The organism is Methylocystis sp., from assembly GCF_051062815.1.
Classification (GTDB): domain Bacteria; phylum Pseudomonadota; class Alphaproteobacteria; order Rhizobiales; family Beijerinckiaceae; genus Methylocystis.
This window is the reverse complement of sequence record NZ_JBPFDU010000075.1, coordinates 55,816-141,217: the sequence shown is the minus strand read 5'-3', so window position 1 is coordinate 141,217 and position 85,402 is coordinate 55,816. Positions and strand designations below refer to the sequence as shown.

Below are 85,402 nucleotides of genomic sequence, written 5' to 3'. Positions count from 1 at the left end.
GAGCGTCAGACCGACAAGGAGCTGGAGCTTGCGGAAGCTCTGGCGAAGAAGCTCGGCACGACGCTGATCTACTTCGTGCCGCGCGACAATATCGTGCAGCACGCGGAGCTGCGCCGCATGACGGTGCTGGAATATGCGCCGCAGTCCGAGCAGGCGAATCATTACCGCAATCTCGCGGTGAAGATCCACGCCAACCAGGGCAAGGGCATCATCCCGACGCCGATCACGATGGACGAGCTCGAAGACATGCTGATGGAGCACGGCATCATGAAGGCTGTGGATGAGAGCCAGATCGGCAAGACCGCGGCCGAACTCCAGGCGATCGCCTAACCCGTCAACGCATGAGCGTCGACCTCCCGCATGCGGGAGGTCGACGTTATGTTGTCAGCGGAGCGTGACGTGATGGTGCACGCCTTCCCCAATATTGAAAGCAGCGGCGCTCTCGCATCCGCGGCGACGGAAAACGGGCCAAGCGTTACTGACGCTGCGAGCGTCTATTGCGACCTGACCGGAGTTTTGCCCGAAGCGGCGAATATCGATGACGATGCGAATTTCGACCGCCACGTTCTGGCGTCGATCCTCGCCTTGGCGTCGAGCGAGGGCGGAAGTCTCGCGGCGCAAGCCGGTCTGACGGACGCTGAACTCGGCGATCTTTTTTCTCACTGCTTTTCCGCGCGAGGCATCGAATCCTGCGGTGACCACCAGGCGAGTGTCGTGGACGCCGACGAAATCGAAATGGTGCGGGAGATTCTTCTTGAGAATCGTTCCAGCGAGGGCGAATTCGGCCGCTGGCTCGCCGCCATGATCGCGCGCCGCGCCATGGAGCCCAACCATCTTTGGGAGGATCTCGGGCTTCGGGACAGATCCGAATTGACGCGGCTGATCGTGCGCCATTACGCGCCGCTCGCCCGACGCAACGATAAGAACATGCGCTGGAAGCGATTCATCTACCGCATGATGTGCGAGAACGACGGTTTCGTCATGTGCAGCACGCCCGTGTGTTCGAACTGCGCCGATTACGCGCTCTGCTATGGCGCGGAAACCGGAACCAGCCGCATCGCGTCGGCAACGCAATCGACCGCAACGCCCGCCGGACAGACAGTGTAAGTTCATTCGAACAACTTTTGTCGAGTTTTCAACAATCTCATAATTTGCTGGCCGGACTGGCGGTTTTTGTCCGCGTTGGGGGTGGCATGTCGATTGCTTGATACAAGCACAGGCAAGTTCATCTCGGAGACTCCAATATGATCACGGTCTCGCAGGCAGCCATCGCGGCGGTAAAGGATGCGATGGCGCGGGCCTCTCAACGAGAGGGTGGTCTGCGCATCCTGGTCAAGGAAGGCGGCTGCGCCGGCTACGAGTATGTCGTCGATCTTGATCCGCAGCAGAGAAACGACGACATCGTCGTCGAGGCGGATGGCATACGCGTGCTGATTGATCCGGCCTCGCGTCCGCGCCTTGAAGGCATGACGCTCGGCTTTCGTCAGGATCTCGCCGGGTCAGGCTTCACCTTTGAGAATCCCAACGCCAGCTCGACCTGCGGCTGTCAAAAATCCTTCAACTGAAGGACGGCGCGGATGCCTGGAGCGGTTGTGCGGTTATTCCTTGGTTGCATGGAAGCGGGCGCCTGGAGCGCTCGTATGAGTCGATGACGACATATATGTTCCGAACGAGTTCGCTCTCTCCCGTCGCTTCGCCGACGCGGAAAGCGCTGGATGTGGTGTTGAACGACACCACGCTTCGGGACGGCGAGCAGGCTCCCGGCGTCGCTTTCACCTGCGAAGAAAAGCTCGAAATCGCACGCGCCTTGGCGCGCGCCGGCGTTACCGAACTCGAAGTCGGAACGCCGGCGATGGGCGACGTGGAGATCGCGATGATCCGAGCGATCGTCGACGCTCAATTGCCGCTGCGAGCGATCGCCTGGTGCCGGATGCGCGTCGAGGACGTCGATGCGGCGCTGGCGTCGGGCGTTTCGATGATCAATCTTTCCGTTCCCGTCTCCGAGACGCAGATACGTGCGAAATTACGCGGCGGGCGCGCCCAGGCGCTGGAGATCACGCGGCGCGTCGTCGCTTACGCGCGGGACAAGGGCCTCGACGTCGCAGTCGGCGGCGAAGATTCGTCGCGCGCCGAACCTGAATTCCTGATGGAGACGATGGCCGTCGCGCAAGCCGCCGGCGCCCGCCGGTTCCGGGTCGCCGACACGTTGAGCGTGCTCGATCCTTTCGCCGCTTACGATCTGATCGCCAAACTGCGCGCGCAGAGCGATCTCGAAATCGAAATCCACTGTCATGACGATCTGGGCCTCGCCACCGCCAATACCCTGGCGGGCATCAAGGCAGGCGCGACGCATGCGTCGGTCACCGTGATCGGGCTCGGCGAGCGCGCCGGCAATGCGCCGCTCGAGGAAGTCGCCGTGGCGGCGCGTCAGTTGCACAAATATGAAACCGGCATTGTGCTCACCGAATTGCGCAATGTCGCGGCGCTCGTCTCCGCCGCGGCGCGACGGCCGATCCCGCTGAACAAATCCATCGTCGGCGAGCACGTCTTCACACATGAGTCCGGCATTCACGTCGATGGGCTGCTCAAGGACCCGCGCACCTATGAAGCCTTCGATCCGAGCATGCTCGGCCGCGCGCATGAGATCGTGATCGGCAAACATTCCGGCTCAGCGGCCGTCACTGCGATACTGCGGCAATTGGATTTAGCCGTCAGCGTTGAGGAACTCGGCGAGATCGTCTCCTGCGTGCGCGCCCATGCGCTTGATCACAAGGGGCCGGTCAGCGGCGAGGCCTTGACCTCGATCTGGCGTAGCGTCTGCGCGAGCACTCACGCGAGAGGCATGTGAGCGTCATGCTCGAACGAGCCGCCGCAATGACGAACCAGGCAACGCAGGCCAAGGCGGCGGCCGCGGCGCCCGAGCCGACGCGTTTGCAGCTGATCCGTGAGGACCTGGCGTGCGTGGCGACGCGCGATCCAGCGGCCCGCGGACGCTTCGAGACGCTGCTCACCTATCCCGGACTGCACGCCGTCATTTGGCATCGCCTCGCCAACTGGCTGTGGATCAACGATCAGCGCTTCTGGGCGCGTCTCCTCTCCTGGTTCGCGCGCTTTCTGACCAATGTGGACATTCATCCCGGCGCGACGATTGGCCGACGCTTTTTTATCGACCATGGCGCCGGCGTCGTCATCGGCGAGACGGCGGTCGTCGGCGACGACGTGACGCTCTATCACGGCGTGACGCTCGGCGGCGTCTCCTGGTCGCCGGGCAAGCGCCATCCGACGCTGGAAGACGAAGTGATCATCGGCGCCGGCGCGAAGATTCTCGGTCCCATCACGATCGGCCGCAATGCGCGCGTCGGCGCCAATTCCGTCGTGATCGAAAGTGTGATGCGCGACGCGACGGTGGTCGGAATTCCGGCGAAGATCGTGCATCGCGACATCGGCCGCTGCACCTTCGATGGCCGCATCAACCTCAATCACCATCTGATGCCGGATCCGGTCGGCGAGGCATTCTCTGTCCTGCTCGATCGCGTCGAGTTCTTGGAGACGCGCGTGTCGCATCTACAAAGGCGTCTGCGGGAACGCGAACGGACCGTCAAGGCGCCCGATGGCGTCGCGCCAAAGGCGGAGCCGGCGGAAATCATATGAAGGAGACCAAAATGTCGGAGCCCTCCATTCTGGAGCAACTGAAAAAGGCGTCCTGCGCCGAAGAGTTCTTTGCGCTGCTCGGCGTCGATTACGATCCGAAAGTGGTCAATGTCGCGCGCCTCCATATTCTGCGGCGCATGGGGCAATATCTTTTCAGCGAGGATCTATGCGAGCTGGACGACGCCACGGTGACCCAGCGCTGCAAGGACTTTTTGGAGCGCGCCTACCAGGACTTCCTAAAGTCGACGCCGATCGACGAACGATTGTTCAAAGTTCACAAAGACGCCGTCAAGCCGGCGGCGCCGCCGTCATTGGTGCAGCTCAACGTTCTGAAGTGAACGCTTAAGGATCAACGGGGACAACTCTAATGCATATCGTCGTCTGCATGAAGCAAGTGCCCGACTCGGCGCAGATCCGCGTTCACCCGGTGACCAACACGATCATGCGCCAGGGCGTTCCGACGATCATCAACCCATATGATCTGTTTGCGATCGAAGAAGCGTTGCGGCTGCGTCAAAAATTCGGCGGCGCGGTCACCATCCTCACCATGGGTCCGCCCTCCGCCGAGGACAGCCTGCGCAAGGCGCTGACCTTTGGCGCTGATCGCGCTGTACTCTTGACCGACCGCTTTTTCGCGGGCGCCGACACGCTGGCGACCACATATGCGCTGGCGACGGCGATTCGCAAGATCGGCGTGGAGTTTGGCCCGCCTCACGTCGTCTTCACCGGCAAGCAGACGATCGACGGCGACACGGCGCAGGTCGGCCCCGGCGTCGCCAAGCGGCTCGGCCTGATGCAGCTCACTTATGTCTCGCATATCGACAACGTCGATCTTGAGGCGGGCACGATTGACGTCGAGCGGCGCAGCGAAGGCGGCGTGCAGAAGTTGCGCAGTAAAATGCCCTGCTTGATCTCCGTCCTCGAAGGCGTCAACGAGATGCGCATTGGTTCGCTGAGCGATGCGTTGGCGGCGGCGCGCGCGACGATCATCAAATGGAGCGCGCAAGACGCCGGCGTCGAGGACATCACCAAATGCGGGCTGCGCGGCTCGCCGACGATCGTCAAGCGCGTCTTCGCGCCGAAGCCGCGTGCGGAAAAAGCCGAATTCATCGAACTCGGCGACAAGCCGGGGGACGCTTTCGTCGATGAATTGTTCAAGCGCCGGCCGAAACTCGAAGCCGAGCTCGGGCAATTGACGCGCGGCTATTGATCTCGAAACAGGAGCGCGACACATGAACGATAAGGCAAAGGCTCCTGCTCCGGCGGGGCGCGCGGCGGCGAAAAAAGAGCTGCCCGAACATCTCAAAGCCTACAAGCACGTCTGGGTCTTCATCGAGCAGGAGCGTGGACAAGCGCATCCCGTGTCTTGGGAGTTGATGGGCGCGGGACGGATTCTCGCCGATAAGCTCGGCGTCAATCTCGCCGCGGTCGTCGTCGGCGCGCGCAACGAGGCGACGCAGGCGGTCGTGCGGGAAAGCTTCAACTACGGCGCAGATCTCGCCTATCTGGTCGCGGACGACATCCTCACGGATTACCGCAATGAGAGCTACACCAAGGCGATGACCGATCTCGTCAACGCCTATCAGCCGGAAATCCTGCTGCTGGGCGCGACGATTTTGGGACGCGATCTTGCCGGCTCGGTTGCGACGACGCTGCTGACCGGTCTCACCGCAGATTGTACGGAACTCGACGTCGATGCGGAAGGTTCGCTCGCCGCGACGCGTCCGACGTTCGGCGGCTCGCTGCTCTGCACGATCTTCACGCTCAACTATCGCCCGCAGATGGCGACCGTGCGCCCGCGTGTGATGCCGATGCCGGAGCGCGTCGAAAAGCCGATCGGCCGCGTGATCGAACATCCGCTTGGTCTGGTGGAAGATGACATTGTCACCAAAGTGTTGTCTTTTCTGCCCGACCGCGACTCGACAAAATCGAACCTGGCTTTCGCCGACGTGGTCGTCGCGGGCGGTCTCGGCCTCGGCTCTCCGGAAAACTTCCAACTCATCCGCCAGCTGGCGAGCGCGATCGGCGCGGAATTCGGCTGTTCGCGCCCGCTGGTGCAAAAGGGATGGGTCAGCTCTGACCGGCAGATCGGCCAGACCGGTAAGACGATCCGACCCAAGCTTTATATCGCCGCGGGCATTTCCGGCGCGATTCAGCATCGCGTCGGCGTCGAGGGCGCGGATTACATTGTCGCGATCAACACCGACAAGAATGCGCCAATCTTCGATTTCGCCCATGTTGGAATCGTCACCGACGCGGTACGGCTTTTGCCTGCCCTCACGGAAGCGTTCTCGAAACGATTGTCTCCGCATCAGCGCGACCGTCTAGCGAGCTAGGGGAGATAGGCATGATCGAAGAAAGATTCGACGCGATCGTTGTTGGCGCCGGCATGGCCGGCAACGCCGCCGCCCTGACCCTGGCGCGCAAGGGCCTCAAAGTCCTGCAGTTGGAGCGGGGCGAATATTCCGGCTCCAAGAACGTGCAGGGCGCGATCCTCTATTCCGACATGCTCGAGAAGCTTGTGCCGGATTTCCGCGAGGACGCGCCGCTGGAGCGCCATCTCGTCGAGCAGCGCTTCTGGATGATGGACGACAACTCCCATACGGGGCTCCATTACCGCTCGGACGAATTCAACGAGGAGCGTCCCAACCGCTACACGATCATCCGCGCGCAATTCGACAAATGGTTCTCCAAGAAGGTTCAGGAAGCCGGCGCGGTCGTGCTGTGCGAAACAACCGTCTTGGAGCTGTTGCAGGACGCCTATGGAAAAGTCATCGGCGTGCGCACGGACCGCAAGAACGGGCAGGTCGGCGCCGACGTCGTCGTGCTGGCGGAAGGCGTGAGCGGGCTGCTCGGCACAAGAGCCGGCCTGCGCAAGACGCCCGACAAGAGCAATGTCGCTCTGGCGGTGAAGGAAATGCACTTCCTCCCGCAGGAAACTCTGGAAGCCCGCTTCAATCTGCGCGGCGACGAAGGCGCGGTCATCGAGGCGGTCGGCACCATCTCGCAAGGCATGACCGGGATGGGCTTCATTTACACCAACAAGGAGTCGATCTCGCTAGGCATCGGCTGTCTCGTCGCGGACTTCGAGAAGACGGGACAGACGCCGTACGGACTGCTGGAAAAGTTCAAGCAGCATCCGTCGGTGGCGGTGCTCATCGCAGGCTCGGAAGTCAAGGAATACGCCGCGCATCTGATCCCCGAAGGCGGCTTCAAGGCGATCCCACAGCTCTATGGCGATGGCTGGGTCGTGGTTGGCGACGCCGCGCAGTTGAACAACGCCGTGCATCGCGAAGGCTCAAATCTGGCGATGACCTCCGGACGGATCGCCGCGGAAGCGATCTTCCAGATCAAATCGCGCCGCGATCCGATGACGAAGGAGAATTTGGCGCTCTACAAGAAGATGCTCGACGAATCCTTCGTCATGAAGGATTTGAAAAAATATCGCGACATGCCGGATCTGCTTCACATTCAGGCGCAGAACTTCTTCCTGACCTATCCGCAACTCGTCTCCAAGGCGATGACGAATTTCCTGCGCGTCGACGGCACGACGAAGCGGGAAAAAGAGAAGACCACGTTCCGCTCCTTCCTCGCGGCGCGTTCGCTGACCGGACTGGTCGGCGACGCGTTTCGGCTGGCGCGCGCGTGGAGGTAGTCGGGCGATCGCTCGAGCAACGGAGAAGGACAATGAGCGCAGAAGCAGCAGTCCGGGTAGAGGACAAGCTTTACCTCAATCGCTATCTCGTCGACGCCGGCCGCGCCCACATCAAGGTGCGTCCGCACACCACGCCCTCGCCGCAACTGCTCAGCCTGCTGAACGTCTGTCCGGCGCATTGCTATGAAATGAACTCGGCTGGGCAAGTCGAGATCACGACGGACGGTTGCGTCGAATGCGGCACGTGCAGGATCATCGCCGAGCCGAGCGGCGACATCGAATGGAACTATCCGCGCGGCGGCTACGGCGTGCTGTTCAAATTCGGCTAATTCAATCGACGCCGATCAGCTGCGCAAGGCCAGCCGGGAATGAAATTCTACATGACGCCCGGATCCTGCTCCACGGGCATACACATCCTGCTCGAAGAGATCGGGCTGGTCTTCGAGGCCTATATCGTCAATCTGGTCAAGGGCGATCACCTTAAGCCGGACTATCTGGCGATCAACCCGCATGGGACGATCCCGACTCTGTTGCGCGACGATGGCGTCGCGCTGACGGATTTTTACTCCATCGCCCTGTGGCTCGCGGAGACCTATCCGCGCCGCAAGCTCCTGCCGGAGAGCACGGAGGCGCGTGAGGCGGCGTTGGCCGCCATGCATTTTTGCGTTCAGCATATTCACGGCGAAGGCTTTCGACGCGTGTTCACGCCGGAGCGCTACGGCGGGCGACAGGCCGACGTCGAGGCGATCAAAGCCGAAGGACGCGAAATCGTCGTCTCGGCGCTGATCGCGATCGATACGGAACTTGCCGGCAAGGACTATGTCGCCGGCGGCTTTTCGGTCGCCGACGCGGCGCTGTTCTATGTGGAGTTTTGGGCCGACAAGACGGGCATGACGCTGCCGCGCAATTGTCAGGCGCATTACGCGCTTATGAAAACGCGCCCGGCGGTCCGTCAGGTGCTCGCTGAAGAGGGTTATCGCAGCTGATCCGAGGCGCGCGCTTCAGCCGATAGGCCGTGTGAGAGGCGCGCAGTTTTCCACGCCATGCGACAGTGCGGCCCGCGCCGCCGACAGAGAGCGCGCCTCAACGTTGACGAATGAGCCGCTCTGCGCTCAATGGCGCTTGTCATGCGCATTATCCGGGTCATTGCGCATCCAATCGGCCAGCTTTGCAAAAATTTCGCGCAGGCCTTCGCGTATGCTGGCGTCTTCGATCGTCGTATCCAGCGCGCCGTTCATGCACAGCATCCAGGCGTCGCGCTCGGCCGGACCGATGCGCAAATGGCTATGCCGCATGCGCAGGCGCGGATGCCCTTTCTTGGCGGAATAATCCTTGGGGCCGCCGAGCCATTCGGCCAGATAGACCTTCAAAATGGCGCGCGTCGGTCCAAGATCGTCGGCGTGAACGGCGCGTATGCCGCGCGCTTCCGGTAATTCGTCCATGTTGCGGTAGAAGGTTTCGACAAGCCGGTCGACCGTGTCGAAGCCGCCGATGCGATCGTATATGGATACGGTATTGTCGATAGTGGTCGTCGTCACGGCCTCAAGCCTCAGTGATAACTTACGGTAACGGGTCGCGCCCAATGTCGTGCGTGGGCCGCCCTGGCGATCACGCGATAGGCGGCGTCCGCTATGGCGCGCCCATGTTCGTCGGTGCCCGTCCAAGTCGAGGCGCGCCCGCGCGGATCGACTTCGACGAGTTTCACATTTTGCGGCACGACAACCCCGTCGCGGGCGATGCCGCGCAGGAAGCCGTCCATCGGCGAAAGGACGCGGTGACCGTCGAGGAGTCCGAGGAGGTAATCCTTGAAGATTCGCGCGCCAACGTCGAGCGGCGTGCGCCAAACGCCATCTCGGGCGGAATAAACGAAGCGGCCGCGGCCGACGCCGCCAAGGTAGCGTGGAACATGGTCGTTGGGCCGAGTTTCGCCGGTTTCGACGAGCTCGCCGGCGTGGTCGGGATGCGTCTCGATGGCGACGTCGCAGTTCAATCCGGCAGCGAAATGCGGGCCAAGGCCGATGGCGAGATTGGCGATCTTGCGCAGATTGGTCGCCATGCGGTTCTTTTGCATTCGCGCGTCGATCAACACGTCAGGCGTGCGGAGCGCGAGGAGATCGGTCAGTTGCAGCGAGGTCACGGCGACGACGCCGGTCACCGTCAAAACCCGTACGATTTCCAGCGCAGTCTCGCCGCGGTAGCCCTGAATGCCGTCGACCTCGGCGCGATCTTGGAAAAGAGCGTCGTGGAACGACATGCCACGCCGAATGACCGGCGGGTAAGGGTCGTGACTGAGCACGACGCGGTAGCCCTCCCGCGTCAGACGCGCCGCAACCGCGGAAGCAATCTCATTCGCGCCCAAAATGATCACGAAGGGCGCGCTTCGATTGGACAGAAATTCGCGCAATCGCACCTGTGTCATCGTCCCCCCGCGACTCGGCGAAAGCAAGACGCACGCCAACGACTGGAGCGGCGCGCGTCTTCGCCACGTCGCCGAAGGCGCTACAAAGCCACGTAAACGAATTTCCCCGCCTTCAGTCCGGGATAATTTTCGCGCAAGGCGTTTGCGATCTTTCCGACGAGCGTCTTGTCGGCGGCGGCCGAGACGCCGACGAAATCAGTTCCCTGCATCCAGGTTTCGAAGAAGCAGTGCAGCGTCTCGTCGTAGTCGGCGCCGGTGGGATTGGCGGTCTTGTCGCTAAGATCGGCGACTCCCGCGGCGCTGACCTCGAGACGCCAGTCGCGGTCGTCTTCGACGGACGCCATCAGTCTGGCGAGGTCGTCATTCGTCCAATCGGTCTTCAGATCCACCGCCATGCTCGCCCACCTTCCTTGCGTGATCGCCGTCTCGCAATATGCGGACCAGCGTTGTTCAGGGTTCCGCGAAGATCGGCGCGACGCCTTCCGCGTCGATATAGACGACGCCGTCTTCGATCCGCACCGGATATTCGGCGAGCGGCGTCGCATGCTCATGGGTCGGCTGGCCGCTGTTCATGTCCCATGACCAGAAATGCAGCGGACAGGTCAGCGTCGTTCCATCGAAATCGGCGTCGGCCAAGGGAATATTGGTGTGCGGACAGACTCCCTGAAACGCCCTTACGATGCCGTCTTCCGGCCAAGCGAGAACGATGAGTTGCGCGTCGGCGATGACAACGCGCATTCCGCCCTCCATGAGGGTGTCTTCCTTGCAGACGCGAACAAACATGAGGGCGCTCCGTAAGGCTGGCTGCGAATTTGCATCGACGGAGAGCAAGATTCGAGCCGTGCGTGAAGGAGACGTCGCCGTGCATAACAAGCGTCTGGAGGCGTTTCGCAATGATCCGGGCGGCGCCTGGACGCCCGCCGATTTTGAAATCACCGCCTCGCAATATGCAATCAAGTTCCGCAAGGTGACGGGAACGCATGTCGTGTTCACGCATCCTTCGGTGCCGAATTGCGTCGCCATCCCCATGAAGGCGAAGGTGAGAAGCGTTCACGTGAACGCCTTCGTCGCGATGGTGGACCTCATGGATGAGTTGGACAAATGACCGAGGCGCCCGTCTATCGAACCGAGGTGGGCCGCGGACCGCCAGAGGAGGGCGGCTATTTCGTCGTGTCTTACCCGGAGATTCCCGGCTGCTTTGGCGTCGGCGGCACGCAGGTGGAGGCCATGGAAGACGGCCGCCGCGCGCTGATCGCCGTGCTCGACGCGCTGAAGGCCGTCGACCGGCCGCCGCCCGAGGCGCGGGGAGAGAGTGCGTGAGGACGGAAAATCAGGACTCGGCCACGGCGGCGTTGCAGGAGTCTGCGGGCTGCGTCAACGCTGTGCCGGCGCTTTCCGTTCCGATGGGATTCCGGCTGTTGGCGTTGCGTTGCTTTCACAATGATCCTGATCCGCCCGCCTTCGCCTGGCTCAACCAGCGAATCTTTCGCACTCCCGACCGCATGGGTCGGCACGGGCTGTTTTTTGGCGCCGCCTTTCGGCCGGAAATCATGGATTGGCTGATTGCGCGCGTCGGCCGGCCCTCGTCGCGCGAGAGCGGCAAGTCGCGGCGCAATCCCGACTGGCCAAACATCTTCTGGCGTCGCTCGGAACGGGCGTGGCCCGACGATACGCGCACCACCGAATGGTCGATCGAGGTCGCCTTTGCGAGCGAGGATGTGGCGAACGCCTTTCGCGAACGCTGGCGCGAGCGACTGTCCGGCGGATTCGATGGCTGAAATCGCCTATGCGCGGCGGAAGATCACGCTGAGATTGTTGGCCGGCATTTCAATGACGGCAGGGTCCAAGAATCCGTTGCGCGAGGCGCAGTCGGCGACGGCCTCCAAGTCGCGCAGTCCGAAGGCCGGATCTTTCGTCTTCAGCCAAGCCTCGAATTCAATATTGCTCGGCGCCGTCTTGACGCCCTGGCGCCTATAGGGGCCGTAAAGATAGAGCGGCGCATTGCTCGGGAGGATTCTCGCTGCGCCTTTGAACAAGCCTTCCGTCGCCGACCAGGGCGAGATGTGGATCATGTTGATGCAGAGGATCGCGTCGGCTGCGTGGAGGGGCCAATCGTCCTCGCGCGTATCGAGCGCCAATGGCGCGCGAAGATTGGCGAGACCGAGCGAGAGGCGCCAGGCCGCGATGCTGCGACGCGCCGCGGCGTCGCGATCGGAAGGCCAAAAGATGAGATGCGGCAAATTTTCCGCCAAGCAAGCCGCGTGTTCGCCGGAGCCGCTGGCGATTTCGAGCACGACGCCTTGCTGCGGCAGAAGCGGACGCAACACGTCAAGAATCGCATCGCGATTGCGCGCGACCGAGGGCGACTGCAGCCGCGCCTCTTCCATGCTCACGTCCTAACCGCTATGCCGCATGCGCCGTGTCGAGGCCGCGGAAGATGGCGCAGCGGCGGAAGACGGCGAGGCTCGGCGGCACATTCTTCTGGTGGCAGAATTTCGCCGTGAGCTTCGCCAACCCCTTTATATCGCGGCCCGTGGCGGCGGGGAAAATCTCGACGAGGTCGTCGATGAGCGCGTCATCGACTTTGAGCGCGAATTGCTCGGTCATCACACGCCAGATGCGGCGCTTCGCGTCAGCGTCTGGCGGGTTGTATTTGATCAGCGCGATACAGCGCGAGACGATCGCCTCGTCGATGTCGTCGACGCGGTTCGTCGTCAGGAAGAGCAGACCATTGAAATATTCAAGCACGCGCAGGAAAACGCCGACGACGGCGTTCATGGCGATGTTGTCGTCGCGGCGCTTGATGTAAACGTCCGCTTCGTCGATCAGCATCACCGCTCCCCAGCGCTGGGCCCGGGTTAAAATCTCCTTCAGCGCCGTCTCCATCGTGGAGACATTGAGGCCCAATTGCCCGGAATGCACGCGGTACAAGGGACGCTGGATGATTTCCGAATAGACTTCCGCCGTCAGCGTTTTGCCAACGCCGGGCGGGCCGGCGCAAAGCACCGTGGTGCCGCCGGATTTGCCTTGGACGATGTCATCCATCAGCACGTCCATTTCAGCGGTGAGAATGTCGATGAGATCCGTCTGCTCCTCCGGCAGCACCAGCTTGTTCTTCAACTCGGGCTGATAGCGATAGAGCCGCATCTCGTCGACATGCACCCAGACGTGATGATGCAGATCGAGATGGAACATCAAAATGTAGGGATGCACGGGAACTTGCGTGAAGAGTCCCGGCGGAATCTGTTCGCGCAGCTCGGCGATTTCGTCCTCGCCGGAGAAATTGTTGCTCTTGCCCGCCTTGCGCAGAAAATGCCCGAGCACGTCGCCCGGCGCCTCCAGCGTCAGGTTGCGCGCCGAGAGCACCGCCTCGTCATTGACGAGGCGCGCCTCGCCGCCGCTCGTCGAAAGCACGATGACGTCCTTGCGCGTCCAATCCGTATCGCGATGCGTCGCGTTGGGGTCTTCGGCGTGAAAGCCTGAGCCCTTGCCGGAAAATTGCGCGCCATAACGGCCGCGCCAGTCGAAATACGTCTCGCTCGCCGCGTCGAAGGCCTCGATCAAAGCCGGCGTCTCGCGCAAGAAGCCCTTGGCGGCGAGGATTTCGCTGATCGTTCGGCCGACGACATCGGGCGCCATGATGCGCATGAGATTGGTTTGCAGCGTGCCCTTGGCGTTGGCCTTCAGTTCCACCAGGATCTTGCCGGCCTCGTCGTTGGAAGTCGGCACATAGTCGAAACGCGTCACGACATAGGGCAGCGCCTTGGCGGCGACGCTGGCTGTGAACAGCCAGCCGCGCAGCGCGTCGGTCGTCATATATTTTACCAGCGCCGGCAACACGTCTTCGAGATCGCCGGCTTCGAAACGCTTGCCCTGCGACTCCAGCGCCGAGCGCAGCGTCGCAAGCTGCGCGGCTCTGGCGCGCAATTCGGGACCCGACTGCTGATAGAGTTCCTCGAGGAAATCGAACTCCGCGCCGGAGAGATGCGCGAGATCGAGTTCGACTCTGTCGCCGAAGCGCAATTGCGACGAGAGTCCCGAATGGGCGGGAAAGCGCGCAATCAGCGCTTCGACATGCGGCCTTTCGATTTGGATGTTCATGTTCGCTCGCGCATCTCTTCGGGGTAGGCGGGGAGCGTCAGCATGCGCGGGTCTTCCAGCGCGGCGCCGACGGTGAAGTGGTAGATGTCCTGAAAGGCGTATTGTTCTGGCGACAGGCCCAGCATCGCGTGGATCTCGTCGTCGAAGAAGCAACCGATCCCCGTGCCGGAGAGACCAATGGCGCTGGCCCAGAGATAGAGCGCCTGGCCGATCGCGCCGGCCTCCCAGTGCAACCGGCGATAGCCGAAGCCGCCGTCCTCTTGAAGCGTGCGATCGAAGTCGGCGATCATCGCGACGGCGAAACAGCCCTTGCCGGCGATCGCCTGGCGGCAGGCGTTCATGCTCGCCTCGCGTTCGACGGCGCCTTGCCGCAGACGAAAGAGTTTGAGCGGCCCGATCTCGATCGGCGTCCAAAGCAACGCCAGCGCCGACATCTCGCGCAGCCGCGCCGTGGTTTCGGCGTCGCGCTGCAGCAGATAGAGACCCGGCTCCACGCCCTCGACGCGATGCACGAAGAGCAGCAGATTTAGCCGTGGCGGCCAGGGGAAGGGCGCCAGGCATGGCTCGGCGCCGGGAAGCGTCGACGTCAGCATGGCGCAAAACGCCTCCTGCGAGAGGCGGGCGATTCCGTCCATGCGCTGCGCGCTGCGCCGACGCCGCACCACGCGCCCGATGTCGGGCAGCGGGAAGGGGAAGGCGGGCTTGGGCGCAATGCGCGACAATGGCTCCAATGTCGGCGTGCGGGGCTTGACGCAGAACCGCGTCGCGCGGTCGACGAGCGGCCAGCCGTCGTGGTCGTCGCTCAAGCGATTTGCCGCGCCCGTCCACGTCCGCGACGCGCGCGCAAGGCTGGAGACGTCAATGGCGGGGGTCGCGTTCCCATCCACAGCGATCCACAAGAGCGCATCGGGATGTTCCTCCTCGCGCCGATGCGCGGCGTCCGGCCGATCGAGTCCGAGCAGCGCCGCGATGTCGGCGTCGCCCGGTTCGCACAAAAGATGCGCGCGCCAGCCCAGCGCGGCGGCGGCCTGCGCGGCGGCGCCGATCGCATGGCCGACGTCGAGCTGGCAATAGCGAAACGCCCGTTCGCCATATTTCCAGCTCTCGCGCCACGGGACGGAACTCAGTCCGAGCAGAAAGCCGCCCTCGGGCAGAACGAGCAGCGTTTCAAAATTAGCGCGCCGCTCCAGCGCATGATCTTCCTGCGCATAGTGATAAAGGGCGGCGGTCTCGCCGAGCCCCTCGGCGGCGTTGGCGAGGAGATAGGTTTCGGTCGGATGCAGATTGCCGGAAGAGGGATTGTTGCGCAGCGCCCACGTCGAGCCTTCGTAACTTTTCCAGGCGCTGATCCCGAAGCCGAGTTCGAGGAACAGGCCGAGCGCCATGCGGTCGAGCGGCGCGGAGCGCAGCGCCGGGCCGGGGAAAGGCGCGGTCTCTTCGCGATCGCGCAGCGGCAGTTCGATTCTCGGCGCGCCGTCGAAGCGCCGGAAGGGCGAAGGCTGCGAGGTCCAATCGAGAAAGGCCGGCCCAAGCGCATAGCGCGTCGGGGCATGTTTCGTGCGCCTGTGATAGCCGCGGATATCGCTCGGCAGCGCGTCGGCGTCTCGCATTCGGTCGTTCAAAGTCTGGAGTTCGATCTCGGCTTCAGCCATGCGGCCTCCTCGTCGCTCTCCTAATTCAAGAAGCGCGCCCAGTTTGACTGGCTGACGATCACAAACAAGATCAACGACTTTCGCCGATCTGGGGAGGAGCGCGCCGAGATGGCGACGAAGAATGTCGCACAAGACCGCCACAGCGGAGACGCAACCCTGGGCTTTTGGCCGATAGGTGACATTGTCGGTTCACTGCGGCTCGGGTCTGCGGTGACCCCAAGGGTATGCTTCTTGCTACTTTCTGCGCTCTGTTCCGCATCTTGATCGGACGACGCGATGGACGAAACTCTGCGTGAAGTGATTGTGGCCAAGAAGAGCGAGGAGGCCCACAATATGGCCTCGTTCGAACTGGTCGATCCCGCCGGCGCTGAACTGCCGACCTTCTCGCCTGGCGCGCATGTCGACGTCACGCTTCCCGGCGGCTTGGTGCGGCAGTATTCCTTATGCAACAGCGCCACGGAACGCCATCGCTACGTCATTGGCGTGTGGAACGACGCCAACAGTCGCGGCGGCTCCAAGGCGCTGCATACGCAGGTGAATGTCGGCGACAAATTGCAGGTGGGCTTGCCGAGAAACCGGTTTCGCGTGCCGCGACAAACGAAGCGCGCGATCCTGATGGCGCGGGGCATCGGCGTGACGCCGATCCTGAGCATCGCGGACCACCTCAAGCGCCAGGACATTCCGTTCGACTTGCACTACGTTTACGCAATGATGTCGCCGGGCTCATTCGGCGAGATGATCGCGACATCGAATTTCGCGGAGAATACGAAATATTATTATGAGGCGAGCGAACTCAATCAGCTGCTCAATCCAGTGACCCTTCTGCAGGACCAGCCGGAAGAGACGCAGCTCTTCATCTGTGGCGTGGATTGGTGGCAGGACCCGATCATCCACCTCGCCGAGCAGAAAGGTTGGGCGAAGGAGCGAATCCACGTCGAAAGATTCACCGCGAAAGTTCCGCCGGCCGTGCTCGACAAGGTCTTCGAAGTCAAGATCGCCAGCACGGGCGCCGTTTATAAAGTCCCCGGCGACAAGACCGTCACGGCTTTCCTCGAGGAGCAGGGCGTAAAGATTCCGACGTCCTGCGAACAGGGCATGTGCGGCACGTGCAAGATCCAGGTCATCGAAGGCGAGGCGGACCATCGCGACAAGCGTCTCTCCGATCAGGAAAAGGCCGAAGGCTTTTTCCTGGCTTGTGTCTCGCGCGCCAAGAGCGACCTGCTGGTGCTGAATCTTTAAACGCTGCGCGCGGCCGTCGTCGCGGCGTAAAAACGGCCAAGCGTACGCCAGATCGTTCCGCCTGACCGAGCTAGCGTCTGCTTTTGTTGACACTAGCTGAGCGACCCCGCTTGGCGGCCATTGGGAAGAAGCCCCACGCGGTCATGATCGGCAGCGGTTTGCCGAGCCGTACGCGCGCCTGCCTAGGGGCTTTACGCCTTCTGCCGACTTTGAGACGACGCGGTCGATATCGAGGGTGGGTCCTTTGCCGCCTTGGAACGGCTACGGGAGCGATTGGCGGGCGCCTATGAGGGCCGTCCCTATCGCGGTCAATTGCACCTTCTGTCACGCACTCGAACATCTTGTCTCAGAGTGCGCCGCAGCGCACGACCGCCTGGAATGGTTTGCAGATGATGCGCGAGGTGAACGCCGTCTATCTCGAAACGCTGAAATCGCTCTATCCCGCCAATCGGTTAGGGCCGCTAGGCGACAGCCGAAGGACAATTGCGGGACCTGTCATCAGGGCGTGAGCAAACCGCTTTACGGTCAGAGTAAGTAGAAGGACTTCCCCGAACTCGGCGGCAAGGCTGCGCGCTGACCGTCGGCTTTCGCCCGGCCGACGGCCACGTCGGCCGGGCGCTTTTTAGCCATTTTTGACATTGATGGTCGCGCACGTCTCAATACCGGCAGTTTGGAGCTTTGCTTTCGTTTCGCTGGGCGCAAAGCAGGGAGGATGACGCCGTGTGCACAGTGGAAAGCGCGCTGCAAGATGATTGCGTCAGCGTCGTTGAAAGGCAAGACGACGAAGGCGCCTATATGATCCGGATCGGGACGCTCGAGACCGTCGTCACCATTCGATTACGCCGGACCTGGGGTTCGCGCACCGCCTATCGCCTGAGCCACGCGATCAAGACGCCGCGCCAGCCGACCCCCTTTTGGAGCTGCGCGTCGGAGGCGGATACGCCAGGCGACGCACTGCGGAAGGCGATCAGCGGCTTCACGATGCATTATCGCAAAGCGGTCGGCGAAGGCTATGCGCCAGCCGAAGACTGGCTCGTTCCGGCCGGAAGCTAGGCGAGGTCGGGCTTCCAGTCCTGGACCATTTGATAGGCTTATTCGAGCGTCTCTGCCGTGGCCCCTATGGGACGGCGATGACTGTCGGATAGAGCGTGCGCGTCATCGGATCGAGGGCGCCGAAGCCCAGAAGAATGATGAGCCACAGAAGCGCCGCGGCGGCGAACAGCCAGACGACAACGCCTTCTTGACGCAGGTCCATGAATCCGAACGCCGCCACGCCTACCATCGTCGCCGCAATGATGGCGACGCCGCCGCGTCCCCAACCAGGGAAGGCAAAGGTCGCTGCAAGCTCTGCGGCGAGAAGCGCAAACATCAGCGACGCGACCGAGATGAGACGAAGCACGACCGCTGTCATGAGGCCCGTCCTATGAGATAGATGAGCGGAAACAGAATAAGCCAAATGATGTCGATAAAGGTCCAATAGAGTCCGACGACGCGAACGGCATTATGGCGCTCCGCGGTGAACTGTGGCGCCTTCGAGATAATCCAGGCGAGAAGCGCAAGTCCGACGAGAAGGTGAAGGCCGTGAAGCGCCGTGCTGAAGAAGTAGAAGGCGAAGAAGAGCTGAGCGCCGCTTCGCGACGGTCCGTGGACTGAGAAATTTGCGCCTGGGAACAGACCTTTCTCGAGGTCCGTTCGCCATTCCACGCCGAATTTGAGGCCGAGGAAAGCGGCGCCGAGCGCCCAAGCGATCAGCAGCCACAGAACCATCCCGCGACGGCTTCCGAATTCGATACAGGCGAGGCCGATGCTGTAGGCGAAACTGCTCGCAATCAGCAGCGCCGTATTCGTCACGCCGATCGTCAGCTCGGTCTGTCGGCCGCCGGCGTCAAAGGCGCTTGGATCGGCGAGACGGGCATAGATCCACGCAAGGAAGATAGGGCCGAAGAACAGCGCCTCGGTCGCGAGAAAAAGCCAAACCCCCGAGATCGCCGTTTCGCGCTGATGCTCGGCGCTCGAGAACTGAAACTCGTGAGCGGCGGCGTCACTCATGGATCACAGCCTCCGGTTGTTCATATTGATAGGGCGCTTGCGTGACGATCGGCGTCACGGTGAAATTTTCCGTCGGGGGAGGAGATGGCGTCGTCCATTCGAGCCCCGTCGCGCCCCACGGATTCGCCGACGCGCGTTCGCCATAAAGCAGCGACCAGGTGAGATAGCCCAGCGGCAGAAGATAGCCTATGGCGAGCACCACCGCGCCGGCGGAAGACAGCAGGTTTAGCGGTTCGAAGTGTGCCGGGTAGGCGAAATAACGTCTCGGCATACCGAGATAGCCCAGCACGAACTGGGGAAAAAAGGTCAGGTTAAAACCCACGAATATGGTGATTGCGCCGGCGCGGCCCCACATCTCCGGATAGAGACGCCCCGTGATTTTCGGCCACCAGAAATGAAGGCCGGCGAAATAGGCCGAAACCATGCCGCCGACCATCACATAATGGAAATGCGCGACGACAAAATAGGTCTGCGTGAGATGCACGTCGGCGGCGAGCGCCGCGACGAAGAGGCCGGTCAGTCCGCCAGTCGTGAACAGGCCGATAAAGCCGATTGCGTAAAGCATCGGCGAGTCGAAATGGATATAGCCTTTGTGCATTGTGCCGATCCAGTTGAAGACTTTAATGGCTGACGGCACCGCAACCATATAGCTGAGCAGCGAAAAGACGATCGCCGAAAAGAGCGAGGTTCCCGCGACGAACATGTGATGGCCCCAGACGAGAAAGCCGATAACGGCAATCGCGATGCTCGCCCAGACGATGAATTTATAGCCGAACAGCTCCTTGCGGGAGAACGCCGGCACGATCTCGCTGATGACGCCGAAGCCGGGCAGGATCATCACGTAAACGGCGGGGTGCGAATAGAACCAGAAGAGATGCTGAAAGAGCAGCGGATCGCCGCCGATTGCGGGATCGAAGACGCCGATCCCAAAAATGCGTTCAAACGCCAACAACAGCAGAGTCATCGCGAGCACTGGGGTCGCGAGGACGAGGATGACGCTGGTCGCGTAGAGCGACCACAAGAAGACCGGCATTCTATACCAGCCCATGCCGGGAGCGCGGAGTTTGTGTATTGTAACGATGAAATTGAGCCCCGTCGCGATCGACGAAAAACCGGCGATAAAGATGGCGATGATCGCGGCGACGACGTGTCCCTTCGAGTAGAGAGACGTCAAGGGCGTATAAAACGTCCAGCCGGTGTCGACGCCGCCGGCCACGACCGCATAGAGCGCGACGAAGCCCGCGGCCATGAACAGATACCAGCTCAGCAGATTGAGCCGCGGAAAGGCGAGGTCCCGGGCGCCCAGCATCAGCGGCGTCAGAAAATTGCCTAGCGTCACCGGCACGGCCGGGACGAGGAAGAACCAGACCATCAATATGCCATGCATCGAGAAAAGCCGATTATAAGTCTCGGCCGACCCGAGCAGCCCATGCGAAGAAATCAAATTATAGCGCATGAGAAAGGCGGCGAAGCCGCCGGCGAAGAAGAAGAAGGTGATGGCGACGAGATAGAGAATCGCGATGCGCTTATGATCGGTCGTGAGCAGCCAGCTGCGCAGCGTATGGCCATCTTCAAGATAGGAAACGTGCGCCGCCGAATGCGTCATGTCCGGCCCCCCGATTTGAGCGATTTGATATAGGCGATGAGTCGCAGCACTTTTTCTTCGCTGATCTGTCCTGAGAAGGACGGCATGATCTGCGGATAGCCGGCGACCGGAGTCTTGTCGGGCGTAAGGATGCAGTCTCGGATGAATTTATCGTCCGCCGTTACAGTTGCGCCGGTCTGCAATTTGACGGAGCGGCCATACAGCCCGCTTAACGCCGGCGCGGGTACGCCGGTCGTCTCCGGCGATCCGCCCACCCCGCCTTCGCCGTGACAGCCGCTGCATCCATGCGTCGTGAAGAGTTCTTTGCCGGCGGCCGCCATGTCTTCGTGGCTTTCAGGCCCCGCGCCGCTTGCCAGCCACTTTTCAAAATCCGGCTGCGACATGGCGACGACCTCTCCAGTCATCGAGTAATGGCCGACGCCGCAAAGCTGAGTGCAGAAGAGCTGGAAGGCGCCGGCCGTGTCGACCTGAAACCAGAGGGTTTGGTAGCGGCCTGGCAGAACATCGTGCTTGATGCGAAACGCCGGCACGGCAAAATCATGAATGACGTCTTCCGACGTCATGACGAGCTGGATCGGCCGGTTGATGGGTATGTGTAGGGCGTTGATCTCGCGCTGGCCGCCCTGATGCTCGACCTTCCACATCCATTGTTTGCCGACGACGTAGATCTGCAAGGCGTCAGCCGGCGGCTGGAAAAGGCGCACGTAAAGATCGCCGCCCCAGATAAATAAGCCGAAAAAAACCGCCAGCGTCGCCGCTGTCCAGCTGATCTCGAAACGCCAGGTCTTGCGCGTTCGCGCGCCGCGAGAGACCCCGCTGCCGGCGCGATATCGAACCATGTAGAGAAGGATGAGCCCGAAGACGAGGGCGAGAACCGCGTATGACACGAGCAATAGCGCCAGGAGCAGAAAGTCGACTTCACGTCCTTCGACCGTGGCGCTTGGCCAGTAGCCATTCATACGCGCGCTCCCTTGCGGAACTCGCGATAGATCATCGCCGCCAGCGCTAGGATCATCCCGACCGCGCCGATCCGGAGGAATTTCATGATGGCGAATGTGTATCGGCCGGTGGTCGAATCAAAATCGAAGCAAAGCAAGAGCGCCGGGGATGCGCGGGGCGCAATATTCTGCGTCGCGGCGGCTTCGACCGCGCCGCGTATCTCTTCGTGAGAGGAGCCGATGCCGGAGAGATAAGTTGAGACGTCGCCGTGCGCCGTAATGACAACGGCGCCGATCGGATGAATGAAGGTCTGCGGACGCCCGCCGTTACGATAGCGATATCCGACAGCCTCGGCTATGGCGCGAATGTTCTCCGGCGTTCCGATAAGATAGCGGAATCCCTCAGGCGCGCCGATTGGCGACGCCGCGGCGAAATCGATCTCGCGCGCCCGTTGTGCGGCGTCGGTCGTTTCTGTCGGATCGATGCTGATCGCGACGAAGACATAGTCAGAGCCCGCCGACAATCCCGCTTTCTGCGCCGCGCGCAACAGTGCAAGGCGCGTCACGCCGCAGAGCTTGTCGCAATGGAAGTAGCCGAGCACGAGAATGACCGGCGCGCGATCGAACACATCACCAATGCGAACGTCTTGTCCGTCCGCGTCGGTGAACCCGCTTTCTAACGGCAGGCGGGCGCCGAGTTTCTGCTCGTATGCAACGCCCGTTATGTCGGGCGTCCGTTGCGCATAGGCCGGGAGGCTGTTGAGAAGCAGCAACGCCAGTAGCGTAAGAAGCGGCTTCATTCGCATTCTCCTTTGGTGACGGAGAAGTGAGGGGCGCGGGCGCGGCAGCCGGCCAATCCGCGATGCCTTCTTGTGCGATCTTTCGCATCGCGGCAGCGATTGGAATATGCGCTACGCCTTTGGCCTGATCGATCCAGCCTGCGCTGTTCAAGCGCGTCAATTCGCGCCGGTGAAAGTCCGTCCAGTCCTCCGCCGGATCGATCTGCAGTCGCGGCTCGGGGAATAATGGCAGCGGCAAATGCATTGTCCTGTCGACCATGGCGTCGGGATAGAGCGCCCATGCGAGAAGGGCCAACAACACGATTCCCAGGACCGTCGAAGCGAAGCCAATGGCGACAAAACCGCCGCTGATATCGCTTGCTTGGTGCGAAGCTGGCGCAAGGTCTTTCTCGTCCATTGCGCTCACGCCTCGACCCAAATCCAAATTCGCCTTGTCAACCGAGAGGCCAGCACCGACGTGCAGGCCATGGCCAGTAAGGCTGAAAGCGTAAGCAGTGCGATCACTCCTGAACGAGCGCCGGCCGCCGGAGCGACCAGCCAGAACTGATGAAGAATGCCGCCGACGATGGTCGACGCCGCGGCAAATCCCACGGCCTTTGGCGAATGTTGCGCTCTGGCCGAAAGCAGTGTGAAGAACGGCGCAACGAAATGCGTAAGGACGATAAGCCCGGCGATGACGCCCCAGCCCTGACGCCAGCGCGGGAGATACCAAGCGACCTCATGCGGCAGATCGGACTGCCAGACGATGATGAGCTGCATGAGCGCCAGATAGCTCCACAGAATGACGAGGGCGAGAAGCAGGCGCGCAAGCTGGCGCAAGGCCTCGGGGTCTGGCGAGGACGAACATATAAGGGCGAGCGTCGCGACGGAGAGAGCGAGCGCGCCAATCTCGCTGATGAAGCCGAGACCGAATAGGCTCGAGGCGAAAGTCGGATCAAGCGACATCACGGCGTCAATGACGGCGAAGGTCGTCGTCAGCGCGAGAAGAATAAGCCCTGCTGGCGCAAGCCGCGCAAGCTCATTGGCGTCATCGTTCGCGCGCGTGACGAGCATGGCGAGAATGAGCCAGATCAGCAGATAGATCACGCCGCGAAGCACAAAGGCGGTACCGTTCAGATAGAGCGCGTTGTCGAACTGCGCCGCGCCGCTTTGAAGCCACGGATAGACGCGGTTGGCTGTCAGCGCGTAAGGAACGACGAACAGCGGAGCGAGAAACACGCTGCGCACGCCGGCGGCGAGGACGCCGAGAACGGCCTTTCCCCAGCGGCCTCCTGTCAGCGCATGAATCAGCATCAGCGCCATGGCGCCGAGCGGCCAGGCGATCCATACGCTGAGCGCCGTCAGCCAAGCGAATGCAAAACTCTCGGGCGCCAACGCCCAGCCGAGAAAGGCTCCGGCATAGCCCACGGCGCACGCCAGGATGAGGAGGATGCGGCTCACGGCGCTGTCTCCGCTTTTGCGGCTGCAAGATCCGTCGCCGACGCATTCTGGCTTTTTTGCAAGGCGCGAATATAGGCGGCGATCGCCCACCGATCGGCGGCCGGCACGCGCGCGGCATAGGAATACATGGCGTCGTGGCCTTGAGCGATCACATCGACGAAATGGCGCGTCGGCGCTTGGAGCAGTCGTTCGCTGTCATAGGAGGGCGGCGCTGGAAAGCCGCGCTGGACGATCATGCCTTGGCCGTTGCCTAGCTCCGAGTGACAGGGCGTACAAAAAATTCGATAGCGCTGCTGCCCCCGCTCAATGAGCGCGAGCGTCAGTGGCGGCGCGCTCGGTTCGCGGTAGAGAAAGGCGACGGCGCCCGGCGGCGTCTGTGCTGGACCGACGAGCGGCGAATAGCTTCGCTGCTTGGGCTGATTGCTCATGTCGCTGCAGGCGCCCAGCGCGCAAAGAGCAATGACGGCGATGGCGTGGTTCACAGCTCGGCCTCTTCGATCACGCGCGCGTCGCAGTCTTGCATGATGTCACGCGACCGCGCCAAAGCGTCAGAATTGACCGCGCGCACGACGATCACCCAACGATCGATCATCGCGTCGCGGATCGCCCTGGTTCTGTCGACGGGGTCGTAATAGCGGGTGAAGCCGCAAAGCGCGCCGGTTCCAATGATCGTGGCGAGCACGGCGGACAAGATGCCCACTTCGAAAGCGATGGGGATGAACGAAGGCCAGGAAAACGGCGGGCGCCCGCCGATATCCAGCGGATAAGCGACGACATTTGCATAAGTTTGCAGGCCGAAGACAGCGCCGGCGCCGAGCAGACCTAGAGCGAGCGCGACGGCGGGGAGTCGCGTCGGCCTGGGCGTCCGCTCCGGCGCGAGGGGGCTGAAGAGCTCCGTCTCGCCAACATTCGCCTCGTCTAGGCGTGCGAGCGCCGCGAGCGACGCTTCTTCCGACAGGAAGGTCGCCGCTACACCATTCGGCGCCGTTGGCGTTTTGTCCTCGGGACTCATCGGTCTCGCCTCGCGTTGCGAAGGATCACTTCACGCAGTTCGAACATCGAAACCGCCGGCAAAAGGCGAATGGCGATCAGAAGGCCGGCGATGAAAAGACCGACGGTGCCGAAAAGCGTGAGCCAATCCCAGATCGTTGGCGTATAGCCGCCCCAAGCGGAAGGCAGATGCGTGCGCCGCAAACTCATCACGACGATGACGTAGCGCTCGCACCACATCCCGACGATCACGGCGAGGCTGACGAGAACGACGAGAAATTCGTTAAGTCGGACGCGCCGCCACCACATCAATTGCGGCGTCAAGACGTTGAAGAGGATCGTCGCCCAGTAGATCGGCGCCAACTCGCCCGCGACCTTATCGACGAAAAGCCGCTTCTCCGCCGCGTCCGGCCCGTAGAAGGTCGTGAACGCTTCCATCAGATAGGCGTAGCCCACGCAAAGGCTGCTCGTCAGCAGAAGCTTGCCGAGAATGTCGAAGTGTCGGCCGGTGATGAAATCCTCGAGGCCAAGCAGTCGACGCAACGGGATAGCGAGCAGCATCACCGCGGCAAAACCTGACAGCAACGCTCCGAAAACGAAGAAGGGCGGGAACAGCGTCGAATGCCAGCCAAGCGTCGCAGCGCCGGCGAAGTCGAGGCCGACAATGCTGTGCACCGAAATGACGAGCGGCGCCATCAGCGCGGCCAGCAAACCATAACCGACATGATAGTAGCGCCACGCGCTTTCCGAGCCTCGGAACCCCAAGGCGAGGAGCCCATAGAAGCGGCGCTTATGCGGCGCGTCGGCCTTGTCGCGCATCGTCGCAAGGTCGGGAACGAGGCCGAAATACCAGAAGAGAATCGAGGCGACGACGTAGGTGAGGATCGCCACAAAGTCCCAAAGCAGAGGGCTTCGGAACTGCGGCCAGACGGTCATCACGTTCGGATAGGGAAACAGCCAGTAGAACAGCCAAGGCCGGCCGAGGTGCAAAATCGGATAGATGGCTGCGCAAGCGGCGGCGAAGATGGTGATCGTCTCGGCGATCCTGTTGAGCGCGTTGCGCCACTCGACCTCGGCCAGATAGAAGAGCGCCGAGATAAAGGTTCCGCCCGAAGCAATGGCGATCCACCAAACGTAATTGATGATCGCGAAGCCCCAGACCACCGGCCAGTTGATGCCCCAGACGCCAACGCCGGCATAAAACAGCCAGCCGATGGCGATGACGAGGATAACGACCAAGAGCAGCGCCGCGGCCAGACTGAGCTTCCACCATAGCGGCCATTTCTCCTGCAGCGGCGGCGCGCATATTGTCGCCGTCATCGTCGATATGGTCTGCTCCGGCGCGACGATCGGATCGTTCGCTCGCGGACGTCCGTCGTCCGCGAAGACTCCAAGCGTCGACCGGGCCTGGAACGACGTCATTTCTGCGTCTCTTTAGGTTCATCGACATTGAAAATATGCGCTTCGTAGGTGACGCGCGGCTTCGTATTCTGTTCCGCCAGCAGCGCGTAAGACAATGGTCCGGCGCGACGCGCGGCGACCTCGCTCCCCTTGGCCGCAAGATCGCCGAAGGTGAAAGCCCGCGTCGGGCAGGCGGCTTCGCATGCGGTCACGACTGCAGACGCCTTCTCGCCCTCGCGATCGGCGACGATGCGGGCGGCGGCGATGCGCTGCAGGCAGAACGTGCACTTCTCCATGACGCCGCGGGCGCGCACGGTGACTTCGGGATTTCGTGATTGGATTGCGCGGCGCTCTTCACCCGCGAAATCGAAATAATTGAAGCGACGAACCTTGTAGGGGCAATTGTTCGAGCAGAAGCGCGTGCCGATGCAGCGATTGTAGACCATCACATTGAGCCCTTCGGCGTCATGCATCGTCGCGCCGACGGGGCAGACCGGCTCGCAAGGCGCTTCCTCGCAATGCATGCAGAGAACGGGCTGGAAGTTGAATCCCGGGGACTCCGGCGGGCCGTCGTAATAGCGGTCGATGCGCAGCCAGTACATCTCGCGCTCGCGCAGCATCTCGGTCTTGCCGACGACGGGAATATTGTTTTCCGCCTGGCAGGCGACCACACAGGCGTTGCAGCCGATACAGGCGTTGAGGTCGATGCTCATGCCCCAGGCGGCTGGGCCTTGCGGCTTCCATTCATAAAAGGACGGCTTAGACTCATCGCTTCGTCGAACGAATTCAGGATCGGCGAGGAACTGCGACAGCGCGCCGTTTCGCGCAAAGACGCCCCCTTCGTCGAACATCGTGGCGTGGTGCTGCGTGCTCGCCAGCTCTTCTGTGGCGCCGGTTTTTTGAATGTCCGGCGCGCCACACGCGCGCCCCGTAAGCTTGAAGAAATCGACGCCGACATTTTGCCCCGCGGGGCCCGCGTGGCGTCTGCCGAATCCGAGAAGCGCGACCACGCATTCATCCGACTGGCCCGGGGCAATGGCGATGGGCGTTGTCATGTGCACGCCGTCGACCGTGATCCTAACGACGTCGCCATTCGCCAGCGACAGTTCACGGGCGCGCCGGGGCGATATCAAGAGCGGATTGCCCCAGCTTATTTTGCTTAGCGGCCGCGGCAATTCCTGGAGCCATGGATTGTCGGCATAGCGGCCGTCGAGGAGATAGGGATCCGGGCGAAACAATAGGACTGTCGTGGCTGAGGACGGCTCGGGAAGTCGAGCGCGCGCGGCCGCGTCGCGCAGCGGCCGATCGCTCACCGGACTGGCGCTGTTGGGGATGACGCCTTGAGCCAGCGCGTCGGCCCATGCGTCGTTGACGTTCGTCCCCAGCCGATTCTTCCACGTTTGCCGCACGAGATCGAGCGCCTTCGGCGGATCAGGCCGGAGCAGCAATCCCAGCACGTGATGCGGTTCGACGCCCTGAAATAGGGGCAGGGCTTGTGGCTGCATCACGCTCGCCGTTCCGTCGAAAGCGCGCGCGTCGGTCCAGCCTTCCCAGGGATGAATCATCGGCGCGGCCCAGAGCGACGCGGCGCCTGTCTCGTTTGGCGTTGTGCTGAGGCACAGGCTGAATTCGACGCGACCAAGAGCCTCCACGAAGTTGAGGGCGCCTGGAGCGGCATAGACAGGATTGCTGTCTATGATGAGCAGCGAGCTTATGCGACCCGCGCGCATATCGGCGACGAGCGTCGCGAGGGAGAGCGAGTCGTCGGACGAAGCGTGCGTGACGGCGTCGAGCAGCGCATAGACCGCGCCGCGGCCGCCGAGCGCCTCGTTCATTGCAGATGCGAGCGCATGCGCTTCCGGCGCGTGATCCGGTCCAAGATGGATGAAGGCGCGCCCGCGATTGGCCTTGAGATCCGATATGATCCTGTCGAGCCACGGCGGACCTTCCACGGGCGCTCCGCCGAGCAGCGCCCCGGCGAGCGCAAGCAGGACTCGATGCGTCTCTCGCGGTCCGGCGATAAAGCGCTCGTCGGCGACGGCGCCGGTGAGCGACGGCGTGGCCTCGATCGCATAGAGCCGATTCATTTTGGCCCGCGTCGGGTTTCGTCGCGCCGCGAATTCGCGTGCGATGCGCAGATGCCCCGGCGCGGCGCTCAAGAGATCGCTGTCGATGGCGAGAATGACGTCGGCGTTTTGGAGTTGGGGCTGGAGTTCGAGGCGCGCGCCATAGGCGAGCGCGACGCCGCTGTCGATGTTTTCGCGCCCGATCGCCTCCCAGTGCAGCCAGCAAATCTGCGGATAGGTTCTTCGTAGCGCGTCGAGTTGGGCGGCGAGCGTTGGCGACGTCGACGCGCCTGTCAGAATGACGAAACCCGCGCCGCCGGTCGCCGCCAACTTGTCGCGCTGCTCGCCAAGCGCTTGCTCGAGCGCCGATCGGCTTCGCGGAAGATTCGCTTGCGTCACGCCCCAGGAGCGGCGCGGATCGTAGAAGTCGAGGAGTTCGGCTTGCGCTATCGGGCTCGTCGCGCCGAGGCTCGCCGGATGAAAGGGATTGCCTTCGACTTTGATCGGCCGTCCCATGAAATGTTTGACGACGGTTCCAGCGGCGTAGCCGCCTTCTATGTGCGCGCTGCTGTAATAATCCGGCATGCCCGGAACGACGCCGGCCGGCATGCGAACCGCTGGAATCAACTGTCCTTCCGGCGCGCCGTCGCATCCGCTAAGTCCCGCGCCCGCAAGCGCCAACGAGGCGGCCATGAGCGCCAGCGCGTGGCGACGGTCGCGCGGCGCTGCAAGCGCTGCGCCGAGCATTGGAAACTCCTGCTCGATCCGCGACAGGACGTCCGCGTCTTGCGTAAGCTCCTCGAGGCTACGCCATTGCGCATTCACCTGTGACATATCGAACAGTCCGTCAGGTTTCTCTGCGGCGCGCCGTATTGGGCGAGCAGGACCTCAGGCGCGGGCGTCGTCGCGTCGCGCGTCCAGTTGGTGTCGTAGATCTTGTCTTTTGGCCTGAGGCGCGGACCAGGATCGCGATGACAGTCAAGGCAAAACTGCATCGTCAAGGATTTGGCCTTGTAGGTTAGCGCCATATGGGCCACGTCGCCGTGACAGCTCGAACAGCCGACGCCTTTGGCGATATGAATGCTGTGATCGAAGTAGACGAAATCCGGAACATCGGTCACACGGCGCCAGACCAGCGGCCGGTCGTCCCTCAGACTGTTGCGCACCGGCTCAAGCAACGCGGCGTTTGTCCAGATCTGCGAATGGCAGGTCATGCAGGTATAAGTGGGCGGCATGCCTGCATTGGCGGAAACTTCGACGGCGTTATGACAATACCGGCAGTCGATCCCCAATCCGCGGACGTGATGTTGATGGCTGAAGGGAACCGGCTGCGCGGGAGCCCAATTCACGCGTCGCGCAGAATCGCTGCGCGGCCAAAGCCAAACCACAAGCGAAAACGCCACAAGAGCGAGCGCCAACAGCAGGAGCGCCAGCGAAGCCCAGAAATTCACGGCGGGTCGAAAGACTGAGCCCATGAATCGCCCCGTGAACCGCTCCGCTTCCGCCAAACGCGCTCTGGCGGCGCGGCTAGATCCAAGCCTACAGGTGGTTCAGCACGCGCCTGCGGCAAGCGCCCGGGCTCAAAGGGCGTCGATGGAGCAGCGGGAGCGGGTCGGACCGGGCGCTTCGGGCGGTTTAGCGGCTCACAGGCCGGTCTGAAGTTGGGCGCGTCGCTGGAAAATGTAGCTGGCGATCAGTCCGAGCATCGCGAATAGGGTGACGACTGAGAACACGTAATTGTGCCCGGCGGTCCCGGGCCACCGGTCGAGCAGATAGCCCATGAGCGGTCCCATAAAAATATCCGGCGCGTAGCCGATCACCGATACCAAGCCGACTGCGCTCCCTGTGTGCTCCATAGGAATTTTGCCGTCTTGCATGATTGCGAAATAGAGGCCACGCAGCGCGAAGACGCCGATGCTGGTGAAGATTATCGTCAAAACAAACGTCCATACCATGCCCGCGCCAATAGCGCCGGAGGCCAGCACGGAGCTCCCGGCTGCGAGAAGCACGAAACAGCCGACGATCATGAGGGGCGCGCCAAGCCGCTCAGCCAGGTAGCCGGCGCCAATGGCCGCAAATGGTCGTATCCAGAGCGATGCGACGCCCGCCCGTGCCGCCTCTACCTGATTCAGGCCAATGACCTGATTCGCGTACAGCGAAAAGTCGTCGATCGCCTTGAAGCCCACATACGCGCACAGGATCACCGCAGCCTGCAGCCAGACTGACGGCATGGCGAACACGCGGGCGACGTCGCTTATCGACGCCGCTCGCTGCGCCGGCGTTTTGCGCTCCGGCACCGCCAGCCAGATGAGCAAGGCGGCTCCGCAGGTCATCGCGGACAACAGCAGTATGATCCATCGCAATGATTCCGTGCGCTGCGCGAGACTGGCCGTCTCGCTGTCTTCTGGCAACAGCGCGGCGAATAGAACCACCATGATCGACGCCATGACGGCCGACAGCGCGCCTCTGCCGCCCTCGAGCAATCCGAACGCGCGGCCTTGGGAAAAGTTGAGTCCCCACTCACGCGTGGCGCGAATCAACGGCGCCCAGAACAGCGCGATCGTGGTGACTCCCCAGTACCCATATAAGATCGCCAGCGTCGACGGGGACGGAATCGCCATCATCACAAGGCCGCCGACGGCGGTGGACGTCAACGCGACAGTCAACATTGTGCGTGCGGGGTATCTGTCGGCGAGCGGCCCGCCGAACAAATACGCGGCCATTGCAACCACCCCATAAACCGCATAGGCGGCGCCGAGTTCGAGATTGGTGACGCCGAACACATCGAGGAGCGTCGGCCGGAATACGCGAGCCAAGACGAAAGGCAGCAAAAAGACGGATTCCCCGGCGACGATCAGCGCCGCGATCGCCAGTCCTCGCGGTGGCCCCTGATGGGTGGGTTTTTGCGTCATCTTTCCTTGGTTGCGTGTGTGGGGCTCCGGCCGTTTCGCGGCGGCGCGCGGGTGTATCAAGGGCAGGCTCTGCGTATGAGTTGAACCGTCACTCCTCGATAATTCGGCTTTTTGTCCGACCATAGGGTTTTCATCTCCGCGCTGGGATGTACATTAAGTCGTTGTCTTGGGCTGGAGCCGGCGCACATCGAGTTTCTTTATAGCAGGCGCTCTGCTGCGAGCGTCCGGTGTGTGAGGGCGGTCGGTCGATCCATCCATCCAGCGAAGAGATACGTTCTCTTCCAATGGCGCTTGCGACTGCCGGGCTCTTTGGTTTGTTGCTAAGCGCCTCGCCTGCGAACGGTCCAGCCATTCGGGATGCGGCGGCGGCAGCCACGTCTTTTGTCCAGGAGGCGAGGCGCCGCGTGTGACGACGATGCTGGCGCGGCCCTTACGGCGGCCGTCGATGCGGTGTGTGGCGACGGCGCTGGTGAGGATGATTCGTCGACGCGCGCTTTAGCGGGCTCATTGCCGCTTCGCTTCGAGGCTGGGCGCTCGCGCCTTTTGGATGGATGAGGCGGCCTTAAGGGACTCGGCCCGTCGGTGTTGCTTGCAAGGCGCTTATCGTAAACTGCCGTGCGATGGTTGCACGACGCGCATCTGTGCGCCGCATAACGCTGGCTTCGCTCGGAGTCGATGTTCACGGTCGTAGCTTGATGCCCGCGACCGTATTCTCCAGAAGTTGATGGAAGGGGACGCCGAAATATGTGTTGAGGCGCGCTGCAGTGCGTCACTGCAGCAAGCTCATGGCAAATTGCGGGACGCGCGTCTGACTCTGAAAATCCCTTGCGGTCCGAGCCAGGCGCGCGTCGCGCGCGAGGTGGCGTCGGCGCTACGATTCGTCATGCGCCTTCGGATATGACGTCATCCTCGGTGCGCGTGTTGCGCGCCGCATGCCCGCCTTTTTTGCCAGCTTGTGACGCGAGCTGTCGATCGACGGAAAAACTGCGTTTTGACGCGCTGACTGCAAGTCCGCCTTTGCGCCCCGCCGTCGACGCAAGGTCGGGGTTTTTGGCGAAACTGCGTTGTTCGCCCGGCACGCTCTTGCCGCCCTTGCGCGCAATTTCACGTTGCCGCTCCGGCGTCATCGACGCGAAACCCCTCCGGGACTTGGTGGTCGCCGAAACCGTATCCATCCGTCGCGCTCCAGTTCTGCGTCGAAGACTCCTCCGCAACAACCGAAGCGGCAGAGGCCGCTCAGCAAACCAGGCAAACGACGCCGGCGCTGTTTACCTTTCGAAAAGGCGGCTGAGCGATGACCATTTTCGCTAAGACTAAGCGGCTGCCAAGCTGGTAATCTTACGTAGAAATGGCATTTTTCGAGCCATCAGAGTCTGTCAGTGTTCTTGGGCCTTTCGCGAGGTCTGGGGAGGCGGGCTCATGAGTTGAGAACGGCTTTGACGGTAAGACTTCGTTAAAGGCTCACTCTGGTCGGTCTGATACTGCGTAACGGAATCTTTCCCGTCCCAGAGCGGTCTGTTCTCTTGCTTTCGGTCGACGTGCGCCGTGTCTGTTCGTGAATACGGCAAAATGGCTGATCCAATATTCCACTTACGTAAGTCTACCAATTTTGCCTCGCGCGCGAGCGTGCTCTTATGCAGTAGGCGTCGATCTCTCCAAGTAAATGCCGCCGCAAGAGCGGCAACAGCGCCTTGAGTAGAGCACGAGAACACGACGGGAGCGTCCAATGTTGTCGGCGTCGCGGTGTAGGGAGCAGTCGGGTCTCGCGCCACGCGAAGTGGTTGCGATGCTTTCACTCAAGCAAAAACAGTTGTTTGCGAGCTACCAGCTCAACATGCAAAAGGGCGAGTGGTTCGTATTTGAATTGATGATGTCGGATATTCAGGGACTTGTGGATCTCGGCGCACAGGCGCTTGCGACAGACGTGCTCGTTGTCCTCCGTATTTTCACGCGGGACCGTCCGCAATTCAACGCCTATGTGCGGCGTACCCCCGCGTTTAAAGGCTTGTACCGGAATCGATCGACGCGGCGGACGCTCGACTCGCTTGTTGCTGCGAGCGGGGCGAGGCAAACTCAGTCTGCAATCCGCGCTGAGTGGGACAAACAATCACTGGCGTGAGCTCTGCCGCCGCCACCTTGGCGGGTCTTGCTGCTCAATCCGGAACAGCGCGATCTCACTGGAGGGGCGGACGCGCCGCAAAAGCAATGACGACGGGGTCTGTGCGCTGTCACACTTACGGCGTCATAGATCGTAGGCTTTAGGAGTTCGCGCTTGCCGAACATGCGGCGTATGGCGGCGAGTGCGACGGAATATATGATTGAATCAGGTAAATAGGATCGCTTCGGTGGATGATGCTGGTCCCAATGCATTTGGCGTTAGTCGTAGAGAGCTCGAACGCCTGAGAGCCATTAGCAGATTGGCTGCGACTTTCGCCCACAATATCAATCAACCGCTGACTGCGGCGAGCGCCTATCTCAGGGCGGCGCAGCGCCTCGCAGGAGGGCTTCCCAAGGAGTCGGTCACACCGATCGTTGGAGCGCTCGATAAGGCTGTCATGCAGATCATGCGCGCCGGGCAGGTCGTCCGCAGTCTGAGCGAGCTTGTTGCGCAGGGCGAGCCAGACAAGACGCTCTTTAGCGTTAATTTGTTGATCGACGAGACGCTTTCACTCGTCGCTGCGGAGGCCGCCGAGGCTGGCGTCTCGATCAGCAAGCGGCTGACCAAAGACGACGATTTCATCGTCGCCGACCGTGTCCAGATCAGACATGTTCTGGCGAACCTTATGCGAAACGCCATTGAAGCGATGCAGGATTTGCCGCGACGCGAGCTGTTGGTTTCCACAGCGACGCAAGCTGCAAAGGCCATACGCGTTGACGTTCAAGACACCGGCTGCGGACCAGCCGGAAAGGAAAACGCCGATCTGCTTGATCTTTTTGCGATGCGGAAAGATGGAATGGGCATTGGGCTGTCGATTTCCCGCGCAATCGTCGAAGCGCACGATGGCCGACTATGGGCTAAGGCCAATCCCGAAGGCGGCGCTATATTCTCCTGTGATCTTCCATTGCGAGGACGAGATTCCAGCGGATGAACTCGGGAACGGTTTTTGTCGTGGACGACGATGCGGCGGTGCGCGACGCGCTTCAGCTTCTACTCGAATCCGAAGGGTTCGCCGTATCGAGTTTTCCGTCGGCGCCAGCTTTGCTTTCGTCCATCGGACCGGAAAGCGCCGGGTGCGTCATCGCTGATGTTCGCATGCCGGAGGTGAGCGGACTCGACCTGATCCTCGAGATGAAGAACCGAAATCTTCATCTGCCGATCATTATCATCACGGGCCATGGCGACGTGCCTCTCGCCGTCGAGGCCATGAAGCGCGGCGCTGTCGATTTTCTCGAGAAGCCGTTCGATGACGATGCGCTCTTTGCAGCCGTCAAGCGTGCGCTATCGAAGCACGAAGCTGTTCAGTCGCGCTATGCGGAAGAGCGGCAGATCTCTGAAAGATTTATGTCGTTGACCAAGCGGGAGCGCGAAATTCTCGAAAGGCTCGCGCAAGGCCGCTCTAATAAGGTCATTGCTCATGATCTCGGCATCAGCGTGCGCACGGTGGAGGCGCATCGCGCCAACGTCATGGCGAAAATGCGCGTCAAGAACCTCGCGGAGCTGGTCCGAATGTTTCTTAACGGTCGGAATATCAGCTTTGGCGCGTGACGTCGCCAAGCGTCATTCGCGAACATCCGCATCATCAATCACGCGCCGCAGGCGATTTGGGTGCGCGGAGGCTGCCTTGCCAAAATGCGCGCGCTAAGTATTCAAGGGAAACCGCCGAGCGCAAGAGGAGCGAATTGGTCATGCGAGCGCCAATCTCCCCGGCAGACGCTGTCCAACTGAACGAGTTCTCCGTTTCGACGCCCTCAGCGCGGCGTGTTCTCGTCATCGACGACGATAGGGACGTCGCCGACAGTCTGGCGATGCTGCTGGACGTCCTGGGCTGCGACGTGAGAACCGCCTATTGCGGAGCAGTAGGCGTGTCGCTCGTATCCGATTTCCACCCGAGAATCGTGTTTCTAGACCTCGGCATGCCCGAGATGAACGGCTACGAAACCGCGCGGCGCATTCGCAGCGCGCCGGCCGGCCAGCAGGCGCAGCTTATTGCGCTCTCCGGCTGGGCGCAGGATGTTGACAAGATGCGCACCCGCGAGGCGGGCTTCGACCGCCATCTGGTCAAGCCGGCCGATATCGACGTTTTGGAAGAAATCCTCGCCGCGTGTGGGGACGAATCACAGCAGAAGTAGGCGACATATCGGCGCACGCATTTTGGAACGACGCCTGTTGGCCAAGCCTTTTCTTCAGGATCTCCCCTTATCAAACCGCTTTGGCCCCCTTGTTTGGCGCGCTCTCACCCGGTGCGCGGCGGCCGGCCCATAACGTCGTGAGCCGCATCTTGAATGGGCCGCTAATGCCGCGTCTTAGCTAGATTTTTCCTAGACGCCAGCGTTAGTAGGAATGTCGCGGCGAGGGGCCGTCCTGACATCGGGAACATCATGAGACTGAGCGCCGCGCGCGGCTGCTCAAGCCGTCGGCGGACGTCCTTTGAGCAAGTCGCGATTACGCTTGTGCTTGGAGCGCCGAGGCGCCGACGCCTTCCGACCGAAGCGTTCGGATCGCGCTGGCGTGGAGCCCTCGCCCCGAATTGTTCTGCTCGGCGACTTACCCGGTCCATCGGAAAGCCAATGACCTCAAATATGGACACGTTCTGGGTTGTAAACTGGTCGACGGATGTCGACGGACAATGCAATTTTATCGGCGCACAATGGCCGACAATCACCGGTCAATCAGCCGCAGCTGCGATGGGCGGAGGCTGGCTGAAAACCATCCACCAGGACGATCTGGAGCAGGTGAAGGTCGAGCTCGCTCTGGCGAGAGAATCAGAGCGCCCGTTTCAGATCGTCGCCAGGCTTAAGCGCCACGATGGCCAGTTTCGCTGGGCGTTAGCGGTCGGCGCGCCGCGCTATGATGCGCAAGACGTATTCATTGGCTACGGCGGCTCCATCATCGATTTCCATGATCGGATAGATATAACCGAGCGCAAAGAGCGCTTGGACGCGTTGCGGGCAAGCGAAGAGCGCTATCGTCCGCTTTTCGAGACGAGTCGCGACGGCATCGTCACCGTCGATATGAGCGGCCATATTCTCGAAGCCAACCCTGCTTACCAGAAGATGCTCGGCTACACGCACGAAGAGCTGAAGCGACTGACTTATCAAGAACTGACCCCAGAAGTCTGGCATGACATGGAAGCGGCGGTCGTGCGGGAGCACATTCTTCCGCGCGGCGAATCTGCCGAATATGAGAAGGAATATATCCGCAAGGATGGAACCGTATTTCCGATAAGTCTGCGAACATGGACCGTTGTCGACGAAAGAGGCCATATTGTCGGCATGCGCGCCTTCGTGCGCGACATCACCGAGCGCAAGCAGGCCGAGGCGGCGCTGCGCGACAGTGAGGAACGGTTCCGCGTCTCCTTCGCAAACGCCTCAATCGGCTTCGCGATGAACGGGCCGGACGATACGCACCTGGACGCCAACCGCGCTTATTGCGTGATCACCGGCTACACGCGCGAGGAACTTCTTGCCCTCAAGGGCTCGGAGCTGATCCATCCGGATGATTGGCCAGCCAACAGGGCCTTGGCCGAACGGATGCTTGCGGGCGAGATCCCGGGCTTCGTCATCGAAAACCGCTATGTTCGAAAGAACGGCGAAAACATTTGGGTCCGCAAGAGCGTTTCGCTCATTCGCGCGGCCGACGGGGAACCACGGTGGATCATCACTCTCGTCGAGGATGTCACCGAGCGCAAGCTGGCCGAAGAGGCGCTGCAGCAAAGCCGCAACGATCTCGACCGCGCGCAGGAGGTCGGAAAGATCGGCTGGTGGCGGCTCGACGTGCGTCGGAACGTTTTGACCTGGTCGGACGAGAACCATCGGATCTTCGGCGTGCCGAAGGGGACGCCGCTGACCTACGACAGTTTTCTTTCCATCGTGCACCCCGACGACCAGGCCGATGTTGACGCAAAGTGGCAGGCCGGCCTTCGCGGCGAACCCTACGACATCGAGCATCGCATAGTGTCCGGGGACGAGGTCAAATGGGTGCGTGAGAAGGCCTATCTGGAATTTGACGCGGCCGGCGCGCTTCTAGGCGGCTTCGGCATTACGCAGGACATCACCGATCGAAAGCAGGCTGAGGAGGCGCTGCGCGAGAGCGAGGCTCGGCTGCGGCTCGCGACCGAGGCTGCGAAGATCGGCGCGTTCGACTGGCGCATTCCGACGGACGTGAACATCTGGACGCCCGAATTAGAGGCGATGTATGGGCTGGCGCCGGGCGAATTCGGCCGGAGGCGGTCGGCCTGGGAGCAATTGGTGCACCAAGACGATCGCGCGGGCGCGGTCGCCAAGGTTAACGAAACGCTGGCGACGGGTGAGCCCGTCGAGCATGAGTGGCGGGTCGTATGGCCTGACGGCAGCGTGCACTGGATTGCCGGGCGGTTTCAAGGTTTCAAGGACACGGCCGGCAAGCCGGTGCGCCTCACGGGCGTAAACATCGACGTTTCCGAGCACAAGCGGGTCGAGGAGGCGCTGCGCGAAAGCGAGCTGCGCTATCGCTCTCTCGTGGAAGCGGCGAGCGCGATCACCTGGAGCTGTCCGCCATCGGGACTGCATGAAAAGCCGCAACAGGAATGGATGGCCTTCACCGGCCAGACCGCCGAGGAAATGCTGTGCGACGGCTGGACCAAGGTCGTTCATCCCGACGACCTTGAGGCAGTGGCGGCGCGGTGGCGAGCAGCCATCGGTCGCGGCGAGCCGTTTTGGAGCGAGCACCGCATCCGCCGACATGATGGCGAGTGGCGCTGGATGCGCGTTCAGGCCGCACCCGTTCGCGACGCAGCCGGCGAGATCGTCGAGTGGTTCGGCAGCAATACCGACATCGACGATCTCAAGCAGGCCGAACTGGCGCTACGGGAAAGCCAGCAGCAGCTCGCGCTGGCGCTGGAAGCCGGCCAGCTAGGATTCTGGGACTGGCGCGTGCCCAGCGGCCGAGTCCAGTTCGGCGGCCATTGGGCATCGATGCTCGGCTACGATCTCAGCGAGATTGAACCCGATGTCCGAGCCTGGGAAAGCCTGATTCATCCCGACGAAAGGCAAGAGGTCGCCGCCAGATTGTCTGACCATCTGGAGGGTCGCTCGGATTTCTACGAATGCGAGCACCGCCTGCGTCACAAGGATGGTTCGTGGCGCTGGATCCTGGACCGCGGACGGGTCGTGGAGCGGGACGCTGATGGCCGGCCGCTAAGGGCGATCGGCACCCATGCCGATGTGACCGCGCGACATGAGGCTGAAAGCGCGCTGCAAGAGGCCGACCGCCGCAAGGACGAGTTCCTTGCCACACTGGCGCATGAATTACGTAACCCGCTCACTCCGATCCGGAACGCCGTGCATATCTTGAAGAAGAAATATGGTCCCCAATTTCCTGACACTCCTCTACTCGCTATGGTTCAGCGACAGGTCGATCATCTTGTTCGCCTCGTCGATGACCTTCTTGAAGTCTCACGGATTAGCCGTGGCAAAGTCGACTTGCGCAAGGAAAACGTCGCCGTGTCGGATTTCTTGCGGCACGCCTTGGAATCCTGTCAGCCGCTCATCGAAAGCAAGAGTCACCGCGTTATCATGAAGGTCGCGGATGAGCCGCTGCGGGTTTTCGGCGACTCCGTCCGTCTGGCGCAGATTGCGGCCAATATCATCAACAACGCGGCGAAATACACGCCGCCGGGCGGGCGCATCGAAATCGACGCCGCTCGCGGGGGCGATGAAGTCGTTCTGCGGGTTCGCGACAATGGCGTCGGCATCAGCGCCGACATGATGCCGCGAGTTTTCGATCTCTTCGCGCAAACGGACGGCCAAATTCGGCTTTCCGAGGGAGGGCTCGGCATCGGCCTCGCGCTCGTGCGCAGCCTCGTGGAAATCCACGGCGGCCGGGTGGAAGCGCGCAGCGAGGGCGTCGGCCGGGGCAGTGAATTCATCGTCAGTCTGCCGCTCGCGGACTGCGGCGCCCTCCGCCTCCGCTGAACTGGTCCGCCCCGAGGCATCTGCGGCGTGTCGACAAGATAGACGCCATCCGGTTTCGCAGCGAGGACGGCGAGGATACGATCGCGCCTATTCAGCTGCGTCACCCTCCTCTGGAGGCCGACGCCCCGTGTTTCTTGCCGCATCAATCCTATTCTGCGGCAGTCGGCGCATAGTTTGGATTGGATTCGGTGAGAACCGCGTCGAAGCCTTCGAACTCGGGACCGCCCAGATAAAGATCGCGGTTCTGACCGGCGTTTTTGTGAGCCTCGCGAAAATGTTCGGAATGCGTCCAATCGATGAAGTGCTGCCGAGTTTCCCACAGCGCATGCGACGCATAGAGGATGTGATCCTCCCGCTCGGGCCCCTTGAGCAGATGGAAGACGATGAAGCCGGGCCTTTCCTGAAGCCGCGATTGACGCGACCGCCAGACGTCCTCGAAGGCCTGTTCCTTTCCCTTGACGATTTTGAAGCGGTTCATCGCGACAAACATGACTCGGCTCCTGTCATTGGTTTCGGCGGGTTCCGCCAGCGTTCTTAGCTAATCGTCCACGAGCCGAAAGGCAAAGAGCCTGGTTGCAGCAGCGCAGCCGCCTTGCCGCAGCGCGGCTCGGACTCGAGGGCAGTCGATGCGAGAACAAAGTTAGTGAAACGATGCCGGCGACACGCTCTGTTGCGCGGTAGCGACTCTGCTAAGATCACAACGCATTTTGTGGACCATGGCGCAAAACTGAGTTAGGAGCCAAAGTTATCGGCGGCGTGAGATCCAGGCGGACGCCGCCGCCTCAGCCGCAGCTCCGCGAACGCTTTCCTGGAAGGGAGCCTCCTCGCTGACCATGGCGTGTGTAGAAATTGTCCATGAGTTGGACAAGCGACTGCGGTTGCGGATTTTGTCCGATGCGGACGATTTTGCGCAGACGGAAGTTGCGCTGCGACAGCTTCCCGGCGTCGCGTCTGTGCGCGCCAATCGCGCCTGCGCATCGTTGACGCTGGCGTATGATGGACAGCCTGAGGTCCGCGACGCCATTCTCGCGACCGCACGCCGAACGCCATCAGCGGCCGCGGACACATGGCGGCCTCCGCCAACCGCTAACGCCAAGCGCGTGACTCTCGCAGCCGGCGCGATCGCCGCCGCGCTCCTCCTTCCCGCGCCGCTCGCCGCGGCGATCACTTGGCTCAACATCGCGGGCGTCCTCGCGCGCGGCGTCCTTGCGGCGTCGCGCGGCAAGCTGAAGACCGACGTTCTTGATGCGCTCGCCATCGGCGTGCCGGCGGCGCGCCAGGAATATGTCACCGCCAGCGTGACCCGCTTCCTGCTCGCGCTGGCGGAGCATATCGAGGCCACCACCGTCCAGCAGTCAGACGAATTGCTGCGTTCGCTCCTGCGACAGGCGCCTGGCGATGTCTGGGTGGAACGCCGCGACGGCGAACTCGCGCGCATGCCTTTCATGCAGCTTAAAGGCGGTGAGCGCGTCGTCATCGGCGCCGGCGAGACCATTCCGGTCGACGGCCAGGTGGTGGCCGGCGACGCCTATGTCGATCAGTCCTCAGTGACCGGCGAAAGCCTTCCCCTGCCGCGCGTGGTCGGAGATCATGCGCTCGCGGGCAGCGTTGTCGCCGATGGACGGCTCGTGGTCCAGGCTGAGCGCGTGGGCGAGGACACCACGACGGGACGCATTTCGCGCTACATTCAGGACGCTCTCGACCGTCCGGCCGACATCCAGACTGTGTCCAGCGTCTTTGCGGATCGGCGCGTCGGCATTACGCTGGCCACAGCTGCGGTGGTGTTCGCGCTCACGCGCGACTGGCGCCGGATCGAATCCGTCTTCATGGTCGACTATTCCTGCGCCGTGAAGCTCGGCACGCCGATCGCGATCAAGTCGGCGATGTATCGGGCCGCGCAGGAAGGCTGTCTGGTCAAGAGCGGAACGGCGATCGAAACGCTTGCCGGGGTCGACACGATCGTTTTCGATAAGACCGGCACGCTGACCCACAACACGCTCGAGGTCACGGACATTTGTCCGCTGGACCCCGGGATCGACGAAGAGCGGGCGGCGGCCATGGTCGCTTCGCTCGGCGAGCACACGAGCCATCCCATCGCGCGCGCCGTTGTTGGGCTCGCGCAGCAGCGCCGGCTCGCCCATATCCCGCATGAGGCCGTCAATTTCATTGTCGGCCATGGCGTGGAAGCGAATGTCGATGGACGTCGCATTCGATTTGGCAGCCGGCATTATCTCGAAGACGACGAGCACATTTCATTCGCGGACGCCCGCAAGACCGTGCGAGCGCTTCAAGAGCAAGGCAAGTCGCTTCTCTATGTCGCCGCCGATGAGCGCCCGATCGCGGTCTTCGCATTGCGCGATCGATTGCGACCGGAGAGCGCGAGCACGCTTGCGCAGTTGCGCGCGTTAGGAGTCAACCGCCTCGTGATGATCACGGGTGATCGCCAGGCGCCGGCGCTGGCTTTCGCAGAGACGCTTGGCATAGATTCGGTGCATTATGAACAGCAGCCGGAGGACAAGGCCAACATCATAGAGGCGCTCAAGCAGGAGGGCCGCCGCGTCGCTTACATCGGCGATGGCGTGAATGACGGTCCCGCATTGATGGCGGCGGATGTCGGCATCTCAATGCCGCGCGCCGCCGACATTGCCCGAGCCAGCGCCGACATTGTGTTGCTGGAAGACAGACTGGATTCCGTCGCCACAATGCTCGCGGTCGCTCAAGAAGCGATGCGCTTGATCCACTCGAACTTCCGAGTCGCGGTTGGCGTGAATTCGGCGATTCTCGCCGCCGCGGCGTTCGGCCGTCTTTCTCCGCTCGCCGCCGCCACGCTGCACAATGGGACGACGATCGCCGTCCTGCTGCGCGCCCTGCTGAGCGGACGCGCGCACAGTTCGGTCACGGAGAAAATCCCACGCGATTCAGTCGCACTCGAGCACAGCCGGGCGCAAGAACAATAGCAGAGCTCCTTCAGCTCGGCGGCGTAAGCGCCCGCCGGGTGAATCACGATTAGCTGCAAGCGCTGCGCCCAACCACGAGATCCTGAAGCGTGATGTGTCCGGCGAGATCGGACGCCAGAAAGACTACCGCCCTCGCAATCTCCTCGGACCGGTCCGCCGCGTGATCGGATTCTGTTGGCTTCGGCGCTGTACGGTGACTGCGTGCGAGTCGCTTTGTTTACAACTTAAGCAATAAAGTACTAGCTACTTTGGAATGAGAATAAATACAAGTAATATATGGTACATATGTCACATGGCGCTTAAAATACTTCCGAAATGACGGTTACATAATTGACGAAAAAAAAATATTCGAGCTATGTGCAGCATACAAAGCGAGGCATCGCGCTGCACAATAGTAGAGGCGGAAGAATGACCAAGAAACATTCCAGAAGTTCCTGCCTGGACATCTCGGCGATCGGGAAAAAATCCCTGCTTGTATGTAGTCTCGGCGCGCCGGTCGTGATCGCGCTCGAAGTCGCATCGGCCCTGGCGCAGAACGCCTCGCAAACATTGCCTCCGGTGACCGTGGATGCGCCGCGCGAAAAGCCGCAAGCCAAACCCCGGCAACAAACGCAACGTCCCGTCGCGTCGAGCGCACGGGCGAGCAGCGTTCATCCGAGCGGCCCGAGACCGCACGTGGCTTCGACGCCGCACGGCGCGACTTCCGCCGCCCCGCAGGTCGGTCCTCCACTCCTCTCCGGCGCAAGCGGCGTTGCACCGTCTCCGCCAACGGGCGAAATCGGCAATCTTCCACCGGCCTATGCCGGAGGCGAGGTCGCTCGCGGCGGCCGGCTCGGCATGCTCGGCAATCGCGATTTCATGGATACGCCGTTCAATATGACGAGCTACACGTCGGCGCTGATCGAAAACCAGCAGGCGCGCACCTTGCAGCAGGTCTTGGAGAACGATCCGTCGGTCCGCATGGCCACGTCGGCCGGGCACATTCGCGAGAATTTCAGAATTCGCGGATTTCCGGTGCTCGGCAGCGAGCTCGCGCTCAACGGCATGTATGGTCTCTCGCCTGACGGCCATGTGCCGACCGAATTCCTGGAGCGCGTCGAAGTGCTCAAGGGGCCGGGCGCGCTGCTCAACGGCATGGCGCCGTTCGGCGCGGTCGGCGGCTCGATCAACCTCGTCACCAAACATGCCGGCGACGCGCCGATCACCAGCGTCAGCACGGATTACACATCCAGTTCTCAGTTCGGCACGCATATCGACGTCGGCCGGCGCGGCGGCGACCACAATCAGTTCGGCATTCGCTACAACGGCGTTTATCGCAGCGGCGGGACCGCGCTCGACGAGCAGTGGAAAGTGCGGGGCCTGAACGCGCTGGCGCTCGATTTCCGTGAAGAGCGCGTCAGGCTGTCGATTGACGCCTATCATACCCAGGAAATTTTCAAGAACGGCAGCGCGTTCATGGCGAGCTTCACGGGCGTCGGCGTCGCCGCCGCGCCTCATTCAAGCAAGAATCTCTTCATCGGCTCCAACGCGCGCTTCGAGAATGCAGCCGTCGTCGCGCGCGGCGAGCTTGACGTCGCCAAGAATGTCACCGTGTTCGCCGGCATCGGCTTTTTGGACAGCCGAAACTTCGGCTTCACAAATGGAACCCAGGCGATGGGCGTGAACCTGCTCGGCAACTACTCCAGAGCCCGAATCGTCAATCTGCGCGGCTATACCAATACGCTGTCGACGCAGGGCGGCATTCGCGGGCAGTTGGACACGGGACCGCTGCGCCATCAATTCGTGCTGAGCGCCTCGGCGCTGAAATTCAGCAGCAGTTCCGAATTCGGAGCTATCTCGCCATACAGCTCCAACATTTATGTGCCCGTCGTGCCGCCTCAGGCGCCGCCGCCGCCGGTCGTTCCGAATACTGCGTTCCGTTGGGGGCAGCCGTATTTCGAGACCGATCCAAGGAAGACGGGAGAAACCTACCTCGCGAGCCTCGCTTTCGCCGACACCATCTCGGCCTTCGACGAACGCATCCAGCTCATCGGCGGCCTGCGCAGCCAGCGGGTGATGACCAAGACGTTCCAGGCTAATACCGGCTTTCAGACCAACTCCTATGACAGCCATCGCCTCTCGCCGGCCTTCGCGCTGATCGTCAAGCCATTCGACAACCGCCTGTCGCTTTACGCCAACTATATCGAGGGCCTCAGTCAGGGGTTGCGAGTCACCAATCCGCTCGCAACCAATTACAATGAGACGTACCCGCCCTTCGTCTCCAAGCAGATCGAAACCGGCGCGAAGCTCGATTTGGGCATTCTCGCGAATACCCTGAGCTTCTACGAGATTACGCAGCCGACTCTTTCCACCGTGACTACGGGCGGCCTGCTCAGTTACAAGCCCGTCCAACAACGCAACCAGGGCATCGAGTGGAACGTCTTTGGCGAGCCGATCCCAGGCGTCCGCGTGCTCGGCGGCGTCTCTTATATGATTGGCGTCATCACTCAGAGCGCGGACGGAAAGACCACCGGAAAGAACGCCTTCGGCATTCCGAGATGGCAGGCGAACCTCTATGGCGAATGGGACCTCCCCTATCTGGTCGGGGTGACCGTGGAAGGCCGCGTCATCTATACGAGCGCCCTCTATGTCGACTCGTTGAACTATTACCGAATTCCTGAATGGACGCGTTTCGACGCGGGGCTTCGCTATGCGACGAAGATATACGGCGTGGATATGACGATGCGGGCGAATGTGAACAATCTGTTCGACCATAGCTATTGGTCCGGAGCGTACAACGACGGTTACGCCACGCTGGACGCGCCGCGCACTGTCCTCCTGTCGACGACGTTCAACTTCTAAGGATAGGGAGCGGACGTTGAACCTCTCGCCCGCAGCTATTCAATGCGCCGCCTGCGTGGCCATCGCGACGGGCGCCGCCAGCCTCTATCTCGGCGCGCAGAACCAGCGCTGGCTGTCGCGGCCGCTGCCTGGGTTGTGGAGCGGCGTCGCTGGCGCGGCGTTGCTGCTTCTCGGCGTTTTTCTGTGGAGTCAGACGGTACAGCTTTCAACCGCGATTTTCGGGACGCTCGCCCTGGTCATGCTCCTGTTCATCGCTTTCCCGTGCCTGGGGGCGCTGCGAACCTTCATCAGGAACGCGCCATGAGTCAGATCCGACGCGATTGGGTTAGCAAAACCTCGGCCGGCGCCATTCTGGGCTTCAGCCTCGCGATCGCGCTTGCGGGCCTCTTTGCGTGGCTCAGTCCCGGCGGACCGACGACTCCAAATAAATTTCAGCTCGTGATGTGGCTTATCGCGCCGATCTGGCTGACGACGCTGAGCCTGTGTTTCTTCTTTTCGAGCGGTATACGCGCCTGGCTCTGGCTGGGCGGCGTAAATCTACTAGCGTACGCCGGCCTATTCGCCTGCCGCCTTCTCCTTCGCTAATTAGGACAACGCACGATGCGCAGCGACGTTGTTCGACTCTATAAGGTTGTTCATACGTGGACAGGCATCACAGCCGGGATGTTTCTGTTCATCGCCTTCTACGCCGGCTCCATCACGGTGTTCGCCGAGCCGCTCGCGCGCTGGGTGTCATCCCCCGCTCCCGCCCGCCTCACCGCCCTTGCCCGATCGGATGAATTGATCGCGCACACGCTTGCCGCTCGGCCCGACGCAGCGAAGGAATTCACACTTTATCTGACCGATACCGAAGATCTTTGGGCGCGCCTCACATGGCGGAAAGGCAAGGACGACAGGACGCCGTGGTCGGCGGAGCTCTCTCCCGAAGGCGACTTGCGCCTTGCGCAGTCATATCGCTCGAGTCTTGCCGACTTCGTCGACAACATTCACCGAACCGCTGGCATTCCAGGCGCCAATGACATCGGCGAGATCATCATGGGCGTCGTGAGCGCCGTCTATGCCGTCGCGCTTGTGTCGGGCTTGATCATCGTTCTGCCTTCGCTCGTTAAGGATCTCTTCGCCCTGCGGATAAGCCCCAATCTCAAGCGCATGTGGCTCGACGCGCATAATGTCGTAGGCATCGTCAGCCTGCCGTTCCACATCGTCATCGCGCTGAGCGCGGTCGTATTCTGCCTGCACGAGCCGCTGTACGACACGCTCGACTATGTCGTCTATGACGGCCGTCTGAAGTCGATCATGGCCGCGAGCAACCCCTTCAACTCTATCAAGAAGGACGAGCGACCCGCGCCCATGCTGCCCGTCAACACGCTCCTTGAGCGAGTGAAGGCGGCGTCGCCGGGTTTCGTCCCCGACGAGATGCGTTACCGAAACGCTGGGCTTCGTGGCGCCTCGGTTCAGGTTTGGGGGCATGACGCCCGTTATATGACGAGAGGAAAGGGGTTTGCGGTCATCAGTCCGGTCACGGGCGAGATTGTGAACACGGATTATTTTCCAGGCAGAGAGGGAGCTTGGACGGGCGTCGTGGCGACGTTTTTCGCCCTGCATTTCGCCACCTTCGGCGGCGATGTCGTGCGTGTCTGCTATTTTCTGCTCGGCATCGCGGGCGCTTTCCTCTTCTACTCCGGCAATTTGCTTTGGATTGAGTCTCGCCGGCGAACTGAACGGCGAAACGGCGGGCCCGTAAATCAGAAGACATCGACGCGGCTGATGTCCGCCGCGACGGTCGGCGTTTGTCTCGGCGCGATCTGCGCGATCTCCATCACGATCGTGGCGGCGAAATGGTTGAACGGCCGCGTCGCGAACATCGATGTGTGGCACAATGGCGTTTATTACGCCGTGTTCCTTGCGAGCGTCCTTTGGTCGTTGCTCAGGGGAGCGGCCGCGGCCAGCGTTGAGCTTCTCTGGCTTGCCGCGATAGCCGCCGCAGCAATTCCTTTCACCTCACTGTTCAGTTGGGCATCGCCTGCGCTCGGCATGCAAGGTTCGGCGAGCATGGCCGCGCTCGGCGTCGACATCGTCGCGCTCTCCGCGGCCTTATGTTTCGTCTGGATGGCGCGCTCCGCTGCCCATCGCGTGGAATATGGGCCCGCCGACAGCGTTTGGGCCGCTTCCCACCGGCAAATGCAGGAGGCGGCGCGATGACGACGCGTTGCGAGCAATTGTTGAAAGGCCGCTTCGGCCAAGACGTGGGTTCCGATCGCTGGTGGCGTCGGGTCGCCATCGAAGGGTGTCCAATTGTCCAGGCGATAGGCGGGGACCGGGCGCGCGTCTTGTTCTTGTGGCGTGATCCTAAAGGCGATGCGACGACCTCAAGGATTCGATCCGTCTATATCGATATCTGCTCAGTCACTGATCATCATAGCAATGAACCCGCCTCTTTGGAGCGGATCGCCGGAACGGATGTCTGGCATTGGTCATTCGAGGTAGAGGCTGAATGGCGGGGAAGCTATTGCTTCATCCCTCTCGATGACAGCCATCTCCATCGCGCGCGCGGCGCTGACGGCGAAATTTCGCCGAAGGATTGGTGGCGCGCAGCGCTGAAGTTCGCTCAGACCGATTCGTTGAACCCCAACCTTTGCCATGTCGGCCTGCGCGGACAGCCGTTGTCCGCCGCACATCTTCCACAGGCGCCAATGCAAACGGCATGGCGAGACGTCGACCGCAAGCGCCACCTCGCGGCCGATCAGAGCCGCCTGCATCGAATGGAATGGAACAGCGCTCGGCTGCGCAACAGCCGCCGTGTTTGGATTTATCGCACGGGCGCTACGCCCAAAGAAAGAGAGCTTCCTCTCGTCGTGCTCCTCGACGGCCAATATTGGGCCGAAGCCATGCCGGTCTTCTCAGCCCTGGACCATGCCACGCGCGCCGACTTGCTCCCGCCCAGCATCTATGTGCTCATCGATTCTCTCAATGCAGACATGCGTCGTCGCGAGCTCGCGTGTGACGAGGCTTTTCTGGAGGCCGTTCAGCGGGAGCTATTGCCAATCGTGGCAGGCCTCGCGCCGTACGGCCACGATCCGAGCAAGACAGTCATCGCGGGACAGAGTTTTGGCGGACTCGCGGCGCTTTTCGCCGGACTTCGCTCGCCAGAATGCTTCGGTTGCGTGCTCAGCCAATCTGGCTCGTTCTGGTGGCCGGGAGGCTATGCGCGGGGGGAGCTGCGGCCGCACGTTCCTGACACGCGCGGCCATGCGCGAGACGTCGTCGCCGATTTGATCGAGCGCAGCAAGAGCAGCGCTACCCGTCTTCGCGTCTTTCTTGAGGCTGGAAGATTTGAGAAAATCATTCGCATCGCCAGCGACCGCGTTCATCGGACTCTCATCGATGCAGGGCACGACGCCCACTATCGCGTCTATTCGGGCGGGCACGATCCGCTCTGCTGGCGTGGCGGGTTGCTTGACGGACTGTCCCTTCTGCTCGCCGACAATCGTGCGGCGCCAGCTGGCGCAACGGCGTCTCGCTCGGACGCCTCAAGATTAGCAATTACAAACGCGACGGAGTGAATGTGTGAACGACGCGCAGCCAAACCCATTCGACGACGAAAGCCTTACGTTTCTCGTGCTGGTCAATTCCCAGGGCCAGCACAGTCTCTGGCCGACATTCGCCCCGGAGCCCGCAGGCTGGCGACGGCTCTTCGGTCCGAGCGATCGGAACGACTGCGTAAAATTCGTCGATGAGCATTGGACGGACATGCGCCCGCAGTCGCTTCGTGACGCTTCCCGTTCGCGTTAACCGAATGACTTCGTAGGCAGCCTTTCTTTCGAGGGGAACGACAAGTGCTTCTTGCTCCGCCTTTGCGACCTTCCTCGCCGATCGCGCTTGAGCTCCCGCTCATTGCCGCGCAGCCGGGCATCTGGATGGGGGACCAAGTTTCCCCAGCGCGAAACGCCTTCATCGTCGCGCAATACGTAGAGTTGAAGGGCGCCGTGGATGTCGAATCTTTCCGCCTGGCCATTCGCATCGGACTTTCTGAGGCTGATACAGTTCATGCCCGGTTTATCGAGTCCGAGGGGCGGCTCTCGCAAATCATTCCTCAACGCCGAAACGCTGGGGAGTCGCCCGATCCGGATGTCGTTGACGTTAGCGAAGAACCTGATCCGGAGGCCGCAGCGCTTGCCTTCATGCGCGCCGATCTGGCGGCGGATCTGCCATTGGATGGCGACGCGTTACTCTATCGGCACGCGCTGATTCGTCTCGGCGAAACTTCGAACGGCGAGCGTTGGTTCTGGTATCAGCGATACCACCATATGATGGTCGATGGTTTCAGCTTTGCGGCCATCGCGCGGCGCATCGCTGAGATCTATACGGCGCTAAGGCGCCGAAAGCCTTTAGGGGATTCGCCTTTCACCTCCTTCGCCGAAATTGTCGAAGAATATCGGTCCTACGAGGGCTCTAAGGCGCAGGAAGCAGACCGATTTTTTTGGCTGGACCATGCCCAAAATCTGCCGGCCCCGATCGCATTGTCGCAGCCGAGCGCGAGGACTCCCCAGGCCGGGGCTGTGTCCTTGCCGCTGCGGCGCAGAATATCTCTTCCGCCAGACGTTATGACGGCGTTCGAGACGCAAGGCGCCGCGGTTCGCGTCTCCGGCGTCGAAATGGCGATGGCGGCCGTCTTTGCGTATCTGCATCGGATGAGCGGCGCGACGCGATTGACGGTCGGCATGCCTTTCATGCGACGCATGGGATCCATTGCGCTCTTCGCCGCAGGTCCTGTCGTCAACGTCCTGCCTGTACAATTGAGCATCGTACCCTCGATGTTGTTGTCGGAGGCGGCGACCGCGCTTGCCTTGGAACTGAGGGCGGTGCGGCGGCGCCAACGCTACGAAGCCGAACAGCTGCGGCGAGATCTTGGGTTGGTCGGTTCTGATCAATCTCTCTACGGGCCGATGCTCAATCTCAAGATGTTCGATTATCGGCTCGATTTCGATGGCGTCGCGGGCGTGACGCATCAGCTGGCGTCGGGCCCCGTCGAAGACGTGGAAGTCGATCTTTATGTCGACGACGGCAGACTGACGATCGATCTCGTCGCGAATTGCGATCGTTACGACGAGCAGGATCTGGAACTGCACGCGAAGCGGCTCGCCTGCCTCGTGGAGCGCCTCGCGGAAGATCCGAAGCTCGCGATCGGCGCGGCGCCGCTCTTGACCGAAGGCGAGCGCGCGCTGATGGCGGCGGCGAACGACACAGCGAAAGATGTTCCACGGCTGACATTATGCGACATGTTCGCCGCCCAGGCTGCAAAGACGCCAAACGCTATAGCGCTCGTTGATGCCGACCATACGTTCACCTATCAAGAGGTTCGACGCGAGGTCTCTCGACTTGCGCGAATGCTTGCAGACGCGGGGGTGGTCGCCGAGGACCATGTCGCCGTGGCGCTTCCCCGTTCCGTTCATTTGAGCCTTGCGATCTTGGCGGTAATTGAAAAAGGCGCCGCATACCTGCCTCTCGACATCAATTATCCCGACGAGCGACTGGCCTATATGGTCGAGGACGCAGCGCCGCGCTTGATCATCACCTGTGAGAATCTGCGAAGCCGCTTCGAAAAGATGGGGCCGGTTCTGATCTTCGATGAGCTTGCCCCCGGCGTCGAAGAATATCCCTCAGCGCCAAAGACGACGCTCACGCCCGACCACCCGGCCTATATCATTTACACGTCAGGCAGCACCGGGAAGCCGAAGGGCGTCGTGGTCTCTCACGGCGCGGTCGTCAATCTCCTGTACTGGCTTCAAGACGAATATTCGCTGACCGCCGATGACGTTGTTTTGCAGAAGACCCCGTGCAGCTTCGATGTTTCGGTCGGCGAGTTCTTCTGGCCACTGACATGCGGCGCGCGTCTCGTGATGGCGCCGGAAGAAGTCGACCGCGATCCGGAAGCGCTGCTTCAGGTCATCCGTGACTATCGGGTCACGACGATGAATTTCGTACCGTCGCTGCTTGCCGCCTTTGTCGCCGGCGTTCGGACGACGGCGAACGCCGCGCGTGACGCTGTGAGCCTGCGCGCAGTGTTTTGTATTGGCGAGGCCCTGTCGAAGGAACTCGCTGAAGCTTTCGAGAGCCTGTTTCACGCCCCCCTTCATAATGTTTACGGACCGACCGAAGCGACGGTCGAGGTGACGTATCAACCCGCGTTCGGGCAGGCGCTCGCGTCGGCGCGGGGACCGGGCGTGCCGATCGGGCGGCCTTTGTGGAACACGTGCTTGCGCATATTGGACGCGCGCTTGCGCCCCGTGCCGATCGGCGTCGCTGGCGATCTCTATCTAACGGGGGCGCAACTTGCGCAAGGCTATTGGCGCCGCGCTTCGCTGACCGCCAGCCGGTTCATCGCCGACCCCGAAGCCAATGGCGAACGCATGTATCGCACTGGCGACATCGCGCGCTGGCTGCCTGACGGAACTGTCGATTATCTTGGTCGTAGCGACGATCAGCTTAAAATTCGCGGTCAGAGAATCGAGCTTGGCGAAATCGAAAGCGCTTTGCGGGATCAGCCCGGCGTCGGGCATGCGGCGGTTATCGCGCGAATTCTTGGCGGCGGAGAGGCGTCGGCGCTCGCTTCCGATGCGCGCCAATTGATCGGCTATGTCACGCCCGGAGCGCCCGGCGACGAACTCGACGGCGAAGCGCTCCGCGCGGGGCTGGGGAAGCGCCTTCCGGCCTATATGACGCCGGTTGCGATCATGGTTTTGGAAGAATTTCCACTGAGCGCCAATGGCAAGCTCGATCGGAAGGCTTTGCCCGATCCGTCCGAGGCGGCTCAATCAAAAAGCCGTCAGCCGCTTCCTGGACGCGAAGCGATGCTGGCCGAACTTATCGCGGGCATCTTGCGCGTGGACCACGTCGGCGCCGATGATGATTTTTTTCTTCTCGGCGGCGACAGCATTTTCGCGATAGGCCTTTGCGCGGCGCTGCGTCGGCGCGGCGCTCTGTTGCGGCCGCGAGACATCTTCGAATGCCGAAGCGTCGCCCGCATGGCTCAGGCGCTCGAGTCGCAAGCGCCCACGCCGTCCGTGGCAACTCTTGAGTCCAACGAAATCAGCGAGGCGGAGCTAGATGCGTTGCGCGAGCGTTACGGTCCAATCGCCGCCGTATTGCCTGCATTGCCGTTACAAGAAGGACTACTGTTCCATGCCCGGCTCGGCGAGCAAGCCAGCCGCTACAACGCTATCTCCCGCTTTGATTTCGCAGGTCCGCTTGACGTCGAAAGACTCAAGGATGCGCTGGAGACGCTGCTCCGCCGTCACCCCCAGTTGGCCGCGGTCTTCGATGTTCAACAGGGGGCGGCGTTGCAAATCCTTCCGCTGCTCGATGAGGGTTCCAGTCTACGTCACTGGCCATGGAAGCGTTGTAAACTCGACGCATGCGATGAAGAGCAGCAGTTCGCCGAACTTGATCGTCTCGAGCGGGCGGAACTCGATCGGGATTTTCTTGGCGCCGAGACGCAGGAGCGGATGATGGCGCAGGCGACGCTCGTGCGCCTTGCCGCCGACAGGCATGTTCTGCTCATCTGTTCGCATCATTTGATCGGCGACGGCTGGTCTTCAACGATCATGCTGCGAGAGCTGCTCGGCGCCTATGCAGGTTATGCGTTGCCGGATCTCATGCCGGACTATCCGACAGTCGTGCGTCGCCTCACAAGCCGCGATCCGGTCCCGGCGCGTCACGCTTGGAGAGAGTCGCTGCAGGGCGTCGCGCCGACGTTTTTGTTTGAAGGCACAAAAGACTTCGGAGTCATTCATGAGCTGCCGCTTCGTCTTCGGCCCGGACTCATGGAAGAGCTCGAGGCGCTGCGCCGCAGCCGCGGCCTGACGCTCAACACGCTGATGCAAGGCGTGTGGGGCGCATTCCTTGCAACAATGACGGGTCGCAACGATGTCGTCTTCGGATCGCCAATGTCGGGCCGCTCCGAGGCGATCGAAGGCGTCGAAGCGCATATCGGACTCTTTACCAACACGCTGCCGGTCCGCTTGCGGCTGCGCCCGGATCAGCCGCTGCTCGAGCAGCTAGCCAATGTACAGCAACGACAAATTCGGCTGCTGGAGCATGACGGCGTTGGCCTTGGCGAAATCCAGCGGCTGTGCGGTGTTCCCATCCTCTTCGACACATTGCTCGTGGTGGAAAATTATCCGGAAGACGCGAATCTGTTCGCGGCGGACTTCGGCGGTCTGCGATGCGTTGGCGCCCGCAACCGCGGCTATACGCATTATCCTCTGACGCTGATGGTTCTGCCGGGCCGCGAACTGGAGCTGCGGCTCGAATATCGTGAAGGCGTCAAGGAGCCGGAGCGCATTGCCCGCCGTGTGACGCGACTGCTGGAACAGATCGTCGACCGCCCCGACGCGCCGCTCTCTGCGATGAACGTTTTGCTCCCCGAGGAGCGAGATTTGTTCGATCGCGTCAATGCGACGAAGGTGAATAATCATCCGAGCACCCTGTGCGAGCTGCTGGCGGACCAGGCGCAGTGTACGCCGGACGCCATAGCGCTGGACGACGGCGATCATGCGCTGTCCTACCGCGAGGTTCGGCGGCAAGTGACGGGGCTCGCGCGCAACTTCGCGGCCACCGGCGTCACGACCGGCGATATCGTCGCGATTGCGCTGCCGCGTTCTGTTCGACTCGTCATCGCGCTGATGGCCGCGCAAGAAGCGGGCGCCGCCTATCTGCCGCTCGACACCAGCTATCCGGAAGAACGTCTTGCGTACATGATGCAAGACGCTCGACCTCGCCTCATCGTCACGACGCGTGATCTGCAGGAGCGCTTCGAGCAATTGGGCGCATCGCTCGTCTATGATGAGCTGTTGGATGGTCCGAACGAAGACAGCTTGAAGAGCGTAATCCGTCCAAGCCCCGAAGATGCAGCCTATGTCATCTATACTTCCGGCTCGACGGGTCGTCCTAAGGGCGTGACGGTCTCTCACAAGGCGATCGTCAATCGTTTGCGCTGGATGCAGGATGAGTACCGATTGACTTCTGACGACGTCATTTTGCAGAAGACGCCAAGCAGCTTCGATGTGTCGGTATGGGAGTTCTTTTGGCCGCTGATCACGGGCGCGCGTCTCGTCGTCGCGCCGCCCGAAGCGCATCGCGATCCACGCGAGCTGCTTCGGCTCATTCAGGACCACCGGGTCAGCGTGATCCATTTCGTTCCATCAATGCTCGCGACCTTCGTCGCGACGGCCAAATCCGAGTCCGGCCATGTGGTGGACTCCAGCAGTTTGCGTCTCGTCTTCTGCAGCGGCGAAGCGCTGTCAAAAGAATTGGTCCGGTCATACGAGACGCTGTTCGGCGCGCCGCTGCATAATCTCTACGGTCCAACAGAGGCGGCTGTCGACGTCACCTATCAACAAGCCTGCGGAGTCGGCGCAGACGAGGCTGCGGAAGCGGCCAGCGTTCCAATTGGCAAGCCTGTGTGGAACACCGCCTTGCGGGTTCTCGACGGCTGGCTGCGGCCGACGCCGGTCGGAGTCGCGGGCGAACTTTATCTTTCGGGCGTTCAACTTGCCGATGGTTACCTCGGCCGTCCGTCGCTCACGGCCAGTCGTTTCGTCGCCGATCCTTTTGCGGACGGCGAGAGAATGTATCGCACAGGCGATGTCGTCCGCTGGCTCGCGAATGGGACGGTTGAATATCTCGGTCGCGCCGACGACCAGATCAAGATCCGCGGTCAGCGGATCGAACTCGGCGAAATCGAAAGCTTGCTGCTGGAGCAGCCCGGCGTCGCGCAAGCCGCAGTCATAGCAAGAGCGACGGGCGAACGAGTCGGCGGCGGCGCCGATGAGCGTCAGTTGATCGGCTATGTCGTTCCATCAAGAGATACGGAGCTTGATGGCGAGGCGTTGCGCAGCGCGCTGTCGCGGTGTCTGCCAGGCCATATGACTCCAACAGCGGTCATCTGCCTGAAGGAATTTCCGCTGAACGCCAGCGGAAAATTGGACAGGAAGGCGTTGCCGGCGCCGGGAAGTGCGCTTCATCGCCAAGGCCGCAAGCCGCTTCCGGGAATTGAAACGACTCTTTCAGAAATATTCGCGCGCGTTCTTGGAATCGATGAGGTCAACGCCGACGATGATTTCTTTGCGCTCGGCGGACATTCCTTGCTCGCTATGCAGCTTGCCGCGGAGTTGGAGACGGAATTCAAGACGCCTGTTTCCGTCGGCGAAGTCATCGTCAGTTCGAGCGTCGAGCGGCTTGCGCGCGAGCTCTTCGACGAACAGGCGGGCGAAGAGCGCAAGGCCGGTTTTGGCGAAGTGCTGCATCTGCGCTCAGGCGCCGGCGCGCCGCTGATCTGTATTCACCCCGCGTCAGGCTTTTCGTGGCAGTTCAGCGTCCTCACCCGCTATCTCCAAAGCGATTGCCCCGTGATCGGACTCCAGTCGCCGCGGCCGAACGGAGTCATCGCCGTCTGCGATACGATGGATGAGGTCTGCAAGAGACATCTCGAAACGATCCGCAAAATTCAGCCTCGCGGGCCTTATCGGCTGCTCGGCTATTCGCTCGGCGGCGTGGTGGCGCAGGCCATCGCTGCGCGACTCGTTGAAGAAGGCGACGTGGTCGAATTCCTCGGATTGCTCGACACCTATCCGCCAGAAATTCAGGACTGGAGCAGACCGCCGACGGAAGACGAAGAGCGCGAGATCGAGAAGGAGCGCGCGCTGTTCATGAACGCCTCCAAGGATGCTCTCGACTCGGCCTTGGCGAAGGAGAAGGCCGAGATGTTCGGCAATATCATGAGGAACTACAAAGATTCAGTGCGTCTACTCTCCACTGCGAGGACGGCGCGCTATCCCGGAGCGGTAACGCTATTCGTAGCGAGGCGGACCTTGCCGCCGGGAATGGACGTCCAGGAGACCTGGCGTCCCTATGTGGGCCAGCTCAACGTCGTCGACCTGGACTGCGCCCACACGGACATTGTCTCTCCGCGCTCCTTGCAGGCTTTGGGGCCAATCCTCAATGGCTTGCTGCGCGACAGAGAGGCGAGGAGCTAGGGGATGGACACTCAGCACTCCCCAGAAGCGTTGCAAGAGACGCGCAACGAAGGCCATGCCGTTTCGTCGGGTTCATCTCGTGATCCGGCGGGCGCCGTCGCCAAGAACATCGCCAAGAAAAAATCTACTCTGCTGTTGGACCTTAGCCTGCTGCGCGACAATGCAGCGTTTCGTACCGTCGTCATCGCTCGAACGCTGTCGGTGTTTTCGCTGGGCATGCTGACGGTGGCGGTCCCGGTTCAAATACAGGAATTGACCGGCTCCCCTATGCAAGTCGGAATAGCCATGGCGCTCGGCGGCGGCGGCGCCTTCGCCGGTCTGTTGGCAGGCGGGGTGCTTGCGGACCGGTGGGATAGACGCAAGCTCATCCTCTTTGCGCGATCTGTCTGCGGCCTTGGCTTCGCGGCGCTCGCCATCAATGGCTTCAGCTCGTCGCCTTCGGTGCTGGCGATCTATGCATTGGCGCTGTGGGACGGATTTTTCAGCGCGCTGGGCGTTACGGCGCTGCTCGCCGCCACGCCTTTTCTCGTCGGCCGCGAAAATCTTGGCGCTGCCGGCCAGTTCAACATGCTGACGGTTCGCATGGGCGGAATCCTCTCTCCGGCGCTCGGCGGGATGGTGATTGCGTCTTTCGGCGTGGGCTGGAATTACCTTGCAGCCGCGATCGGCGCGCTGCTGACAGTCGCTCATCTCATGCGGCTTCCGCCGATGCCTCCTGCCAGACGCGAACCGCAGCACCCGCTGCGCGCGCTAGCGGCGGGCATAGGCTATCTTTTCGTTAATAGGCTTGTCGGCGCCGTCGTCGCGGTGGGCGCGCTTGTCAGTCTCGGCGGCGGCGTTCGCATTCTTCTGCCAGCGCTTGCCGAGGACGTATACCGCGTCGGGCCGTCGGCGGTGGGGATGATGTATGCCGCTGCGCCGCTGGGCGCGACGGTGGCCGCCTTAACGGGTGGTTGGCTCGGCGGCTTTGCTCGTTCCGGAGCGCTGCTGCTCGCGAGCGGCGCGGCAGCTTTCGTCGCGCTCGGGTCGCTTGGATTTATCAGCGATCCTGTCGTCGCCTTTGTGGCGCTCGCGGGTTTTGGCTATTTGAGCTCGATCGCCTCGCTTCTGCAGTTCACTCTCGTCCAACGCCACACGCCAGAACATTTGTTGGGCCGGGTCAATGGTCTGTGGGCCGCTCAGGCGGTCACCGGCGACGCGTTTGGCGCGCTTGCGCTTGGAGGCCTGACTCGCGGTTTTCCGCTGACGTCAACCATTCTCATTTTTAGCCTTGTCGCGCTTCTTTCAAGCGGGGCGATGGCGATCGGATTTCGTTCGCTTCGTTTCGCCTCGTTAAAGAAAAGCGAGGATTTGCCTTCGACCGCCGCCGACAAGAGCGAACGGCCGCAGCTTCAACTCTTGAAGAGCAAGAAGGCTTGATGCGCAGGCCGCGCATGTAACGCCTTTGATGAAGAAATTCGATAGCAAAAGAGGTGCGACAATGAATGCGGTTAGTCTTCCTCCATCACATTCAAGCATTGAAGCGAATCCCACCTTCTTATTCACCTCGCCGCACCGCAGCATCAAAGCGTTCGGCATCGCCGAGAGAATTTGTCTTTCGGCGTGCGGCGCGGCGCATTCGGATAGTTTCCTGCAGACGGCCGTGCAGAGCGCAATCAATCGGGCGCGGCAGGCTGGACAAGCGAATCCCATCGTCGCGGGCGCCATTCCCTTCGACGCTCGGCAGCCCTGCTCCTTGTTCGTGCCAATGAGCTATACGGCTTTCGCGAGAGAGTCGCTGATGGTCGAAGAGCGACGCTCGGAGCGCGCGCCCACGGTGCTCGGCATGCGCAGCCTCCCCGACAAGGACGCATTCAAAGACGCCGTCACGCGCGCGATCACAAGCTTTCGCGCCGGGAAAATGTCGAAAGCGGTTCTATCCCGCATCCTCGAAATCGAACTCGCGCAACCGGTCGACGTCGCAGCGATCTTGAACGCCTTGGTGAAGCAAAATCCCAGCGGCTATCATTTCAAGGCGCCTTTGGGCGATGGCGCGATATTGCTTGGCGCAAGTCCAGAGCTCCTGATCCGAAAGGACGGAGCCGCCATTCGCTCTAATCCCTTGGCCGGTTCGGCCAAACGCAGATCGGACCCGGAAGAGGATCGACTGGCGAGCCGCAAGCTGTTGCAGTCGAACAAGGACAATTTCGAGCACAGGCTCGTCGTGGATGAAATACAGGAAGCGCTGGAGCCCGTATGCAAAGCTCTAACGACGCCCACTGAGCCAGCGCTCATGAACACGTCGACGATGTGGCATCTCTCGACATTGATCACCGGCGAGCTGGCGAACCACCACACGTCGGCGCTTCAGCTTGCCTGCCGTCTGCATCCGACGCCTGCGGTCTGCGGCTATCCAACCGCTGAGTCGCGGTCGCTGATTAGCGCTCTGGAGCCATTCGACCGCGGGGTTTTCAGCGGCGCCGTCGGATGGTGCGATTCAGCGGGCGATGGCGAGTGGGCGGTGGCGATAAGGTGCGGAACGGTTCGCGACAAAGCCATTCGACTCTTTGCCGGCGCCGGCATCGTCGAAGCTTCTGATCCGGAATCGGAATGGGCGGAAACTGAAGCCAAGCTAGGCACGATGCTGCGCGCCTTCGGAATAGAAACCGGGGAGCGCCCCGCATGCCTATAGAGTTCACGCCCTGGCCCAAAGCCTTTGCCCGCAGATATCGCGACAAAGGCTATTGGCGCAGCGAGACGCTGACGGAAATTTTGCGATATGCATGCCGACATCGTCCCGACGGCGTCGCGCTGATTTGCGGCGATCGCTCGTTTACTTACGCGGAGCTCGACGCCAATTCGTCGCGGCTGGCGTCGAGCCTCGCACGGCGCGGAATCGCGCAGGGCGATACGGCGCTGGTGCAACTCCCCAACATCGCCGAGTTTTACATCGTCTTTTTTGCGCTGCTCAGAATGGGAGTGGCGCCGGTCAACGCGCTATTCAGCCACGACAGGCTGGAGATGACCGCCTATGCGCAGCAGCTTCAACCCAAGCTTCTCATCGCGTCCGCCGAACATCATCTCTTTGCTGATGACGTCTATGTCACAGGCTTACGGAGCTTCGCGCCGACATTGAGCGTCATCGCCATCCACGGACGACTTGGGTATGCTGAAAATCTTGAGTCGTTGTGGGAATGTGACTTAGACGGCGCGGCGGACGAACCGCGCCCTTCTGCGGCCGATCAGGTGGCGTTTTTCCAGTTGTCGGGCGGCAGCACCGGCGTTCCCAAGCTCATTCCGCGCACCCATGACGATTATTACTACAGCGTGCGGCGAAGCGCGGAAATCTGCCGCCTCACATCCGAGAGCCGCTATCTGTGCGCGCTTCCAGCACCCCATAATTTTCCACTGAGTTCGCCCGGCGCGCTCGGCGTCTTTCACGCTGGAGGAACGGTGGTGATGGCGCGAAATCCGAGCGCGGATCTCTGCTTCGATCTCATTCGCCGTCACGAGGTGAACTTCACGGCCATCGTGCCGACGATTGCTTCGCTATGGCTTGACGCCGCCGCCAACGACTCTCTCGAAGCTCCATATCTCTCGGTGATGCAGGTCGGCGGCGCGCGTCTCAGCGAGACGGTCGCCCGCCGAATTGTCGCGACCTTCGGCTGTCGGCTGCAGCAGGTTTTTGGCATGGCGGAAGGCTTGGTGAACTACACGGGTCTTGACGACGATCCCGAACGCATTTTTACGACTCAAGGGCGGCCAATGAGTCTCGATGATGAGCTGAAAGTCGTCGATGCAGATGGCGATGAGGTCGCCGCAGGCGAAGTGGGAGAGCTGCTGGCTCGCGGTCCCTACACGATCCGGGGCTATTATCGCTCCCCAGAACATAACGCTCGCGCCTTCGATGAAGACGGATTCTATCACACGGGCGATCTCGTCGAGATGACGGCGGACGGATATGTGAGAGTCGTGGGCCGCAAGAAGGATCAGATCAACCGCGGCGGCGAGAAGATTCCTGCCGAAGAGATCGAAAATTTGTTGCTGCAGCACGGGGCGGTCGTGCACGCGGCGCTCATTTCCATGCCCGACTCGCTGATGGGAGAGAGAAGCTGCGCTTACATTGTCGCGAGCGACGTCGCGCTACGTCCTATCGCGTTGCGAAAGCATCTCCGCAGCCAGGGTGTCGCTGAATTCAAGCTCCCAGATCGTTTTGAATTCATCGATCAGATGCCGCTTACCGCCTTCGGTAAGATCGACAAGCAAACGCTGCGCGACGACATCCAGGCAAAGCTCAACGTCTAAAAGCAAACAGGAATTGACCATGGCCATACAATCCCTTGCATCCTACGCAATGCCCGGCCCGGACTCCTTCCGAATAAACAAAGTCAATTGGAGTTTTGCGCCCGAGCGCGCGGCGCTGCTGATTCACGACATGCAAGACTATTTCGTCGGTTTCTACGGCGAGGAAAATCCGCTGGTCGATCAGCTCATTTCGAATATTCGAAGGCTGCGCGCCTTTTTCAGGGCCCACGGCGCCCCGGTGATCTATACCGCGCAGCCCATCGAACAGAGCGACGAAGATCGCGGCTTGCTGAATGATATGTGGGGATCTGGTCTGAACGCCCAACCGCACCGACGCAACATTGTTCAGCCTCTATTGCCGGACGCAGGGGATACGGTGCTGACGAAGTGGCGTTACAGCGCATTCAAGCGCTCGCGATTGGCCGAGATGATGAAGGAGATGGGCAGAGATCAACTGGCGATCTGCGGCGTCTACGGCCACATCGGTTGTCTGACGACGGCGCTCGACGCGTTCATGCATGACATCAAGCCTTTCATGATCGCCGACGCCATCGGCGATTTTTCGCTCGAAGATCATCTCATGACTCTGAACTATGTCGCGGGACGCTGCGGCATGGTCGTCGGCGTCGACGATGTGCTCGCCGCGCGAAAAAACGCACATTCAGCTCCGCTGACCAGAGAAGGCCTCAAGAAACAGCTCTTGTCGGCGCTCGATGTCGAAGAATCAGAGTTCGACCCCGATGAAAATCTTATCGATTACGGCCTCGACTCGGTGCGGGTCATGATGCTGGTCACGGAATGGCGAAAGCTCGGCATAGATGTGGGTTTTGACGAGCTGGCGAAAAAGCCGACCTTGAATGGCTGGTGGGACATCATCGATCGCCGGCTCGCCGCGGTCGTCTCCGCGTGACATCTCGGCGGTTGCGCATGGATTTTTCAGGAAAGCGGATCTGGGTCACGGGCGCCGGCCAGGGAATTGGCTATGCGACGGCCGCCCAATTCGCGGCGCTCGGCGGCGACGTTGTCGGGCTGGACAAGACGTTTGCGGCCTCGAGCTATCCTTTCGCGACCGTTCGCCTCGACGTCAGCGAGCGCGATCAGGTGCAAAAAACCTGCCGAGCCTTGCTGGAGGAATGTCCAAGACTGGATGTGCTGGTAAGCGCCGCGGGCGTGCTGCGTCTTGGTTTGACGGAAGAGCTGAGCTTTGATGATTGGTCCGCGTGTATGAACGCCAACGCGTCCGGCCCTTTCCACCTGTTTCAGCAGACCATTCCGCAGTTCAAACGGCAGCGCTCGGGCGCGATCGTCAGCGTTGGCTCCAACGCCGCGCATACGCCGCGCATGCTGATGAGCGCCTATTGCGCCTCGAAGGCGGCGCTGACCAGTCTGACCCACTGCGTGGGCTTGGAGCTCGCGCCTTATGGCGTGAGGTGCAATCTCGTCTCCCCTGGCTCCACGGACACCGCCATGCAGCGGTCCATGTGGCGTTCGGCAGACGCAGAGAAGCAAGTGATCGCCGGAGACCTTGGGGCTTTCAAATTGGGAATTCCTCTGGGAAAAATCGCCACCCCAGATGAGATCGCAAGCGCCGTCGTGTTTCTTGCGTCGGATCTCGCCAGCCACATCACGCTTCAGGATCTTGTCGTCGATGGCGGCGCGACGCTTGCAGCTTAAAGGCTGATCGGCGCGGGCCGCTGGCCTTCCGCCGGGCGTCCGGGCCGTCTCCATGCCGTCCCAGCTCTCTCCGGACCAGTTCGAGCCCGAATTCGGGCTGAGAGCGCACGAAACGCGTGGCGCAATTGCGAATTAGGAGATAGCGTGTCGCCGATAACTACAGGAGAAATTATGGCACACTTTCGGATTTTGGTGACCGCGGCTACACTTGGTCTTGGTTTTGCTTTCGCGCCTACAGCATCGAACGCGATGCCGGCGGCCTCGGTGAATAATGCGGTTCAGGCTCCGATCGAGAAAGTTTATGGGGGATGTGGCGTTTACGGACACCGTGGCCCATATGGCGGTTGCCGGGCTGACGGGCAGGCTAGTGGAAGGCGCTATCGCCGGTAAGTGATCTCTCTTCTTTAGCCAATGCAAAGCACCCCGAGGACTTAGCTCCTCCGGGTGACACGCTTGAGGCCTGGTTGGCGGTATTCAGACGGGCTCGCAAGAGTGAATTCTAAAGGAGGGCACAGGCTGCTGCGCCCTTAGCTCTTTGGTTTTTTTAGGAGTGGGCCTTGGGGCGCGACGATCAGAAACCCTCTTCGCCCAGAGATTGGAGCCGCGTTATTCGCGGCGCAAGTAGAACGGCGCCTATCGACGCGGAAGCAATGTCGGCGTATCGAGGGGGCACGTACGACCGCTTCGAGGAATTTCCGTGACATCAAATACAGATCAGCCGAATACGACCGAGCTCGCCGCCGAAATCGTGGCGGCCTTCGTCTCTCGCAATTCGCTTCCCGTATCGGAGCTTCCCGCTCTGATTTTGTCCGTGGACGCGACGTTGCGCCGCCTCGCGACGGGCGCGCCGGCGACGATAGCTTCGCCAGCAGAGCAGCCCACGCCTGCCGTCTCCATCCGCAAGTCGGTTACGGCGGACCATCTGATCTGTCTGGATGACGGGAAGCGGTTCAAATCGCTCAAGCGGCATCTCGCGACGCTGGGGATGACGCCAGAGGAGTATCGCGCCAAGTGGGGCTTGCCCGCCGACTATCCCATGGTCGCGGCGAACTATGCGGCGCGGCGCTCGGATCTGGCGAAGAGCATGGGGCTCGGTCAATCGCGCGACAAGGCTGCTCCTCCGGCAAAGCGCGGGCGCAAGCCGAAGGCGAGCGCTTAAATCGGTGGAGCGCGGGTGGTGATCCGAGACGCACTCCCCGTCCCACACGCTCAAGATCGACCTTATCCACCGCGACTCCTATGAAACCGCTTCTTCCGTGCAGCGGCATTCAGCGCATGGGTCTTTGCACCACGCGTCGCGAATCAGCCTTTTGGCTGCTTTGATCGTGAGGGCAGGTTCACTTCGATGTAAATCGAGTTTGATATGGACGCGTAGGAAATCGGCCCAGCGAAATTCGGCGAAAGGCGCATGATCCTTCGGGCATCCGCAGTCCCGGCGCAGGCGGGCTACGAGGCTCCGGAATGGATCATCCGCCGTCGGCGTTCCGCTGGCTTCAGCGCAACTTTCTTGGGGGACGCTTTTGATATGACGGCGCTTCTGACGCCCGTTTTTGTGCTTGTCTCATTGACCTTCACATTGCTGTTCTGGTTGGGAGGATCGCGCTATTTGAGCCTCCGAAATCGGGAGGTGAGAATTTCGGATATTGCGCTGGGCCAGCCCGCATGGCCGCATCGTCTGACTCAGATTGATCGCGCCTATCACAACCAGTTTGAGCTTCCCCTCCTATTTTATGCGCTCGTGTGCCTCGTCATCGTAACCGGCGCGCAACCCGCGGGCTTCCGATTTCTCGAGTGGCAATTCGTGATCCTGCGTCTTGCCCATGCCTATGTTCACGTGACATCGAACCAGCTGCGCGCAAGATTCTTGCTGTTTGCCGCCGGGGCGATGACGCTGCTCGCGATGTGGGTCCTGTTTGGCGTCCGCCTTTTGGGCAGCGGCGATTAGCTCGCGGCTTGCGGCGGCCGTTGCAGGCTCGTGACCGGCGTCCGATTGCGATCGCCGCGTTCCTTAGCATCGCCATCAGAGCTGCGGATTGCGTTCGCGCCATCGTCGTCGAGGCGCCCATCCGATCGTTCATTGCTAACATGATAGGCCCGGCGGCCATTGATCTGTCACGGGGAGCCTGGCCTGGAGGCCAGAGCGCCTCCGCAGCAATCGCTACCGCGTTGAGCCGCCGTCGCGCCATTTCATCATTCTTGGAAGTCCGGCGCCGCGGCAACTTTGTCGAGCTTCGCAATGCTGTCTGGGGAGAGTTCCAAAACCGTCGCCTTGAGATTGTCGCGAAAATGCTCGATCGACAATGCGCCGACGACAACCAAAATGTCGGGCGATCGACACAGGCCGGCAGCCGCCAAGCGGGACGAACGGAACGTAGGATTTCCACCGGCGTTGATTGGCCTGGTCGCGGCGAAGGAGGACTTCAGCAGTCGTGCAGATTAATCGTCGCTTGAGGAGCAGTTGTCATGATCCGCATCCGAGAAATTGACCATCTCGTGCTTCGCGTCGTGAACCTTGACGCGATGTTGAAGTTCTATTGCGATGTTTTGGGATGCACAATTGAGCGGCGACAAGAGGCGATTGGCCTAATACAGCTGAGAGCGGGCCGGTCGCTTCTCGATCTTGTGCCGGTCGATGGCGAACTCGGCAGCGCCGGAGGCGAGGTTCCGGGGAAGGGCGGGCGGAACCTAGATCACTTCTGTTTCCGTGTAGATCCCTTTGATGAGCCCGGCATCCGCAGACATCTTGAAGCCAACGGCATCGAAGCCGGCCCGACCCGCTTCCGTTACGGCGCCGAAGGCGACGGACCTTCTATCTATGTCACGGACCCCGAGCGAAATGTTGTCGAACTCAAGGGTCCCCAAGGACGCTAACTGTTCGCGGACGCATGGGGCGGCTCATGATTGCTGTGGCGCGATCGAGATCGGGATTGAAATGCGGCAGGCTTGCAAGCCCGTCGTAGAGCACAAAGTCGACGAAAGGAGGCGCGAGCAAAGCCATCGCTCTTAGGGCCCCACTGTTCGAGGATGCAGTTCGTAAACTGCCGGAAATCCCCAATATGCGCATGGCTTCCTCTAAACGCCGTCGACGAAAGATCGAACTGTTGCTGTGGCTCCCACCTCGAGCGGCGTCGGGTCCGACCAAAAGCGCGACGAAAACTTTTGCGCATCGACACGATAGGGGCGATCCCAAAGAAACCGCATCTCAGTCATTTCCCGCAATAGAGGGAGGCCCAGCCCAAGGACCGGAAAGGATGCAAGCGGCAAGGCAAAAATACGTGGTGCGCGATCGAGCGCCTGGGCGCCAAGAGTTAGGATTTCACGCGGCGTGCGCGTCGGCGCGCAGGGGAGGTGCCAAGCGTGGCCGTACGCGTCGTCTGGCGCGTCGAGCAGTGTGACGACCCCACGCGCGACGTCGGGAACATAAGCAAAGTCGTGCAGCGCGTCTGGCGGCGCGAGCAAAAAGGCGCGCTTGCTTTTGGCGATTGCGCCGAAGGCGTTCGCGCCCAAATGAGATAAGGTGACGCCGGGTCCATAAAAATCTGAGGCGCGTAGAGCCGTCGCCCGGATTCGTCCAGCTTCCGCCGCCGCCATCCAGATACGGGTCGCCTCGACGCGAACGGCCGGCTTCACGCCAAAAGGAACAAGGGGCATGTCCTCGCGTAAGGGCGCGTTTTGCGGACCATACATGTAAAGATTATCGACAAACACCATGCGGGCGTGCGTCGCCGCGCAGGCGCTAACAAAATTCGTCATTGCGCGCGGCCAGGCGACGCGCCAGACGTCGCCCGCATAGGGAAATCCAACCGCTACGGCGATTTGCTGCGCACCCTCAGTTGTCCGACGGACAGCCTCAGCGTCCAGGACGTCGCAAGCGATGAAACGCGCGCCTTGAGGTAAATCCTTTGGCCCGTGGCGCTGCGCGACGCGAACGGAGACGCCTTGCGCGAGAAGCCGCCGCGTCGTCTCCCGTCCCACTGGGCCGAAGCCGAAGACCGTAACATCAGAGCTCATCTGCCTCTGCTTCGAGTCTCGTTAAGATTGCGAACGGCCTCTCCAACCCTCATGCGGGCGAGGTCGCCTTCTGCGCATGAGCATATCGCGGCCCGTTGTATATAGAAAATGCATTGTTATGATAGCTACTATGCATGAAACGCATTTAGCTGGCGTTGATCTCAATCTCTTGCCGCCGCTCGGCGCCTTGCTGCGGCGGCGCAATGTCACGCGCGCCGCCGAGGACGTCGGGCTGAGCCAGCCGGCCATGAGTCGCGCGCTCGCGCGGTTGCGGGACCTGCTTGGGGATCCACTCCTCGTTCGCACGCGCGAAGGCTTTGCGTTGACTCCGAAGGCGCAAACGCTGGCGCCGCAGGTCGTCGCTGCGCTCGATGGTCTCAAGCCGGTCTTTGCGCCGACGCCATTCGACCCCGCGAAAGAACGCCGAGTCTTGCGCGTCGCGGCGGCCGACGTTCAGTCGATTTTGCTCGGACCGCCAATCATGAGCCGTCTGTCGCGTGAGGCGCCGCTGGTCGATCTTCGCTTCGAACCCTATGGCGGCGACGTTCTTAGGCGATTGGAGAGCGGCGCGCTCGATCTCGCCTTCGCCTTGGCGACCACGCCTCTCCCGCCAGGGGCCGTGAGCGAGACGGTCGCCTGCGATGAGCTTGCGCTCGTTCTGCGCCGAGGTCATCGGGCGGCGAAGCGCCGGTGGAAACTCGAAGATTACGGTCGCTTCGATCATGTTGGCGTCGCGCTGCTCGGCGATGGCGCGTCCGAGATCGACGCCATGCTCGCGGCGTCAGGCGTGTCCCGCCGCATGGCCTTCATCGCCCCCCATTTTACGACCGCGCTCGCCTGCGTCGCGGCGACGGATATGGTGACGACTCTCTCGGCCACATTTGCGCGCCGCTTCGCGGATCACTTCGGACTCGTTTTGCTCAAACCACCTTTCCAGAATACCTCACTGCCGATGACCCTTGTTTCCTCCCAGGTTCGGGCCATGGACCCTTTAGTAAAATGGTTCTGCGCGCTCGTGCGAGACGAGGCGAAGAAAGTTTATGAAGGAGAAGCCCCCTCTCGAAAGCGGCGGAGAACGCTCCGTTAAACGGCCGGACCAACTCCGATTCGGTCACGCTAAGTCATGCCAAGACTGTCACGCCGTTGGCGGACGTCGTCTCCGGTCGCGTCAAGATCGCGGCATGGGGAGACGATTTCGCTGCAGAGCTCATCTGCGGCGCATTCGCAATGCGCGCGCCGAGCGCGCGGCGAGCTCGCGGTTCGCTCCCATTGGCTACCGCCTCCTTCGCCTCAGCGACCGGCGGCGCCGCCAGCCAAGCGCAGCGCCTCGCGATCGACGCCGTCGCGCGCCTGGATCTCAATCTGGAGCGGGGCCGCCGCCGCAGCGCGCGCGCCCTCAGCGCACCCGCCGCCATTATGTTTGGACCATGAAGGAGCGCGATGATGATCGCCTAGTTCTTCGCCGCGCGGCGCAAGCGTTCCTTTGTCTCGGGATCGAGCGAGCGCCAATCACAGCCGCGAAGAGCTGCCTCCATCGCGTAGAGCGCGATGATCGTGACCTGACGACCAAATCGGAATTTGAGCCGATGATAGGCGTCGACCGCGCCGATGCGGCGAAGATCGCCCTCGCGGTGGACGCCGACTTCGGCCAGCATTTTCGCCGTGGCGGGTCCTAGATTTCTCATCTCTTCGATGCGCAGGCTCAACACGGCGTCTCCGCTGCATCAAGATAATCTTTGTACGACTTGCCACGCTCGTCGCGAAAGCCGCGATCGGTCACCTCGAGGTTCTCGATCCGCTCCACGCGGAACACACGAAAATCGGATCGGAGTTCGCGCCACGCTGTAAGCGTCCATGCCCGCCACCAAAACTCAAGGCGCAAGCGGCGGACAATTCTCCGCCCACGCGTCTCGTCGAGCGTTCTGTATCTCATGTCGACAATACGGCGCGCCTCGATTGCATCACGCAGGGTAGGGATATGATCGTGTCCTCCTTGCGGCGTTGGGGGGTGGACGGCGATGCCGACGGCATGTTCGATGCCGCGCCTGCCGTTCGGCCGAACCGCGTCGATCTTCTCTTTCAAACGTGCGGCCTCAGCGAGATCTGCCTGGAAAAAGTCTCCGACGCCGCGTTCGCCGCGGAGAGGTCGCGCCACTCGACATGATCAAACCGGATGCTGTCGTCGCCTTATCGACATATGGGCGCGCACGAAGCCATCGCACGACTTTTATTGCAGTTCTGTTCGACAGCCTACGACGCAACGATCGCCGCCGGCGTGCGGGGGCGCTCGGGCTTGAACTGATGGGCTTGGAGATACGCCGTCACAAGCAGGACGAGCTCCTTTTCGAGGCCCGCTTTGAATTGGGCCGGCGAATGCTCTTTGAGCAAGGTTTGGACCGGCCCGACCAAGGCGCCAAGCGCGATCTTGGCAACCATGGCGGGATCGTCGGATCGGGCGTCCGGCGCGCTCGCCAGCATGGCGGCGACAGCCGCCTCTATACGCGAGCGCATCCGAGCGGCCAGCACAGCGCCGCCTCGCTCTTCGGCAACGGCGTAGAGCGCCTTCGCTTCCTCGGGGTCGCGCAGCTTCGCAGCCAGGAAGGCGACGACGAAGGCTGAAGCCATCTGCGAAAGTTGTTGGCCTCGATGTTCATGGCAGGCGCGCTCGACCGCGCCGGCAATGCCCTCCAGATGCTTTTCGAGGACGCCGGCAAGCAGCGCATCGCGGTTAGGATAATATTGATAGAGGCTTCCGACGGATATGCCTGCACGCTCGGCGATACGAGTCGTCGTGCAGCGGCTCAGGCCCTCACGGGTCAAAACCTGAATCGCCGCAACGCGCAGCGTTTCGATGGTCGCGGCGGAGCGGACCTGAACCGGGGTTTTTCTGGGCTTTAGGGTCGTTGCGACGGCGTTCATGGAATGCGAATTCAGAAAGCGAAGGATTCTTCATATATTTGCGTGAGTGGCATGAAACAAGGATCAAGGTGATGACCAGCACATTCACCTTCGGCGACCGCACCGTGAAACGGCTTGGCTACGGCGCGATGCATCTCGCGGGACCGGGCGCCTTTGGTCCGCCGAAGGATCGTGACGCGGCGCTGGCAGTGTTGCGCGAAGCGGTGGGAGCCGGGGTAAACCATATCGACACCAGCGACTTCTACGGCCCGCATGTCACCAACCGGCTGATCCGCGAGGCGCTTCACCCCTATCCGGATGACCTTGTCATCGCCACCAAGATCGGCGCGCGGCGCGGCGCAGACGGCTCATGGCTGCCAGCCTTCTCGCGCGAAGAACTCGCGCAAGCTGTGCATGACAATCTTCGTAATCTGGGTCTCGACGCGCTCCATGTGGTCAATCTGCGCGTCATGTTCAGCGTTCACGGCCCGGCGGAAGGTTCGATAGAAGCGCCGCTCACCACGCTCGCGGAGCTTCAGCGGCAAGGGCTTATACGTCACATCGGCCTCAGCAACGTCACGCCCACACAGATCGCGGAAGGTTGTGAGATCTGCAAAATTGTCTGCGTGCAGAACCACTATAACCTCGCGCACCGGGTCGATGACGCTCTCATCGATGAACTCGCCGGCGGCGGCGTCGCCTATGTGCCCTTTTTTCCGCTTGGCGGGTTCGCTCCGCTGCAATCCTCGACCTTATCCGATGTTGCGCGGAGCCTCGACGCCACGCCCATGCAGGTCGCTCTCGCCTGGCTGCTTCGTCGCGCGCCCAATATCCTGCCGATTCCCGGTACGACGTCGGTCGCGCATCTGCGGGAGAATCTCTCAGCGACCGAACTCGCTCTGCCGGATGAGGCGACTGCTTTGCTCAACGGCGTTGCAGCAAACATCGGTTCGTCTGACTGAGCAGTCACCTCGGGCAATTTTCCTGAGCGAGGCAAGGTATTTATCCCCTTGTCACGATCCGGCGGCTCTTGACCATTGACGCCGCGCTCGTCTGTGGCGTGGCATCCGTGACCTGAAAAAATTCCTCGCGTTCGACAAACGATTGGAGAGAGATCGATGTCAAAATTCTACGGCGCCGAGCACCGCAAGCTTCAAGACGAATTCGATACGCGCCGCCTCGCCGATTTAATGGAGGGCGGCGTCATGCACGCCGAATTTGCTCCCCATGAGATCGAATTCATCCAGTCTCGCGACATGTTCTTTCTTTCGACGCTCGATCCCGCCGGCCGGCCGACGGTCTCCTATAAGGGCGGCGCTCCGGGCTTCGTTCGCGTCGTCGGTCAAAGCTCGCTCATTTTCCCGTGGTTCGACGGCAACGGCATGTTTTACTCCGCCGGAAATCTGGCGGAAACGAGCAAGGTTGGCCTGCTTTTCATCGATTTCGTCACGCCTAATCGGCTTCGTGTGCAAGGCGAGGCAAGACTCATGCGCGAAGCGTCGCTCCTCGCTTCCTACCCTGGCGCGCTATTTGTCGTCGGCGTCGAAGTCGAGAGCGTGTGGGTGAATTGTCCTCGATACATTCATCGCTACCAGAAAATCGCCGAGTCCAAATATGTTCCCGCCGAAGGAGATGAAGCGCCGCTGCCGGGATGGAAGCGGATCGACATCGTTCAAGAGGCGCTTCCATCTTTTGATCGAGAGCGTGTTGCAGCCGCCGGCGGCGTCATCGACCAAGCCGCGTACGGGGATCTGCTCGCGAAGGGCGAGGCTTAAAAGGCGCATCGCCTCTCGCCGGAAAATGCGTGTGGGACAAGTCCTTGAGCGCGTTGAGATCGTCGACTGCGGCGTGGCGGTCGGCGACGTCGTAGTGACGGCAGCCATTTAGCGGGCCTCTCATGCAAATTGGGGCAGTAGCCGAGCAAATTGGCTACGCTTAGCGTGAATTCAATTGCTATTTGATGACCCCATCCTCGAGATTAATAATGCGATCCGCAATATCGAGTATTCTATAATCATGGGTGACGATCAAAATCGTCGTTCCATTCTGCTTGGCGAGATTTCTTAATATCTCGACTGCCTCATGGCCGCTATTCTTATCGAGAGACGCGGTTGGCTCATCTGCGAGCACGATCTTCGGTCTGGAAACCAAGGCGCGGGCGATCGAAACGCGCTGGCGCTGTCCGCCAGAAAGCTGCTGGGGCCGATACTCCAGACGCTCCTCTAGTCCGACCTGAGTCAAAATTTGACGCGCGAGCCCGACCCGTTCCTTTTCAGAAAAGAAATCATGCAGCTCAAGCGCCATGCAGACGTTTTCTGTGGCGGTCAGCGAGAGGAAGAGATTGTGCTGCTGAAAAATATACCCTGTCTGCCGCCGCACCGCGATCCGCGTGCTGGTTTCGCTGCGCACCAGTTGTTCGCCGAGTACGACGACGCTTCCGGAGGTCGCGAGCCTCAGTCCTCCCAGGATGGTCAACAGCGTCGTTTTTCCGGAGCCCGAGGGACCGGTTAGAATGACAATTTCGCCGGTTTCGATGGAAAGATGAATGTTCGTCAGGACCTGACGACGCAACTCGCCTTGTCCAAAGGCGAAATTCAAACCTTTCACGTCGATCATGCTCATGAGAACATGTCGGCCGGATCCGTCGATTTCAATTTGCGTATCGCCAGTAAGCCAGCTAGCACGCACATTGTCAGGATAAAAAAGAAGACGCTAGCGATGCGCCCGATGGTCATAGGAAACGGGATGAAAATAGAGCGTTCCGCCACTTGATAAAGCAGCGTGGACAGCGCCATGCCCGGCAGAAACCCGAATACCGCCAGATATATGGAGGAAGCAAAGACAATGTTTCGGAGATAAGATTGGCTGTATCCCATAGCTACCAGAGTGGCGTATTGTGGAATGTTGTTTCCAATATCCGTGAACAAGATCTGATAGACGATCACCATGCCAACGATCAGGCCCATGAGCGTGCCGAACCCGAAAATGAAGCCAAGCGGCGCGGAATTTTCCCAGTAGGCTTGCTCGAAGCGGACGAGCTCTTCATAGGTCAATACCTGCACCTCCTGCCCGACGAGTCGCACGAGCGCGGCTTGCGTCGCGGCGATGTCGGCGCCCGGCGCCAGCAGGACGAAGCCGATATCAATCTGATCAAGGGATCGCGTTGGAAAAACGCGATGAAAGTTGAGATCGCTCATCACGACATTGCCGTCGGCGGCGAAAGTGGTGCCCATATGGAAGGTGCCGACGAGCTTTACCTTGCGACCGTTTATTTCGGTGATGTCGCGCCCGGAGGCGATCAACTCTTTTATCGGACCAAACTCCGGGCGGGAGGTCACGTCGAATAGCGCCGTATCCTGCCGCTGCAGCTCGGGCCTGAAAGTCGTAAATTCGTCGATATGAATAAGCTCGGCCGTGGGATCGTACCCATAAATCATCAGCGTCCGCTGGATGTGGGTATCCATATTCTTGAATTGTCCGAGCGACATGTAGAGGGGCACGACTCGCCGCACCGTCGGAAGGCCCAAGGCGCGCATCAGGATGCTTCGTTCGAAGGAGACCGGGCGCCAGAGGGCTTCCGTCTGCTTGTGCAGCAGAAACAGCTGGCCCTGCATTTTCAGGGGCGCGGAAGACGCGCTGGTGTAAAGCGAATCTCGAAAGCCAAGTTGCATGAATACGAGGACGCAGGCGAACAACACGCCCAAAGTGGCGGCAAGCAGTTTGGGCTTGTCGTATATGAGCTGGCGCCACGCTAATCGAGCGGCGAAGAGCGCCGGGGGTAAACCGCTCACCGTTCTATTTGCACCTGAACCTGACGGAAGAGCTGGTGCCGAAGCTGTTCGATCCCCGGGCGCTCTAATGTCAATCGCACCTCAACGATCTTATTGTCCCGATCTGCGAGCGGATCAGTGTCGTTGACCCGATTTTTGCGCACGAGAAAAGCGATCTCGCGTACCTTTGCCTGGTACGGCGCGCTGACCTCTGGAAGCTTCACAATCGCCTTCTGGCCGACTCTGATCCGTGGAATGTCGGTCTCGTAAACTTCGGCTACAACGTCCAGCTCGTTGAGATTTGCAATGTCGGCCACACCGTTGGGACCGATGCGCTCGCCGGGGCGCGCATTGATCTTGATGACCACGCCGTCGATCGTCGCGGTCGACACCGCCTGCGACAGCTGCGCCTCCTTGAGTTCCAGATTGGCCTCGCTCTGCAGTACGCTCGCGGTCGCGACGTCGACATCCGCCTTGGCCTTTTTCAGGCGCAACTCGACGCCATCAACCACGGAAAGCGTGGCGGAGCCGGATTTGTACAGGCTCTTCTTGCGCTCGGCGTCCCGCTGGGCGCTCTCGAGTTCGGCCTCGGCAGCAAGGCGACGCGCCTTAGCGGCGCTAATTTCCGCCGCGGCGAGCGCCACTTCCGCTCGGCGACGACGCCAGTCGGAGAGCACCGCGATCCGGGTCCCCGCCTTGATCGCCTGGCCTTCCCGCACCAGTATTTCGCCGACCACGCCGCCGGTCGCGGCCGCCTCGTTTGAGACTCGGATGAGTCGCGAGCGCGGTTCGATCCAGCCCAGCGCGCCAACGCCGAGGGCCGCGGGAGCCCACGCCGTCTCCTTTATCGGTTTGGCGGGCGCGTCGTCGGCGCCCACGAAATACGCCCAGACGAAAAGCGGCAGGCCGATGGTCAACGCTGCGACTAGAATGATTTGGACGATCAATCGCAGGGAAATGCGATTTCGCAGCAAACGTTCCGCCCGATGCAGAGCCGCGGCATCCGACACTCCGAAACGAAATTCGTGGTTCATTTCACCCGCCGCCATGCCGTTATCGGGATTTAGACATTGCCGCCGCAACCCTCAGACGCGCTCTGTTCCAGGCTCACCTTCGACAACGCAACCGCTTATTTCTCGTCCTGGACGCCTGAGCCTTTGCGATATTAACGCTGCGGCGGACTCCGCGCCATCGTTTAATGCGATTTCATCAGCGACCGCCCTCGCACGGTAAGCATAACTAGCCGATGACAAGAGCCATTCAATATTCTGCGCCAGTTGATCGACGGAGACGTCTTTAGCCTTCAGCGTACGCGCAACGCCAAGTCGCCTCAGGCGCTCAGCGATATCGAATTGGTCGTTACAAAAGGGGGTTACAAGTTGTGGCTTGCCGGCGCGAAGCGCCTGCCCCACAGATCCCATTCCGCCGTGATGAACCACAGCGCAACATCTGGGAAACAGCAGCGAATGCGGGACGTAGCCGTGCACGGAAATCTCGGAAGACATCTCTTGGCGCAATTTGTTCACATCGGCGCTATCCGCCAAAAGAATAGCGCGCCTGTTGAGGGACCGAGCTGCGATGGCGCAGTATCGAAAATAATCTATCCGATCGATCGCGACGAGGCTCCCAAGCGTGAAGACGATAGGTTCGGACCCTGAGTCCAAAAATTCTATTAAGTCAGACGGAAGCCCCCCCGGGTCGGACGCGCCCGCTGGCGTGTTGCGCCCATCGTGGAAACTATGTCCAACAACGATTTCCGATCTTGTCCGCTTGGAAACCGGCGGCATCAGGAGTGAGCTGAACAACCCGATCGTCGCCGCTGCGCCCGGAGCGCCCACCAAAAGCTCAAAACCGCGCACGCGAGGCAAACCCAGTTCATCTCTGAATCGCGCGAGCGGCGAAGCCATAAGAGTTAACCCCGCTTCGAGCGTTTTGAGCAGGAGTCCGTTGTATCCGACGGCGAGCGGCGACGGAGATATAATGAACGGCGCCGGCGTCCCTAACGGAGGATTGTCCGGAGAAAACAGCAGCATGGGCGAAAGAAATACGTTGAAGAGAGGAAGATTCCGCTGTTCCGCAGCGGCCTTAGCGCCGAACGCTAAGCAATGCGTCACTACTCCATCAACATCCTTTGTCAGTTCCATGACGTCCGAATATGCGTCGCGAAGATGCGGAAACATAACCTGATCAAATAGAAATCTCTTATTCCGCGACATTTTGGTCGCGATCTCGCCCTTCTGCATATTGAGCCGGGATGAAATTTCTCCGAGATCCGGTCGCATAGGCCGGAAGTCTAGCCCTTCGCTCTGCACCAGATCTCGATATTCTTCCGACGTGGCGATGACAGGGACGCACCCTTGCCGCTGCAGGGCGCGCCCTAGCCCAATAAACGGATTCACATCACCAAGCGTGCCAAACGTGGCGATAAGGATCTTAGGGCGGTCTAGGGCCATTGGATCACTTCTCTTTTGGCAGCGCGGCTTGATACCAGCGTCTTTTGGCAGCGCGGCTCGATACGAGCGGCCGCCGAATTTTATCGAAGCCGAAATGGCGGGCCATCAGCCAGTCCATGAGGCGCGGCGGCATGAGCAGCTGGGCATAGTAGTGTAAGGCGCTGCTGCCGAGCACGAGGACGCGCAGCGGCGGCCGCGACCCGACGAGCGCGTGATGGACCGCTTCGGCCACAAGCTCTGGCCCGACTGCGGTGCGACCCTGGTCCACCGCCCATTTCTGCACGCGGCGCGCGGCTGGGCCGTAGATCGTCCGGTCGAAGGCGTCGAAAGCGGACGAGTCGGCCTTGTCCCAGATCGGCGTGGCGATCATGCCGGGCTCGATCACCACGACCTCGATCCCATAGACCGCCAATTCACGGCGGAGCGCGTCGGACATGGCTTCGAGCGCGAATTTCGAGGCGCTGTAGGGTCCCATCAACGGCCCGACCATCCGGCCCGCCACCGAGCTCATGTTGACGATGCGGCCCGGCTCTCCCTGATAGGCGCGGGCGCCGAGCAGCGGCGCGAAGGCCTGCGTCACCCGAAGCTGACCGATGACATTGACCTCAAGCTGGCGGCGCAGCTCCTCGACCGGCACATGCAGCAGCGGCCCCGCCACGGCCATTCCGGCGTTGTTGACGAGCCCCGCCAGCGTCTCGCCCTGAAGCCGGTCCTCGACCGCAACGGCTGCCCGCGCGACCGCATCGCCGTCGGTCACATCGAAGAAGAGCGGCGCGTAATTTTCGCCGAACTGCGCCTTCAGACGCTCGGCGTCGGCGGCCGTGCGCACCGAGCCGAATACCAGGAAGTCCTTTTCGACGAGCAGCCTGACGCAGGCTTCGCCGATGCCCGTCGACGCGCCCGTAATGACGACGGCCCGTTTCGCGCCCTCGCTCATGCGGAAATCCCCTGCGCTTCGAGCAGCCGCGTCAGGGCTTCGCTCATTGGGGCGTCCCCTCGCTCATCCGTCCGCCGCCCGGCGATGGGTGCGGACGGGCCTCGCTGAGCCGCGCGAGCCTTAATCCTCGCTCTTCCAGCATTTCCGGTAGACGCGGCGAGAGCAGAAAAGCAAGTTCCTGCTCGCGGGTGACGGTCACCCAGTCCTGGGCCCTGAGCTCGTCGTCGACATGGCCGGGATGGCACATGACGAGATGGCGGCGCCCCGGCGCGCGAAGATAGGTCTCGAAGGCTCGTGCATAGTCCTTCCCCGGATCGAAAACCGAGTGGCCGGAGAAACCCTCATTGGTCACGAAGCCCTGACGCAGCGCGGCGCGGCGAAAACCCGAGGACAGGCCCTGAACAGCGAGCGCCAGGGCGAGCGTTTTGGGCGCATGGGCGCCGCGCAGGACGATGCGATGGAGCTCGTCGGCGGCGTCGCGCAGCCAAACCCGACCCGCGAGCCCTCGGGCCGCCAAGACCTCGATCAACGCGTCGCGGACGCCCGGCAGCCCATGCACATGTTGATGGCCGTCGACGTAATCCGGCTCGCGGCCCATCACCGTCTCGAAGCGGTCCAGCTGGCGATCGATCTCAGCGCGTATCTCAACCAAGGGAAGCTTGCGGCGCAGGGCGAGGCGGACGACGGTCGAGACCGGCGGAAAGCTCCCCTCCGAAGCGAAGGTCGGCATCGGTCCCAGCGGGCGGCCCAGCGTGAGGTTGAAATGCAGGCCGACGTCCGCGTTCCGGCAGCGCCGGCGCAACTCGACCCCCATGGCGGGCCAGCGTGGGCCATTCACCAGCGCCGAAACCGCCGTCAGCCGGCCGGCGTCCAGCGCCTCGAGAATGCCGATGCTCACCCCGTAGGACAGGCCGTAATCGTCGGCACAGATCGCGACGATGCGGTCGTCCTTCATCTCACCCGCCTCTTTCTAAGGAACAGTCGCCGGAACGAAGGACCGGGACCCATGCGAATGACGATGGCGGGCAGTGTCGTGAGCATCCTCATGAACTCCTTCAGTAGACGAAGGAGTATGCCGAGAACGACATGCCCGCACTGGCGACGACCGCGGCAAGCAGGTCTCCACGCGCCACGCGTTGTTCTTCGATCGCGAAGGCCATGGCCGCCGGCACCGAGCAGGAAACGAGATTGCCGCAACGCGGGTAAACGTTGGACACCAGATGCCGCAGGCTGAACATATCGGCGAGGTCGTCGCCCGCCTTTTGCGACGCCGCGTGAGGGAAAATCGCGCGGAGCTTGTCCAAGGGCGGATTGAGGTCCTGAAACACCTGGATGAGTTCGGGGGCCGCCGCCTCGAATAATTCATAGCCGTAAGACGTAAAGCGGTTGCCGTTCTTGCCGATGCGCTCAGTCTGATTGCAATAGCCCTGAAAGCCGTTGACGGGGATCGTGCACAGATCGGCGAGATCTGGCCGGGAGCGGAACTTGAATTTCCACTCGTTCGTCGGATCGGCTGAAAGGATGGTCGCCGTGGCCGCCTCGCCGATCGTGTATGTCGGGAACGTCCAGGTTAACTCTCCCTCGTGCCGCAGGGCGAAATTGCCGAGCCGATTGCCGGTGACGCTGAACTCGGCGTTGACGATCATCGCACGCTTGCTGCTTCCCGACTGCAGAAAGTGATAGATGATCTGGGCGCCCCGCGACCAGCTGTTGCAGGCGTCCAGCACATCGAAGCAATGCGCATTCTTGAAGCCCAGCGCATGCGCCACGAGATAAGCGCCGGCAGGCTCGATGAATCCGCGTCCGACGCCAACATAGACGAGCGTATCAATATCATCTTTGGTGCATTTCGCTTCTTCCAGCGCGGCGTCGATGGCGCCGGTCAAGACGCTCAACGGCGTTTCGCTTTCCTCCAGCGTGTAACGCGTCTGCGCGCCGCTGTAGGTCAGCCAGCTCTCGATCCTCTTTATCGCCGCGTCGAGATCTCCGTCATACGTCGCTTCGCTGCTTTCACGGACAATCTGAAGGACGTCTTCATTCGACAGCTTGCGCGACGGCAAGGCCGCCTTCACGGCATCAATGCGCATTTCTTATGTTCCTCGAGCTCAGTAGGTGCAGATCTGATAACCGGACCGGTCAGTTGCTTTCAGCTTAGACGCTTGAGCAAATCTCGACCGAGCGACGCAACCGTTCGTCCCTTCATGAGCTCCATGAGAGAAACTTCGACGCCCAGCGTCGCCTTGACGGCGACCTGCAATTCCACAGCCATCAAAGAGTCGATGCCCATGTCTGACAATTGAGCGTCTATGTCGATGCGTTCGCAGGGAATGCGAAGAGTCTCCCCGACGACGCGACGAACAACGCCGACAATATGCTCACCGCGCTGTTCCGGCTCGATCTGCGCCAGTTCAGCGCGCACCCGGTCGATGACGCTGTCGGATTCGTCGCGGGCCTCACTGACGAGAGGCGCGAAGCGGGGAGCCGAACTCGCCGGATGGGTGGACGCCCACTTGGCCCAGTCGACATCGACATAGGCGAATTGCGCCGTTCCCTGAAGGAGAGGCGCTTCCATATCCTCAAGCGCTTCCGTGGAGGAAATTGGCTGGATGCCTGCCCGCGCGAGGTGCTGCGCAACCGTCTTGTCACGCGTCAGCATTCCGACGTCGCCAATCGCGCCCCAATTGACGCTTTGACCGGGAAGGCCGAGCGTCTGGCGATAGTGCGCGAGCATGTCAAGGAAGACGTTGGCCGCGACGTAGTTTCCTTGCCCAGGGTTGCCGATGAGCGCCGAAATGGATGAAAAACACAGGAAGAAGTCCAGCGGCGCGTTACGTGTCACACGGTGCAGGTTCCAAGCGCCGACCGCCTTGGGGCGATAGACCGCGTCGAACCGTTCGTCGGTGAGTCCAGAAAGTACGGTGTCGTCCAATACGGCCGCCGAATGCACCACGCCGCGCAGAGGCGGAAGCTCCAGGTCGATCCGCGCCATCATGGCTTCCACGTCGGCTTCGACGCTGACGTCGGCGGCGATGCTGACGACGTTAACGCCTTGCTCTTCGAGCGCCGTCACCGCGCGTTGCGCCTCGCTGGAGGCGGCGCCGCTGCGGCTCACGAGGACCAGATTCTCCGCACCTTGCTGCGCCAGCCAACGCGCGGCGTTCAGGCCGAAGCCACTGAAGCCGCCGGTCACCAGATAAGTGGCGTTGGACTGAATCAGCTTTTTCTCGACTTCCGCCGGCACGACTTCGACGCGCGCCGGGTCGGCGAATGACAGGACAATTTTACCCGTCTGCTTTGATTGCGCCATGAACCGGAAGGCGTCCGTGGCCTCGTGCAGCGGGAAGACGGTCACAGGCGTGGGGCGGAGATCGCCGTGCTCGAACCGGTCCCAGATATGGGCGAGAAGTTCCCGAATCGCACTCGGCTGCTCGGCCATGAGTCGATCGAGATCAATCGCTGCAAACAGGAGATTCTTGTTGAAGGGCAGCAGCGGCAGCCGCGCGTTCTCGACGATGTCGCGCTTGCCGATTTCCACGAACCGTCCGAAGGGAGCCGTCACCTCCAAGCTTTTGACCAACGTCTCTCCCGCGATGGAATTGAGGACGACGTCGACGCCCCGGCCGTCAGTCGCTTTCAGGACGCCGTCGGCGAATTCGAGGCTGCGCGAGTCGAAGACCTGCTCCACGCCCAGCGTGCGCAGATAGTCGCGTTTCGCCTCGCTTCCCGACGTGACGAAGATACGTGCGCCGATCGATTTCGCGACCTGGATCGCCGCGAGCCCCACGCCGCCGGCGGCGGCGTGAATGAGCACGGTTTCGCCAGCCTTCAGCCGTGCGATGTCATGCAAGGCGTAATAGGCCGTCATGAAGATGACGGGAACGCTGGCGGCCTCTTCAAACGTCAAGGACGAAGGCTTGCGCATGGCGAGCAGGCTATCGACGGGAACGCGCACATGGGAGCTGAAGGAGCCTTTGAAGGAGCCCATCAACTCGTCGCCGACCTTATAGGCCGTCACCCCTTCGCCGACGGCGGTGACGACGCCCGCCGCCTCCATGCCGAGTTCCGCGCCGTGATAGGAGCCCTCCAGAGCCTTCGCGGGCAACATGCCCAAAACCTTCAGCACGTCCTTGAAGTTGAGCGCCGCGGCCTTGATCTCGACTTCGATTTCGCCTGCGGCGGGAGCGATCCGAGCGGTCTCCTCGAAGCGCAGGCTCTCCAGGCGGTTCTCGGTCCCTCGCGACAAGCGGAAGGCCTGCACGGAGGTGGCGGAGACGGTGCGCGTCTCGATCTCGCCATCATCCTGGCGGAGCGCGGCCGCCGGAACGAGCCGCTGCACGCGCCGCACGTCGCCCCGCAACGCGACCTCGGTTTCGGGATCGTCGCTGAGGATTTGCCGAGCGAGGAGATCGCGATTCCCGTCAAGGGGATCGACGTCGACGGCAGTGCATTTCAAATTGGGATTTTCGCCGGCGATGGTGCGCGCCAGACCGATCAGCGCGGCGTGCGCCATATTCACCGTCTGCGAACCTGGCAAGGGCTGCGCGAGCGACGTCACGACGAAGAGTCTGGGGGAATCGTCTCCCGCGTCCTGGCCTTCGAGCGCTTGCGCAAGGCGGAGGAGGCGCTTGGCTTCGCCAAGATCGCTCACGGCATCGTCCGCGCTCGGCTTTGATTGTCCCATAAAGACGATGGCGCGAAGCCGCGGGCTTTCGTCGATAAGCTTGCGCGCGGCGATGACGTCCGTAAGCGACTGCGCGTCCAGGGTCCGGACTTTGGCGCCGTTCTCTTCAAGCGCGGCCGCGAGTTCTTTCGAAGCGTCCGGATTTGCTGCGAAGAGCAGACAGTCTCCGACCCGTTGATCGGTTTCGCTGAGCGGCTTGACCTCCCATGCGAGCCCGTAGGACCTGCTTTCAAGCCGCTCCTCTGGCGTGAGTTTCTTCGTGTGGAGCGCCTTGCATCTGATGCCGCGGACTTCCGCCGCGATGCTGCCGTCCGCGCGATAGAGAATGAGGTCGCCTTCGAACCCGTCCGAGGACTGATCGATCACGCGTCCGTGCGCCCAAAGCGGGGCGCCGCTTCCAGTGTGAAAAACCACTCGACCCACCCCAGCCGGCAGATAGGTCGATTCCTGGAGCTTGCCCTGGCCGATCGCGCCCACAAGCGTTTGAATGGCGCCGTCAAGGAGGGCGGGATGAAGCCGATAGGCCTCAAGCTCCTCAGACGGCCCTTGAATGACCTCCAGCTCCGCCAGTATCTCCGCGCCGTTTCGCATCAGATTGCGAACAGTGCGGAAATGCGGGCCATAGGCCAGCCCGTACGCAGCCAACCGATCATAAAGTTCGCCGACGTCGACCGACTCCCGTATTCTCTCCTTCACCTCCGCCAACGACTCGGCTCCGGTGCGAGGCGGCGGCAAGGCGAGCACCCGACCCATCGCGTGCAGCGTCCAAGAGTCGGTTTCGTCGTCCGTCTGGCCGTAGATATGGAATTCCCTCGCGCTCCGATCGAAGGTCGCCCGAACAATCGGATCTTTGAGCGTCGGGAAGACGAGCGGTCTAAGGAAGGACAGATCTTCGAGCGTGTAACTGGCCTGTCCGCCGTCAAGCAGCGACGCCATCGCCAGACCCTGCTCAATATAGCCGGCGGCGGGAAAGACGATCGCTCCCTCGATGACATGATCGGCCAGATAGGAGATCGATGGCCTACCGAGATCATGCTCCCAGCTCGGCGTGGGCGACGACACCCGACTTCCCAACAGGGGGTGCTCCGTGCGGCCAAGTCGGTCGAGCGCGCCTGCGCTCGTCTCGTTCCAATAATATTCTCGCTGCCAGGGATACAAAGGCAGCTTCACGAAGCGCGCGCCGACGGGAGAAAGCGCGCGCCAGTTCACGTCATAACCGTTCACGTAAAGCGCGCCGAGCGCGGCGAGCGCCGTCGCGCGCTCGGGATGCTCACGGCGTAAGGTGGCGATCGAAACGCCGCCCGCTTCGCTGGCGCGCAGAACTTCCTTGATTGACGTCGAGAGCACAGGATGCGGGCCGACTTCAACGAAGCCGCTCAGCCCGTCGGTCACCATGGCGACCATCGCGTCGGCGAACAGCACAGGCTTCCGCATATTGGAGCACCAATATTCCGCGTCCAAGTCGGGGCCTTCGACGCGCCGACCGGTTACGGTGGAATAGAGCGGCGTGTGAGGAGTTTGCGGGCGAAGCCCCTGCAGGGACGTCCGCAGCTCCGGCTTCAGCTCCTCCATCTGGGGGCTATGATAGGCGACCTCGACATCGAGGAATCGATTGAAGATCTCATCCTTGGCGAGCTGCTCCGCGATTGACGCCAGCGCTTCGCCGTCGCCAGCCAGCGTGACCGTTGAAACGCTATTGATCGCGGCGATCGAAACTGTTTCCGGACAGGACTCCAGAATGCGTTCGGCCTGCTCTCGATTGAGGCCGGTGGCCAGCATGCGTCCTTTGCCGGCGGCCAGCTGCTGAAGTCGGCTGCGATGATAAGAGACCGCGACGGCATCCTCGAGGCTCAGCGCCCCCGAGACGTAGGCGGCGCTCACCTCGCCGACGCTGTGTCCGACCACCGCCGCCGGATAGACGCCCCAGGAGCGGAGAAGTTCGGCTAAGGCGACCTGCACGACGAAATTCGCTGGTTGCGCGATACGCGTCTCTTTGACCCGTGAGCGGCTTTTGTCCTCGCGCATTTCCTCCAGAATGGAGAAGCCGGCGAGGGGGCGGAAGATCTCGTCGATCTCCTCCGCCGCCTTGCGGAAGACCGGTTCGTTCTCGAGCAGTTGCCGGCCCATGCCCCACCACTGGGGCCCCATGCCGGTAAACACGAAAACCGGTCGCGATTCCGCGCGCCGTAGCGCCTTGCCCTGAATGACGTGGTCGCTGTAGCCATGTGCGGCGAACTGCTCGAGCTCCGTCGCCATTTCGGCGGCCGAAGCGGCGACGACGCTCAGTCGGCATTCGTGGGCGGAGCGTCGAATCCGCGCCGAATGGCAAATGTCCTCAAGCGCCGCACGTTTGCCGCGCGAGAGCATCTGCGCATAGGAGCGGGCGAGAGCGGTCAGAACCTTGGGATCGCGGCCAGAAAGGGTGAGGATCTGCTCTCCCGCCGATCCATCCTTTTTCTCCTCCAACGGCGGCTTTTCCGCGCGCTGAAGCACCACATGCGCATTGGTGCCGCCGAAGCCGAAGGAGTTGACCCCGCAATAAACATCGCGATCGTTCTGTGAAAGCGGCTCGAGGCTTGTGGGCAAGCGAATGCCGAGTTCCCGGAAGGGAATCTTCGGGTTGGGATTTTGCAGATTGGCTTGCGGAGGCACGGCCCCTCGGTCGAGACAGAGCGCCGCCTTGATAAGTCCGGCGACGCCCGCCGCCGCTTCGAGATGACCGATCGTCGATTTCGCCGAACCGATCAGGCAGGCGTCGTCAGCGTCGCGTCCGGCGCCAATGGTGCGTCCAAGAACGCCGGCTTCGATGGGATCGCCCACCGGCGTCCCCGTGCCATGCGCCTCGACGTAGCGCACATCGCTAAATGGCACGCCGCTTTGCGCGTAGACGCGCCGAATCAGCGCCTCCTGCGCCACCGCGCTGGGCATCGTGATGCCGTCGGTGCGCCCGTCCTGGTTGACGCCCGTGCCGCGTATCGTCGCGTAGACATGATCGCCGTCTCGCAGGGCGGCGGCATAGGGCTTAAGCAGGACCACCCCGGCGCCTTCGCCGCGCGCATAGCCATTGGCGCGTTCGTCGAAACTCTTGCAATAGCCGTCCGGCGCCAAGAAGTGGCCCTTGCCCATGATCATCGGATACTCGGGCCGCAACATGACGTTGACGCCGCCCGCCAGCGCCAGGGAAACGTGGCCACGCCAGATATCCTGGCAGGCGAGATGCACGGCCACGAGTGACGAGGAGCAGGCCGTGTCAACGGAAAGGCTTGGGCCGCGGAAGTCGAAAAAATAGGAAAGCCGATTCGACAGCAGCGTCATCAGCGCGCCGGTGCCCGAATGGATGCTGATATTCTCCCGATTATGCGGGCTCAGCTGATCGAGCATGCTGTCGAGCGTGAAGCCGCCAATATAGACGCCTGTTTCGGAGCCCGCGAGCGTTTCCGGGACGACGCCAGCGTCCTCCAGAGATTCCCAGGCCACCTCCATGAGCAGTCGCTGCTGCGGGTCTACATGGACCGCCTCCCGCGGCGATATATTGAAGAACGCAGCGTCAAAGCGATGGACCGCCTCGTCGAGAAAGCCGCCTTTGCGGGTGTAGATCTTGTTCGGTTTATCGGGGTTATCGTTGAAGAATCGATCCATGCTCCAGCGGTCTTCCGGAACGTCGCGAATGGCGGGGCGGCCGGAGACGAGGAGGTTCCAATAGGCGTCCGGGCTATCGGCTCCTCCAGGGAAGCGGCACCCCACTCCGATGATCGCGATCGGCTCCAACTCTCCGACCTCGTCGCCGCGAAATCCCGATGCCTGAAGATTCAGATTGCGTTCGTCCATGGCATGACTCTTGCTGAATATATATCGTTGTGGATCATGCGTTACTCAACGCACAAGCGAGTCGCTATCTCAAACCAAAATATTATTCTTTGTTAGGCACATCAAATACTTAGGGCGTCAACAGATGTCCTTGAGCGGAATGCGGTTGACACGTAATTGTAACAATTGGCGTCGTGGAGCATCCTTGCTTCTCCGATTGAACTGATAATAGGCTGCTTCGACCATAAAATTTCTTGGGCAGGTTGCACTGCAGCATATTCGCTATTCGATACCACAGCACAAGTCAACATGTATTTACTTAGGTTCCTACGCCAACTGCCCGGCGAATGTTAAGACAGTAATAAACACAACCCCTTGCTAAATTTTGGGCAATTATCACTTTAGCATAGTAGATGCAAATGGTAGACTGCAGCCGACCGACCAGCGCTTAGTGATTCAGAGATGGGTAAATGCGTCAGGATTTTTGGCTTGGGGCGAGGAGCGAGCGGTTTTGGACGATTGCCCCCTTCGTTGATTTGCTTGCGGTCACTACAGGGGTTGTCCATGAACTCCGGCGGATGAGTCTGCGTTGAACCCTGGAAGCGAGATCGCCAAGATTTTGTCATCCCGGTGAAATACCGGATAAGATGTCTTATTTCGGAATTGATATATAGACTCTGTATTTATCGCAGCACTCAGAAATATAGTGTTTTATTTTCACCGATCTTGGCTGATATGATGCGGACATATTAAGGTTTGATCTAAACTCCATTCAAGCTGCCCCCGACCAAACATGAACCAAAACCATGTTTGGGGGACTTATGAAGCGCGGAATTTGAAAAGCGACTTGTTGCTCGACAGCGCTGACGGTTACCATCGACGCGCCAATGGCATGAAGGATATCTGACGGCGGTCGCGTCGGCTGCTTATTGGGATTGCGGGCCATGACAAGGACCACCAAATCACTTGGCCGCGACGCGGCAGATGAATCTGCATGGTCTCGGTTCGAGCGCGCCGTGGAC

The 85,402-nt window shown here is 61.5% G+C and carries 75 protein-coding genes and 1 pseudogene; 42 read left to right on the top strand and 34 right to left on the bottom strand.

Annotated features, from left to right (window positions below; all coding sequences use genetic code 11):
• The 11 genes and pseudogenes from nifH to ACR65W_RS14345 all read left to right on the top strand — a co-directional run.
• Nucleotides 1-330, top strand: a pseudogene (gene nifH / locus ACR65W_RS14395) (nitrogenase reductase); the annotation flags it as partial.
• Between the two features lie 48 nt (nucleotides 331-378).
• A complete protein-coding gene (locus ACR65W_RS14390) occupies nucleotides 379-1,107 on the top strand; it encodes a nitrogen fixation protein NifQ (protein ID WP_434501281.1) in 729 nt (242 codons plus the stop codon).
• 137 nt (nucleotides 1,108-1,244) lie between these two features.
• The gene (locus ACR65W_RS14385) at nucleotides 1,245-1,565 is read left to right on the top strand and encodes a HesB/IscA family protein (protein WP_175095886.1); all 321 of its coding nucleotides are present in this window, start codon (nucleotides 1,245-1,247) and stop codon (nucleotides 1,563-1,565) included.
• Nucleotides 1,566-1,660: 95 nt separating this feature from the next.
• Complete coding sequence (nifV, locus tag ACR65W_RS14380; protein WP_434501280.1) at nucleotides 1,661-2,848, top strand: homocitrate synthase; 1,188 nt, start codon at nucleotides 1,661-1,663, stop codon at nucleotides 2,846-2,848.
• A 26-nt stretch (nucleotides 2,849-2,874) separates the two neighbouring features.
• On the top strand, nucleotides 2,875-3,651 hold the full coding sequence (gene cysE / locus ACR65W_RS14375; RefSeq protein WP_434501279.1) for a serine O-acetyltransferase: 777 nt from the start codon (nucleotides 2,875-2,877) through the stop codon (nucleotides 3,649-3,651).
• The gene (gene nifW / locus ACR65W_RS14370; RefSeq protein ID WP_434501278.1) at nucleotides 3,648-3,989 is read left to right on the top strand and encodes a nitrogenase stabilizing/protective protein NifW; all 342 of its coding nucleotides are present in this window, start codon (nucleotides 3,648-3,650) and stop codon (nucleotides 3,987-3,989) included. Before cysE ends, nifW begins: the two co-directional genes overlap by 4 nt.
• A gap of 29 nt (nucleotides 3,990-4,018) precedes the next feature.
• Nucleotides 4,019-4,861, top strand: coding sequence for an electron transfer flavoprotein subunit beta/FixA family protein (locus tag ACR65W_RS14365; protein WP_434501277.1), 843 nt, complete (start codon nucleotides 4,019-4,021; stop codon nucleotides 4,859-4,861).
• A 22-nt stretch (nucleotides 4,862-4,883) separates the two neighbouring features.
• Complete coding sequence (locus ACR65W_RS14360; protein ID WP_196400930.1) at nucleotides 4,884-5,987, top strand: electron transfer flavoprotein subunit alpha/FixB family protein; 1,104 nt, start codon at nucleotides 4,884-4,886, stop codon at nucleotides 5,985-5,987.
• 11 nt (nucleotides 5,988-5,998) lie between these two features.
• Nucleotides 5,999-7,306: an FAD-dependent oxidoreductase gene (locus ACR65W_RS14355; protein WP_434501276.1), complete on the top strand. Its 1,308-nt coding sequence runs from the start codon at nucleotides 5,999-6,001 to the stop codon at nucleotides 7,304-7,306.
• A gap of 32 nt (nucleotides 7,307-7,338) precedes the next feature.
• Nucleotides 7,339-7,635 (top strand): ferredoxin family protein, encoded by a 297-nt coding sequence (locus ACR65W_RS14350; protein ID WP_123174937.1) that lies wholly within the window; start codon nucleotides 7,339-7,341, stop codon nucleotides 7,633-7,635.
• Between the two features lie 39 nt (nucleotides 7,636-7,674).
• Entirely contained in the window at nucleotides 7,675-8,292 is a 618-nt protein-coding gene (locus ACR65W_RS14345) for a glutathione S-transferase family protein (protein WP_434501275.1), read from the top strand.
• Between the two features lie 126 nt (nucleotides 8,293-8,418).
• Here the strand turns inward: ACR65W_RS14345 and ACR65W_RS14340 are convergent, their stop codons facing one another.
• The 4 genes from ACR65W_RS14340 to ACR65W_RS14325 form a co-directional block, all read right to left on the bottom strand.
• A complete protein-coding gene (locus ACR65W_RS14340; RefSeq protein ID WP_434501274.1) occupies nucleotides 8,419-8,844 on the bottom strand; it encodes a group II truncated hemoglobin in 426 nt (141 codons plus the stop codon).
• An 11-nt stretch (nucleotides 8,845-8,855) separates the two neighbouring features.
• Nucleotides 8,856-9,725: a xanthine dehydrogenase gene (locus tag ACR65W_RS14335; RefSeq protein ID WP_434501273.1), complete on the bottom strand. Its 870-nt coding sequence runs from the start codon at nucleotides 9,723-9,725 to the stop codon at nucleotides 8,856-8,858.
• 80 nt (nucleotides 9,726-9,805) lie between these two features.
• Nucleotides 9,806-10,120: a hypothetical protein gene (locus tag ACR65W_RS14330; protein ID WP_196403155.1), complete on the bottom strand. Its 315-nt coding sequence runs from the start codon at nucleotides 10,118-10,120 to the stop codon at nucleotides 9,806-9,808.
• 55 nt (nucleotides 10,121-10,175) lie between these two features.
• Nucleotides 10,176-10,508 carry a Rieske 2Fe-2S domain-containing protein gene (locus ACR65W_RS14325; protein WP_434501272.1) on the bottom strand — a complete coding sequence of 111 codons (333 nt, stop codon included), beginning with the start codon at nucleotides 10,506-10,508 and terminating at the stop codon, nucleotides 10,176-10,178.
• A 79-nt stretch (nucleotides 10,509-10,587) separates the two neighbouring features.
• On the opposite strand from ACR65W_RS14325, the gene ACR65W_RS14320 reads away from it, so the two are divergent.
• The 3 genes from ACR65W_RS14320 to ACR65W_RS14310 are packed head-to-tail and all read left to right on the top strand — an operon-like array spanning nucleotide 10,588 to nucleotide 11,503.
• A complete protein-coding gene (locus ACR65W_RS14320) occupies nucleotides 10,588-10,830 on the top strand; it encodes a hypothetical protein (RefSeq protein ID WP_434501271.1) in 243 nt (80 codons plus the stop codon).
• The gene (locus tag ACR65W_RS14315; RefSeq protein ID WP_434501270.1) at nucleotides 10,827-11,045 is read left to right on the top strand and encodes a type II toxin-antitoxin system HicB family antitoxin; all 219 of its coding nucleotides are present in this window, start codon (nucleotides 10,827-10,829) and stop codon (nucleotides 11,043-11,045) included. Before ACR65W_RS14320 ends, ACR65W_RS14315 begins: the two co-directional genes overlap by 4 nt.
• On the top strand, nucleotides 11,042-11,503 hold the full coding sequence (locus ACR65W_RS14310) for a hypothetical protein (RefSeq protein ID WP_434501269.1): 462 nt from the start codon (nucleotides 11,042-11,044) through the stop codon (nucleotides 11,501-11,503). Before ACR65W_RS14315 ends, ACR65W_RS14310 begins: the two co-directional genes overlap by 4 nt.
• 6 nt (nucleotides 11,504-11,509) lie before the next feature.
• On the opposite strand, the gene ACR65W_RS14305 is transcribed toward ACR65W_RS14310, so the two are convergent.
• The 3 genes from ACR65W_RS14305 to ACR65W_RS14295 are packed head-to-tail and all read right to left on the bottom strand — an operon-like array spanning nucleotide 11,510 to nucleotide 15,478.
• Nucleotides 11,510-12,112, bottom strand: a complete 603-nt coding sequence (locus tag ACR65W_RS14305) for a DUF938 domain-containing protein (protein ID WP_434501285.1) — start codon at nucleotides 12,110-12,112, stop codon at nucleotides 11,510-11,512.
• Nucleotides 12,113-12,128: 16 nt separating this feature from the next.
• The gene (locus tag ACR65W_RS14300; protein WP_434501268.1) at nucleotides 12,129-13,826 is read right to left on the bottom strand and encodes an AAA family ATPase; all 1,698 of its coding nucleotides are present in this window, start codon (nucleotides 13,824-13,826) and stop codon (nucleotides 12,129-12,131) included.
• Entirely contained in the window at nucleotides 13,823-15,478 is a 1,656-nt protein-coding gene (locus tag ACR65W_RS14295) for a SagB/ThcOx family dehydrogenase (protein ID WP_434501267.1), read from the bottom strand. The genes ACR65W_RS14300 and ACR65W_RS14295 overlap by 4 nt, the downstream gene beginning before the upstream one ends.
• A gap of 276 nt (nucleotides 15,479-15,754) precedes the next feature.
• Between ACR65W_RS14295 and ACR65W_RS14290 the strand changes: the two genes are divergently transcribed.
• From ACR65W_RS14290 to ACR65W_RS14280, 3 genes are all read left to right on the top strand, one after another.
• Nucleotides 15,755-16,717: a PDR/VanB family oxidoreductase gene (locus ACR65W_RS14290; RefSeq protein ID WP_434501266.1), complete on the top strand. Its 963-nt coding sequence runs from the start codon at nucleotides 15,755-15,757 to the stop codon at nucleotides 16,715-16,717.
• A 341-nt stretch (nucleotides 16,718-17,058) separates the two neighbouring features.
• Nucleotides 17,059-17,226 carry a photosynthetic reaction center cytochrome c subunit family protein gene (locus ACR65W_RS14285; protein ID WP_434502733.1) on the top strand — a complete coding sequence of 56 codons (168 nt, stop codon included), beginning with the start codon at nucleotides 17,059-17,061 and terminating at the stop codon, nucleotides 17,224-17,226.
• 211 nt (nucleotides 17,227-17,437) lie between these two features.
• Nucleotides 17,438-17,770 (top strand): hypothetical protein, encoded by a 333-nt coding sequence (locus ACR65W_RS14280; RefSeq protein WP_434501264.1) that lies wholly within the window; start codon nucleotides 17,438-17,440, stop codon nucleotides 17,768-17,770.
• A 64-nt stretch (nucleotides 17,771-17,834) separates the two neighbouring features.
• Here the strand turns inward: ACR65W_RS14280 and ACR65W_RS14275 are convergent, their stop codons facing one another.
• From ACR65W_RS14275 to ACR65W_RS14215, 13 genes are all read right to left on the bottom strand, one after another.
• Nucleotides 17,835-18,128 (bottom strand): hypothetical protein, encoded by a 294-nt coding sequence (locus ACR65W_RS14275; protein WP_434501263.1) that lies wholly within the window; start codon nucleotides 18,126-18,128, stop codon nucleotides 17,835-17,837.
• A complete protein-coding gene (locus tag ACR65W_RS14270) occupies nucleotides 18,125-18,766 on the bottom strand; it encodes a cytochrome c oxidase subunit 3 (protein WP_434501262.1) in 642 nt (213 codons plus the stop codon). Before ACR65W_RS14270 ends, ACR65W_RS14275 begins: the two co-directional genes overlap by 4 nt.
• A complete protein-coding gene (locus tag ACR65W_RS14265) occupies nucleotides 18,759-20,372 on the bottom strand; it encodes a cytochrome c oxidase subunit I (protein WP_434501261.1) in 1,614 nt (537 codons plus the stop codon). Before ACR65W_RS14265 ends, ACR65W_RS14270 begins: the two co-directional genes overlap by 8 nt.
• Nucleotides 20,369-21,331: a cytochrome c oxidase subunit II gene (coxB, locus tag ACR65W_RS14260; protein ID WP_434501260.1), complete on the bottom strand. Its 963-nt coding sequence runs from the start codon at nucleotides 21,329-21,331 to the stop codon at nucleotides 20,369-20,371. Before coxB ends, ACR65W_RS14265 begins: the two co-directional genes overlap by 4 nt.
• A complete protein-coding gene (locus ACR65W_RS14255) occupies nucleotides 21,328-22,110 on the bottom strand; it encodes an SCO family protein (RefSeq protein ID WP_434501259.1) in 783 nt (260 codons plus the stop codon). The genes coxB and ACR65W_RS14255 overlap by 4 nt, the downstream gene beginning before the upstream one ends.
• A gap of 402 nt (nucleotides 22,111-22,512) precedes the next feature.
• Complete coding sequence (locus ACR65W_RS14250) at nucleotides 22,513-23,550, bottom strand: hypothetical protein (RefSeq protein WP_434501258.1); 1,038 nt, start codon at nucleotides 23,548-23,550, stop codon at nucleotides 22,513-22,515.
• Entirely contained in the window at nucleotides 23,547-24,032 is a 486-nt protein-coding gene (locus tag ACR65W_RS14245; RefSeq protein ID WP_434501257.1) for a c-type cytochrome, read from the bottom strand. The genes ACR65W_RS14250 and ACR65W_RS14245 overlap by 4 nt, the downstream gene beginning before the upstream one ends.
• The gene (locus ACR65W_RS14240) at nucleotides 24,029-24,562 is read right to left on the bottom strand and encodes a DUF3341 domain-containing protein (RefSeq protein WP_434501256.1); all 534 of its coding nucleotides are present in this window, start codon (nucleotides 24,560-24,562) and stop codon (nucleotides 24,029-24,031) included. The genes ACR65W_RS14245 and ACR65W_RS14240 overlap by 4 nt, the downstream gene beginning before the upstream one ends.
• Nucleotides 24,559-25,962: an NrfD/PsrC family molybdoenzyme membrane anchor subunit gene (nrfD, locus tag ACR65W_RS14235; RefSeq protein ID WP_434501255.1), complete on the bottom strand. Its 1,404-nt coding sequence runs from the start codon at nucleotides 25,960-25,962 to the stop codon at nucleotides 24,559-24,561. The genes ACR65W_RS14240 and nrfD overlap by 4 nt, the downstream gene beginning before the upstream one ends.
• Nucleotides 25,959-28,841 (bottom strand): 4Fe-4S dicluster domain-containing protein, encoded by a 2,883-nt coding sequence (locus ACR65W_RS14230; RefSeq protein ID WP_434501254.1) that lies wholly within the window; start codon nucleotides 28,839-28,841, stop codon nucleotides 25,959-25,961. Before ACR65W_RS14230 ends, nrfD begins: the two co-directional genes overlap by 4 nt.
• Nucleotides 28,829-29,482: a cytochrome c3 family protein gene (locus tag ACR65W_RS14225; RefSeq protein ID WP_434501253.1), complete on the bottom strand. Its 654-nt coding sequence runs from the start codon at nucleotides 29,480-29,482 to the stop codon at nucleotides 28,829-28,831. Before ACR65W_RS14225 ends, ACR65W_RS14230 begins: the two co-directional genes overlap by 13 nt.
• A gap of 168 nt (nucleotides 29,483-29,650) precedes the next feature.
• Nucleotides 29,651-30,823 (bottom strand): MFS transporter, encoded by a 1,173-nt coding sequence (locus ACR65W_RS14220; RefSeq protein WP_434501284.1) that lies wholly within the window; start codon nucleotides 30,821-30,823, stop codon nucleotides 29,651-29,653.
• 977 nt (nucleotides 30,824-31,800) lie between these two features.
• Nucleotides 31,801-32,094 (bottom strand): general stress protein, encoded by a 294-nt coding sequence (locus ACR65W_RS14215; RefSeq protein WP_434501252.1) that lies wholly within the window; start codon nucleotides 32,092-32,094, stop codon nucleotides 31,801-31,803.
• Nucleotides 32,095-32,645: 551 nt separating this feature from the next.
• On the opposite strand from ACR65W_RS14215, the gene ACR65W_RS14210 reads away from it, so the two are divergent.
• The 5 genes from ACR65W_RS14210 to ACR65W_RS14190 all read left to right on the top strand — a co-directional run bounded on the left by ACR65W_RS14210 (nucleotide 32,646) and on the right by ACR65W_RS14190 (nucleotide 39,031).
• Nucleotides 32,646-33,038 carry a hypothetical protein gene (locus tag ACR65W_RS14210; RefSeq protein ID WP_434501251.1) on the top strand — a complete coding sequence of 131 codons (393 nt, stop codon included), beginning with the start codon at nucleotides 32,646-32,648 and terminating at the stop codon, nucleotides 33,036-33,038.
• Between the two features lie 298 nt (nucleotides 33,039-33,336).
• The gene (locus tag ACR65W_RS14205) at nucleotides 33,337-34,008 is read left to right on the top strand and encodes a sensor histidine kinase (protein WP_434501250.1); all 672 of its coding nucleotides are present in this window, start codon (nucleotides 33,337-33,339) and stop codon (nucleotides 34,006-34,008) included.
• The gene (gene fixJ / locus ACR65W_RS14200) at nucleotides 34,005-34,625 is read left to right on the top strand and encodes a response regulator FixJ (protein ID WP_434501249.1); all 621 of its coding nucleotides are present in this window, start codon (nucleotides 34,005-34,007) and stop codon (nucleotides 34,623-34,625) included. Before ACR65W_RS14205 ends, fixJ begins: the two co-directional genes overlap by 4 nt.
• A gap of 140 nt (nucleotides 34,626-34,765) precedes the next feature.
• Entirely contained in the window at nucleotides 34,766-35,209 is a 444-nt protein-coding gene (locus ACR65W_RS14195; RefSeq protein WP_434501248.1) for a response regulator, read from the top strand.
• Nucleotides 35,210-35,647: 438 nt separating this feature from the next.
• A complete protein-coding gene (locus ACR65W_RS14190; protein WP_434501247.1) occupies nucleotides 35,648-39,031 on the top strand; it encodes a PAS domain S-box protein in 3,384 nt (1,127 codons plus the stop codon).
• A gap of 148 nt (nucleotides 39,032-39,179) precedes the next feature.
• Here the strand turns inward: ACR65W_RS14190 and ACR65W_RS14185 are convergent, their stop codons facing one another.
• Complete coding sequence (locus ACR65W_RS14185) at nucleotides 39,180-39,521, bottom strand: antibiotic biosynthesis monooxygenase family protein (protein ID WP_434494717.1); 342 nt, start codon at nucleotides 39,519-39,521, stop codon at nucleotides 39,180-39,182.
• 343 nt (nucleotides 39,522-39,864) lie between these two features.
• Here ACR65W_RS14185 and ACR65W_RS14180 point away from each other — a divergent pair, with 343 nt between their 5' ends.
• The 15 genes from ACR65W_RS14180 (at nucleotide 39,865) to ACR65W_RS14110 (ending at nucleotide 62,982) form a co-directional block, all read left to right on the top strand.
• Nucleotides 39,865-41,988, top strand: a complete 2,124-nt coding sequence (locus ACR65W_RS14180; protein ID WP_434501246.1) for a heavy metal translocating P-type ATPase — start codon at nucleotides 39,865-39,867, stop codon at nucleotides 41,986-41,988.
• Nucleotides 41,989-42,396: 408 nt separating this feature from the next.
• Nucleotides 42,397-44,829 carry a TonB-dependent siderophore receptor gene (locus tag ACR65W_RS14175; protein ID WP_434501245.1) on the top strand — a complete coding sequence of 811 codons (2,433 nt, stop codon included), beginning with the start codon at nucleotides 42,397-42,399 and terminating at the stop codon, nucleotides 44,827-44,829.
• Nucleotides 44,830-44,845: 16 nt separating this feature from the next.
• A complete protein-coding gene (locus ACR65W_RS14170; RefSeq protein ID WP_434501244.1) occupies nucleotides 44,846-45,133 on the top strand; it encodes a hypothetical protein in 288 nt (95 codons plus the stop codon).
• Nucleotides 45,130-45,414, top strand: a complete 285-nt coding sequence (locus ACR65W_RS14165; protein ID WP_434501243.1) for a hypothetical protein — start codon at nucleotides 45,130-45,132, stop codon at nucleotides 45,412-45,414. Before ACR65W_RS14170 ends, ACR65W_RS14165 begins: the two co-directional genes overlap by 4 nt.
• 15 nt (nucleotides 45,415-45,429) lie before the next feature.
• On the top strand, nucleotides 45,430-47,031 hold the full coding sequence (locus ACR65W_RS14160) for a PepSY-associated TM helix domain-containing protein (protein ID WP_434501242.1): 1,602 nt from the start codon (nucleotides 45,430-45,432) through the stop codon (nucleotides 47,029-47,031).
• Entirely contained in the window at nucleotides 47,028-48,392 is a 1,365-nt protein-coding gene (gene fes / locus ACR65W_RS14155) for an enterochelin esterase (RefSeq protein ID WP_434501241.1), read from the top strand. Before ACR65W_RS14160 ends, fes begins: the two co-directional genes overlap by 4 nt.
• Nucleotides 48,393-48,396: 4 nt before the next feature.
• The gene (locus ACR65W_RS14150) at nucleotides 48,397-48,621 is read left to right on the top strand and encodes an MbtH family protein (protein ID WP_434501240.1); all 225 of its coding nucleotides are present in this window, start codon (nucleotides 48,397-48,399) and stop codon (nucleotides 48,619-48,621) included.
• 44 nt (nucleotides 48,622-48,665) lie between these two features.
• The gene (locus ACR65W_RS14145; RefSeq protein ID WP_434501239.1) at nucleotides 48,666-55,865 is read left to right on the top strand and encodes an amino acid adenylation domain-containing protein; all 7,200 of its coding nucleotides are present in this window, start codon (nucleotides 48,666-48,668) and stop codon (nucleotides 55,863-55,865) included.
• Between the two features lie 3 nt (nucleotides 55,866-55,868).
• The gene (gene entS, locus ACR65W_RS14140; RefSeq protein WP_434501238.1) at nucleotides 55,869-57,284 is read left to right on the top strand and encodes an enterobactin transporter EntS; all 1,416 of its coding nucleotides are present in this window, start codon (nucleotides 55,869-55,871) and stop codon (nucleotides 57,282-57,284) included.
• A gap of 61 nt (nucleotides 57,285-57,345) precedes the next feature.
• Complete coding sequence (locus tag ACR65W_RS14135; RefSeq protein WP_434501237.1) at nucleotides 57,346-58,536, top strand: isochorismate synthase; 1,191 nt, start codon at nucleotides 57,346-57,348, stop codon at nucleotides 58,534-58,536.
• Nucleotides 58,527-60,149 carry a (2,3-dihydroxybenzoyl)adenylate synthase gene (locus ACR65W_RS14130; protein WP_434501236.1) on the top strand — a complete coding sequence of 541 codons (1,623 nt, stop codon included), beginning with the start codon at nucleotides 58,527-58,529 and terminating at the stop codon, nucleotides 60,147-60,149. The genes ACR65W_RS14135 and ACR65W_RS14130 overlap by 10 nt, the downstream gene beginning before the upstream one ends.
• Nucleotides 60,150-60,168: 19 nt before the next feature.
• The gene (locus tag ACR65W_RS14125) at nucleotides 60,169-61,059 is read left to right on the top strand and encodes an isochorismatase family protein (protein WP_434501235.1); all 891 of its coding nucleotides are present in this window, start codon (nucleotides 60,169-60,171) and stop codon (nucleotides 61,057-61,059) included.
• A 17-nt stretch (nucleotides 61,060-61,076) separates the two neighbouring features.
• Nucleotides 61,077-61,823, top strand: a complete 747-nt coding sequence (dhbA, locus tag ACR65W_RS14120; protein WP_434501234.1) for a 2,3-dihydro-2,3-dihydroxybenzoate dehydrogenase — start codon at nucleotides 61,077-61,079, stop codon at nucleotides 61,821-61,823.
• A gap of 249 nt (nucleotides 61,824-62,072) precedes the next feature.
• Nucleotides 62,073-62,213, top strand: a complete 141-nt coding sequence (locus ACR65W_RS14115) for a GCG_CRPN prefix-to-repeats domain-containing protein (RefSeq protein WP_434501283.1) — start codon at nucleotides 62,073-62,075, stop codon at nucleotides 62,211-62,213.
• A 307-nt stretch (nucleotides 62,214-62,520) separates the two neighbouring features.
• Nucleotides 62,521-62,982 (top strand): MucR family transcriptional regulator, encoded by a 462-nt coding sequence (locus ACR65W_RS14110; RefSeq protein WP_196400891.1) that lies wholly within the window; start codon nucleotides 62,521-62,523, stop codon nucleotides 62,980-62,982.
• Nucleotides 62,983-63,060: 78 nt separating this feature from the next.
• Here the strand turns inward: ACR65W_RS14110 and ACR65W_RS14105 are convergent, their stop codons facing one another.
• Nucleotides 63,061-63,348 carry a ParB-like protein gene (locus ACR65W_RS14105; RefSeq protein WP_434501282.1) on the bottom strand — a complete coding sequence of 96 codons (288 nt, stop codon included), beginning with the start codon at nucleotides 63,346-63,348 and terminating at the stop codon, nucleotides 63,061-63,063.
• Here ACR65W_RS14105 and ACR65W_RS14100 point away from each other — a divergent pair.
• On the top strand, nucleotides 63,232-63,768 hold the full coding sequence (locus ACR65W_RS14100; RefSeq protein WP_434501233.1) for an MAPEG family protein: 537 nt from the start codon (nucleotides 63,232-63,234) through the stop codon (nucleotides 63,766-63,768). The genes ACR65W_RS14105 and ACR65W_RS14100 overlap by 117 nt on opposite strands.
• Before the next feature lie 518 nt (nucleotides 63,769-64,286).
• A complete protein-coding gene (locus ACR65W_RS14095) occupies nucleotides 64,287-64,694 on the top strand; it encodes a VOC family protein (RefSeq protein WP_434501232.1) in 408 nt (135 codons plus the stop codon).
• A 201-nt stretch (nucleotides 64,695-64,895) separates the two neighbouring features.
• Here ACR65W_RS14095 and ACR65W_RS14090 read toward each other — a convergent pair whose 3' ends face one another.
• Nucleotides 64,896-65,834: an NAD-dependent epimerase/dehydratase family protein gene (locus ACR65W_RS14090; protein WP_434501231.1), complete on the bottom strand. Its 939-nt coding sequence runs from the start codon at nucleotides 65,832-65,834 to the stop codon at nucleotides 64,896-64,898.
• Between the two features lie 130 nt (nucleotides 65,835-65,964).
• On the opposite strand from ACR65W_RS14090, the gene ACR65W_RS14085 reads away from it, so the two are divergent.
• Nucleotides 65,965-66,921, top strand: a complete 957-nt coding sequence (locus ACR65W_RS14085) for a LysR family transcriptional regulator (RefSeq protein ID WP_434501230.1) — start codon at nucleotides 65,965-65,967, stop codon at nucleotides 66,919-66,921.
• Nucleotides 66,922-67,285: 364 nt separating this feature from the next.
• Here the strand turns inward: ACR65W_RS14085 and ACR65W_RS14080 are convergent, their stop codons facing one another.
• The 3 genes from ACR65W_RS14080 to ACR65W_RS14070 all read right to left on the bottom strand — a co-directional run bounded on the left by ACR65W_RS14080 (nucleotide 67,286) and on the right by ACR65W_RS14070 (nucleotide 68,753).
• Entirely contained in the window at nucleotides 67,286-67,540 is a 255-nt protein-coding gene (locus tag ACR65W_RS14080; RefSeq protein WP_434501229.1) for a TfoX/Sxy family DNA transformation protein, read from the bottom strand.
• A complete protein-coding gene (locus ACR65W_RS14075) occupies nucleotides 67,537-67,989 on the bottom strand; it encodes a helix-turn-helix transcriptional regulator (RefSeq protein ID WP_434502731.1) in 453 nt (150 codons plus the stop codon). The genes ACR65W_RS14080 and ACR65W_RS14075 overlap by 4 nt, the downstream gene beginning before the upstream one ends.
• A gap of 95 nt (nucleotides 67,990-68,084) precedes the next feature.
• Nucleotides 68,085-68,753 (bottom strand): TetR/AcrR family transcriptional regulator, encoded by a 669-nt coding sequence (locus tag ACR65W_RS14070; protein WP_434501227.1) that lies wholly within the window; start codon nucleotides 68,751-68,753, stop codon nucleotides 68,085-68,087.
• 71 nt (nucleotides 68,754-68,824) lie between these two features.
• Here ACR65W_RS14070 and ACR65W_RS14065 point away from each other — a divergent pair, with 71 nt between their 5' ends.
• Together ACR65W_RS14065 and ACR65W_RS14060 are read left to right on the top strand one after the other, a co-directional pair.
• Nucleotides 68,825-69,694: an aldo/keto reductase family oxidoreductase gene (locus ACR65W_RS14065; RefSeq protein ID WP_434501226.1), complete on the top strand. Its 870-nt coding sequence runs from the start codon at nucleotides 68,825-68,827 to the stop codon at nucleotides 69,692-69,694.
• A 156-nt stretch (nucleotides 69,695-69,850) separates the two neighbouring features.
• On the top strand, nucleotides 69,851-70,507 hold the full coding sequence (locus ACR65W_RS14060) for a pyridoxamine 5'-phosphate oxidase family protein (protein ID WP_434501225.1): 657 nt from the start codon (nucleotides 69,851-69,853) through the stop codon (nucleotides 70,505-70,507).
• A gap of 178 nt (nucleotides 70,508-70,685) precedes the next feature.
• On the opposite strand, the gene ACR65W_RS14055 is transcribed toward ACR65W_RS14060, so the two are convergent.
• The 8 genes from ACR65W_RS14055 to ACR65W_RS14020 form a co-directional block, all read right to left on the bottom strand.
• On the bottom strand, nucleotides 70,686-71,354 hold the full coding sequence (locus tag ACR65W_RS14055) for an ATP-binding cassette domain-containing protein (protein WP_434501224.1): 669 nt from the start codon (nucleotides 71,352-71,354) through the stop codon (nucleotides 70,686-70,688).
• On the bottom strand, nucleotides 71,351-72,523 hold the full coding sequence (gene devC / locus ACR65W_RS14050; RefSeq protein ID WP_434501223.1) for an ABC transporter permease DevC: 1,173 nt from the start codon (nucleotides 72,521-72,523) through the stop codon (nucleotides 71,351-71,353). Before devC ends, ACR65W_RS14055 begins: the two co-directional genes overlap by 4 nt.
• The gene (locus ACR65W_RS14045; protein WP_434501222.1) at nucleotides 72,520-73,536 is read right to left on the bottom strand and encodes an HlyD family efflux transporter periplasmic adaptor subunit; all 1,017 of its coding nucleotides are present in this window, start codon (nucleotides 73,534-73,536) and stop codon (nucleotides 72,520-72,522) included. The genes devC and ACR65W_RS14045 overlap by 4 nt, the downstream gene beginning before the upstream one ends.
• A gap of 51 nt (nucleotides 73,537-73,587) precedes the next feature.
• Nucleotides 73,588-74,955: a glycosyltransferase gene (locus tag ACR65W_RS14040; protein WP_434501221.1), complete on the bottom strand. Its 1,368-nt coding sequence runs from the start codon at nucleotides 74,953-74,955 to the stop codon at nucleotides 73,588-73,590.
• Nucleotides 74,956-74,959: 4 nt separating this feature from the next.
• Entirely contained in the window at nucleotides 74,960-75,892 is a 933-nt protein-coding gene (locus ACR65W_RS14035; RefSeq protein WP_434501220.1) for an SDR family NAD(P)-dependent oxidoreductase, read from the bottom strand.
• Between the two features lie 43 nt (nucleotides 75,893-75,935).
• Nucleotides 75,936-76,847, bottom strand: a complete 912-nt coding sequence (locus ACR65W_RS14030) for a ChbG/HpnK family deacetylase (protein WP_434501219.1) — start codon at nucleotides 76,845-76,847, stop codon at nucleotides 75,936-75,938.
• Nucleotides 76,848-76,947: 100 nt separating this feature from the next.
• The gene (locus ACR65W_RS14025; protein WP_424376686.1) at nucleotides 76,948-77,979 is read right to left on the bottom strand and encodes a 3-oxoacyl-[acyl-carrier-protein] synthase III C-terminal domain-containing protein; all 1,032 of its coding nucleotides are present in this window, start codon (nucleotides 77,977-77,979) and stop codon (nucleotides 76,948-76,950) included.
• A 59-nt stretch (nucleotides 77,980-78,038) separates the two neighbouring features.
• On the bottom strand, nucleotides 78,039-84,401 hold the full coding sequence (locus ACR65W_RS14020; protein WP_434501218.1) for an SDR family NAD(P)-dependent oxidoreductase: 6,363 nt from the start codon (nucleotides 84,399-84,401) through the stop codon (nucleotides 78,039-78,041).
• Nucleotides 84,402-85,402: the final 1,001 nt, after the last annotated feature.

Coding starts and splice junctions, on each gene's coding strand:
- ACR65W_RS14225 (WP_434501253.1), bottom strand. CDS start 29,482: ATGGGCTCAGTCTTTCGACCCGCCGTGAATTTCTGGGCTTCGCTGGCG.
- ACR65W_RS14275 (WP_434501263.1), bottom strand. CDS start 18,128: ATGACAGCGGTCGTGCTTCGTCTCATCTCGGTCGCGTCGCTGATGTTT.
- ACR65W_RS14125 (WP_434501235.1), top strand. CDS start 60,169: ATGGCCATACAATCCCTTGCATCCTACGCAATGCCCGGCCCGGACTCC.
- ACR65W_RS14315 (WP_434501270.1), top strand. CDS start 10,827: ATGACCGAGGCGCCCGTCTATCGAACCGAGGTGGGCCGCGGACCGCCA.
- ACR65W_RS14180 (WP_434501246.1), top strand. CDS start 39,865: ATGGCGTGTGTAGAAATTGTCCATGAGTTGGACAAGCGACTGCGGTTG.
- ACR65W_RS14025 (WP_424376686.1), bottom strand. CDS start 77,979: ATGCGCATTGATGCCGTGAAGGCGGCCTTGCCGTCGCGCAAGCTGTCG.
- ACR65W_RS14020 (WP_434501218.1), bottom strand. CDS start 84,401: ATGGACGAACGCAATCTGAATCTTCAGGCATCGGGATTTCGCGGCGAC.
- nifV (WP_434501280.1), top strand. CDS start 1,661: ATGTTCCGAACGAGTTCGCTCTCTCCCGTCGCTTCGCCGACGCGGAAA.
- ACR65W_RS14065 (WP_434501226.1), top strand. CDS start 68,825: ATGACCAGCACATTCACCTTCGGCGACCGCACCGTGAAACGGCTTGGC.
- ACR65W_RS14390 (WP_434501281.1), top strand. CDS start 379: ATGTTGTCAGCGGAGCGTGACGTGATGGTGCACGCCTTCCCCAATATT.
- ACR65W_RS14365 (WP_434501277.1), top strand. CDS start 4,019: ATGCATATCGTCGTCTGCATGAAGCAAGTGCCCGACTCGGCGCAGATC.
- ACR65W_RS14290 (WP_434501266.1), top strand. CDS start 15,755: ATGGACGAAACTCTGCGTGAAGTGATTGTGGCCAAGAAGAGCGAGGAG.
- ACR65W_RS14255 (WP_434501259.1), bottom strand. CDS start 22,110: ATGAAGCCGCTTCTTACGCTACTGGCGTTGCTGCTTCTCAACAGCCTC.
- ACR65W_RS14210 (WP_434501251.1), top strand. CDS start 32,646: ATGTTGTCGGCGTCGCGGTGTAGGGAGCAGTCGGGTCTCGCGCCACGC.
- ACR65W_RS14355 (WP_434501276.1), top strand. CDS start 5,999: ATGATCGAAGAAAGATTCGACGCGATCGTTGTTGGCGCCGGCATGGCC.
- ACR65W_RS14135 (WP_434501237.1), top strand. CDS start 57,346: ATGAATGCGGTTAGTCTTCCTCCATCACATTCAAGCATTGAAGCGAAT.
- coxB (WP_434501260.1), bottom strand. CDS start 21,331: ATGAATGGCTACTGGCCAAGCGCCACGGTCGAAGGACGTGAAGTCGAC.
- ACR65W_RS14360 (WP_196400930.1), top strand. CDS start 4,884: ATGAACGATAAGGCAAAGGCTCCTGCTCCGGCGGGGCGCGCGGCGGCG.
- ACR65W_RS14130 (WP_434501236.1), top strand. CDS start 58,527: ATGCCTATAGAGTTCACGCCCTGGCCCAAAGCCTTTGCCCGCAGATAT.
- ACR65W_RS14240 (WP_434501256.1), bottom strand. CDS start 24,562: ATGAGTCCCGAGGACAAAACGCCAACGGCGCCGAATGGTGTAGCGGCG.
- ACR65W_RS14295 (WP_434501267.1), bottom strand. CDS start 15,478: ATGGCTGAAGCCGAGATCGAACTCCAGACTTTGAACGACCGAATGCGA.
- ACR65W_RS14185 (WP_434494717.1), bottom strand. CDS start 39,521: ATGTTTGTCGCGATGAACCGCTTCAAAATCGTCAAGGGAAAGGAACAG.
- fixJ (WP_434501249.1), top strand. CDS start 34,005: ATGAACTCGGGAACGGTTTTTGTCGTGGACGACGATGCGGCGGTGCGC.
- ACR65W_RS14045 (WP_434501222.1), bottom strand. CDS start 73,536: ATGAACCACGAATTTCGTTTCGGAGTGTCGGATGCCGCGGCTCTGCAT.
- ACR65W_RS14305 (WP_434501285.1), bottom strand. CDS start 12,112: ATGGAAGAGGCGCGGCTGCAGTCGCCCTCGGTCGCGCGCAATCGCGAT.
- ACR65W_RS14175 (WP_434501245.1), top strand. CDS start 42,397: ATGACCAAGAAACATTCCAGAAGTTCCTGCCTGGACATCTCGGCGATC.
- ACR65W_RS14265 (WP_434501261.1), bottom strand. CDS start 20,372: ATGACGCATTCGGCGGCGCACGTTTCCTATCTTGAAGATGGCCATACG.
- ACR65W_RS14350 (WP_123174937.1), top strand. CDS start 7,339: ATGAGCGCAGAAGCAGCAGTCCGGGTAGAGGACAAGCTTTACCTCAAT.
- ACR65W_RS14055 (WP_434501224.1), bottom strand. CDS start 71,354: ATGAGCATGATCGACGTGAAAGGTTTGAATTTCGCCTTTGGACAAGGC.
- ACR65W_RS14330 (WP_196403155.1), bottom strand. CDS start 10,120: ATGGCGGTGGATCTGAAGACCGATTGGACGAATGACGACCTCGCCAGA.
- ACR65W_RS14165 (WP_434501243.1), top strand. CDS start 45,130: ATGAGTCAGATCCGACGCGATTGGGTTAGCAAAACCTCGGCCGGCGCC.
- ACR65W_RS14270 (WP_434501262.1), bottom strand. CDS start 18,766: ATGAGTGACGCCGCCGCTCACGAGTTTCAGTTCTCGAGCGCCGAGCAT.
- ACR65W_RS14345 (WP_434501275.1), top strand. CDS start 7,675: ATGAAATTCTACATGACGCCCGGATCCTGCTCCACGGGCATACACATC.
- dhbA (WP_434501234.1), top strand. CDS start 61,077: ATGGATTTTTCAGGAAAGCGGATCTGGGTCACGGGCGCCGGCCAGGGA.
- cysE (WP_434501279.1), top strand. CDS start 2,875: ATGACGAACCAGGCAACGCAGGCCAAGGCGGCGGCCGCGGCGCCCGAG.
- ACR65W_RS14300 (WP_434501268.1), bottom strand. CDS start 13,826: ATGAACATCCAAATCGAAAGGCCGCATGTCGAAGCGCTGATTGCGCGC.
- ACR65W_RS14040 (WP_434501221.1), bottom strand. CDS start 74,955: ATGGCCCTAGACCGCCCTAAGATCCTTATCGCCACGTTTGGCACGCTT.
- ACR65W_RS14230 (WP_434501254.1), bottom strand. CDS start 28,841: ATGTCACAGGTGAATGCGCAATGGCGTAGCCTCGAGGAGCTTACGCAA.
- fes (WP_434501241.1), top strand. CDS start 47,028: ATGACGACGCGTTGCGAGCAATTGTTGAAAGGCCGCTTCGGCCAAGAC.
- ACR65W_RS14090 (WP_434501231.1), bottom strand. CDS start 65,834: ATGAGCTCTGATGTTACGGTCTTCGGCTTCGGCCCAGTGGGACGGGAG.
- ACR65W_RS14385 (WP_175095886.1), top strand. CDS start 1,245: ATGATCACGGTCTCGCAGGCAGCCATCGCGGCGGTAAAGGATGCGATG.
- ACR65W_RS14100 (WP_434501233.1), top strand. CDS start 63,232: ATGATCCTTCGGGCATCCGCAGTCCCGGCGCAGGCGGGCTACGAGGCT.
- ACR65W_RS14115 (WP_434501283.1), top strand. CDS start 62,073: ATGCCGGCGGCCTCGGTGAATAATGCGGTTCAGGCTCCGATCGAGAAA.
- nrfD (WP_434501255.1), bottom strand. CDS start 25,962: ATGACGTCGTTCCAGGCCCGGTCGACGCTTGGAGTCTTCGCGGACGAC.
- ACR65W_RS14215 (WP_434501252.1), bottom strand. CDS start 32,094: ATGGATACGGTTTCGGCGACCACCAAGTCCCGGAGGGGTTTCGCGTCG.
- ACR65W_RS14070 (WP_434501227.1), bottom strand. CDS start 68,753: ATGAACGCCGTCGCAACGACCCTAAAGCCCAGAAAAACCCCGGTTCAG.
- ACR65W_RS14035 (WP_434501220.1), bottom strand. CDS start 75,892: ATGAGCGAGGGCGCGAAACGGGCCGTCGTCATTACGGGCGCGTCGACG.
- ACR65W_RS14160 (WP_434501242.1), top strand. CDS start 45,430: ATGCGCAGCGACGTTGTTCGACTCTATAAGGTTGTTCATACGTGGACA.
- ACR65W_RS14325 (WP_434501272.1), bottom strand. CDS start 10,508: ATGTTTGTTCGCGTCTGCAAGGAAGACACCCTCATGGAGGGCGGAATG.
- ACR65W_RS14190 (WP_434501247.1), top strand. CDS start 35,648: ATGACCTCAAATATGGACACGTTCTGGGTTGTAAACTGGTCGACGGAT.
- ACR65W_RS14085 (WP_434501230.1), top strand. CDS start 65,965: ATGCATGAAACGCATTTAGCTGGCGTTGATCTCAATCTCTTGCCGCCG.
- ACR65W_RS14030 (WP_434501219.1), bottom strand. CDS start 76,847: ATGAAGGACGACCGCATCGTCGCGATCTGTGCCGACGATTACGGCCTG.
- nifW (WP_434501278.1), top strand. CDS start 3,648: ATGAAGGAGACCAAAATGTCGGAGCCCTCCATTCTGGAGCAACTGAAA.
- entS (WP_434501238.1), top strand. CDS start 55,869: ATGGACACTCAGCACTCCCCAGAAGCGTTGCAAGAGACGCGCAACGAA.
- ACR65W_RS14095 (WP_434501232.1), top strand. CDS start 64,287: ATGATCCGCATCCGAGAAATTGACCATCTCGTGCTTCGCGTCGTGAAC.
- ACR65W_RS14195 (WP_434501248.1), top strand. CDS start 34,766: ATGCGAGCGCCAATCTCCCCGGCAGACGCTGTCCAACTGAACGAGTTC.
- ACR65W_RS14335 (WP_434501273.1), bottom strand. CDS start 9,725: ATGACACAGGTGCGATTGCGCGAATTTCTGTCCAATCGAAGCGCGCCC.
- ACR65W_RS14060 (WP_434501225.1), top strand. CDS start 69,851: ATGTCAAAATTCTACGGCGCCGAGCACCGCAAGCTTCAAGACGAATTC.